Raw genomic sequence first — 115,343 nt, 5'->3', positions numbered from 1 at the left:
GTTCCTTAAATAGTTTCATTTTGATTCATGCTCCTATCTATTCATCTTCTTCATCAAATGCAGCTGCTTTTAGCAATTCATTGACATTGACGGTACTTTCCTTTGCCTCTGTCACAAAGTCCCCCTGACTACCTAACAAATTGGCATTGACAAAACTGATAACCATCGGCAAATTCATTCCTGCATATAATTCAAATGACTCTCCACTCATTAACTTTTTGGATAAGATATTACAAGGTGTCCCACCTAACAAATCCGAAAATACAATAAAATGATCCAATGAGTCCGTGATTTCTTCAAATTTCGCTAAAAATTCTTTCTCCCCTTCTTCAGCTAGTAGGGGAACTGTATAAATATTGTCTTGAGGACCCATAATCATCTCTGCACTCTTTTTTAATTCTGTACAGAAATTGCCGTGACTGACTAGTAATAAATGATTCAATTGCCCTTCCTCCTAACTATTTTGAAATCACACCTAAAGCAGATAAGACAACGGAAACAATCAATACGATAAAGATTGCACGAGTTGAGGTGATATTTTTCTTTCCAAGTAGCCAATACACTGCTCCAACAATCGCTGCTGGTAATAAACGAGGCATGATCATATCTGCATTATTTTGAACATTAATCGTTAAATCACCAATTGAAGGCGCCCAAGCAAAATGCACATTAATCATCGTAGCAACTAGTGCACCAACCATAAAAACACCCATTAATGTTGCCGCATTGGTCATCGCCGTCAAGCGACTTTGCATCGTCGTTACTAAAGAAATTCCTTCTTTATAAGCAAACTCTAATTGCTTCCATCTGAAAACCATAATCGCAATTTGAGCAGCCATCCAAATAAACGCACCAATTGGATTCCCATTAACAGCCATATTTGCAGCTAATGCGCCAAAAATAGTTGGTACAAGGGCTCCGAAAATCGAATCACCAATCGCTGCAAAAGGACCCATTAACCCAACTTTAATCCCTGCAACAGACTCTTTGGCTGAAATCCCTTCTTTTTCTTCAATGGCCAAATCAATTCCTGTAACAATCGTATTTAAAAAATTACTTGTGTTAAAAAATTGAGCATGCGTCCGCATCATTTCTTTTAGTTCCGGCGTATCATCACCATACATTTTTCTTAATTGAGGTAAAATCGTATATAAGTAACCTGAGCCTTGCATTCTTTCGTAGTTCCAACCTAATTGGAAAGTGAACAAGCTTCTTTTATTGATTTGATTAAAGTCTTTCTTCGTTAATTTATAATTAGATTTCGTCATCTTCAATCTCTCCTTCACTTGACTCTACTGAATGATCACTTACAACAGGATGTGCAATGGATCTTTTATACTCATTCAATGCTAAAGCAAAGCCAATCAATGCAATCGCAAGCATTGGTAAGTTTGTAAATAATGGCTTAAAGTCTTTTGCTACTCCTGCAACTGCTCCGCCTAACAATTGAATATTGCCGAATACAGTTGTTAAAAGAGCTGTGATAACAAATCCTAAAATTAAATAAGCTAAGTGTTTTTTGACTGGTAAATATCTTAATAAAATTGCAAAACCGACAGCAGGTAAAACAGCTCCTGCAACTGATAATCCATCACCTAACCATTTTAAATCTGTATTCAAATAACCAACGACATTATCGACAAAACCACCACCAAAACTAAGAGCAAAAAAGACTGGTAACGCTCTAGAAAACGCCCAAGGAACAGCACCTAACAAGAAATTCCGTTCGATTCCTTTGTAATTCATCGCTTCAATATGACTGTCGATTCTATGAGCAAAAAATGTATTCGTAAAACGGCCAAGAATATCCATTTGAATCATCAAACTAGCTACCGGTACAGCAATCGCAGCAATTGCTTGTTCTGGATTCATTCCTAATCCGACAGAAAACGCTGTTGCTAAAACCGTTCCTGAATTGGCATCAATTCTGGAAGCGCCACCAAAAGTACCCACACCTAAAATCGTCAACTGCATACTTCCACCAATAATCAACCCTGCCGTTACATCTCCCATAACAATCCCAGCTACCAATCCAGCAAAAACGGGTTGACTAAACGCTGAATAAATCTGTAACTCATCCAAGATTTGATACCCTGCATAAAGTGTTAATAATAAGATCTGCCACCATTGAATTGCCATTACTATTCCTCCTAATTTAAAAGTGTAGTGGGCTCGTTTAGCTCTGACAGAAAAATAGAAAAAATTGATTGAGACGTTTTTTGGTCTCACTCCATTTTTATTTTTTTCCGAAGAGTCACCTCCGCCTACTTACTCCAACAAACTCATAAAATCTTCTGACCGATCACTTGGCACCATTTGAGAAACTAGTTTTACTCCTAATGTATTAATTTTTTTAAAGTCCTCAATATCGCTGTCAACCACATTGATTGATTTCGTCACTGCTTTTGACTGATCACTTTGGGACATATTTCCTACATTTATCTCTTTGATCGGCACACCTAATTCGATTAACCGTAATAAACGATCTGGTTTTCTAGCAATAATCAGCAATCTTTGTGAATCGTATTTTCCAGCTAAAATATTAGCTGCTGCTTTTTCGATCGGCAACACACTTAATTTTACTCCAGCTGGTGTTGCTAATTTTAATCCGCTTTTTTCAATTGCATTTTCAGATACTTCATCATCCACTACCATGATACGACTAATATCTAGTTTAGTAGTCCAAAGATTCGCTACCTGACCGTGGATTAGTCTCCCATCAATTCTTACTGCAATAATACTCATTTCCCTTCACTATCCTTTCTTACATCTTCTTGTATCTTGGTCGTTTTTCAAGTTTAATCTCAGAAGCCCACTCTCCTTCCGTTTCAAAGATAACGATTTCATTTACGCCTTTATTTAAAAGAGACGCCGGTACATATAATGAAAGTGTGGGGCCTACATTCCAAAATCTGCCTAAATTAAATCCATTAATAAGTACAACACCTTTTCCAAATGCATGTAAATCAATAAAGGTATCCCCTAGCTCTTCAACTACCAACTCATAACGATAAAATGCTGGTGTTCCTTCTAGCCACTCTCTTTGGTAATCAATATGGTTGATTTTTGAAAAGTCTATACTATATTGATCCCATCCGTAAAGAAAATGCAAATCTGACATAACCCCACTGCGAATCCCTTTATGTTGCGTATCAGCTAATAGTTTATGTCCATAATTCACACGTCCCATATTTTCGACTAAAACAGTCACCTGGTTGTCTTCCTTCACAGGCGTACCAAATATCTTGTCTCCGATTTCTTCTTGATACTGTGTCGCAAGCTTTTGTTCATTTAAGAAGAAATGAATACGGTCACTCCCATCAATTACTCGATAAAATTGTTCCGTTAAATTCTTAGTCACGGTTGTCTGATACAGTTGATAACCATAATTTTGCTGGAGTGCTTCCATTGTCATTGGATATTTACTCCAGCGATGATGCGCAATCAAGTCAAGAACAGAAAACAAACTGACTTTTTCTTTTAATGAAACACTTGTGGGTTCCAGTGTCTTTTTTCGGAGGGGTTCTAGTTGTTTGATTTCTGGAAATAGTTCGTGCACTTTTCGTTGGACTGAGAAAAATTTTTCAGTAGGATTTCCTTGCTCATCTAATAACGCATCATAATCATACGAAGTTATTTGAGGTAAATCTTTCCGTCCTCTTGCCGAACAACCATTCATGAAGCCAAAATTCGTTCCTCCATGAAACATATACAAGTTGATACTCCCTATTTTCAACGCTTCTCCTACTTCTTCAGCTAATTCTTCTGGGTCACGTCTGATAATTTCTTCGTTCCAGCGATTAAACCAGCCATCCCAAAATTCCATACACATCAACGGCCATTTTTTTCCATGTGCCTCATGAAAGCTGCTTAAACGCTCAAAATTTTCTTTTGATTTTGACCCAAAATTGCCAGTAGCCAGAACATTTTTTTCCATAAGTGTTCCAGCCGTTTGTGCTTCCTCCCAAGCACCATCGGAGGTAAACAAGGGGACAGTGATGTTGTGTTTATGCATCAACTCATACAAAGCAAGAAGGTACTCCTTGTCTTCTCCATATGAGCCGTACTCGTTTTCTAGTTGCATCATAATTACCGGGCCACTCCGATTAATTTGCATCGGCGCAATAATTTTAAATAATACCTCATAATAATTTGTTACTTTTTCAATAAATAAAGGATCTGAAGAACGAATGCGCATCTTATGATCCGTTAATAACCACGCCGGCAGACCGCCAAATTCCCACTCTGCACAAATATACGGCGAAGGACGCAAAATAACAAATAATCCTAATTCTTCTGCTAGTTGCACAAATTTAGCTATATCTTGTCCACCTGAAAACTGAAACTCGCCTTCTTTTGGCTCATGTATATTCCAAGGGATATACGTTTCAACCGTATTAAATCCTAAAGCTTTTAAATTATACAATGAATGATACCACTCATCTGGCGCGATTCTAAAATAGTGAATAGCCCCCGACATAATCTTGAAAGGCTCACCATTTAGCAGAAATTCCTCTTTTACCTCAAAAGTATTCATTCTTTAACTCCCCTTTAAAAGCGCTTTCACTTAGTATATGAACATACTAACTTGCTCCTCTAATATTTGTCAACAAATAGCTCTTATGAAACTTAATTTTCTATCCACAACAAAAAATCGTGGCTATTTTTTTTGCTTTGACTTACTATGTAAGCAAGAGAACAATGGAGGAGATATTATGAAAATTCCAAAATACCAACAAATAAAAAACGATCTACTGAACAAAATCAAATCTGGGGAATTTGAACATGGCGATCGTTTTTATAGTGAAAATGAACTAGTTAGACTGTATAATGCCAGCTCAATTACCGTTATTAGAGCGATCCAAGAACTAGCTGCTGAAGGCTATCTTGTACGTTATCAAGGAAAAGGCACTTATGTATCACGCTCACGAAAAAGAAAACTTGTTGAATTTACAGACATCGAAATATTTGCAGGAAAAACAGAAACCGTTGAAGTGATTCATGTGTCAGAAGAAGCCGATCCTCGAATACTAGACGAATTAAATCTAAGCAGCAAACAAACCTATCGAAAAATTATACGCATTCGAAAAGTAGATGACATTGCCTACATTTTACATTTTACTTATGTTCCAATTCAGTTTATAAAAAATGATCAGCAAGAGCTAAGCTATTACGACTCAATTTATGAGCGATTTAAAACAGAACATGGCATTCATATGTACGACGAGTACGCAACGGAGACAAATGAAATTTTATTCCCCACACCTACTGATATAGCAGACCTCTTAGCCATATCTGAAAATGAACCTGTCGTTTTCCAACGAAAAAAAACAACCTTGCAAGATGGAACGGTTGCAGAATATGCGGAGAGTTTCAAAAAATGGAATTATTATAAAATAGAATTTTCAACTTTCCATCAATAGCATATTATGATTGCATTACTATTTTTTTATTAGTAAAATGAAATCGCTTCATTCCTCTTAATTCCTACCAGATTATTTTTGAAACAATTATTTGACTACTGAATAAGGAGAGTATTTATATGATCCATTTAATTTGTCCAAACCCTGCAATTGATCGAACCGTTTTACTAGAAAATTTCACTTCTGAACATCCGAATCGACCTTACGAAGTCAGAGAATTTGCGGGTGGAAAAAGTTTCAACGTCGCATACGCTATAGATTTTGAAGATAGCACTGTCCCTTATTGCATACATACCATTTTAGGCGGGAGGAATGGCGATTATCTAAAAGAACTTGCGGCTAAAAGAAACATCGAATTAAAAATAACTACTGCTGATATCAATACTCGCTTTTGCAACATTATTGTAGATACTAACAATAAAAAAATCTATCCTATTTATGAAAACAGTTTTGTTTTACAGTCAGAATTATTATCTGCTTTTACAGAACAACTATTAAGCGCTATTCATCCCAACGATACCGTTGTATTTTCAGGCTCATTGATGAAAGGAATGCCTGATGATTACATCTATCAACTGCAAAAACAAGTACAAGGAGAAAATATTCGCTTCTTTATTGATACTAGCGGAAAAGCCTTAGCTGAAGCATATAAAGGCAGTCCAGATGTGATCAAAATCAATGATGAAGAGTTAGGTGATTTAGTCCAAAATCGTACCTTTAATGACATAGAAGATTATGTTGATTTTCTTAAATCCGAAACGGCAGCGCCTATCCCATATTTTATCATCACGTTAGGAGAGAAAGGAGTAATTGCAAAATTACATACACAAATTTACCATCTTTTGGTTCCGCCAGTACACGCAAAAAATCCAATTGCCTGTGGTGATTTCTTTTTAGGTACTTTAGTAAAACACCTGACGCTTGGACATTTAGACGATCTTGAAGCATTGAAAAAAGCAATCAGCTATTCAACAGCCAACGTGTTGAACTGGTTTCCTGAGATGAAGCAAATCGATATCAATCAAATCGAAGAAAATATTATCCTCAAACAATTCTAATTGAAAATAAAAAAATGCTCCCTCTTGACCTGATACGCGTTTCATACTTTATAGTTAATCAAAAGACAGGGGGAATCAAGTTATGAATAGTATGCTTGAATTAACAGATGGTTTAGGATTAGATTATTACTTCGTTTGTTTATCTGCCGACAAAGAAACACTAATCATTCACAGTTTGAATAACTATTGCAAACCGATTGATAAAACAGTAGAATTGGCTCACATAACAGAACTGACAATTCAATCAAAAGACGAACTTAATTACGTTTGTTTTGATTATGAAAATGAGCATTATCATTTTATTGATTACGGTAATCATGTACTATCTTTTTTAAAAGCTATTTTACAACCATTCTACATCAGTCATTCTGTATGAAAGGAGTCAATCATGGCCAATATTCGTGATATTGCCAAGTTATCAGGTTATTCCGTCTCCACAGTATCTCGCGTACTGAATAATCACCCATACGTATCCGAAGAAAAGCGGCAAAAAATCCTAGAAATCATACATGAATTAGACTATATTCCAAACGCAAAAGCTCGGGATTTAAGTAGCGGCACATCCAAACATATTGCCGTTATGATTCCTTATGCTAACCATCCTTATACTGACAAAATCGTCAGCGGCATCTTACAGGCCGCCTTTTTGGATCGCTATAAAGTCACTTTGCTACCAACCAATTATGATCCTGAAGTGGAACAACAATACCTAAATGACTTAGCTGCTAAAGCTTGGGATGGGATGATCATCACCTCAAAAAAAATTTCATTTGACGTTATTGCTAACTATTTGAAGTATGCCCCTATCGTCTGCTGTGAGGATACGGGTGTATTCCCAATTTCGTGTGTATCGATTGATCGAAAAAAATCCTATTATGATCTGTTTAAACGTCTAAAACAGCACGGACATAACAACATCGGATTAATCATTGGTCGAACAGAAAAATACAGTGCCAGCACTCAAGTTGTATTGGAAGCGTATAGAAAAGTCACTGGCTTGACTGATCCAACGTTGATTTTTAGGGATTGTCGAACATATGCGGATGGCATCGAGGCGGGAGAGTATTTTTCACAGTTTAAAAATCTTGATGCTTTGGTTACAAATGGAGATGATGTGGCAGCTGGCGTTTTGCAGAAACTTTCATTAGATAGAACTCTCGTTATTGGCGCAGAAAATCTTTTGTCTAGCCAACTGCTAAAGTTTTCTACCGTGGATCATCATTTGGATTTATGCGGTAAGAAAGCTTTTGGGTTATTATTTACCGAGTCTATCAAACGTGTGGAGATTCCTTATACATTTATTCAACACTAAAAAATTGCAGTTGATTGAACTCATTATTTTAACAAATATACTTTACAATTAAATGATCCAGCAGAAAAATGGAATGAATCATTTTTCTGCTGGATCATTATTAGTAACGGTAGTCAGTTGTTCCTAAGAAAATATTCATCGGTATAGCATCTCCATCAAATTGGACTAACAAATATTTACTGAATGTTCGTTCTTGCGCGCCTTCTTCTCTGCTATCATATAATTTAATTGTTTGGCCAGCGATTGCCTCCTTATTTCCATTTAGTTTCTTTTCAAACAGTTCAAATACCTTATCTGAATCTGGAAGTTCCATCATTTTAATCACTTGCTTTATGAAAGAATCGAAATCATTCCCTTGGTATTTTTTATCCTTTATAACTGTTCGAATTTCAACTTCTTGGTTGGCTAACTTCACTTTTTGAAGATCTGCCATATAATTATATTCCACAACCGTCTTTATACGCGTAACTATGTTCTTCTGTTGATCTTCAAAAAGCGTATTTCCTGCAAAAAGCAGACTCTCTCCTTTGGCTTTAAGTTCGAAAAAATTAGTGATGTTTTTATTCTCTCCACTAAATTCCTTTGTTATTATGGCATTACTTTGTGCAATTAGCGGTGTAAATTCTATTTGATACTTGTCCTCCATGATTTTATTGATTTCACTCAATTCTACAGGATAGTTAGATGTGCCAAAATTTCTATTACGATCTGCCCACCATGTAAAAGCAGCATCTTCTTTGGGTAAATCGACCGTTGCTGTTGATTTTTCTTTGGAACATCCCACTAGTAGAAAAGCGATTCCCAAAAGTAAAGTGAGCTTTAAATATTTCTCCATCCATTTCCTCCTATTTGTTAACGTTTAATGTTAACGGCTGCTTGTTCTTAAATTCAACGTCATCAAACTTAATTGAAACATCTTCTCCACTATTTTCATTCAGTCCATAAACAGCTACTGATTCTATTGCTTCATCTTTTTTGATTTGCTTAGAATTATTTTGAGATAGATAATCTAAAGTATTATCAGATAACACAGGTTTCTCTTGCCTCGCTAGCTCTTTATCCCCTTGATAAACCTTTACATATTTATCCCACTTTTCAACTGGACTCGTTAACGACTCTTCTTTATTTGTAAATAAATATCTCACTGCCATTAGCTTTTCTCCCTGCAGCTCTTTTACAACATACGTACTGATTTGCAAAGAAAAGTCTTTATTTTGAATACGATTATTCAATTCTTCAGAAGATTCTTCGGTTACTTCATTTGTGACTTTTTCTTCTAGACTTTTCACAGAGTTATCAAAGGTTGTTTTTCTCTTATCATATGAATTGTCCATCGGGCTGTAAAAGAAAATACTAACAATAGAGTTTTCAGTGGACAGATAGTAGACATCCAGCCAGGCTTCTTTTTCTTCATATCTAGCTGCAATAGTGTAATTGATTACTAGGTTTCCTTTTGCAACTAATTTATTAGCTTTTGCTCCTGTTAGTACATAATACTTTTCTAAATAATCTCTTGCATACTTCGCTAACTCTTGCTCGTTTAGTTTTTCTTTTTTCTCGGAAATGATATACATACCAGAATTACTTTTTGTGTCCTTGGAACTAAGGATCGCTGATTTATTAATAGCTGTCTCTTGACTGTCTTTTTTCCAATTTGATGGTAACTGAATTGTGTAGTCACTGCCGTTTGAGGAAAATTTACTTACTTTCTTTTCTAAGGAATCTGCTTGACAACCAACAAGAAAAAGCACGCTTAACAGACTTAATAACACAAATTTTCTACGCATTCGTTATCGTCTCCTTATCACTTAGTTGTCCTCTTTTTTTATAGTACCAATAAGAATAAAGAATAAAGAGAACGATACAGCTGATAAATAACATTGTTCCTATCACAAATCCTTGTGGTAAAAATACCAATTCCAACGTATGCTGTCCTTTTGGAATATCAACAGATAAAAATGCATCTTTGAAGGGTTTAACTTCTACTTTTTCTCCATCAATAAATGCTGACCAGCCTTTATCATAAGGTATTGTTGTCAGTAGAACTTTAGCTTCTTCAGAATCAATGTTAGCCGTTGCTCGTCTACCGTCGATTTGGAAATCCACACCCTGTTCTTTGATTTTTTCCACGTCTTCAGCAAATTTTTTCGTATCTAAAAAAACGGCGTCTGGTCTGAAAATTTCAATTGTCTGATTCCCGCCAGTAAAGCTACATTCAACTTCAAGCGTTGTTGTATTTTTGTGATAACCTAAATCATGGTATTGACCTGTATTGACAAATGAGCTGTTGCCTCCACTTTCTTTACCATTGATTTTCACCGAAACATTGGTTTTTCCTTCTCTGAATAAATCAGTTGGCACGATACTAAGGTATCCTTGATTGCCAGCCGGAACAGTAATCAAAAATTTCAACGTTCTTGTATGCCCTAGTTCCGTTTCTCCTAATTCAATCGTTTCACCCGTTTCAGTGATCGTAACGTCTTTTGAAGCAATAATTGGCGCATCACCAAAAGTGTAGATTTCCCCAGCAGTTCCGGAAAAATGATTAAATAACTCTGTTTGGTTTTTCACTGCCTCTTTTTCGTAAATTTCATCATCGGTCAAAATCCCCAATGGCAATGCATACTGATTTTCATAAAGAGTAAAATCGCCACTTTTTCCAACTTCTTCATAGCCAAATTTATTAAAAGAATCACTGCTTGATAGGTTATATTTCATTCCTATTAACGAATCTGCCAACAGCGTATTGTTTTTATAATCGACCAATAAATTTGTACCAAATGACCGATATCCTAATAGATTTATATATTGAGAGGAATGACGATTTCGAATAGATGAAAACATAGAGACCCCATGATAACCATATCTAAAGCTATCATTTTGAGAAGAACCATTTAAATTTTCCATTCTAAAAAACGACTCATTTTCTTCGGTTTGACTCACTAAGCGTTTAATATCTTCATAATTAGCATTATAGGATTCTTCGCTAAGATACGACCAATCATTTTTTATTCCAATAATCATTTGTTGTGCATTAAAAGCGGCTTCTAAAACCATAAACACAACGAGTATTGCTGTAGCGATCCGTTCCCACTTTGGCTTATAAGCTATGATCAACCAAATAAGTAAATAAGCACCTAATAACACTATCGTCAGGATCAAAGATTCGGTTGTGATCAGACCATATCGTTTTTTATTTGAGAAGAATATAAATACAAGAAACAGAAACATCAAGGATAAAATCACATTGATAATTCCGTTTATATCTTCCTTAGAAAAATGCTCCAGACTATAGCCAGCCAATAAAATGACCATAAACGATAACAGAAAACTGAATCTGAATAAAAACATATACGGTCCATGCATCCCGTGCCAAAATAGATTTAGCGCGTTAATGTAAAAACTTGCACATACAATCAGGATCAGGCTTCCGTAAATACATTTATCTTTCAGTGCAAATTTTTTGTTTACAAAATAATAAAGACTAAAGATCAGCGGAATTAACCCAATATAAATAAACGGCATACTTTTATATTTACTTGTATCATATACACCCACTAAATTTTTTGCGACCAAATCCCATGCCCCAATATCATTAGTGAAGAAACTACCGATACCACTAAGACTTTCACCATTCGTAGCTAAGTCGATAACTGTGGGTAAAATAACAATCATAGAAGCGCCGCCAGCTAAAAATGATGTTATCAAGTATTGCCATACTGTTTTTTTATAGGTGGACCAATTGGTTAAGGATCGGGCAAAGAAGTATAGAAAGGAAAATACACCCACCATAAATGCCATATAAAAATTAGAAACAAACAACATTAGATAACTTATGAATAGTAGCGTTGGTTTTCTTTTATCCATCAACCGATGAATACCTAAAACAACTAAAGGAAGATAAACAAACGTATCCAACCACATGATCACCTCAGAATAAGCAACAGCATAAGACATCAATGTATAGCTAACACTAAGAGCTACCACGATCCAACGATTTATTTTGAATGTATGATGTGCAAAAATCCAAAAAGATACACCGATGGTACCAAATTTTATCAAGGTCAAATAATATAAGGTATCTGTCATATTGCTATTATCAAAAAAAGCAACTAAAGGTGTGAAGATACCGTTTAAATAATATGCCGATAATGCCCAGTAATTTAAACCTAAAGAACCAGACCATGTATAGAATATGCTCTGTTTTCCATCTAGAACATGTTTAAAACTTGAATGAAAATTAGCATATTGAGAAAATCCATCTGATGCTAATATTGACGTAGTACTTCCTGGGTAGATGCCTATATTGTAATAAGCAATACACATCGCCGCTACTGGAATACTGAAGCTTAACAATACAAAAAAGAAATGTTGCTTCCCGAATTCTTTTATCTTCCTAATCATATTTTATAACGACTCTCTTTCTTTCGATTATTTTGGAACCCCCATCTTATGGAATGGAAAATATCTAAATACAAAAGTTCCTTCTATTTGTTCATCTTTCACTAAGCCAAAGTTCCTGCTATCATTTGAATTGTTTCGATTGTCTCCTTGAACAAAGTAATAGCCTTTTGGAATTTTCTTATATCGCGCCAATTCACTAGCCGCTTCATTGGAAACTGTCATTTTTATCATACCGTCAGACATATTTTCAATTTTTTTGGGAATTTCAACAGATTGTTGAGTACTGTCTTTGTACGCTAAAAATAAGTTATTGCCATCTATCCATATGTAATCTCCTGGCATGCCGATCACCCTTTTAATATAAGAAGAAGATTTATCTTCCTTAGGCTGGAATGTCACAATTTCATACCGTTGTATTTTTTTCGTCTTCTTCAATAGGACATAATCTTTATTATGAAATGTCGGCTCCATGGATACACCATCTACTTTATGTGCCAAAAATTTCATTTGAACTATGATAAAAAAGATAAAAACTAGCAATAAAACAACTGAATTTCTATCGCGCAAGAAGTTCCATAAACTTCGTTTCTTATTTTCTACTTTAGATGTTCTCTTTCTTTTTTTCTTACTATGTTTGTTTGTTCCTTTAGAAAGAGGGGTACTTTTTTTGTATTTCCTCTTTGATCGCATTTTTACTTCATTTTTTTTACTCATCATCCGACTTCCTCTATGCCTAAAACTGCTTCATAGCATGAAAAGGGAATATCCTGGCTTTTACAACACCTATGATATCCTTTTCGTCAATAAAGCCATATGTTCTACTATCTTTAGAATATTCTCGATTATCGCCTAAAACAAAATACTTATTGGGTGGTACAACATCTGTTTTAAGTAAATCATACAGATTAAAATTTTCTGTTATTGGCTCTTCCGATTCCGTTCTAACTTTTTTTGTTAAAAATCGTTCTGCTTTTAATTCATTATCTATATACAATTTATCTTCTCGGTAGACAACTTCTTCATTTGGTAAACCCACTACCCGGCGTGTGCTCACTTCGTTATTTGCATCTTTTATGTAAACTAAATCAAATCTTTTTATTTTTGCTAATTTGTAGACGAATAAACGATCTTGATCATTCAGCGTTGGAACCATGGAATAGCCATTAAATGTAATGAGTTGAAAAATATAAAGATTGATCAGAACTGATAAAAACAAGAAAATCAACAGTGTCAAACCAATCTCATATAAAATAGTGCTCTTTTTACTTATGGATTTTTTATTTGCCTTTAAAGCAGCCTTTTTTCGATTTTTTTTTGGAGTTCTGTTCTTTCTTTTCCCTTGTTGTTTGTTCATAAGATTCCCTCAGCTTTTTTCTACTGTTTTTTCTTTAAAGCAGCTTCATTAATCTTAAATTCTTTAAATATTTCTTTTTGATTCGTTTGTAACTTTTCGATATCTTGCATATAGCCTTGGTAAACTTCATTTTCCTGCAAAGATTCAACCGTTTGCTCGTTTAGATTTTTTCCGAGTTGTTTCATGCTATTAAAATATCTATTTAACAATAGTTGCTTTTCTTCTTTTAGCGTGACCGATGCTCTAACAAATCCGTAACTAACCATTTTACCTGAAAGGTTACGAACATTTTTAATTGATTTTTGTGGATTCTCATTTTTATTGATATGTTCAACTTGGCTCGCTAATTCAGTCAACATATAGTAACTTTGAACAATTGATTCTGATTCTTCACCATTTAATTTATTTTGTTGATAATATCGTGAATAAAAAGCCCCCATCGAAGTTCCGCCCGCCATCAATAAACATAGACACATCCAAACGATTTGCTTTTTAAATTTTCTTTGTATATTTTTTTGTGTTCTAAAAAATTGTTTCCGTTTTTTCTTATTCTTAGGTGGTCTTTTCTTTCTAAGCTTGCCTAACCTCTTTTTATTTTTTAACGAGCTAAATAGCAATACTAGACCTAACAAAGTAAAGAGAAATGCACTAGATAAAAGGACCACAAATGACCAATCTAACGTCCCCATTATTTATCATCTCCTTCTCTGCTATTTTTTCTTCTTTTTATTTCTGCTTTTTTTCTTACTCTTTCTTTTCAGACTCATTCGAACAATCATGAATATAACAGCTACTAAAGCGATAACACCGCCTACAATCGTAGCAATGATTTTCCAATTGATTCCTTGCTCTTGTACTAAGCTAATATCTTCATCGTTGTATTTATCTGCTTCTTCGTCTGTAATCGTAAACTCTTCTTCCCATTCCCATTTCTTATCCTTTGTACTTGCCAGAATGTGTGCCTTATAATTTCCTGGCACCATCTTTTCACCGTTCATTGATACAGGAAAGTTCACCATACTATTTGGGGCAACGCGCATATTGGCCTTTTTGGTATCGTATAATACAGCATCAGAACCTTGTTTCATGATTTGAACATCCATTGTTAATTCTTCTAAGTACACTGCCTCAGTATTGGAAAAATTGACAAAAACACTGTTACGATAATTATTTAATCCTGCCCCTACACTATTTAAATGAAGTTCTGGAGCAAGAACAGTATCTGTCTCACTGAGCAACATACCAATCACATAAGCATATTCATTGATAACACCTTTTTGTTTCGCTCGCTCTTTTTCATCAACCTCACTTTTTAGTTGAATCCCTCCAGAAACAACTCCATCAAAAGTGGCTTCTGGCATTGCGATATCTAATTTTAATGGCACTGTTGTTTTCGGTGGTAACGTAACTTTTTCAGGTGCTTTCACGATATCTTTGAAGTCATATTTTAACGATTTATCATTATCAATTTCAGTCGGTCCATATTCAATCACACCTGTACCGCTTGTTTTTGCACTGTTTAATGACACTATAGCGATTACTTCTTTCTCAGACTCATTTGTTAAATCAATCGTTACAGTTTGTTTCGCCCCTGGGTTCATCTTTAAATCAAAATAACCTACATCCTTACTTAGTTGATTTTCTGGCTGGTTCACTTTATATGTAAAACCTACACTTGCTTCCGCAGATAAATGAAAAGAAAACATTCCTGCTATGTATATTAATGCGATTAACCATATTCCTAGCTTTTTTTTCATCCTTACATTACCTCATTTCTTATTTTCAGAAGACAGGTCCACTAGCTTTACTCGCCAGTGAACCCTTCACTCTAATCATATAACTATTAATTTTTTTAGAATGTTTCCTCTAAATTCCATTGAACGACACCGTTGTAGTCACCAGCAATTACAGATGCATTCTGAGCTTTTGGAATGTCTAATGTTACTGATTTATTTGCATCAGCTTTCCCAGCAGTTTCGCCAAACATAACAGCGTGTTGACCATATCCTGCATTTTCACTACCTTTAACATTTTCAACAAATGATACTGGAGAAGTTGTTGTTACCTCTGCTTCTAGTGCTACACCCGTTGGTTGAACTGCATTTGTGTAGTCGTTGATCCAAATATTTTTGTATGTGATTGTTGCGCCTTTTAATTCTGTACCAGTTGTTGTTTGGAATTGTTGTGTTAATTTAGCGCTCAATTTGTGCTTTGCGCGATCAGCTTCTGCACGTTTGTCAGTATAAATAACAAAGTTTGACGTTTTCACGTTGTTCCCATTGTCATATAAATCTGCATCAAATTTTTCTTGTGAAGCTGACAATGTTGAGTGAGTTTTGAATTCTAATGGTGATACACTAATAATTCCGAATTCACCTGGATCTGTAACTGGTAATGTTGTGTTTGACGTGATTTCTGAACCAGTACCTGTAGAGCCACCTGAATCAGTTGAAGTACTATTGTCCGTTAACGTTGGGATACCTGATGATTCTGTAAATCCAATATGGCCTTTTCCATCCATAGTATCCGCTTTTGTTGTGTTTGGAATTGCTAGAGCTACTCCTGCAGCAGCTACTAAAGCTGCTCCGCATAGTTTGTGTGTTAATTTCATTCTTGTTTCCTCCTAATATTGTATGTTTTAATTTATGGTAGCTCGGATAAAATCCAAGTTATCACCGTAGTATAGTCTACTGCATCGATTTTTGTTGCAGCAGGGATATTTAACGTTATTGCATTATTTTGATATATTTGCTTATTTGCAAAATCAGAGTTGAGAATAGCCTCACCTTTTTGATTGACTCTTGGTATTAAGGTATTTTCTAAATGAAAGGGATTATTTTCCGATGCTCCAAATGAAATCGACCATGTTCCTGAGCCATTTCCTGACTTCGCATTTGCAAGTGTGTATGTTTCACCAATACTATTTACTTCAATTACTTCTTTTGACACTACAGGCCCTTGGGACAAATCAGTTGTTGCATTTGCCCACGATTTGTCGAACGAAAGGAAGGCTCCTTTGATCTCGTTGTTTGCAGTATTCATGTTCTGAAACTGCATTTCTTGCCGCATCTGTAATGACCATCCTAATGCTTTTGGACGTTCATCCGTTACTTGAATGAAATTTCCGCGAGCAGGCGTTTCATCAAGAAATAATTGAGCATTGACTGGTAAACTCATCCCTTTAGTAGAAATTTTGTTTGTCGAAAAATCTAATTGCGGAACAAAATCTATTCTTAAATCACCTGCTGTACTCGGACTTGGTCCAGGATCAACGATGATTTGAGGATATTCTGGGTCTTTGATCCCGACTTTTCCTCCGCTATCTTCAGTAAACTTGATATGACCTGGGCTATCTATACTTGTGTCAGCTAATACCTGTTGATCGTTCATCGAAAGACAAAGTAAGGTCGATATCACTAGAACAGTGACAATAAACATATTCTTTTTCATTGATTACTTTGCCTCCCTTCTCTTTTTCAGCAGAATAAAAATTCCACCTATGACAAGCACAATGCCTCCACTGATAGTCAAACTTTTTACAACTAGTTCACCTGTTGACGGGAGTTTCCCCACCGGTTTAGCTACTGAATCATCGCTATCACCTGATGTTTTTGGATAAGACGACTCAGTTGGCTCTGTGCTAGTTTCAGTGTAGAATGAAACTCTCCCATTGGTTTGAACTGAACCTCCATCAGCATAGACAATCCGATCACTACTTACACCTACAATCGCTATAACGAAGGTAGATAATAGTAGATATTTTATTTTATGCTTCATCGCTACTACCTCCTTGTTATTTCGCTTCTGTTAGTGTAAATTGAATGGTTCCATCATAATCATCGATCTCTCTATATTGTTTCTGGCTTAGTTTAAAAATAAATCCGTTCGATTTATTTTCCCATTCAGCTTTACTTACGTCATAATTCCCATTTTCGCTATGTTTGCTTGTAATAATATCCAACGGACTGTCTGAGGTAACCGCTGACAGCTTATCTCCATCTCTGTAATAGAGAGAATCTTTCAAAATAAAGGTTGGTTTTTTCCTAGAATGCATATCCTCTGTCAATTTAACCGAGATTGTCCAATTGGATAGATTAGCGCGCGTATCCGTCACAGTTAAAGGCTTATCATACGCTGGTCGCTCAGATTCATATTCTCCTAGTTGCATAATCGTATGGTTGCTGCCAAATTCTAATAAACTAGGTGCTGAAGATAAGAACAATGTTCCATCAAATAGATAGGTTACCGACGCATCATCGTTTGGAACTTTATAAGCAGCATAATTATCTGGTCTTTCGTATAATCTATACGAGCTTTCTAGCTCAGCTAATTTTGTTTTAACTTCACTAAAATTATTTTCCAAATGAACTGTATCACCGATTTTAGCTTTTACCGTAACTTTACCCAGTTCTTCTTTAGGACTGATTTTTTCAAAGATAATCGTTAGATCGACATATTGTGTGTAATATAGTCGAACGGTATTTGATCCCACTTTGTACGTAATATTTTCAAGAGAGTCTGATCTTGAAGCATCAAACTTGTAACCAGATATTTCTTTAGGCGTAATTTCTGCTTTCGTGTCAAGGATACCTTTTAACACTTCGTCTGGTTGTCCTGCTATCTTTTGGTTTGTATCAGAACTCCAATATTCAATTGTTACCGAACCCGCTTTGTTATAGTATGCTCTGTAAGTAGCATCACCTGTAATAGTCGTAGGTATATTATCAGATTTAATCGAATCATAAATATAACCATCAAGTTCTTTCGGTGAGTAATTCAGAGCCGCGTCTTTTTTACCAGTAATTATCGTATTGGTTTCTGTGGAAATTTTACTGTTTGTCCCAGAATCCCAATATTCAATCGTTACCGTATAAACTTTGTAGTAGTACTGACGTACTGTTACATTTCCATCGGTAAAAGTAGTTGGTACTGTATCAGATCTAGCTGCGTCATACTCATAACCTGTTATTTGTTTTTGGGTATAGTTGACCGCCGAGCCACTTTCACCTTGTAATACTTCATCTGCTATACTAGTTATTTTGCTATTCGTATCACTGTTCCAATATTCAATTGTCACTTTACCTGTAGCTGTGTAGTATAAAGTTACTTCTAAGTGCGTTCCAAAAACTGCATTAACAGGCGTTTGTTCAACAAATGTATAGTTATCCCCTACAACTGCTTTGTCTAGCTGCTCCTCCGTTGGCGACTCACCAATTGTTCCTTCGATTGTTTTCTCCGAAATAATCGGTAGACCAGTCACTTTATTGATGTACTTCACTTTCATCGTACTTGTTTTCGTATTTTCCGAATAATACAGCTTTACCGTTTTATTCGTATTTCCGAATGTCACACTGCTTAACGGATCTGAATCTGAATTCACATACGTATAGCCTGAAATCTCAGTTGGTGTGATATTTGCCAAATCACCTATCGCTCCAGTTTTTTGAATATCCGCTTGAGTACTTGTTGCAATTTTTGCTCCATCTTTGATCCAGTGTTCAATAGTAATTGTGCTATCTGTCACTTTTGATTCAGCATAAATCTTATAGACGTTTTTACTCGAATCAAATTGAACAGTCAGTGAATCTGCATTCAGTGAACCTGATTGGGTGAAATCTAACTTGTTAAATTCCGTTTCCCCAAGACCTTGTTTCAAAGCGTTAAGTGCGTCTTGCTTTACTAGTTTCTTTTTCGTGGTATCAAGGTAATCTATTGAAGTAAGAATACTACTTTGTTTTGAATAACTTGTCCCACTGTAGGCATTGTAATTGTTGCTGACTACTGTATCTGCCAATGAGTAATTAGATGCTGATGTCTGACTTCCCGAACCGTTGTATTTATACAATTCGACAGCCGCATCAGTGATCGGCAAGAATAGCTTAGAGGTAGGACTAAAGTTTACTGACTCTTTGTCTGTACTAGCAGTAGCCGTTGTCGTTGCCTGAGCCATATCACCTTTTTTAGGATTGCTGTATTGAGCGGTGTCTACATTCATATTGAATATACCTTCACCATCTCCCAGCCCTTTAAATGCCAAATTTTTAGCATCTAATGAAACAAACTCGTTTTCAGTGGAATTATATTCCGTAAACTTGAACGCATTTGTTTTTAGATTAGCATTCCATGGGAGATACCCTACACCAGTATCAATCGCATCTTTTAACCTTGCTTCGGCTGTAGTATAGTTACTTTCATTAATACGAACCGCTGACCAGTCAGAATTTATTCCCTTGATAGTAGCTTCTTGTACATCTGTTATTCCGCCAATCACACCAGAACCGCCCATTCCAGGCACATGATACGCATTATAATATGCAGCTGCAATAAACGCGGGTACTTTTCCTGAGAATCCCGTATTATAAGCTTTTAAACTATCTTCATATTGTTTTAAGACTGCATATTGGCTTGTTCCACCAATATTCAATTGAAAATCACTTAGTACGATCATCACAGGTGTTGCATCTGAACGGACTTTACCTTCCCCTTCCTTTTTAACCAGATCGGTCACTGCTTTGATCACCCAAGGAATTGAGTCATTCTCATATTGAGGGTCCATTGTGTACATGTTTTGAATGGTCTGTAGGTATTGTTTATTGTCATCGATTTGAAAGAATCCTGAATCTTTTTGAATACCATTTCTAGGTATATACCCTGGAAGCAATTCTGAGTCGAAAGTATTATTATTAGCTTGATTATGTGCAATCAGACGAATACGAGCATCCGCGTTGGATTCTATCAACTTTTGGCTAAAGGCTTCAACCATTTTGCGACCATTGACCAGTGAACTCTCAGCAGTTGGTGCAACACTTTGTCTTTTCATAGAACCAGACCAGTCCAAGATAAACATTACATCAATTTTTTCTCCAGCTTCCAATCCCATATTAGAAATCTCATATTCCAAACTATATTTCCCAGAATCATCCGGATAATTATTTAGTGAAACATAACTAGCTTTGTTTTTCGTCCCAGCCAATTCCAGCCCCCGAACAGTTTGGATCAATTGTTCCCTTGATAAGTTTGCACTAACATCATCTGTAGTTGATACTGCACTACTGACTGTATATACCTTATCAAGTGCTGAAAGTGAGCCTTCGGACCAAGTAGCATTGTCTTTGTAGGGACGAGAGGAATCAGAACCTTTTGAAGATGTCAAAAGGTTCTTAACTGATTGGTTAGCTTCTGATAATGTTTCTGCAGTCCAAGTTGAATAGTTTGAGGTAGTAATATCAGCTGCTGCTTTTACTGGCTGAGTCATTGCTGATAATTCGTAGTTAATAAAACCAAAAATCAGACTGATACACATAAGAAGTGAAAACCCTACTTTAAAATATTTCATGTTAAACTTCCCTTTCATTTTTAATTTTCACCTCCTTTCAGTTTCGTTGTAATCTATCATTTAAAAAGGAGTTACTCACAAATCATGTACCCAACGGAGCGAACCGTTTTAATATGATTTGGGTTCAGTGAGTATTCTTCAAGCTTTTCACGAATATGAAAAACAACATTTGATACACGATATTTTTCATTTTTATATGGTTTTCCCCAAACTTTCTTATATAATTCCTCATAAGAAAATGCGATACCCGGATTGCTTAAAAGCAATTTGAATAATTTGTACTCTGTTCTAGTGAGCGGTACTTCTTCACCTAAAGAGATAACACTCAGATTTTTTTCATTTAACTCTGTTACTATTTCTTTTTGTTCTGTTGGCTTATTTTCTTCTGTTGGTTGTTTTATATATATTTTTTTCCTGCTCAATGCATTTTTTACGATCAGATGTAGTTCTTTTGGTGAGCATTCTGTGCTAATGTTTCCATCTGCACCGAGTTGCAAGTAAACAACTCGTTTCTTTTCATCCTGCTTTTTTGATACGATCCAAACAAACGACTCTGAATTCATTTTGATTTCAATAATAAATTGGCAAATCTCTGCTACTGCAGAATCAACGTTATCTGTGAAAATCAATATAGCGTCTTTTTTTTTTAGCTCTTTACACAAATTTTTTGTATCTATAGTAGAAGTTTTAAAAAGATTAAAGTCACCTTCTTCTATGTACTCGTTCAGTTTCGCTTCTGGAAGTCCAGTGTTGATTATCCCTATGTTATACATTTTCTCCTCCTATTGTTTTGACTTACCTACATGTAACAGACTGATTTTTACACTATTCACCTTTTGTCTAAATTACGATTCGAATATTTGGCTTTCAGCATTGAACGTTTTATAATGTTATTTATATTTAGAGATCTTAAAATCTGCCTCTTACTAGCAAAGACAATGTGAAGTTATATTTAATATTTTTCTTATTTCTAACACAAATAAGAAAAATTTATGTCAAACCTTATTTGATAATGTCTTAAAAATCCCGTGACCATTACGTTGACGGCTTATTTGTGTAAAAAATGAAATGCTCAGTTATTGAGCATTCATAAATAGATTATCAATCGTGGCTATTGCAGCTTGTCGGTTTTCTAATAGAGAGTCTGTATATGTATCTAAGGTTAATTTTGTCGAATGATGACCTAATATCTGACTTAAACTTGCGATATCAACTCCTTGTTCCAGACATCGAGTAGCGAATGTATGCCGCAAAGTATGGAAGCGAATTTCAGAAAGTCCCAGCTTATTGGTTATTTTTTTGAAACGGTAATTGATTGTTCGCGGCTCGGTCAAACCTCCATTACAAGAAATCACATATTCATTTGATGAAAATTTTTTCTTCTCTAATAAGTAATTTGATAGATTTGTAGCTAGTGGAATGATTCGCTCTGAGTTATTAGATTTGGGTGTTCCTGCTATAACTTCTGTCTTTTTTAATGTGGTATGCTCATTTGTAATTCGTGTAATTGTCCGTCTAACATGAATGATATTTTTTTCCAAATCAATATCCTCCCACTTCAGACCACTTATTTCTCCGATCCTCATACCAGAATATAATGCCAAAATAATGGGGGAACATTCTTTTTCCTGCAAAGCCAATAGCTCGATTTTTCTTTGATCTGATAATGAAAGAGCTGTGATCTTCTTCGTTGTTGTTTTAGGCAAAATGATATTCTTACAAGGATTTTCATATAAATAATTTTGTCTAACAGCTACATTTAGCGCATTCTTTAATATATTAAAAACATTTCTGATTGTTCCAGAAGCAAATTGTTGTTGCGCCAGTTGATAAACCAGTGTTTGAATATCCTCTTGCGTGATTGTTTGAAGTTTGATTGTTCCGATTATTGGTATTATATGGCGTTTGATTAGTCGAACATAGTTGGAATACGTTGTTGGTTTGATTGTGTATTTCATTGTTGACATCATCCAATTACCTATGAAATCCTCAACTGTTCCGCTGTAGCGGGACATAGTGTAATTACTTACGAGATATTTCGCTTTTATCACTGTTAGCTTTTCTTTCACTTCAGAATAATGTTTTCCATATATATAACCGTAAATAATTTTATTTTTTGGTGTACGTTCTTTTATGTATCGGCCTTCCCAACGACCATCTTTGCGTTTATAAATATTTTCTCCCTTTTTCACCATAGCTAATTTGTCCTCTCCTACAATTTTTTGACGATTTTTTTGACGGCTGAATAAAAAAATAATTCAAAATTAAAATTTTTACCAAATACATATAAATATATTTATGTCATTTATCTCAATTTTCTTGGACTTATTCAAAAAAAATGAAAATAAAATTCTATTGACTTTAAAACGTGCCTCAGTTAACATGAATTTACACTTATTTCACAAAATAAATAAGATTTTTTTATACAAAAAGATTTATTTTTCAAATCTTATTTGTGTTAGAAATAAGAAAAGTTTTTTCCTTTTTTCGTTAAACTAAATTTATCATTTTTTTTTATTTTAAAATATTCAGTATTTACCCAGTAAAAATCCTTTTTATGAATATAGAGCATTTATCTTGACCCTGAGATAAATGCTTTTTTGGTTCATAATTGTTGAGAAAAAAGGAGGGTTATCTTATCATGTCAACATAATGAAAGAGAGGGACCCCTTATGCTTAACTTTGATATTTTCGATGCAGAGACAGGGAATAAATTAAAACTATTATATTTGCTTTATAAAAAAGAAGATTGGTATTCTATTGATGAGTTAGTGTTTGATAGTCATCTAGAACGAAAGTCTGTCCTTAAATATACAAAAAAATTGGCAACTGATCTGGTAGAAATCGACTCTCTACAGACTCCTGTACAAGTGGAATTCTCAAAAGGTAAAGGGGTTCGTTTTGTTGGAGGTAAATTGGGGTACCTTAAAGCGATTCCATTTATTTCTGAACAATCTATCTCGTTATCATTAATGAAGGAATTATTTTTTCAGACTAGTCTCTCTTTAGATTATTTCATGCAAAAATATTTTGTCAGCGAGAGCAGTGCCCGTAGAAAGGTTACGCATTTCAACAACCTGATTAAGAAATATGGACTCAAGATTAAATCAGTGAATCGGGAGTTAAGCGTCGAAGGAAGCGAAATACAATTTCGTTACCTTTGCTATATCTTATTCTGGAATGTCTACCGTGGGATGTCCTGGCCATTCCCTACAATAGATCAGAAAAAAATCGTAACTTTTATTGAGACTGAAATGAGAAGTTATTCTGCTTTTAAAGATGTTTCTGTTGCAAATTGGAGTTATATGATCGCTATCAACCTTTATCGATACAGTCAAAAAAAGCAATTGAACCCAAAAGATCTTCCCAGTTTTGCCCATCAACTGAATCAAGAAGCACTTACGAATGCGGGAGTACATGATTCTATTTTGATAGCTATACAGAAAAGTTTTCATTTATCTGTTCCAGAAGCAGATTTTCTTTGTTTGTTATTCCAGACAAGGTCTAGCTTTCTTTTGATTCCTGTAGTCTCTGAGCGACTTCTCACTGTTCATAAATCAATGAATACACCTGTTCATCAAATGTATCAACTGTACCTAGATGTTATGAAACCAGATTTATCTTCTGTTGATGAAGAAACAAAGATTGCTTATCACAGTGTACTTTTCGTAGGATTTCTTACAGACTTACTATTTCCAAATTTCGCAACTACTTTATCAGGCTATGACTATACTAAATATTTAAAACAAAAATATCCTTTTTTTAGAGCAGTCATGGTTGACAAATTTCGTGAAATACAAAAGCGTGCAACAAATGTAACTTTTACAAATGAAGAGATGCTTGTTACCCGTTTTTGCGAAGCACATGCGCTCATTCAAAGTCCAACTATATTTTCTCCTCCAGTATTTATACAAATGGAAACAGACTTGCCCATAATCATGGAGAGGATGATTGCTCAGCAAATGGAGTCTTTTTTACGACCTTTTTACAATATTTCCTTTATTCCATCAAGTACTCATCCAGAAGACGTTAACATTGATTTGATTATTGCTTCAACGACATCTCCACTATTAAGAAGGCGAGCAAGGGATATACCTGTTGTTTATATAAATCCAGGTTTCAGTCCAACAGATATTTTTAATATCATTGCTGTCATAGAAAATGAAGTAGAAACTAGAAAAAATAGAACCTGATTCGCTTTTATCTAGCGTTTCAGGTTCTACCATTCATACTTATTATTTTTTATGATACGTCAATGCTCGCTCAATACAAAAAGCCAATTCCTTCATAGGCAATGCTTCTGCAGGATCAAGAACGATTGCTCGGTTCTTAGAAAAATCAAACACATCACTAAACAATGCTCTAAATTCTTCCACTAACGTGGTTTGGCAATGAAAGAAGACAGCAATTTTATCCGTCCCAAAGCGATCAATACGAATCGGACTTCCCAGTTTAGTTTTTTTTGTTGCATAAGAAGGTTGATGCCATTTTAAACTTTCTTCTAAATCACCGACAGCCACTAAACCTTCTGCGGTTTCAAAAATAAGGTCACGTAGTTCCAATAACGGTCGACGATAGTGTTCTGGGTAATTTTTAAAAACATTTGCTACATTTAAATCCGTCATTTCTTTCATCTAATCCCTCTTTTTACTACACTTTTACTTTATTGACTACACATTACCACATAAATAGTGACAACTTCCCGTCATCATTTAAACGGAAAAACAAATCCTTACAGATCCGCTGAGGTAAAAACTTCAGACACGTCATCGTCTTCTTCTAGCTTATCAATCAAAATTTGCAGTTGTTCTTGTTGATCTTTCTCTAATGAAACTAATGTTTGCGGAATCATTGTCAACTCAGCTTGCGCTAAAATATACCCCGCACTCTCCAGTGTATCTCGCACAGTAGTAAAATCTTCAGGCACAGTGTAAATTTCAAATACTTCATCAGATGTTTCCAAATCTTCTGCTCCCGCTTCTAATACAATTTCAAACATCGCATCCTCATCAATAGACAAACCATCGCGTTCAATAGCAATATATCCTTTTCGGTCAAACATATAACTAACCGAACCTGTTTCACCTAAAGACCCACCATTTCTAGTAAATGCGACTCTCACATTCGTTGCTGTACGATTCCGATTATCAGTCAAAGCATACACCAAAATAGCCACTCCAGCTGGTCCATACCCTTCATAGGTAATCTCATCATAATGTTCATTTTCTCCTGCGCTACTAGCCTTTTTGATTGCACGGTCGATATTGTCATTAGGCATATTAGCGGCTTTGGCTTTATCCATTACAAGCCTTAGCGCCGCATTCGTTGCCGGATCAGCTCCTCCAGCCTTGGCTGCCATATAAATTTCTCTAGATAATTTTTGAAAGATTTTCCCGCGTTTCGCATCTTGAGCATTTTTTCGCCCTTGAATATTTTTCCACTTACTATGTCCTGCCATTGCTATTCCTCCTATTCTAAAAACTGGCAAAAAAAGCTAGAGAACCTTACTCATAAACCAGCTTTTAACTCTCCAGTTATCTCTATTTTACTATGCATAATAATAGTTGCAACCTTTACTCTTGTTTTAGGCGTTTGCTATACTTAGTAAAAAGAAATTATTTCTAGTGAAAAGAGGAAAAACCATGAGCGTATTTTTAAAGAAACTGTACAAGCACAATGACAAGCTCAGTCGTCTAGAACAACAAGTTCTGGCATATATCATTGAAAATCCAGCAGAAATTGCTCAAAGTCGCATTGGAGAAGCGGCAAAAAAAATGTATGTATCAACTGCTACGATTAGCCGAACAAGTAAGGCACTTGGCTATTCTGGTTTTCAAGAACTAAAATACGCCTTGATTCGTTATTTGGAGGAAGAACAACGTCCGGTTTATCGACCCTCAGCCAATTTTACCCAACTAGCTAAACGTGTCCAACATGAAATCAGTGAAACATTGCAATTAGTGAATCAAGAACAGCTCGACAAAGGTGCCCACTTACTTGCAAATAGCCAGAGAGTAGAATTTTTTGGTGTAGGCAGCTCTTATTCTTGTTGTTTTGAAGCGGCACGTAAGTTGACCTTTGCAGGCAGAATCGCTAACGCTCGTGAAGATTGGGACGAATTACGGATTGTAGCCGAACATTTAACAAAAACTGATGTTGCGATTCTTGTTAGCTATAGCGGTGAAACGATTCTTCCGTTAGAATATATTGCTATTTTAAAAGAAAATAACGTTCCAATTATCGCAATTATTGGTTCAAAAAATAGTCCTCTGGAAGAATTAGCGACACTAGTTTTTCATGTAAAAGTAACTAATGGCTATTATGGGGAGATCGATATGAGCTCAAGAATCCCGATGCACCTTGTTCTTGAACTATTGATTTTACACTACATCGAAACTTATGTAGAGAAATGAAACAGCATACATTTTTTGTAAACTCTTCCGTTTTTTTGAAAGCGCTTGTTTTAAAAATCTCCTCCACTTAAACTAAAGTTATTAAAAGAGTAGCTTTTTACCTAAAGGAGGAACAATAACGTGAAAAAGAATTTTAATTTTTGGGAGTTTTTTCAAGGCATCGGAAAGACCTTCATGTTGCCTGTTGCATTACTTGCTTTTATGGGGTTGATTTTGGGTCTAGGAAGTTCTTTTTCTAGTCCATCAACACTGGAAATAGTCCCTTTTTTAGATCAGCCATGGCTGCAAGTGATGTTCAGGTTTATGTCTACAATTGGCGGTTTTGCATTTAGCTATTTACCAGTATTATTTGCTATGGCCATTCCATTGGGCTTAGCTCGAAGTGAAAAAGGAGTGGCAGCTTTTTCTGGCTTTGTTGGGTATGTTGTCATGAACTTATCAATTCATTTTTATTTAACAGAAACAGGACAACTGGCTGATTCAGAACAGCTACGCGAAGCAGGTCAAGGAATGGTTTTAGGCATGCAGTCCATTGAGATGGGGGTTCTCGGTGGGATCATTGTGGGAATCATCGTTTATTTATTGCATAGTAGATTTTATACAATTCAGTTGCCAGATGCCTTTGCCTTTTTTGGTGGTGCACGCTTTATACCAATCATTACCTCTCTTGTGATGGCGATCGTGGGTATTTTGGTCCCAATTGTCTGGCCAATATTTGCGCTAGGAATTAACAGCGTGGGATTTGCGCTCCAAAAAGCTGGGATTTTTGGTCCATTTTTATTTGGTGCGGGCGAACGCTTACTCTTGCCATTTGGCTTGCATCATATTTTAGTATCGATGATTCGTTTTACTGAAGCTGGAGGGACGCAAGTCGTAGATGGTCAAAGTGTAGCTGGAGCATTAAATATTTTTTACGCTCAATTACAAAGTGGTTCACCTATCAGTCCTGCTGCGACAGCCTTTTTATCGCAAGGAAAAATGCCGACATTTATGTTTGGACTTCCTGCAGCAGCTTTGGCTATGTATCAAACCGCTCTACCGCAAAATCGGCACAAAATCAAAGGTCTATTGATCTCTGGGGTCATTGCTACTTTTGTTACGGGAATTACTGAACCAATCGAATTTTTATTTTTGTTTATTGCACCAGTTTTATATGGCTTCCACGTACTCATGACAGGATTAGGCTTTATGATTATGGCGCTCCTTCAGGTAGTTATTGGCAATACTGATGGCGGCATTCTTGATTTCTTAATTTTCGGTGTCTTACAAGGATCGTATACAAAATGGCCTTTCGTTTTGATTGTTGGAATTCTATGGTTTGCAATTTATTATGTGGTCTTTAAATTTGCGATTCAAAAATTCAATTTGAAAACACCTGGTCGAGAGGTAGAAATAGAAGAAGTCACTGAAAAAGAACGTACTTATAAGAAAAAAGGCACTTATAATGGACCTCTGATTCTTGATGCATTAGGTGGAGCAACAAATATTGTGTCATTGGATAATTGTGTGACTCGCTTACGCTTAGTTATAAATGATATAACCATAGTAGACGAACAAGCATTGAAAAATCAAGGAGCTATCGGCGTGATTAAATTAGATGCAAACAATCTTCAAGTCATTATTGGCACACAAGTCGCTACCGTAAAAAATGAATTGGAAAATTTGATGGAATAGGAAGTAAATAGATGAAAGAAAAAGTAGATTTTGATAAAGTAGTAGATCGAAAAGGTAGCTTTTGTACACAGTGGGATTATGTGGCTGATCGTTTCGGCCAAGCTGATTTGCTACCGTTCACAGTTTCAGATACTGATTTTGCAGTCCCAAAAGAGATTACAGCCACACTTCAGCAAAGAATCAGTCATCCAGTTTTTGGTTATACACGTTGGAATCACAACGTTTTTAAAGACAGTATTCATTATTGGTACCATACACGTTTTGATTATCAGCTCAATCGTGACTGGATCATTTATAGCCCTTCTGTCATTTATTCCATTTCAAAATTGATTGAACTAAAGTCTGCTACTGGAGAACATATTGTTATTCAAACACCTGCATATGATGCGTTCTTTAAAATGATTGACGCTCAAAACAGAACCTTAATCGAAACAAATCTTCTGTATCAAAACAATCAATACTTTATAGATTTCAACGACTTAGAGCTAAAATTGAAACATCCTAAGTGTAGTATTTTCTTACTTTGTAGTCCCCATAATCCGACAGGCCGTGTTTGGACAAAAGAAGAACTGACTCATATTCTTTATCTTTGTAAAAAATATAAAGTCTTCGTCATTTCTGATGAGATTCATATGGATATTTTACGAAATGGACAACAGCATTTTCCCATTTTCAAATATGCAGCTAATCTCGATAATCTTGCGTTATGCACATCAGCAAGTAAAACCTTTAACACCCCTGGTTTAGTTGGTTCTTATCTGATGATTCCAGATTCTAACTTACGAGAACAATTTTTGATCTTGCTAAAAAATCGCGACGGACTTTCGTCTACAAGTATTTTTGGTATGCTTAGTACGGTCACAGCTTACAATGAATGCGAAGATTGGCTAAATCAGCTAAATGATTATCTTGATCAAAACGCTCAATTGGCAACACATTTCATTCAAAAATATTTACCTGAGTTGACGATTGTTTCTGCCCAAGCAACTTATCTACTATGGATCGATTGCTCTAAACTTCCGTTTTCAATGAATACTCTTCAAGAAGCACTCGTTCAAAAAGGCAAAATAGCCATTATGACTGGTACAACTTATGGTAAATCTGGGGCAAACTTTTTACGTTTAAACATTGGTTGTTCGAAACAGAAGTTGCTCGAAGGTTTGCAACGATTACGAAAAAGCATATTATTTTTAAAAAGTATGTAGTTAAACAAGGTAAGCCGATACATTTCTATCATGGGCTTATCTTGTTTATTTGGTTAATCAGTAATAGCTAAACGAAGCTCAATCCCGCGTAAGATAACTGTTTCACCATCTTTAAATGGAATCGTACATTCTTCTTGATCACCACTTAATAATTGAATATTGATACATTCTGCATCCGGAAAGATACGATAGGCTAGCATACCCAAATTAGCAATTGTCGCAGTATCTCTTAACTTATTTTTATGAATAGTTATGTTTTCGATAGTAATCACTCCCTACCATTAGTATATAACGATTTCTTTTAAATTAGACAAGTTTCTTTCATTTTATTTCAATAATCGACTGACTGTCTGTGGTAAATCTTTTCTACTGATTTCTTCCCACATTATAACGTTTTGTCCCTTAGCAGTTATCTTAAGGAATTTATCTGGTGTTATTTTTTTTCCAAATGAAATATATTCTAACTTCCGTTTCTTTCCATTATTAGTATAACATGTTTGAACATACGTAAAATTCTCTATCTTGCTCGTTGCATCTGGGTATTTGTATTCATAGTTTTCAGTTGTTTTTGTATAAAGAGTTGCAGTTTTGACTAATGGATTCAGTCGATCGATTATAGCGGCAGCCGTTGACGGATTATTATATGTATACATTCTAAGCCCAATAATAGTAATCATGACGAAAACAATTCCCCACATTACTGATTTGCAGAAATATTTCACCGAAAACCACTCGCTCCTCTCTTACATGATTTTATTCTTCTTTATCATAGATTTTTTTTAGACGACTTTCATCCAGCTTGAGACTGATATTTGAAGTAAATAAACACATACTAAGATTAGAGGGTCACTACACTTATCGACGGATGAGCTTACCCTCTAATCTTAGTATGTTTCTTTTAAAAAAATTCAATTGAATTTCTGGATTGTTTTTAGCTTATTTTTTCTTCATTTTTTTAATACTAATCACGAGCAAACAAATAATAACTGCAGTCAATGCACCAATAGAATCTAACATCACATCCTGAAATAGCGGTGTTCGTCCCCCAGTAAGCATCTGATGGTATTCATCCAAACCAGCATAACCAGTTGCTGTTAGCCATGCAACGACACCGATCAATAATGGTTGTTTGACTTTCAAATTCAATCCTAAAAACCAACTACCACCTAATAAAAAGTAAGTGCCAAAATGAGCCCCTTTTCGGATAAAAAACTCAACAAATTTTGCATAACCATTTGCCTTTATACTTATCTCACTTCCTGCATAGTGAAAAGAAATCCCCTTCAATTGTTCTTTGAAAGGCTGATTACCTAATACTTTTTCTAACAAGCTCACTTGAGATTGTTGTTCATAGGTTTGAGAAGAGCTGTAAAACAACACAGCCATAATCAAAAACGCGATAATTATATAGAAATTACTATTTTTTAATTGTTTTTTCAATTTGCCACCTCACTTCTTTTACTATATTATCCTTTTCTATCGAAATAAACAATCTCTCAATCTTTTTTTCTTATGATATACTAGAAGAAATACATGTAAGAAAGAAGGAATCACATATGACCTATTCACTTATTTGGGATTTAGACACGATTTTTCCAGGTGGAAGCGATTCAAAAGAATTAGCACAGCGCATGGACAAATTAAAAGAACAAAGTAAACACTACCATCAATTAATCGATCAATGGGTACCAGAAAATGATTCTGACTATCTTCAAATGCAAGAAATTCTACAGCTACAAGGAAGCATTTCAGAAGGATTTTCACAATGTGCTAGCTTTATCAATGCACTGTTATCTGCTGATACCAAGGACAAGAAAGCGAAAATTTTATCGGGAAACCTTTATGCCTTATTACCAGCTATCCAACTAGCAGAAACGATTTTCACCAAAAAATTAACGGAAATCTCCGATGAAAGCTGGACAGAATTAACTTCCCTAACAAACTTTCAGCCTATTGCTTTTCGTTTGAATGAAATCCGTCGCGATGGAAAGCAACTGCTTTCTGAACAAGAAGAAAATATCATCAACACTCTAGCTTTAGACGGATTGAACGCTTGGAGCAGCCACTACGATACAATCGTAGCGAGTATCTTGATTCCCTTTGAAGGACAAGACCTTTCAGCAGGTCAAGCATTTAACCGTATGATGAGCGATCCAAACTCCGACGTTCGACAAGCGCTATTTACTGAATGGGAAAAAGCTTGGAGCCAAAAAGCACCTCTTTTGGCAGATACCCTTAATCATTTAGATGGCTTTAGACTGAGCCAATACAAACTACATGGTGTGTCTGATTTCTTAGAAAAACCGCTTAACTACAACCGTATGCAAAAAGAAACCTTGGATGCGATGTGGACAACCATTGAAAAAAATAAACAACCATTTATTGATTTCTTAACACGCAAAGCACAATTGCTTGGAAAAGAAAAAATGGATTGGCAAGATCAAGATGCACCTATTATTTTAGGAGACTTGGAAGAAAAATCATTTAGTTTTGATGAAGCAGCTTCCTTTATTTTAGAAAACTTTGAAAAATTCAGTCCTAAAATGGCGGCCTTTTCTAAACATGCGTTTGAACAACGTTGGATTGAAGCAGAAGATCGCCCTGACAAACGTCCAGGAGGGTATTGTACCGAATTACCTGAAACGCAAGAATCAAGAATCTTCATGACGTTTGGTAACTCCATTAATGAAGTTGCCACATTAGCTCACGAACTAGGTCATGCATTCCATAGTAGTGTTATGTGGGACTTACCTGTACTCGATCGAGAATATGCGATGAATGTTGCGGAGACAGCGAGTACCTTTGCAGAATTAATCGTGGCAGATGCAACGTTAAAAGAGGCAACTACGATTGAAGAAAAGATTAATTTATTAGATACAAAAATGCAAAATGCCATTGCGATGTTTATGAATATTCATGCCCGCTTTATTTTTGAAACTAATTATTATGAAGCGCGTCAAAAAGGATTACTCAGCGAAGACCAAATTACTGAATTGATGTTAGAAGCTCAAAAAGAAAGTTATCAAAATAGCTTAGGTACTTATCATCCTCATTTTTGGGCAAGTAAACTACATTTCTTCATTGATGATGTACCTTTTTATAACTTCCCATATACTTTTGGTTATTTATTCAGTATGGGAATTTATGCGTATGCGAATAAGCAAGGTAGCGCATTTGAAGAGCAATATATCTCTTTATTACGTGATACTGCATCAATGACTTCTGAAGACTTAGCCAAGAAACATTTGAATGTTGACCTAACACAACCAGATTTCTGGCAAGCAGGGATCGATCAAGTGATTAAAGATGTACAAGAATTCATGGAATTAACAGAGGAATATATTAAGTAATTAAAGGAAGTTTCAGCAATTTTTGTTGAGACTTCCTTTTTTAAATAAAAAAGAACTAGACAAATGTCTAGTTCTAAAATTTTAATTAATTAAATTACATACGTACAGCAAATGATGGTGTAAATGCACCTACATTGCTATATTCAACGCCTGTACTTGGGTTCCCAGCGTGGATGTAACCACCACCACCAGTAGCGATTGCTACGTGGTAAGAAGCGCCTGGGCTACCCCAGAAGTATAAATCTCCAGCTTGTGCTTCCGCTACAGAGATACGTACGCCAGCACTTTCTTGTGAAACTGTGTACCCACCGACATTACGACCAGTTGATTGCATGAAGGCATAGTATACTAAACCTGAACAGTCAAAGCTGTTTGGTCCTTTTGAACCCCATACATATGGTTTACCTACTTGTGCTGCTGCAATAGAAATTGCAGAACCACCTGTTGGTTCTGGGATGGGATCTGGATCTGGTTGCTTTTGTTGATCGTCTCCTGGAACTACTGGTGTAGGAGTTGGTGTCGGTGTTACATTTCCACCACCACCATTGTTGTTACTTGGTGTTGTTGCTCCACTCTCAGTATTTGTTGTATTTGCTGGTTTTTCTGATGCAGTTGCTTTAGCAGCAGCTTCTTCTGCTTTTGCTTTTCTTGCATTTTCAGCAACAACTTTTTCTTGTTCAGCAATACGTGCACGTTCTGCGATTGCTGCTTCTTTTTCTTTTACTAATCCAGCTTTTTGATCTTCAGCTGTTGCTCTTTCAGCAGCTAGAGTTGTCTGTAACACGTTTAATTCAGCTTCGGCTTTCACAAGCTCACCTTTTTGTGCTTCAAGGGTTACTTGGTTTTCTTCGATAGCTTTCATTTTTTCTTCGTTTTCAGCTTTTTTCGATTCTACTGATTTTTTATCTTCTTGTTGTTGTTTCACTAAATCGTTGTTCGCATTAACAATTGTATTCATCGCTGTCACACGAGTAATCGCATCAGAAAATGATTTTGCATTTAATAATGCATCCATGTACGTAGTGCTTCCATTTACTTGAACGTCACGCGCTTGGTTTTTGATTGCAACTTCACGTTTTTCGATACGTTTTGTTAATTGTGAAATCTCATTTGTTAGTTTTGTAGAAGTTTCTCTTAAGATGCCTTGTTCTGCTAATAATGCTTCAGCTTTTTCATTAATTCCAGCTACTTCGCTTTGTACAGCTGCTACTTGGCTTTGAGCATCTGCTTCTTTGGCTTTTAATCCACTAATTGCTTGATCTTTTTGTTGAATTTTTGAATCCACTTCATCTGCTGATGCAATTGCTGGTAACGCTACAGATGTAAGGGTTAACGAGCAAATCATTAGTAACGGTAATACACTTTTCTTCACTATTCATTCCTCCGACTTTTTGCTTATAATAAATTCATTCATGTTTGAGTAATTTTCATTCTTTTATTAACAACGATGTAATTGTATCATAGTCACATGTCATACAGATAAAATTAATGTTACAGGAGTATTTCATTTAAATCGTTAAAAATGACAGTTTAGAACAATGCTTCGTTCATTTATTTGCTGAGCGATTATTTGTCATGATTTTAACCAATAGCCCATCAAAATAGTTGCTATTATAGCAAAACAAACAGCTTATAGTAAAATCTAGTGATTTTCACTGTAAGCTGTTTTTAATGATTCATTTATTTATCCTGGAAAACGCCATACAACTGCTCTAAAGTTTGCCGCATATGGACTTGGTGTCCAACCTGTTGTTGTGGATACATATCCAGAACCTGCTGGATTATTTGATTCAACGATTTGTACTTGGCTGCCGTTAACTCCGACAACTAAAACGGTATGAACACCGTCTAGCCAAGCATCAGGATTTAGCGCATTTTCATATTGCACTACATCACCAACTTGAACATCAGACCAAGATACTTGAACCGCACCTGATTGTGTGTATCCGCTATGAGGTCCTCCTGGTGTAAATCTGACCCCAGCTGCATTCAACCAATTTTGTACAGCTACGATACACTCGCCGCTTTGTCCCCAACCAGTTGGATTGGTTTGACCAACGGCATTCAAGGCGATTTGTGCTGCTCGTTTTTTCGCTTCTGAAACGCCACCAGTGCCGATACTGCTTCCGCCACCTGGTTTTTGTGCAGGTTTTTCTGGTGTGACAGACCCTTCTGTAGTCGTACCATCTGCTCCAACTACATTTGTTTTTACAAGACCTGGGTTAGCCGCTTGTGCTTCTACCAGCTTTCTTGCCGCTTCAGCTTCGGCTTTACGTTGGGCTTCTTGTTCTTTCGCTTGTTTGGCTTGTTCTTCTTCTAATTTTTTCTGCGCTGCTGCTTTTTGTGCAACATAATCAGATTTTTTATGTTCTTCTGTCGAACGCTGTGCTTCTAAGTCGTTTTTAGCAATTTCTTGCTCAAATTTCAATGTATTCAACGAAGCTTGTTTCGCGTTCAATTCTTTTGTAGCTGTTTCCAAAATAGAGAGCTGTGATTCAACGTTTTCAGTCTTTTTTTCAACATTTTTTTTATCCGTTGTCTGTTGTTTCAACAAATCATTGTTGGCATTAACCAAGGCTGTAATTCCTTGCACTCGACTGATTGCATCTGAGATAGACTCTGAATTGATGATAACATCTAAATAGCTTGTTCCAGATCCGCTCACTTGCACATCGCGGGCTTGATTACGCATTTGAACTTCTCTTTTTTGAATGCGTACATTCAAATCAGAAATTTCACTGTACAGTTTTGTAATTTCTTTTGTAAGTGTCTCTTTTTTATCAGTAAGTTCATCAATTTTAGCTGCAGTACTTAGCATATCTGATTCAATAGCTGCCAATTTAGTCGCGGCTTCTGATTCTTGCGTTTTCAATCCATTGATGATTTGATCTTGCTGTTCAATTTTTGTGTCATAATCGTCTGCAATCGCAGCGCTCGGTAAAGCAACTGATGTCAGTGTAATTGAACAAACCATCAGTGCTGATAGTATACTTTTTTTCACTTTTATTCCTCCGACATTTATGTAAGTCTGATTGATTTTTGAGTATTGTTTCGGTCTCTTTTTATCTGATTAACGGAGTAATTGTACCATAGCAGTATGACATACAGATAAAAAGGATATTACAAAATTATTTCACACTCTCTTTAAAATAACACGGTTAATGTTTTATTGATTCATTTTTGTAAAAAAAAGATTATTCACTTGCGAATAATCTTTTTAGCGGATAAGCAAAAATAACGAATATCAGCATATTAAAAAGCAATGTTGGTCCTAAAACTTTCGTGATAAACAATAAAGGTGCTACATTTGATAGATGGAAAGTAAATTGCAGTCCTACTGCAATTAATTCGTAAGTCGTCACAAAAATAATCATACCAAAAAATGCTGTTAATAGATTTGTATGAACCACCCGTTGAAATCGATACATCATCATCACCGTTGCAACTAGGGCAACCGTATAAATCCCGATAATTCCAATATAGTAGCTATCAAAAATAAAACCTATGATTAACGCCGTAATCAGCAAATAGCGTTTAGATAAGTTGGGTACTGCCATCAAAAACGCTAGCAACATAAAATGAGCATTTGCAAAATAGACATTATCTGTTAAATTCTCTGCGCCTTGAGTCAATTGACCATCAATGAGCATCAATAAAAAGAAAACCACAGGTGCATAGTATTTAACATTTTCTTTTTTTATTAATTGCATCTTACTCCCCCGCTCCTGCTAATCGTTTAATGATTGTTACAACGGGTATTCCATGCATTTCAGCATAAGGTTTAACATATACTTCGCGATCCAATCCGTAGCTGTCTGGCTTTACTTTTTGCACAACACCGATCGGTAAATTGGCTGGAGAGTTTTGACCTAGTCCAGAAGTTTGAACGATATCCCCTTCTTTGATATCCATATCACCAACTATTTGACTTACGACTAATGTATTTTCTTTATCATCAAATTTCTTTAAAAGACCATAAGAATCGCCTTTTTCAGAATTGATTTGAACTGGGAAATGATTTGAATTTTGATTTTTTGACGTCAGCAATTCAACTTTTGAGGAATTTGCGTTCACTTCAATAACTCGGCCGATTAACCCTTTTTGAGCTAAAACTGCCATATTGGGCTCAATCCCATCATTTGATCCACGGTCAACAATCAATAAATCTTGCCACATATCTGGCGAGCGAGACACAACGGTTGCCGTCACTCTTTCATAATTTCCTAAAGTTTCGTTTAGTGCTAGTTCTTTTTTCAAGGCTTCATTTTCTTTTTTTAAGTTATCATTTTGGATGGATAACTCTCCGTACCCATCGATTCTTTCTTTTAATCGTTCATTTTCATCATAGGTGTTAAAAAGTGTACTGATAGATGAGATACCATTACCGATTGCTTTAGCTGGGAAAGAAATTACTTTATCAATAAATCCTACACTGTCATTCACTGCTGACTGTCCCAAATTGTTTTTGCCGCTATTGGTTCTTTTAGCTGCAGTCAAACTGATGATTGTAACCACAATGATTACGACGATCAGTGTGATAATTATATTTTTATTTGGATTAAATTTTTTCACATCGACACCCCGAATAATCTTTAGACTGATAGTATCAATTTTACCACTAATTATAGGCAAACAAAAGAGCTGTGATGCGTCTTTACATTTTTTTATTAAATAGCGGTGCTTTTGCACAAAAAACAGAGTAGGCGAAACGCCTTACTCTGCCTAAAAATATACATCAAAAGCGAACTTCCGTTGCTTATTTTTCTTTATTTTCTTCATTTAGCAATGCTTTACGCGAAACATTTACACGGCCTTGTTTGTCGATTTCAGTAACTTTCACAAGCACTTCATCGCCTAATTTAACAACGTCTTCAACGTTGTTTACACGTTCATTTGCTAATTGAGAAATATGAACTAATCCATCTTTACCTTTGATTAGATTAACAAAAGCACCAAATTTTTCAATACGAACGACTTTACCAAGATAAACTTGTCCAACTTCAACTTCTTTGGTTAATTCTTCGATGATCTTGATTGCTTTTTTGATCATATCAGCGTCTGCTGAGGCAATACTTACATTCCCTTCTTGGTCGATATCGATCTTCACGCCCGTTTCATCAATGATGCCATTGATTGTTTCTCCGCCTTTACCAATAACATCTTTGATTTTAGCTGGAGCGATTTGGATCATTTCGATCTTCGGAGCATACTTGCTTAGCTCTTGACGAGGTTCAGCAATTGTCGATGTCAATTCAGCAAGAATTTCCATACGTGCTTTTTTCGCTTGAGTCAAAGCTTCTGTCAAGATTTGTTCCGTGATTCCTTGGATTTTGATGTCCATCTGTAATGCAGTGATTCCATCTTTTGTCCCAGCAACTTTAAAGTCCATGTCGCCTAGGTGATCTTCTAATCCTTGGATATCAGTTAAAATTGTATAGTTTTCCCCATCACTAACAAGTCCCATAGCGATTCCGGCAACTGGCGCTTTGATTGGTACACCAGCATCCATCAAGGCTAAGATTCCAGCACAGATACTTGCTTGAGAAGAAGAACCATTTGATTCTAAAACTTCTGATACCACACGGATCATGTAAGGGAAATCTGCTTCACTTGGAATAACTTGTGCCATCGCACGTTCACCTAAAGCACCATGACCGATTTCACGACGACCTGGAGATCCTGCACGTCCTGTTGAACCAACAGAGAATTGCGGGAAATTATAATGGTGGATGAAACGTTTGCTATCTTCAACACCTAAACCATCAATGATTTGGTGCTCACCAAGAGGTGCCAAAGTCACCACAGATAAAGCTTGCGTTTGTCCACGAGTAAATAAACCAGAACCATGAACACGAGGTAAAATACCAATTTCTGATGCTAATGGACGGATTTCATCCAATTTACGACCATCAGGACGAATTTTATCGATCGTAATTAGTTCACGAACTACGTCTTTTTCTAAATCTTCAGCGATTTGTTTTACTTCTTTCGCTAATTGCGCTTCCTCTTCATGACCAGTAAATTTTTCAGCATATGCTTCTTTTACTTGGTCTTTGATTGCATCTATATTGACTTCACGCGCTAATTTTTCTTCTGTCATAACCGCTTCTTTCATTGAAGCATAGTACGCATCGAAGATTTCTTTTTTCAAATCAGCATCGACTTGTAATAATTTGATTTCCATTTTTTCTTTACCGACAGCGGCAACGATTTCTTCTTGGAAAGCAACTAATTCTTTGATTGCGTCAAAACCGAATAACAACGCACCAAGCATATCTTCCTCAGATACTTCTTTAGCACCACTTTCAACCATGTTGATGGCTTTTTTCGTTCCAGCAACGGTTAATTCGATATCTGTTTTTTCTGATTGTTCTACTGTTGGGTTTAGCACATATTCGCCATCCACACGACCAACATCAACACCTGCGATTGGTCCATCAAATGGAATATCTGAAATTGCTAAAGCTAAAGACGAACCAAACATTGCCGCCATTTCTGGTGTACAATCTTGTTCAACGCTCATTACTGTATTTGTGATTTGAACTTCATTACGGAAACCTTCTGCAAACATTGGACGGATCGGACGGTCAATTAAACGAGCCGTTAATGTTGCACGTTCACTTGGGCGACCTTCACGTTTGATAAATCCTCCTGGAATTTTGCCGACAGCATACATTTTTTCTTCATAATTAACTGTTAGTGGAAAGAAATCAAAATCTCTCGCATCTTTTGAAGCAACCGCTGCACTTAAAACCACAGTGTCCCCATAACGAACCAATACTGCTCCATTTGCTTGCTTAGCTAATTGACCGATTTCAACTTGTAAAGGACGTCCGCCCCAAGTTGTTTTAAACACTTGTTTTTCTGTCATATTTTTGTTCTCCTTTGTTTCTTTGGAAAAGTTAGACTACTACTAAACAAATGAAAAGATTCAAAAGAATTGAGTCCTTTTATTTGGTTAGTAGATTCATTCAAACTTTCCAAAGATGATTAATTTTAGTATTTTAAGGTTACTTAACCTTCGCTTTTAAATAAGCTAAAAAGCGAGGTTCGTTAAGAATCTCGCTTTTCCTTTTTTGATTAACGACGTAATCCTAAGCGTTGGATCAATTCGCGGTAACGTTGGATGTCAGTCTTACGTAAGTAAGCTAACAAGTTACGACGGTGTCCAATTTTTTTCATTAGTCCACGGTAAGAATGATGATCTTTTTTGTGAACGCGAGCATGCTCATTCAAGTGATTGATATCAGCAGTTAATACAGCAATCTGTACTTCTGGTGAACCAGTATCTCCTTCATGACGAGCGTATTCGCTAATGATTTCGTTTTTCTTTTCTTTTGACATTGCCATGTTTTTCACCTCTTCTTTAATAGTCATCTTCTTACTGAGTAATGCGTTGGTGATTCGCACAACCAAGTAAAAGACGGTATGTTTCCATACAGATATACTTTACAGGAAATACTATGAAAATGCAAGATTAAGTTCTACTATTCCTTTGTTTTTTGAACAATTTATCCCCTTTTTCATAACAGATATGATAAACTAGATAGACGAAGAAACACACAATCAAATGGGTTTGTTTTTCAATTAAAGGAAATCCATATTTTTAAATAGCTGAAGGAGGAACTATCCTATGATTACCATGAAGGATATTATCCGTGAAGGAAACCCTACACTTAGAGAAGTTGCCGCAGAAGTTGCTTTGCCGCTTTCTGCTGATGATATTAAGTTAGGAGAAGAAATGATGGAGTTCTTGAAAAACAGTCAAGATCCTGTCAAAGCAGAAGAATTAAAATTGCGTGGCGGCGTTGGTCTAGCTGCACCTCAATTAGATATTTCTAAACGAATCATTGCTGTACATGTACCTAGCGGCGATTTGGAAAACCCCGAACCGACTTTGAGCGCAGTGATGTATAATCCTAAAATTTTAAGTCATTCTGTGCAAGATGCTTGTCTAGGCGAAGGTGAAGGCTGTTTATCCGTTGATCGTGAAGTGCCTGGATATGTCGTTCGACATAATAAAATTACACTTTCTTATGTGGATGCTGCTGGTGAAAAACAAAAAATTCGTTTAAAAAATTACGAAGCAATCGTTGTTCAACATGAAATTGATCATTTAAATGGCGTGATGTTCTATGATCATATCAATCAAGACAATCCATTTTCTTTAAAAGATGACGTATTGGTTATCGAATAATTTCTTTAAAATAAAGTATTGTGGCAGGAATAAATTCCACCCCACAATACTTTTTATAATAGGTTGTGTAAAAAGTCCAAGCAAAAATGGCCTGTTCTTCTCAATCCGAATCAACATCTTTCTCATTTGCTTCTCTTTCAAATGTATAAAGCTGGTCAATACTAACGCCTAAAACTTCGGCAATATTATATACCAACAGCAATGACGGGTTTTGCTTATTTCTTTCAATATTGACGATGGTTTCTCTTGTTACGCCAACTTTTTCGGCCAATTCTTTTTGCGACATTCTTAAAACAGCTCGATAAACATGTATATGTACATCAACAACTTTGTTTCTCATTATCCGTTCCCTCCATACTCTACTCTAATAAAAATAGGGGCCACAGCCCAAATTATCATACCAGTCATAATGTCTCATTTATTTTATCAGAAAAAGTAGGAAATATATAGCATTTATTGTTAAATAAATAAAAAAAGTGAATAGGACGTAACTCTTTAAGTCACATCTCACTCACTTGGAATCCAGACAAACGACGGAACAAAAGCAATCACTTCGAAAATAAGCCCTTCTTCCCCATCCTTCTAGAAAAAAATATCTACTGAATCATAATTAAATCGCTCGTAACTCTTTTAACGCTTTCCAAATACCATCATTATCATTCGTATCTGTCACCATTTTTGCTTCTTTTTGAACATGAGACAACGCATTTCCCATCGCAACACCAATTCCCGCTTCACGAAGCATTTCTCGGTCATTTTCACCATCACCAAATGTCACAATATTTTCCCGCTCAATTCCTACTCGATCTGCTAAATTAAGCAAGGTCGCCGCTTTCGACCCATTTTTAGGTACGATATCGACACTTTCAGAATGCCAACGAATAAAACGAAATTTAGAAAATTCACTTTCAAATGATCCTTCTGCTGATTGATCATAAAAAGCTAACGCTTGATACACATCATTTTCTTTTTGAAAGTTCAAATCATATTCTGGTGCCTCAAAATCAATAGAGCCCATCGCTTCCACCATTTGCTCTTGGCGATGATGGTTATTTTTTTTCACATCGTCTAAACCAACATAGGCCAACCCAATTTCTCTTTTCTCTACTTCTGTAGCAAAACGGCGTAATTCCTCTTGGTCCAATAAGTTCTGGTAATACTGCTCATGATCTAAAAACGCAGCTGCACCGTTACAAAGAACGTAATTAGAAAAACCTAAATCTAAAATAATATCTTGCGCCATAAATCGGCTGCGTCCTGTTGCAATTGTTACAAGGTGTCCTTGTTTTCTCAATGCCCGCAATGCTTCTCTCGTACTTTCCAACGGCTGTCTATCCGTTCCAAGCAATGTTCCATCAATATCAAATGCAAAAAGTTTTCTTTTCATGGCGTAATAACTCGCTCGCTTTCTCTTATTTTGGCAGGTACTTGCTGCCTTCTCTAACGGCTAATGGGCTTAATGCCGTTGTTTCTATTATTTCTTTGACCCATTTTGGGTCAGTTTTGCTATATTGACGCAAAGACCAACCTATTGCTTTTTGAATAAAGAACTCATCTGTAGTTTTATCATAAATAATGGCTTTTTTCAATAACACAGTGTTTGTTTTTTCTTTATATAACAGTTGCAAGTTGATTGCGATTCGTCTGTGCCAAAAATTTTCTGCACCAAAAAAAGAGTCAAATAACTTCGGCATTTCTTCTAGATTTGCAAACGCCCATAGTCCAAAAAACTTACGCCAAGCGTCCACACTGTCCCACCACGCCTTCTCTATCACAAAAGGTTTGAAACACAAAACTTCTTCAAATGACAACCGCTTTACATTAACTGTCGCTAAATCAATTGCTAAATACTGGTACTCACGTTCAGGTTTATTATAGTAAAAAGTCACTAAATCAATTAATTCTGAAAAAGTAAGACGTTTACTAGCTTTTAACAGATCTTTAGTCAATCGGGCTCTTTCTGGTGCTTGAACTCCTGCAAATGGAAATAATTGTTTCATGTATGCAGCCATTTGTTTTGAGCGCTCATTGTCCTTTGGAAAAATAAATTCGTTCATCTGCTTCCCTCATTTTCATATAAAATAAAAAGTGAGAACAGTCCGCTTACCACAAAAGTATTCGGTCTTATTCTCACTTATTTTACTGTTTAATCTACGTATGTTGTATCCGCATTATTCAACCATGCGTACCCTAATCCCATAACTAAACCACCACCGATAAAATTACCGATCAATGCAAAGAATAGGTTGTGTGCTACACTGCTAACTGTCATTGCCGCCATTGTTCCATGAGACGCAAAATACGCTAAACTAAATGCAGGGAAATTGGCGATAACGTGTTCATAGCCTAAAAAAGCAAAGATGAAAATGATAAAAACAATTGCCGCAACTTTACCAGCATCATCTTTCATACGCATACTTACTAGCACAGCTGTATTTACCACGATGTTGGCAAAAATAGCTTCCACTAGAATCTGGGTTGTTGTTTTATTTAATTTTCCAGCAATTGAAGTAAAGAAGAAACTATCTGAAGCTAAATCTTGATAAGGAACAGTCAACGAAATCAAGTACCCAAAAAGAACGCCGCCGATTAAGTTGAAAAAGATACATGCAAATAAAATTTTAGCCGCAAAAGAAAAATTGATTTTTTTTCGATAAACACCAACTGTCATATACAGCATATTCGATGTTCCTAGTTCAGCATTCATATAAAGAATCATCACTAAAGACCAGCTAAACATAAACGCGTAAAGCATTTTGCCTAGTCCATGGACAATATCTTCACCTTTCATTGCAATCGCAAAAGCAACTGCCGTTCCTAATGTTAAAAACATACAAGCAAGCATTGCACGAAAAGCATAACGCATAAAACTACTTTGGAACAAGTTCATTTTTTTGCTAATTGATTTGTCGATCTGCTCAAATAATGGCGATACAGGTTTCATTTTGTTTCTCCTTCTCAATTTGTTTTCATATTTATATTTTCAAAAAACATCCTTTATCATTTTAAAGACCTGTAAGAGTTTTGTCTAGTGCTTTTTCACACAAAGTAGCACTTTTTTTCATAGCATAACAAATAAACAACCTTCATTTCGAAGAATCAGCGGACAGATATCGAGTCTGGCAAAGTGGTAGAAGCTACAAAATCGTTTGATACTGTTTTACAAGAAAATTTAGATCATTTAAAAGAGTATCCTCAACAAGAAAACAATTATTCCGTCTCCATTGAAGGGACGAATAGTAATTTAATCATCAATAAAAACAATATTTTTGTCTCAGATAATGCGGCTATATTAGATGGCCCTATGAAGAAAAAAATCTACAAACTGAATAAACAGCTAGCTGCTAGCACTAGTGGCGCTCAATTGGAAGTCGTAACAGTCAGAAAACTCCCAAATGATGAAGATATCGAATCTTATGCAAATAAAATCTTTAACCAACTAGGTATAGGTAACAAGGAGGAAAATAATGGTGTCTTATATTTAATTTCATTAGATGATCGAACATTCCGCCTAGAAGTAGGCTATGGTTTGGAAGGCTTAATTCCTGATGGAACAGCAGATAACATCATTAATGATGACGCCGTAGTCGATGCATTTAGAGACAAACGATATACTGATGGAATAACTCAAGTAGTCGATCAAGTATTTGCATTGATGAACACCAAAACCGCTTTAGTGGATTCTAAAATCGCTCAGCTCAAAGAGCAACAAAGTTCAGCTACATTTTCCCACTGGAGCGTATTTACCTTGCTACTATTTCTTATGATAGTCAATCTGTTTTTCATCATTAAATCGATTCGTGCAAAAAGCACTTTGAAACAAACCTACAATGAATACTTAGAGCAGATGTCTGTTTATTCTAAATCAATTGAGCAAAATGATCCTCAATTCTTGCAGGAAAAAATGAAACAAACCGATTTTTACTATATTCTACTAAGTGGAACTCTCTTGATTTTCTCCACAAGAAGTTTACATCGGGCGATCACCAGAGGAAAATTGTTAAAAAATCCTGCAGCTCAACAAAAGTCGTTTGGGCGAATTTTAATCGGCGATACCCTCTATTCAGGAAATGGCACTATCTTAACGACCGCTTATCTAGCGTCTAGTTATAAGTCTGGTAATTGGTCAGATAACGACTCATCCGGCAGTGGCGGAGGCTCCTCTTGGGGTTCTTTTGGTGGAGGCTCTTCCGGAGGCGGGGGCGCTTCTGGCGGTTGGTAGTTTATTAGTGGATAACTCAATAAAAAGCTTGAGTTATCTACTGTTTTACGCTATACTATGCTTTGTGTAAAATAATGCAGCAGAAAAATAATAGTCTCGTCAACATTTCATTGCCTTGGTGTTTAGCTTTTAAGGCTCAAAAACCTTATCAGCTTTTCTTTTCAGGTTCAACTGCGTAACCCACGGCTGCAAAGGGCGAAGGTTGAAGAATGAACTGAACGAATATGAATTTTTCAGAAGATTATTTTACTCCAAAAAACTTATTTTATTGGAGGAATTTTTAATGTCACGTTATACAGGACCATCATGGAAAATCTCTCGTCGTCTAGGTATCTCTCTATCAGGAACTGGTAAAGAACTAGCACGTCGCCCATACAAACCAGGACAACACGGACCAAACAGCCGTGGTAAAGTTTCTGAATACGGTATGCAATTAACTGAAAAACAAAAATTACGTCATATGTACGGCATGAACGAACGTCAATTCGTTAACTTGTTCGTTAAAGCTAGCAAAATCAAAGAAGGTAAACACGGGGTTAACTTCATGATCTTACTAGAACAACGTTTAGATAATGTTGTTTATCGTTTAGGTCTTGCTACTACTCGTCGTCAAGCACGTCAATTAGTAAACCACGGTCATATCACTGTAGATGGCAAACGTGTTGATATCCCATCTTACCACGTTGAAGTCGGTCAAGTGATTTCTGTTCGTGAAAAATCTCAAAACATCGTAACTGTTAAAGAAGCAGTTGAAGCAACTGTTGGACGTCCAGCATTCGTAAGCTTCGATACTGAAAAATTAGAAGGAAGCTTCACTCGTTTACCAGAACGTGATGAGCTATATCCTGAAATCGACGAAGCTCTTGTCGTTGAATACTACAACCAAAAACTTTAAGATTCGATTTGGAGAAAAGCGTTACAGCTTCTCATTCTTTCTCGAATGTACAAACCTTGCTCACTTTGTTGGGCAAGGTTTTTTTGTGCAAAAAAACAAAGATGCTGGTAACCCACTGCATCTTTGCTCCTATTATTATTTTTGTTTTTTCAACACGCCATCTTTCATTACAAAAACTTCATCGCAAAAATCAATGAGGCGTTGGTCGTGGGTGACCATAATCGTGGCTTTATTTTTTTCTTTCGTTTCCCTGGCTAATATCTTCACAACCTCAAAGGCTCTATCCGAATCTAAGCTTGCTGTAGGTTCGTCCGCTAAGATAATGGCAGGATCATTATACAAGGCACGCGCAATCGCTACTCTTTGTCGCTCACCTCCAGAAATTTCGTCAGGGTATTTTTTCTTTAACTTCTCAATTCCTAATTCTGTTAATAACTTAGTAACTTTCTCAACATCTGTTTTTTCCTTTTTAACTTTATCCACCAAGCGCAGCTGCTTTTCCACAGTTAGAAACGGTACTAAATTTGATGCTTGTAAAATAAACCCAATTTCGGAAAAACGAATCTTCGAGCGTTTTTTTTCATTCTCTTCACTAAACGCTTGGTCATTTATCTTTACTTCACCATTTGTAGGAGTTTGTAACCCTCCTGCAAGTGTTAAAAAGGTACTTTTTCCTGAACCACTCGGGCCGATCACTGCCACAAATTTACCTTTATCCACAGAAAAATTTGTGGATTTCAACGCTTCAATAGTTGTATCTCCATCCAGAAATTGTTTATCCACAGATAAAAATTCAATTGCTTTCATTTTACGTGTCCTCCTTTTCTATCCAATTGCCTTTAGCGGATCAATTTTTACAATTGTTCTAACTGAAAATAGTGCCCCTAATACAGCAATAATCAACATTAGTCCGCCAATCAATAAGAAAAATAGCCAGTTGCTTTGAAATGGAACAGCGCTTGGCAACACGAAAGATGTTCCTACAGTTCCAAGTAAGCCAATCGTTATTCCAAAAAATGCCAACACAAAGGTTTGAACAATGACAGAAATTGCAATATAAAAGCCTGATATTCCTTGTGCTTTCATAATGCCAAAAATAGTGGCTTTTTGCATGGTCAAAACATAGATAAAAATACCAATAACGATCGCTGCAATGACAATTAAAAAGCCAATCATAAAGCCAAATGTTAATACTTGGGCACTGTATCCTGGTAATTTATTGATAAAAGTCGTAATTTTGTAACTGGTCAATCCATCATTTTTTAAGTGTACGTTTTTCAACGCGCCATCTTTTGCACGGAAAACAATAGCGTTCACGCGCGCATTCTCAGAAGTATCTGCTTTTTCAAATCGGATTTGTTGAAACGCATCTGTTGATACATATAATACTGGCGCAACATTAAATTTTGCATTATCTGTAAATCCTACAACCTTGAGTGTTTTAGCGCTACCAGCTAATTTCAATTTATCCCCAAGTTTAATTCCCTTTTCTCTTTTTAGGCTGTTATCCACAACTGTTTCATCCTCAGTTGAGAAAGCTTTCCCTTCAATGATATTCGGCATTAAAAACTCCTCTTTATTAATGCCAAAAAAGCTAGCATTGATTTTTTCAGCATGCTTTTTATCCAATTGAATCACAGCTGCGGTTTGTCCTAATGAAGCTTTTTCTTTTGCATCTACCTCATCCATTGATTTTATCGGGATCATCGACATATTGATATTCGTGTTTGACTCGTCCGACAACACAATGCCGTCTGCCTGCCATTTATCTACAGCCGTTCGATTATCTTCCGCTAAACCATATGCTAAACCTGTCAAAAAAAAGACTAAATAAGAAATCAAAAACATGACACTGATAATCAAGGCATAACGTAACTTCGAGCGTGTAATTTCATTCCATGCTAAAAACATAAATCCCCCTCCTCCTTATCGATCGATAAGTTTTGTACAAAGTATAGCAAATTTTAGTATGGACAACAAAACATCTGCTTTCTTAGTTTCTCGATTTTTTCATATACTTTTCTATGTTTCTTCTTAATTTGCTAGTGATAGTTTGATATACTAAAATCAACAATAAGTAAAAAGGAGTTTATTATGAAGAAAAAACATGGTCTGTTTTACACGTTGGTTCAATTTGCTGTTATTTTAATGTTTACACTTTTTTTAAGAAAGTACGTCTTAACCCCTGTGGAAGTTATTGGCACTTCTATGGAACCCACCTATCATGAATCTGACCGCTTGTGGCAAACATCGCTGATTTCACCGAAACGCTTTGATGTAGCAACATTTCCTAGCCCACGTGATGGAAAAAGAATTGTTAAACGAATTGTCGGCCTGCCTGGTGATACTATCCGAATGGAAAATGACCAATTGTATATCAATGATAAAAAATATGATGAGCCTTACTTAGATGAGTTTAAAGCGGATTTAACGGATGGTTTGCCTTTGACTGCTGATTTTAGTTTAGAAACAACAGCAGTCAATCCAACAACTGTGGTTCCAGAAGGAAAATATTTTGTGTTGGGAGATAATCGTCGAAAAGCAGATGATAGCCGTTATTTTGGCTTTGTGGATAAAAAGAATATCGTAGGCGTTGTTTATTTTCAGTATTATCCGTTGAATAAGATTGGTGTTCAGTAGCGCAATCGACTAAAAAGACCCAAAACACTCCATGCAAAAATGCATCTAAGTGTTTTAGGTCTTTTTTAATCTGCCTGTTGCAACTCAATCGCCAATTGATAGAATGGCAATAATTCTTCATACGTCTTTAACATATACGCACGCGCTTTTTCTGGATCATTTAACAAACTATCTGTCTTTTTGATGATTCGTCCAATTTGAAATTCGCCTTTTTTTATATCACGAAAACGAGTTAACTGTTTCTCTAGATCTGCTTCACTTAACCGTTCGATCTCGGGCTGGGTATGATCAATCGACAGATAAAAATCATCCTCTAATTGCTCAAATAATCCTTGATTTTCTAAAAAAGCTTGCGCAATTTCTTTTTCATTTTTAGGATTGTCAATCAGTGATAACCACATAAATAAGTAATCTGGCCAAATCCCTAATTGAAAATGAGCTTCCATTTTATAGCCGCGTTTTTTCTGACTTAGGGCTGACCAAGTATTTTCTGGCGGATAAACAGTTCTACGGCGATGCTGGGCAATATGAACAAAAAAATCTGTTTCCAGTTGTTCGCCTAACTTTTCGGCAAAATAATCATCTAAGTCTTGAAATTTCGGTTGAATTTCAGAACGAATCCCTGCCATTCGAGGCTCTAATCCTTCTATTGTAAATACATCAAAATCTTTTTCAGTAAACATTAACATTTAGCCATTTCTCCTCTGAGCAATTCTTTACATTAATTATGCAACTATTGCCATTCTTCTAAAGTAATACCACGCATCATATCTGTTACGACTTTTCCTTTCCACATACGTGCATTTGGAATCTTTCCTTCGACTTTCATACCGATTTTTTCCATTACTCGACCAGATTGTGGATTTTTAATATCGTGTGTAGCAAAAATCCGCATCAATCGTAACTCTTCAAAACCGAGACGCAGAATTTCTCTAGCTGCTTCTGGCATATATCCTTGACCCCAAAATGCTTTATTCATGGCATAACCGATCTCCGCTACATTATGCTGATCATCCACACGTAAATCAATTGTTCCGATAAACTTTCCAGATGTTTTTAATTCGATGCCATATTTCCCTAACGGGGCCGATATGAAGTAATTCGCAATGCTTTCTTTCGTATCTTTAATCGATTGATGAATTGGAAAAACATAGGTGACGGTTGCTTCATCTGATGCATATTCAAACATATCCTCGGCATCAGTTAACATCACAGGGCGTAAGTGTAAACGTTCCGTCTCTAAATATTGGTTCTCTGCAAAAATCAATTTTCGATTGATAACAATTTCCATTATTCCACCTACTTTTCATACTACTTTACAGAAATAACGGCTCAGAGGCAAGAGGAAAAAGACAAAATTTTCATTACTCCATTATAGATTCTTTAATAAATGCTTGAACCTCCGCTTGCTTCCCCTCACTAAGTAACTGCACAATTTTACTTCCGACAATTACACCTGCACAACTTTTTCTAAAACGAGCCACATGTTCGGTTGAAGAAACACCAAAACCTGCCAAAACGGGTTTGTCACTGATTTGTTGAATCGAAGCTAAATGCTCATCTAGCGTTTCCTGATAGTTTCGTCCTATTCCTGTCACACCATTGACCGCTACTGCGTAGATAAACCCATCACCTGATTCTATTAATGCTGGTATTCGCTCTTTAGGTGTCGTTAAAGCTATCAGCGGGATCAACGAAATATCACTTGCTTTTAGTAATGGTGTTAACAACTCTTGATGTTCATAAGGTAAATCCGGAATAATCAATCCTAAAACATTCGTTTCAGTTAAATCGTTCATAAATTCCTCTAGTCCATAATTAAAAACTGGATTAAAATAGGTCATCAAGACTAACGGCGTTGAGGTGCTGATTTGTTTGAGGTGCTGGATTATTTTTCGTAATGTAACCTTATTTTCCAACGCTTTTAGACCAGCTGCCTGAATCACAGGACCATCGGCGACCGGATCTGAAAAGGGAATGCCTAATTCAATTGCACTCACTCCAGCTTCTGATAATAAATGGATTTCGTCAGATAGCTTGTCCAATCCTTGGGCTCCTGCCATAATATACGGAACAAAAATCGTTTCATCAGCTTGTTGTTTTGCTAGTAAGTGCTTCGTCAATGGTTTCATTGCGTTGCCTCCTTTTCTAGTAACTCTTTAATTTGTTGTACGTCTTTATCCCCACGTCCAGAAAGGCAAACGATGATTTGTTTATCTGACCCGAGTTCTTTGGCTGCTTTTATTGCATGGCTAATAGCATGCGCACTTTCCAAAGCTGGAATAATTCCTTCTGTTTGGCACAAAATATTGAAAGCTTCTAAGGCTTCTTGATCCGTCACCGATTCATACGTTGCTCTACGGATATCGTTTAAATGACAATGCTCTGGTCCTAGACCTGGATAATCTAAACCCGCTGAAATCGAGAAGGCTTCTAAAATTTGACCATTCTCATCTTGTAATACTTTCATCATCGCTCCGTGCAGAATCCCTGTTTTTCCTTTGTTGATAGATGCGGCGTGCGCTGGTGTATCCAAGCCTAATCCTGCCGCTTCAACACCAATCAATGCCACCTCATCATCAACAAAAGGATAGAAAATCCCCATGGCATTACTGCCGCCGCCAACACACGCAACGACTGCATCCGGCAATCTGCCCTCTGCTTCTTGGAACTGACGTCTAGCTTCGATGCCAATAATGCTTTGATAATCACGGACAATTTCCGGAAATGGATGCGGCCCTAAAACAGACCCCATCACATAATGAGTATCTTCCACATTAGCAACCCAAAAACGTAACGCTTCGTTTACAGCATCTTTTAACGTTTCACTTCCTGAAGTCACACTTTCAACTTTTGCTCCTAATAATTCCATTCGAAAAACATTTAACGATTGTCTAGCTACATCGACAGCCCCCATGAAAATCGTACATTCCATTCCAAACAAAGCAGCCACTGTTGCTGTTGCTACTCCGTGCTGTCCTGCACCAGTCTCTGCAACGATTTTTTTCTTACCCATTTTTTTGGCTAATAAAATTTGTCCGATCGTATTGTTGATTTTGTGCGCTCCTGTATGATTAAGGTCTTCCCGTTTTAGATAAATTTTGGCACCGCCTGCATAATCGGTTAAACGTTCGGCAAAGTATAGAGGGTTCTCACGCCCCACATATTGCTTTAAATAATACGCAAGTTCTTTTTGAAAGGCTTGATCCGTTTTTGATGCTTCATAAACTTCCTCTAATTCTTTGACTGCATACATCAACGTCTCTGGCACAAATTGCCCACCATAGTTTCCATAAAATCCTTGATTTGGTTGCTTATACATCGAATTCCTCCTTCGCTTTTTCTAGAAAAGCTTTGATTTTTCGTAGATCTTTTTCTCCATTAGTTTCGACACCGCTAGAAACATCCACAGCATAAGGATTAAATCTCTTTTTAGCTTGTTGAACATTGGCTACGGTCAGTCCTCCTGCAATGATTATTTTTTTGTCCTTTAATAGACTTAGATCTAATTTTTCCCAGTCAAACACTTCTCCATTACCTCCTGCAAATCGCTTCGGTGGCGCATCAAAGAGAAGATAGTCCGCAGTAGGTGTTTCTATCATTGTCTCATCGACTGACAACGCTCGAATCAGCGGAACTGAAAAATGAGTTGCTGGTAATTCGTCATGAATTTGTATCCTATCTAAACCAGCTTGTTGAATGATTGTCTCAACAGCTAACCTACTAGGTGAAACGAAGACTCCGACTTTTTTCACATTCTCGGGAACGTTTCTAGTGATTTCTCTGACCTTTTCTGGAATCACTTGGCGTGGACTTTCAGCAAAGACAAAGCCAAGATAATCTGCACCAAACGCTACTGCCGTATCAACCTGCTCTTGGGTTTTTAAGCCGCAAATCTTGACTTTCATCGCATCACCTGTAATTCCTTAAGCTTCTCTTTAGGATCTGTTTGGCGCATCAGCCCTTCACCAACCAAAATAGCTTGATAATCGTCTTTCACTAATGCTACTTGTTCACGAGTAGAAAAACCTGACTCGCTAATATACACTGCATCTGTTGCTTGCTTTTCCCCTAGCGTTTGGCTAACTGCAATCGAAACCTCAAATGTTTTTAAGTCACGATTATTCACACCGATCAACTTTGCCGACAAAGCTTCGGCAATTTTTAATTCTTGTTCATCATGAACCTCAACTAATACTTCTAAACCAAGCGCTACAGCTTTAGCATATAACACTGCCAATTGTTGCTGAGTGAGTGCAGCCACGATCAGTAAGACCATGGTTGCTCCAGCATTTCGTGCACGAATGACTTGCTTTTCATCAATAATAAAATCTTTGCATAATACTGGAACTTTCACTTGTTCACTAACTTGTCGTAAGTCTTCAATTGATCCTTTAAAAAAAATTTCATCCGTCAAAACTGAAATAGCCCCAACTCCTGCTTCCTCGTATGCTTGAGCTTGTTCGATTACATTAACAGATAAATTGATTGCACCTTTGGAAGGCGAAGCTCGCTTGACTTCCCCAATAATATGCATTTTTTCAGGATGATTTTTGACTTGTTGATAAAAAGAAAAAGCCTGACGTAATGGCTGCAACGTTTCCAAAGGCATCAACGCCACTTCTTTTTGCTTTTCCTTGATTATTTTTTCTAAAAAATCCATCTACGCTACCTCCTTTTGTACTCGAATCAATTGTTGCAATTTATCCAAAGCGGCCCCACTTGCAACACAGTCTTTCGCTAATTTGATGCCCTCTTGAACGGTCGCAACTTTCCCGTTGCTGAAAAATCCTAACCCAGAATTCAGCAAAACCGTATCTAAATAAGGACTTGCCTGATTTTTTAAGATGGATAATAAAATCGCCGTGTTTTGTTCAGCATTCCCACCACGAATCGCTTCTAAAGGAAAACGGGCAAACCCGACTTCTTCTGGTTCAATCGTGTGCTTTGTGATCACCCCATGTTCCAATAAAGCAAAATGAGTTGTTCCTGCAAGAGATGCTTCATCCAACCCACCAGCACCATTAACGACTATCCCACGCTTTCGTCCTAATTCCCCTAATGTTTTCGCTGTTTCTTCTAACAAATCTCTCCGATAGGTTCCCATTAGTTGGGAATCCAACAACACAGGGTTCGTTAATGGTCCAATCAAATTTAAAATGGTTGGCGTCCCTAATTCTTTCCGAACGTTCATAACATACTTCATCTTTGGATGCATCTGAGGTGCAAAGAGAAAGGCTAACCCGACTTCATTAAGTACAATACTTAATTGTTCAGGGGATAGCGATAAATCCACGCCTAAACATTCAAAAAGATCCGCACTCCCCGATTTACTAGAAATGCTGCGATTTCCATGTTTTGCAACCGTCACGCCTCCAGCAGCCAACACAAACGCAGCAGTCGTGCTAATATTAAAGCTTCCCGATTGATCGCCACCAGTGCCACAATTATCCATCACATTTTCCTTTTGACAAGAAATCATTACGGCTTTTCGTTGGATCGTTTCAGCAATACCTGCCATCTCTTCAGCCGTTTCACCTTTACATTTCAGCGCTGTTAAAAAAGCTGCGATTTGGCTTTCCGTTAATTCCCCTTCAAATATTTTTTCCCCTAGTTGTTGTGCTTCTATACGAGTCAAGTGCTCATTGGCGACGACTTTTTCAAATAATTGTTTCATATCCTTTTCCCTCCGTTACTTGAATAAATTGTTTGATGATTTTCTTTCCTTCTGGTGTTCCAATCGATTCTGGATGAAATTGTAAACCGAAAATTGGATATTCCTGATGTTCGATTGCCATAATTTCTCCGTCATCCACTGCTATTGCCGAGATTCTAAACTCCTTTGGAACTGTTTCTTTGGCGATAATCAATGAATGGTAGCGCATCACTGAAATGTTCTCCTCAATCCCTTTAAAAAGAAAACTGCTTTTATTGGTTGCAATGACTGACTGTTTTCCATGTCTGATTTCTTTCGCTAAAATCACTTTTCCGCCAAATACTTCACCAATCGTTTGATGGCCTAAACAAATGCCGAGTATTGGTTTTGTCTTGTAGAATCGTTTGATGACCTCTTTGACATGGCCTGTTTCATCTGGCGTTCCAGGTCCTGGAGAAATAACAATGGCTTTCGCTTGCTCTGCTAATTTAAACAACTCCTCAGAATCATTTCGAGCAATCACTACTTCTTTTTCAGCCCCCATTACGTGTGCTAGATTATGTGTAAAAGAATCATAATTATCGATCAGTAAAATCATTTTCCCACCTCCAAAAGTGCTTTGGCTTTTTGCAAGGTTTCCTCATATTCTTTTGACGGATCAGAATCATATACAACCCCTGCACCTGCTTGAACATAGGCTTTATTTTTATGAACAACCATTGTTCGAATCGCAATAGCAAAGTCCGCTTGATCGTCTTTTGACAAATAACCAACTGCTCCAGCATAAATGTTCCGTTTGACTGGTTCGATTTCATAAATCCGTTGCATCGCTCGGATTTTTGGTGCACCACTGACTGTTCCTGCTGGTAAGGTAGCTTTTAATGCATCCATTGCTGTCAAGCCCTTTTTCAATCGCCCTGTAACAACCGAAACTAGATGCATGACAAAACGATATTTTTCCACCGTCATATAAATAGGTACTTCTACTGAACCAAATTCACTGACTCGTCCCACATCGTTACGCCCCAAATCAATCAACATTAAATGCTCGGCGCGTTCTTTTTCATCGTTAAGAAGTTCTTGTTCCAACATATAATCTTGCTCTGGCGTTTGCCCCCGTTTTCTAGTTCCAGCGATAGGGTTGGTTGTGACGATTTGATTTTTGACACTGACTAAACTCTCTGGCGATGAACCGATGACATACGTTTCACCGAAATCGAGAAAATACAAATACGTAGAAGGGTTTGTCACACGTAATCTGCGATAATAATCAAACGCTTCTTCATCAAAAACTGCTGTCAAACGTTGTGAAGGAACCATTTGAAACATATCTCCTTGCTTGATGTATTCCTTGACCTTCGTCACAACTTGCTCAAAGGTCACCTTGGTAAAATTACTTTGGTAGGTCAAAGGCTTCAATTGGATGATTTTTTGTTCTTCTTCATTTGGCGTTTGTAATTCTTTGATAGTTTGCTTCAACGCTTCTTTTAATTGTTTCTCTTCACGGTTTGAATAGGTATTTGCTTCGACTAAGTAAATCGTTTCGCCAACATGATCAAAAATCAGGTATGAATCAAAGAGATAAAAATGGATATCCGGAATACTCATTTCATCAAATGGGACTTTGCCTAAATCTTCATAACTGGCAATCACATCATAGCCAACATAGCCGATTGCTCCACCTTGGAACGGTAATTCTTGTGAAATTTCCTCTTGTTTTAGTACGTGTTTTTCGATTTCTTTTAAGGGATCTTTTGTCCTGACTGTTTGTCCATTAATTGTTAATTCAGAACCACAGCAGGTAATTTCAGAAACGGCATTCCAGGCAATAATCGAATAACGTCCTTTGCTTTTATCTCTAGGGATACTTTCTAGAAGACATTTATTAACACCTTTGATTCTTAAAAAAGCGGATATGGCCGTTAGATAGTCTGCTTGGATTTCTTTGATCAATTGCATGTACTTTCCTCTTTTCTGGTTTTGATTTGTTTTAGCGTTTGATAGAATCGAAACGCAGTGTGGTGATTCTCTTGTAGGGTTACTTCGCTCGCTTGGCTCGCCAAGTGCTGTTCATCATCTACTCTGGCTTTGCCAGTCGTAGTGATTCACAGCAAATAGCCCTCACAAAACAGACAGTTATCTGTTTTGTGAGGGCGAATAATACTATCCACGGTACCACCTCAATGAAAAGAATTTGTTTAAAGTAACCTTATAAGGAAATCATAGTGTTTGGCAATTCCTCATAAAATTATTTTCTTTCCTTTGCACACCATGTGTTGTTCATCAGCTACTTATCGTAGTTCTCTAATACTCAGAGCTAAGTGAAATATAGTAATGAACAAAAAATAAGCCCCAAAACCACACAAAATCTGTGGTTTGAGGGCGAAAAATTCACGGTGCCACCTCAAGTTTGAAAGAAATTCTTTCCTCTTATCAGTCGTCTATCAACGACCTTACTCTGTAACGGGAGTTCCCGAAAATGCCTACTACGATTCAACATTTTGCTCGAAAGTCCATTCGCAACACATCCCTTACTGATTCGCAGTCCCATCAGCTCTCTGAAAAGTTCCAGTGTTGTTACTCCTCTTTCTCAAAGCTTTACTATTGAGGATAATCATATTAGAAAACTCTAATCTTGTCAACTATTTTTTAATACAATTTGGATTTCCTTCTCAATCTCCTGATGTAATCGCATTTTCTTTAATGATTTCCACAATTGTTTTTGCTGCTAATTCCATAGCTTCCAGTGTAATAAATTCATATTGACCGTGGAAGTTTTCACCACCTGTAAATAAATTAGGGGTGGGAATACCCATAAACGAGATTTTTGACCCATCTGTACCACCTCGAAACGGCTGGATATCCGGCTTAATTCCCAAATTTCCCATCGCTTTGATTGCAAGTTCGACAGGTGTCATATCTTTTTCGATGATTTCTTTCATGTTATAATACTGATCCAAAAACGCAATACTGATCCGTTTTTTATCCAATGATGCATTTAATTCACCGACAATCTCAGCAAGTAACTCTTTTCGTTGTTGGAACAGCTCTTTATCATGATCGCGAATAATATACGTTAACTCAGCATGATCTAAGCTGCCAATAAATTTCGTCAGTAAGTAAAAGCCTTCGTAACCACGTGTATTTTCTGGGACTTCTGCTGTGGGTAATTGAGCATCTATCTTTTCACCCAGCTTAATGGCGTTGACCATCGTTTTATACGCTGTTCCTGGATGGACACTCGTTCCTTCGATTGAGATTACAGCTTGTGCGGCATTGAAGGTTTCATATTCAAAGCACCCCACTCTGCCACTGTCTACGGTGTATGCAAACTTCGCCGGAAAATTCTCCGCGTCAAATCGATCTGCACCACGTCCGATTTCTTCATCTGGGCCAAAAGCTAGTAATACTTTCCCATGAGGAATTTCCGGATGTGCCAATAAATACTCAACGGCATCTAAAATTTCTACAATACCTGCTTTATCATCCGCACCTAATAACGTTGTCCCGTCTGTAGTAATCAATGTTTGCCCAATGTAATCTTTCAAATTAGGAAATTCTTCTGTCTCCATAATGATTCCAAGTTTTTCATTCAACACAACATCTTCACCATCATAATTTGTAAAAACATTCGGCTCAATATTTTCGGCGTTATAATCTGCTGTATCTAAATGGGCAATAAATCCGATCGTTGGTATTTCTTTATTGGTTGTTGCCGGTAAAGTTGCTGTTAAAAAGCCATTTTTCTCATTGTAATGAATATCAGAAAGTCCGATTTCTCCTAATTCTTTTTCAATGATTCTTGCAAAGTCTACTTGAACTTGCGTTGTAGGAACCGTTTGGCTACTTGCGTCTGATCGCGTATTGATTTTGACATAACGAATAAATCGTTCTAGTAACTGATTCATGTTTATTCCTCCTTCCAAGCAGATCACTCTTCTAAATAAGCTGTTCTAAGGTTGAAGAAGTCGCCATATAAGTGATAGCTGATACCTTTGATTTTAGGATTGATCAAATAGTTCGATGCACTTTGATAAAGTGGCACTTGTGCTGCATCTTTATCTAATAGAATAGCTTCTGCTTCTTTGTAATCATCAAATTGCTTATTTGGAGTATTCGCATGGATTGTACGGGCATCCGTGATCAACTTGTCGTAGTCTGCATTTTTATAAGAACCATAATTATACGCAGAATCTCCAGCATATAAGTTGAAATAAGAATCTAAATCACTACTTCCAGCAATCCAGCCTGATAATGATAGTTCATAATTTTTATCTTTACGTGTTTGCAAAACATTGTTTTTCGGTTGTGCATTGATTGTGATTTCGATCCCTTTTAAGTTTTCCTGTAATTGACTTTGCACATATTCAGAGATTTTCTTGCCATTATCATCATCAGAAACTAACAAGGACAACTTGATTTTATCTCCTAATTCAGCTTTCGCTTTTTCCCACTCAGCTTGTGCTTTTTTCACATCATAAACAGAATGGTCCCCACTAAAGGCTCTGAAATCTTCCGATGTTTCAGGATTTTTATACAGATTGCTTGGAATCAAACCATTCAAAGGTTTTGATCCGTCGTTTAAGACACTTTTAGTCAATGCATCTTTGTCGATAGCTTGTGCGATCGCTTTTCGTAAGTGAAGATTGTCTGGTGCTGTGCCTTCTTTTTTATTGAAATCTAAGTAATAATTCGCAACATCTGAATGAGTGACATACCCTTCATCATCGCTGTATTGTTGCACGTATTGTCCACTAATACGAACAAGATCTAATTCGTTGGATTGATATAAATTGATTCCTGTATTTTCTTCTTTGATCGTATTAACATCCACTTCTTCTAACTTCACTTTATCTGCATCGTAATACTCAGGATTTTTCTTTAATGTCCACGTGTCTGATGACGCATCCCAATCCGTTAAAATAAATGGACCACTATAAAGTAGATGATCGCTGTCAGTCGCGTACTCTTTTCCTTGTTTTTCAACATAGGCTTGATTTTGCGGCGCTAGCCAACCAATCGATGCAACTGTTAAAAATGATGGTTGCGCTTGCTCCAAGGTCACTTCAAATTCTTTGTCGCTTGGTGCAGCAAGACCAATTTCATCCACCGATTTTTCACCATTGCGAATTGCTTTACTGTTTTTTACATTGTCTAATAAATAAGCGTTTGGTCCGATCGTTGCTGGTGTTACTAGTTTTTTCCATGAATATAGGAAATCTTTAGCAGTGATTGGTTCGCCATTGCTCCATTTAATATTCTCCTTCAGGGTAAATTTATAGGTTAACCCATCTTCACTGATATCAACTTTTTCTGCTAATCCCGGAATCGGTGTACTGTCATCATCGAAACGATACAAGCCTTCAAACAGGTGTTGAACGATCGTAAAGGTGTTTTTATCCATTGTTTGAGTAGTGTCTAGCGTTGATAATGGTGCTGGTGAACTGATTTTGATTTTTTGACTGGCAGCAATTGCGCCGTCTTTGTTTTTGGTTGTTTCTTTTTTATCGTTGCCTCCGCATGCTGTTAGTAATAATCCCGTTAATATTGCACTTACGACTAATAGTTTTTTCTTCATTTTTATTTCTCCCTTCAGTATCTGTATACATTAACTACTCCTACCTTTTTGTAAATGTTGAAAATAAGCTGTTCTTTTTCTTTTGTGTATGTTGTATTGTGGATTATTGAGCTACTTTGCTCTTCGTGATTTACAATAATGCGATTGAAACGATGTGTAGTATGGTGACTTCGCTCACTTTGTTTGCCAAGTACTGTTCGTCATCTACTCTGGCGGAGCCATTCGTTGGCTTTACATTCTCAAAGCTTTAACTCTTAGAATTTAGTGAGTTTGAAACCTTGTGTAGTGATTCGCTAGTATGGTAACTTCGCTCACTTTGTTCGCCAAGTACTGTTCATCATCTACTCTGGCAAAGCCAATCGCAGTGATTCACAGCAAAAAGCCCCCATCCTCTAAAAAGGACGAGAGCTATAAACTTTCGCGGTACCACCTTCAATTGACTTATAAAAAGTCCACTCTTTCAGTACAATCATACTGAGGCGCTGTAACAGGCGCACCTGAATTAATCTCAACGTGTTCGATCAATTTGTTCAAAGGCCATTTTCTTTTCCATATTCACTGTCTCTTTCCACTAGCCGAGACTCTCTTTGAGTTATCTGGAAAATACTTTCCTTATCTTCACATTTAATTTTAATAGATAATGTATTACATGGATTGTAGCATAAAGAATGAAGGAGCGTCAATGAGGATTTTATAGAAATTATTAGATGTATTCTAAAAATTTCATATGAATTGTTTTTTTACTATATTCTCTAATTATGTATAAGGCGTTTTATTCACTTTTTAAGTATTATATCCAAAGAGTATTACAACCGAAATAAGGTACACAATGATCATTTCAAATATAATGGAAAAAAGTAAAACCAATTTTCTCGCTAATTTGTTTTCAGCAGTTAATTTTAGCAAAGCAATCGCGCAAATAATTACACAAAGAAACAACAGTAATAATGGAATCAATAAAAAAGTCTCTCTTTTACATACATGGTTCTCCTCCATTCTATATATCTAACATAATTCTAACTTATATACGTGATTCAACTTATTTAATCAACTCTAAAAGCAAAACGATTAAGCGCTTACAATTATTATACACTAAATAACCTTTAAAGAAATAATAATTTTACATAAAACATATAAATTCACTCACCTTTTTTATAAATACATTCAAAAAAAGTACCCATCTTGTACTTAAGAGCATCATGATTAACATGATAGACACTCAACTACAGAATTGGATACTTTTTCCGCTTATATTTTATGACTAAAAACTAAATAGAATCTTTATTTCAACGCTTTCTGTACATCTTCAATCATCAAATGTGTAGACTCTAATCCGCCACCACTTAGGTACCAAACATCAGGTTGTAAAGAGATCACTTTCCCATTTTTACCAGCATTTGTTTGTTTCACTAATTCATTACTTTCTACGTTATCATTTGTATCGTCCCCACCGATTGCTTTAGTACGGTCAACAACGAACAAGATATCTGGATTTTTTTCTAACACATATTCATAAGAAACGCTTTGCCCGTGAGTAGATGCTTCAATGGCATCATCTGCCTGCTTGAAACCAAATGTATCATGAACGATTCCAAAACGAGAACCTGTCCCGTATGCTGAAAGTTGTCCTTCATTTACCAAAACAACTAACGCTTTTTCATCACTTGCTTGTGCTTTTTCTTTCACATCGGCAATTTCTTTTTCTAAATCGGCAATTTTCGTCTTCGCTTCATCCTTCTTATCGAAGATTTCAGCTAATGTTTCAATGTTTTTCTTCGTAGAATTCCATGTATCTTTGGCATCTACTGATAGATAAATTGTTGGAGCGATTTTTTCTAGTTTATCTTGGAAATCTTGTTGCCGCCCTGAAATAATGATCATATCTGGTTTTAGTTGGTTGATTTTTTCTAAATCTGGTTCTTTGATTCCACCAGCTGATTCAACTTTTTTGTAGCTATCTAAATATTTAGGTAGGTTTTTCGTTGGCGCTCCAATGACTGTATCACCAACACCTAATGCGTCCATCGTATCTAGTGAGCCGTTATCAAAAACGACAACTTTTTTAGGATTCTTAGGAACTTCTACTGAGCCGTTTGAATCCTTTACTGTAATTGTTGTTGCTGCATCTGAACTTGATTCTTTAGATGCTGAACCGTCTGTAGTTTTTTTTCCACTATTACCGCATGCTCCTAAAGTAAGTAATGCAATCATTGATACCGTTGCTACTGCTAAAAATTTCTTTTTCATATTATTTCCTCCAAGTTGATTACTGTTTTTTAATTTTTTCCGCTAAAAATGAATGGGTGCGTTACGCTTTTCTTGATCTAGCTACACACGTTAGCCTTTTCGGCAATAACGAATAAAAATTCGCAGAGAAAAATACTCTGCTAACATTTTTATTCTTATATTGCTCAAAGGCTGAATAAGCGTGTTGCGCTTTTCTTGTGATCTAGCTACACGAACTAGCTCTTCGGAAAAAAGATGAATCATTCTAGTCGCAAAAAACGCCACAATCATTATTCCCTATTTTTCTGTCAGAGCTGAACGAGTTCGCTACGCTTTTCTTCTGATCTAGCTGCACGAACTAGCTCTTCGGAAAAAAGATGAATTATTCTAGTGGCAAAAAACGCCACAATCATTATTCCCTATTTTTCTGTCAGAGCTGAACAACGCTCTCAGCTTTTCTAATTAAAATACATACAGAATCGTTTTCCTTCAATCTCACATATCCGGATGTTCATATCATAAAGCTTGTTCAACACTTCAGATTGAATGATGTCATCTGTGCGTCCATGTGTGAATAATCGTCCATCTTTCATTGCTACGATTTCATCTGCATAGCTTGCAGCAAAATTGATATCATGTAACACGATGACCACTGTTTTACCAAACTCATCTACCAAACGTCGTAACGTCTGCATCATCTGAACCGCAAAATTCATATCTAGGTTATTCAATGGCTCGTCCAGCAAAATATAATCTGTATCCTGCGCTAAAACCATCGCAATATAAACACGTTGTAACTGTCCACCTGACAATGTATCAATCAACTCATCTGCCAAATCCAACAAACCAAGATTCTTCATTGCTTCTTCGACTTTTTCATGGTCTTCTTTTTTCAATCGTCCTTTACTATAAGGAAAACGACCAAAATTCACTAACTCTCTAACAGTGATTTTTAAATTGATTCCATTGGTTTGCTTTAAAATCGATAGCTTTTTAGATAGCTCACTTTGCTTCCACGTTTTTACTTCATTATGATCTAAGTAAATCTCACCTGTATCTTTTGGAATCAAACGACTCATCATTGAAAGCAACGTGCTTTTTCCTGCTCCATTCGGACCGATAAAAGCAGTCAATTTTTGCTCTGTTATCGGCAATTGAACTTCTGAAACAACCATTTTTTCACCATATCTTTTCGATACATTTTTGATTTCGATCATCCGCGTTGCTTCCTTTCGCTAATAATTTTTCCAACAAAGTATAATCCTCCGCCAAATTCAATCACAATACTTAACGTCGTATTCAACTGAAAAACTTGTTCTACAAGAAATTGTCCAAAAACCAACAATAAGATGGATAGTAGACTACCACCTAAAAAAAGCTCACGATGGCGATACGTGCCCATTAGTTGATAACTCATATTCGCCACAATAAAACCAAGAAACGTTACAGGGCCTACTAATGCAGTAGACAAACCAATCAAGCCACTAATGACCGTCAACAAAACAAATTGAAACCTCGGAACATTAATTCCTAAACTGGTTGCCTGATCGTTTCCTAAATGCAAGACATCCAATGCATGACTTTTCAGCCATAAAAAACCTGTTAAAAGAGTGATCAATACTCCTGCTACTAATAAGTGCTGACTATTGACATTGCCAAAGCTGGCAAATAACTTTCCTTGTAGCAAATCATACTCATTTGGATCCATTACCACTTGTAAAAAGGTACTGATACTATTAAAGAACGTGCCTAAAATAATTCCAATCATCAGCAATAAAAACAAATCATTGCTGCCTTTTTTTAGTAAAAATCGTGATAACGTAATACTCGCTGCAACCATTAACAAGACATTTAAAAGAAACGTCGCAATCGTTTCATTCCCTAAAAGCTGTTGCCCGCCTAAGAAGAAAAACAACAACGTTTGGATAAATACATATAGTGAATCCAACCCTAAAATATTTGGTGTCAAAAAATGATTCTGAGTCATTGTCTGAAAACTGATTGTTGAGAAGGTTGCTGCAATGCCGACAAAAACAAATGCCAACAGTTTTTTTCCTCTAAGCTCTAAAGCAAATGCCCAGTTTCCATAGGTTTTGTAAGACAGATATAATCCGCAAACAACAATCACCGCAATCAATAGTAACAGAATTTTCACCGCTGATGACTGGAAGAATTTTTTCATGCTGGTTTCCTCCTCATCAATAATGCGATAAAGATAAAGCTGCCTAGCACACCAACAACGACACTTACAGGCACTTCATACGGTGCAATCACAACACGTGCTAACACATCACACGCTAGTAAAAAGATACTACCGCCGACAGCCGTAATCCCTAGTGTATTTTTCATATGATCGCCATAACGCATTGATACTAGATTCGGCACGATGACTCCAAGAAAAGGAATATTTCCTACCATAATCAAAACCACCGCGCTGGATAAAGCAACAATCCCTAAGCCAAATAGTTGGATACGCTGATAATTCAACCCTAAATTCGTCGCCATATCTTCTCCCATCCCGACAACGGTAAAACGATAGGCAAAAAGATACGTAATAATCAACAATGGAATGGTTAGATAAAGCAGTTCATAATTGCCTTTCATCACGGTGGAAAAATTCCCCTGCAGCCAAGAAGACATATTCTGAACTAATTGGAATTGATACGCAAAAAACGTTGCCACCGACCCAATGATATTTCCAAACATCACACCAATCAACGGAATCATGACTTGATTTTTTGCAGGCAAAAACCGAGTTAAATAAATAAAAACCAAGGTTCCACCGAAAGCAAACAAAAAAGCCACAAATGATCGAAACAACAACGGCGCACTAGGAAAAAGAACCATGACGACTAAAATCCCTAAACGTGCACTGTCCATTGTACCTGCTGTACTTGGTGATACGAATTTATTTTGTGTTAAATGTTGCATGATCAAACCAGAGATACTAATCGTACTTCCAGCAATCACTAAACTAATCGTTCGAGGAAGCCTCGTTGTTAATAATACTAATTGTTGCTGTGAATCCCATTGAAATAATTGTGTTAGAGCAATATCTTTTACCCCAACAAACACCGATAATACAATCAAAAGGAGTAAGAGAACAAATAGGCCTATTTTTTTCATGTACTCGCTCCGTTTTTCTAGTTGTTTTGCTTTACAAACAAACGCTTTGGAAAAAACACAGTGCCTACTAGCATCAAAAAAATGCTATAATTATGCACAAATTTTTTCACAGAGCCAAATACGTTTGCTCAGCTTTTCTAATTGAGAATGATTTTCATTCTTACCTTTTAGTCTATGCGAAAATGGAAAGAAATGCAACTCTTTTTTAGTAGCAACTGACTCTCAAAAAAGGAAAAACAATCCACCTAATCGCTTTTCCCTTTCTATGCTATAATTTAACATATGACTTTATGGAAGCAGGTTTGATAATTAATGGCACAAGATGACTTACAAAAACATTTGGATAATGCGATGTATGGCACCCCAAAACTTAAACCCGAAGAACAAAAAAAATATATGGGCACGTTTCGAGAACGCTGTTACTTAACTATGACTATTGCACAAATGAAAAATAGCGAATGCAAAACACATTTTTTAAACGAATTATCCCTTCATCCAGATGGATCTATTCGTTTAAATGGCGCTATGGATATCGCATTGCAATCCAGTTATATTAAATTACTCAATGACAAACAAATGCCCTTCACTGTGGTAAATGATTTTGTTACCAACACACCAGATGCCTTAGGTTTAGTCTTCGCTGCCAAAGAAGCAGTGAATGAAGAAGTAATTGATATTGAACAAAAATACCCAAAAGAACAAACTGAAACAAAAGCAATGAATCAACAAAAAAAAAGCTTCTGGCACAAATTATTCCATTAACAAAAAATGTCTCGAAAAGATGGTCAGTTATGTCCAATCTTTTTCGAGGCATATTTTTATTCTATATCTTCCATATTTTACAGACCTTCTTCTCAAATATAGATGAGAATGGTGTCTTGGACATAACTCTACAAGCTATATCTCAGACACTAGAAACCCGAGTAAACGGCTAGAAAAAAGTAGTTACTACGTTTCGATCCCATCAACTTCTAAGTGTTAAAGCACTTAGAAGTTGATGGCTTTAGAAATAAGCTAAACTCTTTCATCTCGTCCTCTTTGTTTATCCCTATTTACTCTCAAACACTTCCGGATATAACATTCTCAAAACATCCATCGTCAAATGACGCCCTTTACCAGAATGCGGATAAGCATGCATATGCATTGCCGGATTGAAGTTAGCTTCTATAATTCCATACGTCCGACTATTTTTCGTTCCTTGAACGGATTTATCTGGTACGATCAAATCAATTCCGCAAATTTTTGCACCCAATGCTCGAACCGCTTCGATAGCAATCTGTTTATAACTTTCATCAAAAGTATCTGTAACATCGATTGAGTCTCCACCAGTGCTGACATTTGAATTTTCACGTAAATACACAATCTGGTCTTTTTCTGGCACAGAGGTAACTAGAAGATTTTGTTCTTTCAACATCAACCGTTCTACATCACCCAATTGAATGATTTCTAGTGGCGAACGATGATTCGTTCCTCGCAAGGGGTTAAGATTTTTCTCTGCTACTAACGCTTCAACCGAACGAACCCCATCACCAACGACATTCGCTGGAACTCTTAACATAATCGCACGAACCTGATCATCCAAGACAAAGAAACGATATTCCGTACCAGGCATAAACTCTTCGACTAAAACAGCCGAATCTTCTTTAAATGCTAAAGCCAATGCTTCTGTATAATCCGCCAGTGATGCGCCCTCTTTAAAAATCGTAATGCCTAAACCATAATTCGTTGTCTTTGGTTTAATTACAAATGCTTTCTCTGCGTACTTCACATAGGCTTGTTCCGCATACTCTAGCTTATCAAACTCATCGCCAGTCGGCACTGTAAATCCAGCTTCTGCTAGTACTTTTTTGGTAACAGTTTTATTTTCCATAATCAAAGGGACGATATAACTATCTTTACTTGTCATATTGGCATTCTTAACGTATTCAACATGATTTTTGTGTTTTAGTTTTAAAAATTGCTCCTGTTCATCCAATATCTCGACTTCCACACCTTTTTGAATAGCATCAAATAAGAATAACTGTGTCGATAGTTCCATGTTGCGGAAACCAGCTAATTGATACGGTCGTTCAAAAGCCATGTCATGATATTCTTTTCCAAAAACAATCCCTAAGTCTTGATTAGAGTTGCTTTCAATAATCGTCCACATTTTCCCTGCAACGGTTAAATCTGGTGTTCTGAGTTGTGCATGATGAATATCTAATGATTTTTTCGCGCCAAACAAAGCTAGAGTTTCAATCATTTCGTTCATCTCTGCAAAAATACGGTCACCTTCTGCCATTAGTTTAACTTGAGCAAATGGATGCCCTAAAGCGACTTGTTCATTCAAAAATTCCCCTGTGGCTACCCAATCGTTAGGTGCTTCTAATTCATCTGCCCATAATAAATACAGCATAAACAAATGAACAAACCCTAATGAGTCTTCATCTACACCAAATGGAGCAAAAGGATTTAAATCCAAATTACGTAATTCTATATAACGTACACCAGTTTTAGGTAGATCAGCCATTTGTTTACCACCACGTAGTCGAACTGCTGAATAGAATTCTTTTTCTTCAGATAAGATGCCGTTTTCTACCATTCGATGAATATCTTCTATATAATGCTGTAAGGATTCATAAGATACTTTGACATTTTCGTTATTCTTATAGCCAAATGAACTATTGCGAATACTTCTTACAGGTTCTTTGGGACGCTCTTCTCGTTCGGTAAAATAACCAGGTTCACTGACTGGCGAAGCACCGAATAGATAAGTGATCAACCATCGATAACGTAAATAGTTACGTGCCACTTTCATGTAAAGGATATTTTTAAATTCTTCAATAGTCGTATATTCTGTTTGTAGTGAAAATAGTTGTTGAACCAATTCATTGTCGTATTCAAAGTTAAAGTGAATCCCACTAATCATTTGCTTACGTTTGCCATATTCTTTCGCTAAGTATCGACGATATAATACCCCTTCAAATTGATCAAGTTTTGCAATTTTGATCTCTTCATCTTTTTGGGGTAGCCGAGGTGGCATACTTAATGGCCAAAGCATTTCATGTTTATTCATTGAACGTAGCGTAACATCATGAATTGCGGCAAGATAGCGCATCATTTCATGGATAGAATTAGCTACGGGTGTAATCAATTCCATCTGTGATTCACTGAAATCTGTTTGAATATATGGATGATATGAGCGATTCCCTAATACTTCTGGATGATCTGTTGTTGCTAATTGACCATCAAAGGTCACGCGTTGACTTTCTTTTTCTAATCCAAAACGTGCAGCCAATACATATGGTCGTACATTTTTTTGCTGTAATAACTCTTTAAATTTCATACTGCCGCCTTTCTTCCCGTTATTATTCTATTACTACTCATTATATAGAAAAAGCGAGGCAAAAAGAATATTTTCGCTTAAATTTTCTAGAAATGGAATAAAAATTTTACTATTTTTGAAAAACAGCGCGTTTTTCCATACGAATAGTCACACTTTTTAATGACCACTATTCGTTGTATACTAGAAAAAAATTCCCTAAACAAAAGGAGTATACTAATGACAAAAAAAGCATTGCTTGTAATCGATCTACAAAATGGAGTAAATAGCGGAAAAACGGGTCTCTTCCGTTTAAATGATGTCTTAGATGGTGTCAATAAACGAATCACCTTTTATCGAGAAAACCATTTACCGATTATTTTTATTCAACATGAAGATGAAGAATTGATCCCAAATAGCTTTGCGTGGCAACTATTTGATGAACTAGATAGTAGAAAAGAAGATTTTTATATTAGCAAAACCCATGCTAATTCCTTTTTCAATACCAAGTTAAAAGAAGTGTTAGATGAACACGAGATTACCGAGCTTGAATTTTGTGGTGCTCAAACTGAATATTGCGTTGATACGACGATCCGTATGGCTCATGGCTTGGGTTATTGTAACTTTATGAAAAAAGGGTTGAGTACCACGCTCACTAATGATTTACTAGATGCCAAAACTATTATTACTCACCATGAACATTTATGGAATGAACGTTTTTTACGTTTTATTTGATTGTCTTTTCTCCTTGTTTAATCTTACCACAATCAACTGATAAAAAATTAAAATTATCTCATGTATCTCCTAGTCATTCATGATAGTATAGCTAAGGGATATTTGTTGAATTATTCTTATTTTGCTCTTATTTTCCGTTCAACATTGACCTGACATTCTTTTACTGGGGGAACTTACTACATGAATTTCACGAAAAAACAAATCCAAGATACATTATATGTAACGATTGGTTCTTTTATTTTAGCTATATCGATCAATTCGATCTTATTACCAAACAAAATTGTAGCAGGAGGCGCCAATGGGATCAGCGTAGTGCTTAACTATTTGTTTGGGCTTAATCCTGCCTTAGTGTTATATGCAATCAACTTACCTTTATTAGGTCTTTGCTTTTTACTTTTAGGAAAAGAAGTTGGGATCAAAACCATTTACGGTAGTTTGATTTATCCATTTTTTGTAGGAATCACGACTCATTTACCTGTATTGACTCACAATATTTTTCTGGCAACGATTTTCGGTGGTATCTTAACAGGAATTGGGTTGGGTCTTGAATTCAGAGGAAATGCTTCGACTGGTGGAACGGCTATCATTTCGCAAATTGTGAATAAGTATTTTAAAATTTCACTTGGGGTATCGATTTTATTTGTAGATGGTTTAGTCATTTTATCTGCTCTATTTGTTTTCAACGCTGATACCGTTCTGTTTTCTCTGATTTGTTTATACCTTATTGGACGTGTGGTGGATATGGTTCAAGTCGGCTTTGTTCGTTCTAAAAATGTGATGATCATTTCAGCGAAGTATGCTGAAATTAAAGAAAAAATCTTAGTCGATATGGATAAAGGATTGACTATGATTCCAATCGAGGGCGGCTATCAAAAAACACCAAGTATGCTAATGATGACGGTTATTAGTGAAAAGGATTTTGCAAAGATTAAAGAAAATGTCTTGGCAATAGATGAAGAGGCCTTTATTGTTTCGATGAATGCTAGTGAGGTTTTCGGTAAAGGATTTAGTTTGAAGAAAATTGCGGAAGATTATGGGATTGAATCGAATAATTTGTGAGTGGGGAAGCAGACTGAAATATTTAGTTCTTGAACAAATTAGGAAAATGAGTTTGGAGTAAACCCTCATGAGGGTTTACTCCAAACTCTTATTTTAGCTTACGACCAGCAGATTAAACCAATTTTTCCAATTACTACTACACATTTCCAGCCTGCTACTACTTCTTTACTTTTTGCGTTATCTAGTTTTTTCATCTTTTTTCTCTCCTTTTCTATTATGACCAGCAAATTAAGCCGATTTTTCCGATTACTACTACACATTTCCAGCCTGCTACTACTTCTTTACTTTTTACGTTATCTAGTTTTTTCATCTTTTTTCTCTCCTTTTCTATTACCAGCAAATTAAGCCAATTTTTCCGATTACTACTACACATTTCCAGCCTGCTACTACTTCTTTACTTTTTACGTTATCTAGTTTTTTCATCTTTTTTCTCTCCTTTTCTATTACCAGCAAATTAAGCCAATTTTTCCAATTACTATCACGCAGATTCTTCCTGCCACTACTTCATTGCTTTTTTTGTTATCTAGTTTTTTCATTTTTTTCTCTCCTTTTTCTATATATGATTAACTATCCAACTATCTACTTTTTGAATAGAAATTCCTTTTTCTGGAGTCCACTCCACTTTGTTAACCAATTGTCCTTTTTCAAACTTAGCTAAAGTAGGCGTATACTGAATGTCGTAGGTCGATTTAAATACTTTCCACGCTACTTTATCTTTTTTTAACTGCGCAACATTTAAATAAGCTAACTTATCTTGCATGTCGTACTTCTGAATTAATTGTATTAAATCAAGTTCAAAATTATTACAGTCACCACAGGTTGGACGACCGACATAGACTATAAAATCTTCTTGATTCACCACTTTTTCTTTAAAGGTGCCTACTGTTAAAGAATTAATAATGTTATAGATTTCTGGATAATTTCCTTTTTCTTCCACTAATTTTTCTTCTTTAATAATCATTTCTTCTTGTAAAGAATGAGCTTTTGTTCCGAAAAATAAGCAACTAAAAATTGATAAGGATAATATTATCGTATATAAAGTTTTTTTCTTCATTTAAATTTCTCCTTATTTACAACTCTGTTTTTCTTAAAAGAATATCTTTTATTTCCTGAGGCTCTTGTCTTCCTTCTACTCTTTTCATTTCTCCATTCTCAATAACTAGTAATGTTGGTGTAGCTGTAATATTATGCTCTTTTAAAAAAGCATGATTTTTGCTATTTTCTGTATCAAGATAATGTACAACTGTTTTTGTCTCCTGTATCGCTTCTTCTAAAATAGGTTTGAAACGCTCACATTCACCACAAGAACGATTTCCAATTAAAATAAATGATGTTGTCTTTTTCTCTAATAACGGTTTTATTTGGTTGGCTTCAATTTTGTTAGTAGTGTAATCACTTGAAGCATTTTGAGCAAAAAATACAAAGCTGATACTTAATGCGACAATGACTAAACTGACCATTACAATTTTCTTCATTTAATTTTCCTCACCCTTATTGATTGTAATAATTTCATCAGAGTAACTTAATACATCTTCTTCATGACTAATTAGAATCACTAATTTATTTTTTTCTTTAGCTAATCTCTGAATCTCTTTCATTAATAGTTTCTTTGATCCTTCGTCTAGATTCCCAGTAGGTTCATCAAAAATATAGACACTTTTTTCTTGATAGAGCGCACGCATCAATAAAATTTTCTGTTTTTGTCCTTGAGAAATATTTACGCCATCGCTTTGCAACAGATAATTATTCGGCAATTTCAATTGAAACAGATCTTGATAGGTATTTTTTTCAGAATTTTCCAACTTTTCATTAAACACTTTATAACGAATATTTCTTCCTACCGTATTTCCATAGACATTAAACTCTTGTGAATACATACTAATATGTTCATTAATCGTGGTCTGTTTTAAAGAGTGTTCTTTCTGTTTCTGATTAATAATAAACGAGCCTTTTTGAGGTTCTAATATCCCTGATAACAACTTAATTAATGTAGACTTACCAGCTCCATTTTCTCCTTTTATACCATAAATGCATCCTGCCTCTAAGGTCACATGAAAGTTGTGTAAAATAGTGTGATTTTCTTCATAGCCAAAGGTCAACCCTTCTATAGTAATTGATTGTATGTTTTCTATATCCAGTGCTTTTTTCTCTTCAAATTCCAGATTTTTTTGATAGTCATTTGTACTTTGAATATAGTCAATAGCGACATGACTTTTTTGATAAGATAACCAATTTTGAACAACTGGCGCTAAACTACTTAAAATAATCGAAATAACAAATATGCCATTTGATGTATTAATTAATTGCTCCTCTTGACCATAGATTACTGTTAAACTAACAATCAAAAATGTTGTTACACTCATTAAGGTAATAAAAGATTGGTAAACTGTAAATAAGTTTAATTCGTTTACTGTGGTTCCAACCTTTGCTTCCAAAAATCCTGTGAGTTTTTCTTTAATAAACTGCTCTGATTGTTTTTTCTTTGAAAATAGATTAATGTCTAACGATGTTTTAAGCGTGCTTTCAATTCCTGAAACAAATGCTGAGGATTTCCCTACCAGATTCATCTCATTATTTTTGATTTTTTTCTTGTTATTATTGAGATACAGAGCATAAATTCCTGTCCATAAAACCAACGCTCCTGCCAGATACGGCGAGAGTAGAAATAAGAGTAGAGAAAGGAATATGACATAGGCTACATTCAATTTAAAATAAAATTTTTGCAGTAATCCTGTTACAGAGTAAATAAGATTCCAAAAGTAACCTGTCACATTATCCAAATTTTTTCCTGAATCCAAATCGTTGATCTTTTGATTATAGTATTTCATTAAAATTTTTTCTTGTAGTTTATTTTCAATTCTCACACGCTGCTTCCCTTCTTTTACATTGACCATGTAAAAGAAAACAATCAGCCATAAAATAATGATAATTGGCCCGATAATATCTGACATAAGCGCTGTTTTCGTCATTGACTGCATGAATAATTGAATAATAAAGGTTGATAAAATCGGTAAGATATATTTCAATAATAGTAGTACTATCATTGATAATTTTGTTTTCATAGATAGTTCTACCATCATTTCTTTATAAAGAATTTTCCCGATACTTTCTACCTTATCCTTTTTCTCCTGTTCTTCTATTTCCATTCCAACATCGTCAATACATAAGGCATACCCTAAGAAAATAGAACGTATATATTCTTCATCATAGGTCTTTAACTTCGGTTCTGCAGGATCTGAAACAGTAAATGTCTGCCCTTTAATTTCATGCACAACAATGTAATGAGCACAACCATCATTTTCAACTACTAAAAGCATCGGAAACTGCTTGACGCTTTTTAATTCTTCAAAGTTTTCAACTTCATATGCACTTGATAGTACCCCATATTGCGTTAAAATTTCTCCTACTTCCCCTAAAGATAAGCCTTGATCTTTTTTTATACTGTAATTTTTATACAACTCACTTGTTGTTTTCAGCTTAATCTGCAATTGTTCTAAAATTGTTCTTAGTGATGCTATACCGCAATCAGAACTCGATTTTTGCATATAGTGAGCATACATTTACTTCTCTCCTTCCACATAGTTTAACGTTTACCTATTTAGAAATTGCGATATCTCCAATTGTTTCTACCACAACTGTGCTGTTCATCGATTGAGTAGTTTTAGGTATTTCTAAAACTTCTCCTTGATTGCTATCTGTCTTATAGACACCATCAAATGTTTGAGGTACTTTTACATTGATATTTCCAATAACATTTTTAATTTTTAATTCGTCAAATGATGTATTCTTACCTACCATAATCGTTAATTTTAATTTGTTCTTTCCATCTGAATTCGCCATAAACCTCACTTTGCCAAGTTGAGATAGAGTGATTTCTACTCCATCTTCCTTTGCTACAGTATTTTCCAAGTATTTTTTGGTCTTATCTGAAACTTTTCCTGTTAATGTTACTTTTGTATCAGCTTCCTGTGCTTCTGCTACGATAACATCCACATCTTGCTCTGCACCAATCAATTGAATCGTCTTAACTTTTTCATCCGATAATGACCATGATAAATCAATTTTATTTGTTGTTTCTCCACCTGCCATCGCTGTGTAACCAAGAAAACCTAAAGTCAATACCACTCCCACGATAATCAATAATTTCTTTTTCATTTTCTATCTACTCCTTTTTATTTAAATTCTCTGTTGCTAAATACACTGTAACTAACAAATAAAGCGATAACGCCATATACGATACTACTAATCAACATTGTACTGAGTACTTTACTTGGAATTGTTGATACATCCGATAAACTTCTAATATTTGTGAAAAACAACGTATCTAAAATAAAATCTGCTTTTGGAAAATAAGTGGAAATGATGCTTGATAAGATATTATCCCCTATGAATGCTACTGAAATAAATGCTGCTACAGATACATATGACGCTTGTATTACATTAAATAGCAAGATTCCAATTGAACTTACTGTTAAGTACAACAAAGTTTGTGCTGCCAAGGCTTTCAAGATTGGAACTATAGCAAAACCGCCTTTTAAGACTAAAGCTGTACCTACTAAACCGATAGCATATACACTTAAAAATAATACTGTTAATATAAATGTTAAGAACGTTTTACTCAAGAAAAATGTGCTTCGTTTTATTCCGCCAATAAGTGAATTATTAACTGTACGATAGCTAAATTCATGTCCCCATGAAACCATATAAATATTGGTTAAAAATACGGGAAGTAAGATAGAACCATTTGATAATCCTCCTTGAACCATCTCCATTGCACTGCTACTTGATCCCATAAAACTAAAGAATACACCTAGAAGCAATAATCCTACTAATGAGTATAAGCATAGGCTACTTTTAACAATTCTATAAATATCTGCTTTTAACATATTAATCATGATTTTTCCCTCCACCCACTAAATTCAAGTAATATTCTTCTAAATTTTCTTCTTTGTAGTAATAATTTTTTAGATAGATTCCCTTTTCAAATAATAATTTTGCTATTTCTCCCATTTTATTTTTTTCTTCATGGACAATGAGTTTAGTTGTTTCTTTTTTTACTTTATACGTGCGTTTTGATAAAATTTCAAAAGCTTTTGAATCATCCGAACTTTCTAATACCATAAACTGACCACATTCATTTTCTAGTTCTTCTTTTGTTAATTCTTTGATTAATTTTCCTTCATTGATAATGCCGTACCTTGATGCTACCAAAGATAATTCTGTTAAAATATGACTAGAAATCAGAATAGTTGTCTCCTGCTCTTTGTTTAGCCGATGAATGATTTCCCGAATTTCAACAATTCCTTGAGGATCAAGTCCATTGATCGGCTCATCTAAAATTAGAAATTGTGGCTTATCTAAAATGGCCAAACCGATTCCTAAGCGTTGTTTCATCCCTAATGAATAATCCTTAAATAATTTCTTTTTATCTACTTTATCTAAGCCTACGAATTCTAAAACTTCATCAATCCGTTGTTTATCTTTGATATTTTTTTGAATAGCATAATATTTCAAGTTATCTCTAGCAGATAAATACGGATAACAAGCAGGTCCTTCAATTACTGCACTCATTTTAATTTTATCTGTCGAATTAAACGTTAATTGGCCTGAGCTTTTGTCTATTAGTTGTGTAACTAATCGAATAAATGTCGTTTTCCCTGCCCCATTTTTACCGATAAACCCATAGATGTCGCCTTTGTTAATCGTCATTGAGACTTCATCCACCGCATGATATTCTTTGTATTTTTTTACTAGATTGTTTGTTTTCACTAAGTGATTATTTTTTTCTATCATTTCCATTGCGCTCTCTCCTATTTCTCTCATTTGATTTCACCTGTCACTCTATTTCTTCTACTTGAATATCTTCTAAGTTTAAACATCTAAAAAGAAATTCTTTTTCTGATTTTTTGAGAATCATGACAATCTTTAATAACTCACCTTTATCCAGTATCTGTAATAACTTATCTTCATCACTATCGTTTACCACAACTAATTTTTTATGTATAACTGCTTGATCTTCAATGAAATATTTTATGTTAGTCATAAGCAACGCTCTCTTTCTTCATAGTTAGATATGTATTTTCAAGAGTTCCAAAAGTTACATCATATATCTCTAAACTGCTTTAACCATTCCATTTTTTTCACTCACCCTCTTATTTAATACTCAATTGCTCTGCCTTATATGTATTACTTTACTTCTTTCTACTTTTTTTCAACAGGACATTTTTGTCAGGTCTCTTTCTAAATGTTCCACCATATTTCTCTAAACCGTTTCAACCATTCCATTTTTTTCACTCACCCTCTTATTTAATACTCAATTGCTCTGCCTTACACGTATTACTTTACTTCTTTCTACTTTTTCTCAACAGGACATTTTTGTCAGGTACGTATAATAAATACATCGAGTAGCCTTATTAACTATTATTTTTATGTATACAAAAAAAACAGAAAATGAGAACATCGCCTATGTTCTCACTTTCTATTTTTATTTTCTTTATCTTCGTCCCATTCTTTCTTTATCCGTTCAGCCAATAAGTCTTCACCGTGCAGCTGAGCTAACAATATCGCATCATTATATTTTTTATCTGCTTTTGATACATCGTTAAAATATAGCCAATACTTCCCTTCTACCATATCCATGATCGGTTTTCTATGAAAATCCTGGCTCATTTTCATTATGGTATTAGATATTTTAACTATGTTCAGAACTTTTTCATATTTATCAAACGTAATATATAAGGCCGCTATTGTTCCTAAAACCCTATTTAAAAGAACTAAACCCATTTCTGATGTATAATCTACCTGCTCTAAACTTTTTTCAACCAACTCTTCAAATTCTTGATTATCAAATTCCATATGAAAGCAGCAACCAAAATATAAATGAACAATCAATAAATCATTATCTGAATAGACTTTCTTATTCTTGATCTGAAAGAAATAATCGTTTAGTATTCCTTCACCAAAATCTATTCTTTCTGAAAGATTCACATCATTTTGAGCTTGAGCAGTGTCTATTAAAAGCTGTTCTTCTTCTGGTAAAACATCATAGTAGTCTTCGTATATTTCATCAAATATACCTTCAACTACTTTTTTCATTTCCTCATTATATTGCGGTGGTCGTTTAAACAAACCTGTTTTCAGATGTATGTAACGCTGCGGTAAGGTCATTTCATTTTCATTTATCAAATGAGAGATAGGTACGGCTAGTTGCTTCGATATGTATGTAAGCTTTGGTAACGTTGGAAGTGATTCTCCTGATTCAATCCTAGAAAGCTGTCTAACTGTCAATTCTAATTCATCATCACAAAATGCTTCTCTACTTAAATTTTTCTGCTCTCGAAGCATTCGAATTTTTTTTCCTAATTCTAATTTTATATCCATGTCATCGCCACCTTTCACTATTCATCTTTTTCGCCTTAATGTAATAATTATATTCAAACCATCTCTGATTTGCAATACTTTGCTGATAAAGAAGATAAGAATTTTTTAGTAGTTCGCCAAGTTAATGACAGAGAAACTTACTTTTAACCTAACCAAAAAGAAACAAATATGCTAAAAGAGTGCAGGTAGCCTCATTAACACATTTGTTCCATTCTCAACCGTTCTTCTACTCTTCTTCTTTCAACAAGCCCTTAAACAAACCAACCGCAAAATCATTAGCATCAAACGGCTCTAAGTCATCAATGCCTTCCCCAAGTCCAACTAATTTCACTGGTAAATGCAACTCATTACGAATCGCCAAGACGATTCCACCTTTAGCTGTACCGTCTAATTTTGTCAAAACTAACCCAGTAACGTCAGTCGTCTCTTTAAATTGTTTCGCTTGTGACATCGCGTTTTGTCCTGTCGTTGCATCTACTACAAGCAACACTTCATGTGGTGCATCTGGCAATTCACGTTGGATGATACGCTTGATTTTTTCTAATTCGTTCATCAAGTTGACTTTGTTTTGTAAGCGTCCTGCCGTGTCCACGAGTAAGATATCCGCATTTTCAGCTTTGGCACGCTCTACTGCATCAAAAACGACCGCTGCTGGATCTCCTCCTGCATTGCCTCGCACAACTTCAACACCCGCACGTTCGCCCCAGACTACCAATTGATCGATCGCTCCTGCTCTAAAGGTATCGGCTGCTGCCATCAAGACTTTTTTTCCGTCTTGTTTGAACTCATGAGCAAGTTTTCCGATACTGGTTGTTTTGCCCACACCGTTTACACCGACAAACAGCATAACAGTCAAACCATCGTTTTGAATATTCAGTGCATTATTTTCTTCAATGCCTTCTGCTTCGTATAAATCTACCATTTTCTCAATAATCGTGTTTTGAATAGCAGCTGGCTTTTTGGCGTTACGTAATTTTACTTCTTGGCGTAGCGATTCAGTGATTTTTATCGCAGTATCAAAACCAACATCAGCACCAATCAATGTTTCTTCTAGCTCTTCAAAAAAGTCTTCGTCAACTGAACGAAAATTAGCAAATAATTCATTCAAACGTTGGCCGAACGTTTTTCGCGTTTTTTCTAATCCTTTTTCATACTTTTCTTGTACAACGATTTCTTCTTGTTGTTCGTCAATAAGTTCTGGTTCAATACGTTCTTCCGTTTCAATTACAGTCTCTTCTGTAATTGACGGAGCAACTTCTGGCTCTACTTCTTCCACTATTTCTTCTATCTTTTCAAGAGAATCAGCTTCTGTTGGTTCCGTTGTTTCTTCTTGTACAGGTTCTTGTGTTACTGGTTGTTCTTCTGGTGTCGCCTCTTCATCAACAACTTCTTCCAGCGTGTCATCCGTTTCAATTTTTGCTGGTTCTGTTTCTTTTTCGTTCATAAAGGCTTTTTTGATTTTATCGAAAAATCCCATTTAAATTCCTCCTCTCAATGGTTCTAAAACAAACTTTTCAACAGCTTGTGCTACACCGTCGTTATCATTTGTATCAGTGATTACGTCTGCCAGCTCTTTAACTTTAGCTACAGCATTCTCCATTGCTACACCAAGACCTGCATATTCGATCATTGGTAAATCATTTTCTTCGTCACCAATTGTCATGATTTCTTCTTGTTTGATGCCTAAATCTCTAGCTAATAGAGAAATTCCATAAGCTTTAGTGACTCCTTTAGGCATAAACTCAAGCAAGTTGCTTCTTGTCTTAATGACTTCATAACGATCATAAAATGGTGCAGGTATTTTTTTGATTTGTTCATCCAAATAGGTTTCATCCACCGCTACAACCGCTTTGTTATAGATTTGGTTTGCTGTAAGTTGAGCTAATTCATACGATTCAAACGTCAATAAGTTATTTAATTGACTATATAAAGAAGTATACTCTTTTGACGCTGGCAGTTGCATCACAAGTCCGTCAGATAAAATATCCAATGGAACATTTAATGCTTGAGCTAACTCATACAACTCATGGACATGTTCTAAAGGCATCAATGCTTTTTCAATGATTTCACCGGTATCGTTTTTTTGAACCAATCCACCATTAAATGTGATGCTATAGTCCCCATTATCACGTAAATTCAATGCTTCTAGATAAATTTCAATTGCAGCCAACGGTCGACCTGTACAAAGAACGATTGTAACACCATTGGCTTTTGCTTGTGCCAAGGCTTCTTTGTTCCGTGTCGAGATTTCCTTTTTACTATTTAAAAGTGTGCCATCTAAATCAATAGCGACTAATTTAATCATTCAATTACTCCTATCATATTACAACTAAGTTTCAGCGACGATTGCGCCGCCTTCTTTGACCTCTTCCAAACGAACGGAAACGATTTTAGATACTCCGGATTCTTGCATTGTCACACCATACAAGACATCTGCGGCTTCCATCGTTCCTTTGCGGTGAGTCACGACAATAAACTGGGTTTCGTCTTCAAATTCGCTTAAGTAATGACCAAAACGAGAGACATTCGCATCATCTAAAGCCGCTTCAACTTCATCTAAAACACAGAATGGAACAGGTCTCACACGAATGATCGAAAACAATAAGGCAATCGCAGTCAATGCACGTTCCCCACCAGAAAGTAGACTTAGGTTTTGTAGCTTTTTGCCTGGAGGCTGTGCTTCGATTTCGACCCCAGTATTTAATAAATCTTCTGGATTCGTCAAAATTAGCTCCGCTCGACCACCGCCGAACATATTTGGAAATACGACTTTAAATTGTGCACGAATGGCTTCAAAGACTTCGCTAAAGCGAGCTTTCACTTCTTCATCCATTTCACCCATTGTTTCAAACAACTGCTCTTTAGCGTCTAACAAGTCATCTCGTTGAGACACTAAAAACTCGTGCCGTTCATTGACTTGTTCATACTGTTCAATCGCATTAAGGTTGACTGGACCTAAGCGTTCGATATCACGTTTCAAGCGTTTCACTTCGATTTTTGCCTGCTCTTTATCGATCGTCAACTCATAATCTTCATTCGCTCGCTCAAAGGTTAAACTATATTCTTCTTGCAGATATTGTAACGAATTATCCAGCTTGATTTCAGAACGGTTTTTCTCCACTTCGATTTTGGTTTGTTCTGTTAATAAATGTTGTTGCTCTTTATTTTCTTCTGCTAAACCTGTATCGATTTGATCCACTTGTTCTTGTAATTGTTGACGAGAAGTTTTCGCTTCTTGAATACTTGTTTGTAGCTGCTCTTTTTTCTCAGCTAATTGTTCTAATTGAACAGCTAAGCTTTCTTCTGTTACTTGATGATCTGTCGAATGGTCATTCAATTGCTGCAATTGTTGACGCAGAGCAGTTTCTCTCGCCAATAGTTCATCTAGCTGGGATTGTTTTTCTGCTGTTTGCTCCGTTAAATGCGTTAATTGTTCTGACACAACCGCTTGATCAGCTTGAACTTGATTAAAGCGTTCGAAGGCTTCCCCACGTAATTGTTCCATCTGACTAGCTTCTTGATCCACCTGTTTCATTTCCTGATCTAAACGATCCTTGGTCTGATCCAACTCTTGTTGTTGTTCTGTCAGCTCTTCTTTTCTCGCTTGATATTCAGTTAAAAATTGGTGTAATTCACGTGCTTCAAATTCAAACAAACGCTGTTCTTTCGTTAAACGAGTGATTGTTTCTTCTTGGTTTGCCAGTTTATTTTGTAGTTCTTGCTGTTTTAAACGACTTGTCTCACCTGTTGAACGTAGGTGCTCTAATTGTTCATTTAGCTGTTTGACTTCATCGGTTAATTGCTGAACTTCTTTTTCGTTCACTGTTAACTGTTTTTCAAAACGTTCCATTTGTTCCGTCAGTGTTTGGAGTTCTTGTGTTTGAGAAAATAAGCTGCCTTGATTACCGCGTTTATTGGCACCACCAGTCATTGACCCACCTGAATTCATGACATCTCCATCTAAAGAAACAACCCGATATTGATAGTTGACTGCTTTCGCCAATTGGTTGGCACTTTCTAGCGTTTCAGCTAACAAGGTCACACCTAACAGGTTTTGAACCACATTGCTGACGTCATCAGAAAAATGAACGAGCTCACTGGCGATTCCTAGAAATCCTGGAATATTACTCACACGATCACGAACAGCACTAGAAACAGTTCTTGGTTTGATCGTCGTCAATGGTAAGAATGTTGCCCGACCGCTATGCTGTTGTTTTAGGAAGGTAATACCGGCACGTCCATCTTTTTCTGTTTCTACCACCACATGTTGCGCCGCTCCACCTAAAGCTGTTTCGATTGCCAATGTATATTCTTTTGGCACGTCCATCAACTCTGCAACAGCGCCAACAATTCCCGTTAATTGGTCTTTGTGTTTTAACACTGCTCGTACACCTTGATAAAATCCTGAATAATTTTCTTGGATCTCTTGCAAGCTTTTTTGACGAGCTTTGGCTTGTTGAACTTGGTTCATGGCTTGATACATATTTTTTGTTTAACAGCTAGTTGCCCTTGTTTTTGATCTAATTGATTTTTTAGTTGCGTATATTGTTCTCGTTGATCATTTAACGATTGATCAGATGCGGCTACTTGTTCTTCAAGTTGCTCTTTTTCTGCTAAAGCATCGTTCATTTGTTTTTCTAACGCTTCATGTTTTTGGATCGATTGTTGATTTTTAGCCGTTTCTTGTTGATACTGACGTTCTAAATACTTTAGATCGTTCGTCGTGTTGGCTTGTGCTTGCATCACTTCAACATATTGGCTGCGCAACTCTTCCAATAATTCTTTTGAGGATTTGCTGTATTTTTCAACTTCTAATTCTGAGGCTTTACTTGCTTCACGTAATGTTTCACGTTGGGCTTTTTTCTCAGTGACTTTTGCTTGCAACTCTTGGACTTCTTCACGGTAGCGCGTGATTTTCTCAGCATTTTCTTCTAAAGACTGCTGGTACTCACTAGTCGTCTGCATTGTATGTTTTGAACGTTCGACCAATACATTTTTTTGACCTTCCGTTTGTTTCAACGCTTCTGTGATTTGTAACAGTTGTTGTTGTTGTGTTTCGATCTGCTCATCTAATTTATTCCGTTTTCCACGCAATTGGAATAATTCATCTTCTGAATCACGAATTTTTTTGCTGGCTGTTTGTAGCTTCTCTTCAATAGCGGTAAGTTCTGCTGTTTTGACTTCCCAAACTTTTTTCGCTGCTTCAATTTCAGTTACAGTCAAACTAACATCGATTTCAGTTAGGTTCTCTTTAAGTTTTAAAAACTCCTTGGCTGCTTCACTTTGTGCAGCTAGAGGAGTCAGTTGATCTTCTAATTCATAGATGATATCTTGCACACGACTTAAATTATCTTCAGTTTCAAACAGTTTTTGTTCTGCTTTTTTCTTACGTTGTTTATACTTCAACACACCGGCTGCTTCTTCAAAAATACCACGACGGTCTTCTGGTTTACTATTAAAAATAGCTTCGACTTTTCCTTGAGAAATAATTGAAAATGATTCTTTTCCAAGACCAGAGTCCATAAATAAATCATGAATATCTTTTAATCGGCAAGCCTGTTTATTGATGTAAAAATCACTTTCTCCTGTTCGACGATACCGACGTGTTACGCTAATTTCAGTAAAATCCAACGGTAAAAAATGATCACTATTATCTAAGACAACCGTTACTTCGGCAATATTTAACGCTTTACGACCTTCAGAACCAGCGAAAATAATATCCGGCATTTTGCCTCCGCGAAGGCTTTTGGCCGATTGTTCGCCTAAGACCCAGCGAATCGCTTCGGTGATGTTACTTTTTCCACTGCCATTTGGTCCAACGACAGCCGTCACACCATTTTCAAACTCTATAACGGTTCGATCCGCAAAGGATTTAAATCCTGCGATCTCAATTCGTTTCAAATACACGAATAAAACGGCTCCTTCCAAGCTTACTCAGGATGTTGTTTCAGCGCCTTTTCAGCGGCATCCTGTTCTGCTAATTTCTTCGATTTTCCCTGGCCTGTTCCAATCAGCTTTTCGTTGACATAGACTTCAACAAAAAAGATTCGATCATGAGCAGGACCTTCCTCATTGACTAAACGGTAGTCGATATTGACATCCCCTTGACGTTGTAAAACTTCTTGTAAATGTGTTTTGTGATCCATCTCATGTGAAAAAGCACCGGCATCAATTTTTGGAAAAATGACTTCTGCAATAAATTTCTTAACTGCATCGACTTTTTGATCTAAGAATAAAGCACCTAAAAATGCTTCAAATAAATCGCAAAGCAATGCCGGACGCGCACGCCCACCAGAATTTTCTTCCCCTTTACCAAGAAGAATATATTGATCGAAATGGCATTCTTTCGCAAATTTAGATAAACTATCTTCACGTACGATTGCTGCCCTCATCTTCGTTAATTTTCCTTCTGGCATATCTGGGAATTGTTTATACAAATATTGGGAAACCAATAATTCTAAAACAGCATCCCCTAAAAACTCTAATCGTTCATTGTCAGATAGTTTTAAATAGCGATGCTCATTCACATAGGATGAATGGGTGAAAGCTTGTTCTAATAGGTTGACATCATGGAAAACAATGCCGTAACGTTCTTTTAGTTCGGTAGTTAACTGATTGTCCATTTGCTACATTCCTTTAAGTTTATTTACAACCTTCTCTATTATACTTTTTTTTGAAACATTTTTAAATGGTTAGGACGGGAATTAGGCTAAATTAGGCAATGGATTCATCATTTTTGCATGATTTCCTCATTATACCAGTGGATAGAATGAGACTTTCTATCATAAATAAGTAAAAAGCGCTTCAGATCATCGGTTTTAAGTGGTTAGTCTTTTACTCCCACTTTTTAAAACCAATAATTCTTAAGACGCTTTTACTTCATTTTTCTTAATTAAAAAATCGATTAATTTCAGCCGTTGCTGCTTCTGGCGAATCAGAAGCGTGGATAATATTTTGATAGCTGTTCGCTCCATAATCGCCTCGAATCGTTCCTGGTTCAGCATTTAGACAATTGGTAGCTCCAATCATTTTCCGCACTATTTTGATGACCTCATTTCCTTCTAGAACAAGATAGACAACTTCTGATGATGTCATGTACGTCATCATGTCTTCAAAAAAATCGAATTGCTTTACATGTGCATAATGTTCCTCTGCTTGCGCCCGAGACATTTTAGCTACTTTTAGTTGAGCAATCTTCATTTGTTTTTTTTCAAACCGTTGAATGATTTCTCCTACTAACTTACGTGTAACGCCGTCTGGTTTGATGATGACTAGTGTTTGCTCCATTTGATTACTCTCCTTGTCTGTCTTCTCTTTTACAAGCCTTTTTGAAAGCGCTTAACAAAGAGGATATCATGTAGTAAAATTTCTGTCTAGTGTACAAGTGACAAAAAAAGTTTGTTTTTTGTCACTACTCAATAGAAAAACACAATCCATACATTTATTTTCCACTAAATAAAAAGAAGCGTAAGGCAAAAGAAATAAACACTTTTGCCTCACACTACTCTAGTTACTTTTCAGCTTCTTCTATTAATAATTAACGTTTTTCAGCTGTCAATTCAATACTATAATAATCTCTAGTATCTTCATAATTCCAAGTAAATGATTTCACGCGATCGCTGATAGGCAGGATTTCATTACGGTACAATGTTGGAATAACTGGCGCTTGTTCAAACATATACTCTTGCCAAGCATCGTAAGCTTCTTTACGTTTTTTATCGTCAAATGATGCTTTTGAATCAATTGCTTTCAACAATTTATCATTTTCTTCTGAGGCAAAACGAGAATAGTTGAATGCCGCTTTGCGACTGTACAATCCTGCTGGAGATGGCGCACTATTTACACCCCAAGCAGCTTGGAAAACATCGATTTCTGGATCATCATTTTTAATTTTATCGTAGAATGCTTGGAAATCAATTAAACGACCCGTTGCTAATTTCACATCTAAACCAATTTCTTTCCATTGTTGTAGATAATAATCAGCTAAAGGTTGTGCCGTTTCGCCACCTGCCATTGAGGCAAAGTTGATGGTTAATTTTTTCCCATTAGGATCTTCTCTAAGTCCATCTTTATCTGTATCTTTGTAGCCTGCGTCATCCAACATTTTCTTTGCTTTTTCTAAATCATATTGATATCCTTTAACATCTTTATTATGCAATGTTTTAAAGATTGGCGGAATCAATGTTGTTGCGCCAGTACGCAAGCCATTATAGAATTTTTGACCGATTGCGTTATTATCTACCGCATAACCCATCGCTTGACGTAATTTCACATCCGCCATTTTTGCATCTGAATTCATGATAACTTCGCCTTTTTCTTTATCAAAAGTACCTAGTTTGAATCCAATATAAGTGTAGGCTAATTCTTCACGACCTAGCATTTGGTAACCTTCTGAATCTTTATACGTTGGGTAGCTATCTGTCGGCATTGAATAGACTATATCGTATTTTTTCGCTTTTACGGCTTCAACGATAGAAGCCGTGGGCACATTTGTGAATACGATTTTATCTAGTTTGGGTTTTCCTTGATAGTAGTGCTCATTTGGTAAGTACTCTACTGATTCACCCGTTACGATTTTATTCATATAGTAAGGACCGAATGTAACCGGATTTTTTCGGACTGCATCACTTTGTTCTTGATCTTTAATAGGAATATCTTTAAAGATATGTTTTGGCATTGCGTACGTATTTACGCCACCGCTTAATTGTAGCATTCCTGGATTCATTTCTTTAAATGTAATTTCGGTTGTTAACTCGTCTACTTTTTTGATTCCAGAAATAGTATCCGTTTTTCCTTCATGATACTCATCCATTCCTACGACATTCATGAATTTGTCATCATAGCGAATCCCAGTATAGTCTTTATTTCCGATTAATTCATAAGGATAGATCACGTCGTCTGCTGTGACAGGCTCACCATCCGACCATTTCACATCTTTTTTCAATGTGATCGTTGCCTTATTGTTATCAACATCTATCGCTAATTTAGCCGCACCGTCTTCTGTGATAACAAAATCTTCATCATAAGAGAATAAAATTTCATCAGACGGCTTCATGTAATAATCATCGTACGCATCTTGTTGATACGCTTTTGAAAACAATCCTTTAAACTGAGTATCTGATGCGACTGCAACATCCAAAGTCCCGCCTTTGATTGCTTCTTTATCGTTTTTGACCTTCATAGTAAATTTACTGATATCTTCTGTTTCTACACTCTTATTCCCCGAATCTGATTTCTTACCACCACAAGCAGCTAATGTTAGTGCCATCACCGCTGTTAATGTAAGCAAACCCAAAACTTTACTGTTTTTCACACTATTTCCTCCTCGTTTTAGCCTAAACGTTGTCTTGCATCTGCTGAACGCTTAAACGCCTGGCCAATATAATTTATACATAACATCATTACTAAAATCAGTGCTGATGCAGGTACCCAAATCCATGTTTTATTTGCTAAAACATCGCCATTACTCGCATAACCAATTAATGTTCCCAGACTCGGTACATTTGTCGGTAAACCAAATCCTAAGAATGTTAGAGTTGTTTCGATCCCGATATTTGCCGCAAAGTTAATCGTTAAGTTTGTGATAATCAATGAACTTAGATTAGGCATAATTTCTCGAAACATGATTTTAAAATCACTTGATCCTAATGTTTTTGAGGCACTTACATAATCTCTACGAACTTCAGAAAGTGTTTTACTTCTAAATAGCCGAGCTTTAGCAACCCAGTAAAACGAACTCATAATCCAAACAAAAGACCATACATTGTAATTAGGAATAATCGTAACGAAAACGATGATAATCATCATAATCGGCAAAATCATAATAAAATCAACGACACGCATCACAGCATTATCAAACATTCCGCCATAATAGCCAGAAATAATACCGATCCCTACACCAATGATTGATGTAATGATTGTAATCGCAAAACCAATGACAACTGAATTCCGTGCGCCAATGATCAACTGGCCAAGCACATCTCGTCCACCTTCGTCAGCGCCCAAAATAAAGTGTCCATCAGGTTCCGCGTATTTATCTAAAATACTGACCGTCATGACTTTATCTTGATCGGTCAACATAGCACCGATAAAGACAACGAGCAAAATAACCACTAGTAATACAAGTGAAAAAATAGCTAATTTGTCTTTTTTAAATTCTCTTGCAATCATTCGGAATCCCATTGGTGGAATATTTTCAGCAACAGGTATTACATTTTCTTTATTTGTATCCATCTCATTTCTCCCTTTCCTCAAAATTGATTTTTATTGAACCCGAATCCGCGGGTCGACAATACTCATCACAATATCTGAAACTAGATTTCCGATAAGTGTTGCAACACCTAAAATCAATACTAAGGATGTAATCACTGCATAGTCTCGTTGACCAATTGAATCGATAAATAATTTTCCAATCCCTGGATAGCCAAAGATTCGTTCAATAACGACCGATCCGCTGATCAAAGCAGTGATTTCGTAACTTAGTTGAGAAACAATTGGTAAAGAAGCATTTCTGAAAATATGCCTTGTATAAACTTTGTTTGTTGGCACACCTTTTGAACGTGCTGTCCGTACATAGTCTAATGATTGGGAATCAATCACTTCATTACGCAAGTATTGAATCGTGATCGCCGTTCCAAGTAATGCCTGAGAAAGCGCAGGTAAAATCAAATGATAAAATCGATCCCAAATATAGGCACCTGTCCCTGATTCAACCCCACTCGAAACTGAACCTGTCGTCGGGAACCAATCAAGTCGATAACCGAAAATAAATAGCATAATTAATGCAAAAATAAATGGCGGAACTGCAAAACTAATAAAGTTGTAAATCACTACAAATTTATCTAAAATCGAATTTTGATAACGACCAGAAAGAACACCTAACGGTAAAGCAATGGCATACATCAATACAACTGTTACTAAGGATAACAAAATCGTATTGACAGCACGGTTACCAATTAGAGTAGCCACAGGTAATTTGAAAATAAAGCTCTCACCAAAATCCCCTTGAAAAACATTACTGATCCAACGCACATATTGCGTTGTCCACGGATCATTCAACCCTGCTGATTCACGCATTTTTTCAATCACTGCTGGATCTGTATTTGGGTTGATCAATCCCGTAAATGGATCACCTGGCATCATTTTCGCCAACATAAAAATCAATACGCTTAAAATCAAAATTTGAGGGATCATAAAGAGTACACGTCGTAAAATCGTCTTCCACATTAGTTTGCACCTCCATCTTTCAATGCGACTTGATGTGTCTCACTTATTTTCCGCAAATCATATACACGTCCGTTTTGATCATAGTAGTTTTTTTGATTTTCTATATATTCTTTTTCTACCTTACGTCGTTGCATCTTATGCTTTTCTCGATTGGCAACATCGATTTTAGGAATTGCTGATAATAAACGCTTAGTATAGATGTGTTGAGGATTTGTATAAATATCCTCACGCGTCCCAATTTCGACGAAGCGTCCTTTGTACATAATCGCAATGTTATCGCACATATGCTTGACTACACCCAGATCATGAGAAATAAATAGATAACTCAAGCCATATTCTTCTTGAATATTTTTCATAAAGTTCAATACTTGAGCCTGAACGGACAAATCCAAAGCAGAAACTGGCTCGTCAGCAATGATCAACTTAGGATTAGTCGCAACAGCTCGTGCTACGCCCAAACGCTGTCTTTGTCCCCCAGAAAACTCATGAGGGTATTTGTACAAAGCATCTTCCGGCATCCCAACAATATCCAAGAGTCCTTTGACCTTTGTCTTTTCTTCTTGATCGCTCAAACGCTCAAAATTACGAATTGGTTCTGCGATAATATCCAACACTCGTTTTTTAGGATTTAAACTAGACATTGAATCTTGAAAAATCATTTGAACATCTTTGTTATACTTCATCGCTTTTCGATTGCTGTGCTTCGTCACATCTTTGCCTTCATATAAAACAGAGCCACTAGTGACTTTCTCTAAACCAATGATTGCCTTTCCTGTCGTCGATTTCCCAGAACCTGATTCACCGACCAATCCGTACGTTTTGCCTTTTTCGATGATAAAATCTACACCATCAACAGCTAACACATGATCAGTAACACGATTGAAAAAGCCGCTGCGGATCGGGTAATGTACTTTAAGATCTTTGATTTGGATGATTTCTGCCATTACACTTCCTCCTGTTCATCTCTAAAATGGAAATGCTGATAGCAAGTGCAACGGACAAAATGATCTTCTCCTACTTCATGCAGCATCGGTACTTCTTCATGAGCATCTTCTGGAATCCATGGAATTCTTGGTGCAAATCGGCAGCCTTCTCTTGGTAGTTTACTTAATGAAGGAACGACTCCTTCAATCACATGCAATTGACTATCATCTGAATTTTCTTGTGGAATCGATTGTAATAAGGAACGTGTATATGGATGTTTAGGATTTGTAAACAATTCTTCTGCAGAAGCTACCTCAACAAACTGACCCGCATACATCACCGCTACCTTATCTGCCATTTCAGCTACAACACCTAAATCGTGGGTAATTAAAATAATCCCTGAAGCCGTCTCCTCTTGCAAATCCTTGAGTAAATCTAAAATTTGCGCCTGAATTGTTACATCCAATGCTGTTGTTGGCTCATCTGCGATAATGATTGCTGGTTTACATGCAATAGCGATGGCAATGATTACGCGTTGACGCATCCCACCAGATAATTCATGTGGATATTGTTTTCCTACACGTTCAGGATTTGGAATCCCCACTTGTGTCAATAATTCAATCACCCGATCCTGTTTTTGTTCTTCATTCATATCCGTATGATACGTTAAGCTTTCTTTGATCTGCTCTTCAATCCGCATCAAAGGATTCAGTGCTGATAGAGGATCTTGAAAAATCATGCCGATATCATTGCCTCTGATTTTGTTATATAGTTGTTCGTTAAACGTCGTCAAATTTAGATCCTTGTAAATAATTTCTCCTGTGACTTGAGTATTATTTGGATCATGGAGCCCCATAATCGTCGTTGCAAGTGTACTTTTTCCACAACCCGATTCACCAACAATTGCTAAAATTTCATTTTTCCCCAATTCAAATGATACATCGTCTACCGCATTAAAAAACTCATCTTTCATGCGAAAGCCTGTGCGTAGATGTTGAACATCTAACAATTGATTTTCATCACTCACTTTAACCCACTCCTATTCCCTCATTTTTGGCTACTTTACCTCACTCGCCACGAGAGGATTTATCGTTTTTATAAATTGTTTTTATCATTTTTCTAATTGTGACCTTTTTTATGCAATTGTATATAATTTAAGAAAGAATTGCAACATTTTGGCAATACGATAGATATATTTTTTTTTATACAAAAAAACAATTGGGCCATAACTCTACGAGTTATAGCCCAATTGTTTAAATGTGCTTATTCGATCACTTTTATTAGTTGCAATTATAAGTTATTCATAATATAGTCCACAGCGGCACCAACTGTTTCAATTTGCTCTGCATCTTCATCAGAAATTTCTGTACCAAACTCATCTTCCAGCTCTAAAACAAATTCCATTACACTAATCGAATCTGCATTCAAGTCATCTTTAATGTTTAATTGATCTGTCACATTCTCAGCTTCAATATCAAAGTGGTTTGAGATAATCTTCGCTACTTTTCCAAGTACTTCTTCACGACTCAACTGTATTCACCTCCACTGCTTTTGAAAAACGTTCCTCTTTAAATGAGTTGAACGCTATGATACATTGTACTCACAATTAAGTGATTTGTCCATCTTTTTTTGCAACTTTATTACAGAACGGTTGCAAATAGGTTTCGAAAAAACTTATTCTTGGTTTTCGTAATGATTGACAAGCTGAGGAACAACCTCAGTTTTCAGCATTGTATGGATTTGACGGATCGTATAACGAACAGCTTCTGGACCAGTTGATCCATGTGTTTTAACAACAGGCGCTTTCAAACCAAAAAGAACGGCACCGCCATGCTTAGAATAGTCCATTTCATTTTTCATCCCACGTAAAGCATTTTTTAAAAGTAATGCGCCCATTTTACCTTTAAATCCTTCTGCTAAAATTGAAGATTTCAAAAGCCCCATCATGTTCATCGCTGTCCCCTCGATAGATTTCAATACAGCATTTCCCGTAAATCCATCTGTTACAACAACATCTGCGACACCATTTAATAAGTCACGAGCTTCTACATTTCCGATAAAATTGATGCCTTTTTCTTCTGAAAGTAGCTCAAAAGCTTTCTTAGTCAATTCACTGCCTTTTGTTTCTTCTGTTCCATTATTCAAAAGAGCTACACGAGGATTGTTGATCGCTCTCACCTTTTCGGCATAAAAAGAACCTAATACAGCATATTGGACAAGATGTTCTGGTTTATTATCTGCATTCGCGCCTAAATCCAGCATATCAAATCCACCATCAGCTTGTCCAATTACCGGCAACGTAGACATCAAACCTGGACGTTCCACATTTTTGATTCGCCCAACAATAAATAGACCGGCAGCTAGTAATGCGCCCGTATTACCCGCCGAAAAAATTGCATCTGCTTCGCCGTTTTTTACTGCTTGTGCAGCTAATACCATCGAAGCTGTTTTCTTACGACGAATCGCTTTTACCGGTTCATCATCACTATTGATCTTTTCATCAGTATGGATAATCGTGACATTCGTTTCATCAGTCACATATTTTTTAATTTCATTTTCTTTTCCATAAAGTAAAAACTCAATATCAGGAAAATCCTGTTTGGCTAACATAACCCCTTCAACAATAGCCTGTGGCGCATGATCGCCACCCATTGCATCAACTGCAATCTTCATAAAATAGTCCCTCCTAGATAAATTACAATAAGTAGTATAACATATTGAAAAGCGGAATGAGTCGTTCAGCTCTGACAGAAAAATAGAGAATGCTAGTTGCGAGGTTCTTTATCTCCAATAGCAGGCATCTTTTTTCCGAAGAGCTGACTCATGCAGCTGGATCAGCAAGAAGCACAACATCTTTTCTCTCATTCCTTCTATAACTTCTCAATACTATCAATCAAAAAATTGCTGTTCTTCTTCATTCGGTTTGATTTTCTCCGAAATCCCAGCATACTCTGGTAATACCCACCATTGTTCCTTTTTCCAAATAGCACTTGCTTCTTGGCGCGCAACTTCAAGTATATTAAAGTCCGTCACAATATCTCCAACAGCAAACTGCGGCACACCTGATTGTCTTGCACCAAATACTTCACCTGGTCCGCGTAATTCTAAATCTTTTTCACTTAAAACAAAGCCATTATTGGTTTCAGTCATGATTTTCATTCGCTCTACACCCATCTCATTTTTAGGGTTGGCCACTAAAATACAGTAAGATGCATCTGACCCACGTCCAACACGACCGCGCAGTTGATGTAATTGGGCTAAACCAAATCGATCGGCATCCATAATCAACATAACCGTTGCATTAGGTACATTGACACCCACTTCGATCACGGTTGTGGAAACAAGTAATTGCAATTTATTTTCTTTAAATTCTTGCATAATTTCATCTTTTTCTTGATTTTTCATTTTTCCGTGAAGTAATCCAACTTGATAGGTAGGATTAAAAAAAGCCGACATATGTTCAAAAATTTCCGTCGCATTCTTAACATCTAATGCTTCTGATTCCTCAATTAACGGACAAATCACATACGCCTGATGCCCACGGGCTAATTCTTTTTCCATCCACTCTAGAACGGTATCTAATTGAGGTGGACGAATCCAGCGTGTTTCAATCGGAATTCGTCCAGCCGGCATTTCATCAATGATCGAAACATCCATCTCGCCAAAAGCTGTGATGGCTAAGGTTCTTGGAATCGGTGTTGCAGTCATAAATAATACATCTGGTTTTAACCCTTTTTCTCTTAAAACCCTTCGTTGATTAACGCCAAATCGATGCTGCTCATCTGTGATTACTAAACCTAAACGATGAAAAATAACATCCTCTTGAATCAGCGCATGTGTACCAATAATGATATCGATCTCACCTGTCGCTAGTTGTTCCAGAATTTCCCGACGTTCTTTTGCCTTTGTCGATCCAGTTAACAGCGCTGTACGCACCTCTAAAGGATCATATAATTGTTGTAAGCTTTCCATGTGTTGTTGCGCCAATATTTCTGTTGGCACCATTAACGCTCCTTGAAAACCTGCTGTCATGGTTGCATAAAGGGCAATCGCTGCGACCACTGTTTTTCCGCTCCCTACATCCCCTTGCAGTAATCGCTGCATATGGTTTGAACTCATCAAGTCTCGACAAATTTCATTGGTGACTTTCTTTTGAGCCGCTGTTAACTCAAAAGGTAAACTTTGTGTAAATGCCTTGAGACGTTCCACATCATAATGGACGAGCAAACCATTTTTCTCAGATTTTTCTTGCCTTTTCAGTCCTTGCATCTTCAACTGAAATAAGAAAAACTCTTCAAATACGACACGACGTTTCGCTTGATGGCTTTCTTCTGGATTTTTAGGAAAATGCATCGCAAACATCGCTTCTTTTCTCGACATTAAACGATATTTATCCAACAACTCTTGCGGTAAAAATTCTGGGATCCACTCGCCATATTTTTCAAATCCTGTACGAATCAATTGGATCAAACTGCTTTGGCGAACTTTTTTATTTACATGATAGATCGGTGCAAAGTCTTCGCCATCATTTTTAGCAGCTAATATTTTCATTCCATTCAGTGATTTGCGTTTCGCATCCCATTTTCCATAAACCGCTATTTCTTCAGACATAACAATTTTATCTTTTAAATAAGGTTGATTAAAAAAAGAGACATTGATTACTGCATGATCTTGCATCATACGAAACATCATTCGACTTTTTTTATAGCCATAGCGACTGACTACTGGCTCAGAAACAACTAGACCTTTTAATGTGACTTTTTCTTGATCTTGGATCTCATTTAATTCTTTTTCTTGAATATCATCATATCTAAAAGGGTAATAAGATAATAAATCTTCGATTGTATGAATCCCTAATTCCTTTAAATTCTCCGCACGTTTTGGTCCAACGCCAGACAACACACCGATATCATCCGATACGTTCATTCCTTCCCTCCTAACTTTAACTATGTAATTGTGCTTCTTTAACATCAAAAAGCTATACCTATCTCTTTGTTGAATTCAGTAACTTGATTTTTCTATAGAAAAAGCCAAACAACAAGTGTCTGGCCTTCGTTTCTTTTTTATTATTCAGCTGAAAATAGATATGGATAAACAGGTTGTCCACCTTCATGAAGTTCTGTTTCTAGATCTTCATATTCAGCAGTCAATGCTTCTACGAATTTTTCAGCTTCTTTCATCGTACCACCGTCACCAACAATGATCGTCACAATTTCTGTGTCTTCATCAATCATACGTTTTAACGTGTCCAATGATGCGTTGAACATATCTGGTTCAGAAACGACGATTTTGCCATCGATCATTCCTAAATAATCATCTTTTTTGATTTCAACGTTATCGATCGTTGTGTCGCGTACAGCTGTTGTTACTTGTCCGCTGACTACACTTTCGATCATTTCTGTCATCGTTGCTTTATTTTCTTCAAGCGATTGCTGCTCGTTAAATGCAAGCATCGCTGTCATTCCTTGTGAAATTGTTTTCGTTGGAACGACTGCCACAGGAATATCTGCTACTTCTGCTGCTTGATCGGCTGCCATGAAGATATTTTTATTGTTAGGTAAAATAATTACTTGATCTGCATTTACTTCTTTTACAGCTTTCAAGATATCTTCCGTACTTGGATTCATTGTTTGCCCGCCGCTGATAATATAGCTTGCGCCAAGGCTGCGGAACAGCTCTTGTACACCATCACCTGCTGCAATTGCAATAACTGCATATGGAACGCGCGCTTTTGGAGCGGCTGCTGCTTTGGCATCATGTTCTACTAATGTCTCATGCTGTAAACGCATATTATCTACTTTGATTTTTACTAACGAACCAAATTTTTGACCATAGTTCATCACTTCACCAGGATGTTCTGTATGCACGTGAACTTTGATGATTTCATCGTCATTTACAACAAGTAGTGAATCACCTAATTCGTTTAAGTAATTTCTAAATGTTTCGTAATCGAACTCACTGTCAACGGTCGGACCTTCTCCGATTTGAACCATGATTTCTGTACAGTAACCAAATTTAATATCTTCAGTCGCTACATGTCCGCTAACACCACGATGATGTTCTGCATTAACCATTTCATCCATTTCGCCTGGAGTTGGTTCGTACACTTCTGTTGCTAAAAATTCACCTGACAATGCTTCTAAAAATCCTTCATAGATAAATAACAAGCCTTGACCGCCACTATCAACAACGCCGACTTCTTTTAATACAGGTAAAAGATCAGGTGTTTTCGCTAACGCACGTTTAGCTCCTTTAACAACTGCTTCCATTACTTCAATACAGTCATCTGTTTCTTTAGCTTTACGTTCACCAGAACGAGCCGCTTCACGAGAAACGGTTAAAATTGTTCCTTCTACGGGTTTCATAACGGCTTTATAAGCTGTCTCTACACCGTGAGTAAACGCTGCTGCTAAATCTTTTGCATTTAGCGTTACAACATCTGGAATTTGTTTAGAAAAACCACGGAATAATTGTGATAAGATAACACCAGAGTTTCCTCTAGCACCCATCAATAATCCTTTTGAAAGAATCGTTGTTAATTCTCCAACTTTTTCTGAACGAGAATCTGCAACTGCTTTTGCTCCACTAGTCATAGATAAGTTCATATTTGTTCCTGTATCACCATCTGGCACAGGGAAAACGTTCAATGAGTTGACATACTCTGCATTCACGTGCAGACGACTCGCACCAGCCTGAACCATCTCTTGGAACTGACTTGCACTGATTTCTGTTACATTCACCTAAAAAATCCTCCTTTGAGATTCACTGCAAATAGATGAAACTTCACCTATTCAGACAGCTGGCTACCTAGTCAGGCAACACACGAACACCTTGCACAAATACGTTGACAGAATTAGCTGTCACACCTAATAATGTTTCAAGGTTATATTTTACTTTTTCTTGTACATTTCGAGACACTTCTGAAATTTTTGTTCCATAACTTACGATTGTATATACGTCGACCGCAACGCCATTTTCTTCTTGACGTACGACAACACCTTTAGAATAATTCTCTTTACGCAAAATGCCATTTAAATTATCTTTGATTTGGTTTTTACTAGCCATACCGACGATTCCGTAGATATCTGTCGCAGCACCGCCAACAACTGTGGCGATAACCTCATTGGTAATCTCAATGGTACCTGCTGGTGTTTTGATTTTTACAGCCATTGATGAAAGCCTCCTTAAAGAGCACAATTGCCCTATTTTCTTCTATAATATTTTAACATAGCCGTACCTCAATGAAAAGGAAGTTCACTAGATTATTATAGAGCGTCTCATCGAATTTACCAATAATTGTATAATTTACATCGTTTGAAGGGAATTGTCAAACTGAAATAAACGAAAAAAACAACATAAAACCGTGATGGTCTATGTTGCTTTTGAAAATTCATAAATTTTTCATAGCTCTTACAGAAACAAGGCAGGTTTCACCATTGCTCATTTCAACTATTCGTTCACTTTTCATTATTTTACTAATATGGTTTCGGTTTATTAAGTAGGATTTATGACATCTATAAAAAGAGTCGCATTGTTCTTCGATCTCTTTCAAGGAGCCATAAAATTCGATTTCTCCATTTTCTAAATGAAGAATTATTTTATGTGATGCAACGGACGATTCAAAGAAAATGATATCTTCGGTATCAATTGAACGAATAATATCTCCATCTTTTATCTTAAACAAGTTCTTTTGATTACCACGGTCAGTGGTCACCCGTTCATGAGCTAACTGTATACTTTCACAAATCCTTCGCTGAAGATCGCCTTTGTTATCTTTTATGATGTAATCCATCGCTTCAATCTTATAAGTAAATGTAAGATAAGATAATTCCCCGTGGGTAGTCACAAAAACGATTTTACCCAAATCATCATATTTTCTGATTTCTGCTGCTAAAGTCAGTCCTGACATTTTATGCTGTAAATCAACATCAAAGAAATACAGTCCAATCATTTTTGGGTTACTTTTAACAAATTCCAATACTTCTAATGGATTGCCGGTAGAAAATGCTAACTCCATATCTAAGCTCTCCACCATGATATAATTTTTGACATATGTCTCAATTGTTTGGCGCTGCCTCCAATCATCTTCACAAATGATGATAGATAACATTACGTTAACACCCTCTCCCTATTGTCTATTGTTAATTTTTGAGTAAATACGTCTTCACTAATTGATGTAGCCAAACGAACATTTTCTAATAATGCTATTAACTCTTGGACATTACTCAACCCGTCCCCTCTAGCATCTCCCTTAGTAGAAAATCCTCTTTTTTTGAGTATATGAAATTTAGGGATATCTTCTCTGCAATTATTTTGAATAACAATATGAACGGCGCATTCATCCTTATATAATGCAACTGCAAGTTTCCCTTTACCAATATATTCTAGCTCTTCTATTGCATTATCTAAAAAAATTCCAAGTACTCTGACTAGAATAACTGAATCCATAGATACAGAGTTTATTACTTCGTTTACTTCTACTTGTGCGTCGATTTTTTTTTCTTGAGCTGAAATAACTTTAGAAGCTATAATGCTCTTAATTTCTCTTAATTTTATATTACCTATAGCATCCAGTTTATAATCATTTTGATCAATAATTTGGGAGGTCTTTTTATTTTATCAAAGTAGTAGTGATTCAATCCTTCGTAATCTTCATCAACAATAAAATCCTCCAATGAATTCAGTATATTTTTATAGTCATGCCGAAATTTTCGCACTTCTTTATACTGACTTTCCATAAGTTCCATATAACGTTGATTTTCCGAATATTCTCTTTCCTTTTTCTGAATTTCGTATTTCCCTCTTATTGAACTAAGATACATAAAAAAAGTGATTAGAGAGACAATTAAATAAATGGATAAAAAAAATAAATTCAAACCTATTAAATCCACACGATTATTTGGAACAATCCCTAAAAAAAGAAGTATGTATAACATAGAAGAGGTTATTATACCTATCACATAAATTAGCCTCTTAGTTTCATTGGATATATCTAGTTTACTCTTTGCATATTTCAGAAATTTAGCTACACTTAAAGTGATTACCATTGAAAATAAACATCCGATAATTTGGTTTATCATTAAGAAAAAATTATCAGAAAAAAGGTCAATATCTTTAAAAATATGCATATCTATAAGCGTGGCACAATGATTACTTACAATTAAAATAATTAGTGAGTAACTTACCATCCCAGTAATTCCTATGTAATTTTTTCTTTCTTTAATCATTGCTAAAAACATCAACATAGAGACAAATACAATTTCTCCCAAAACTGAACCAACAACAGAGTAAACTAATCCAGCTAAGATAGAGAAAAGCCCTAGCAATGATAGCTCCGTCAGTAGTAATTTTTCTGAAAGCAAGAGTTTATAATTAAGATAAACAAAGACGAATTGGATAACAATTAAAAATACAACCATCGTGTACCTCCAAGCGTAAATATTTTACTATTCTATAATAATAAAACACCACATTATGTTATCCAATTCTAATCTAATACAAAGCTTTTTGTCAAATCTATTTAATAAAAATACTTGCTTAATGACCCAAATATGTTTTTAACGCACTCTCTATGATAAACAGATTTCCAAATAAATCAATTTGGAAATTCTTCACAGAAATTTCTTTAAATTCTCGATTATGCTGCTTCAATCGTCTTTTAATTTCAGCTAAAATTTTTACATCCCTCATGTTACTATATTTTTTCATTACAAAAATATAGTGACATGACGCATCCAAACCTTCAAATTTTCCACTCTCATATATTCGTATATTACTTTCTTCTATCGTTTTGTAATAAACTTTCTCTTTTATTATAAAAATCACTCTATAGTCTTTTTTAGTTCTGGATTTATTTTATCTAACAATTTAAACATTTCCAGAAAAATAATTTGTTCACCATTTGCCTGTTGAATCATTTCAAGCGTTTTATATGGAACTTCAGCAATAAAATTACTTGACTCAATTTTGAGCATAATACTTTCCTGATTTAAATGCTCGTTTCAAAATAGTTGTGAGCTTGTCTCCACTATAAATAAATACGCCGCCTTGATAAACGCTCTTTCCAACTAACGCTAAAACAACAGTAGCTCCTAAATTAATACCCATAGAAATGACGAACATAGTCAGAGTTGCATCACCTAGCATATATCTTGCATACATAACAATAGGCGATAAAAATGGTAAATAGGATGAAATTGCGATAATTTGGTTACTGCCCGCTCCAGTTGCCAGAATAATCACCATGAATAATGCAATAAAAAGAGGAATAATTAAAATATACATCAGTTGTTGAACTTCTTGAACTGAAGATACTAGTGACCCTAAAATTGCAGCTGTCACTGAATAAATCAAGTACCCTAAAAGAAAACAAACCACAGCTAAAACAATTGCTTGACTATTTTTTCCTTCGTTCAAAAACTTAAACATTCCAGTACTGTCACCAAATATTCTATAGGATGCATACGCAGAGATTCCGATAGCAGTGCCTTGCGTCAAGCCCACCATACCAATACCAACTATTTTACCTACTAAATGCTGAACTGGTGTGATTGTGGTCAGTAGAATTTCCATCACCCTTGAACTCTTTTCTACAGCAATATCTTGTGCAACCATCGTAGAAAAAAGCATAACTGCCATATAAAGAACAAATCCTACAATATAAACTAATAGTAACGTCTGTCCAGAACTATCTTGATCTCCATCCAATGACTCCAACGGTAAAGTCGTACTTGCATTCAAATATTCTTGTTGTACCTCATCTAAGTTTAACTGATGCAGTTTAATCGATTGATTTAAGGCAGACACTATTGTTTGTAACTGCTCAGAAATACTATGTTGCGCAGCTCCTTTATAATAAATCCTTCCTTGATATAAACCTTCTTCATTTGTATCAATCATCAAGATCGTCTTACTACCTGCTTTTTTAATTTTTTTTCCGCTTTTACCAGCGTATTACCGGCTTTAAGAAAAGAAACATTTAAGTCTGCACTGGCTTTCTGTAGTGTAGAAACAACTTGTTCTTGTTTTGACACAACGAGAACATTCTCTTTGCTCGGCTCTTCACTCTTAAAAATACCTTCATAATTCATTCCGAAAAAAGTTCCACCGACTAATACAAGTAACATGATAATAAACACTCTAGACTCGACTTTCTGTTTATACGTTTCAAGCGCAATCGTCCACATATTTTTCATATTCATTATTCACCTACTCTTTCTAAAAAAATATCGTTTAAGGAAATCGGTTCAATTCTAAATTGTTGAATATTTTCAGATTGAAAAATAAATTGCTGGATTTTTTTCGCAATAAATTTATCTTGTGTATAAAATGAAACAATATTATCAATTTCCTGATAAGACTCAATAGCAAACTCTCTTTTTAATGCTTCTCTTTCAAAATCTGCTTGAATAGTAATTTTTCGTTTATCCACACTGTTTTTAATTTCTTTTAAATTGCCACTCAGAAGAACTTCTCCTTTTTTGATCATACAAATATTTTCACAAATTTCTTCTACATTTGCCATTTGATGAGAACTAAAAATAATTGTCGATCCACATTCTTTTAAAAAAAGAATAGCGTCCTTTAATTGATTAGCATTGATTGGATCCAACCCAGAGAATGGTTCATCTAGTATAACTAGTTCTGGACTATGAATGACCGAAGCAATGAATTGGATTTTCTGCTGGTTCCCTTTAGAGAGCTCACTGATTTTACGCTCCAAATTTTCTTGGATTTCAAAAAAGTTTAACCAAAACTCAATACTTTCTTCCGCTTCTTTTTTATTCATGTTATGCAGTTTCCCGAAAAAAACTAATTGCTGTTTAACAGTTCTTTTTGGGTATAAACCGCGTTCTTCTGGAAGGTACCCTATTTTCGTAGAATCAAATCGATTGATTTCCTCCCCCTTCCATTTAATTGTTCCTTTATCAGGGGTGTAAATCCCTAAAATATGTCTAAAAATTGTTGTTTTCCCCGCACCATTTGCGCCTAAGAAACCATAAATTTCACCTTCAGGAATAGTTAAGTCGATTTCTTTTAATATTTCTCGTTCGTTCATTGTTTTTTTCAGCTGCTTGATTTCTAAGCTCATTTTATTTACCCCTTTCATTTAAACGATCGTGTACCCATAATCCACGATTATATTTTGTCCTCGAATCGCTTTACTGCAGTCTGATAATAGAAAATCGATTGTTCCAACTACATCTTCCAACTGTACAAATTTTTTTAAAGGTATTTTTTTCAATAGTTTTTTCCCTTCGAAAGAATCTGTTAGCAATTCTTCATTACTCTGATTCAAGATATACGATGGAGAAACCACATTAACTTTAATATCTTTTTCTTTATCCGCTTCAAAATCCAGTGTTAGGTTTTTGGCTAATTGGATAAGCGCTGCTTTTGATGGCCCGTAGTCAATTCGATGCTCATGACCCACTACACCATTTTGTGAACCAATAAATACAATTGAAACTTTCTCCTTAAAAATCAGATAAAGCTCTTTAATCATAAATACAATCGACTTTAGATTTACTGAAAAAGTTTTATCCCATGTTTCTTCGCTAATACTATAGAAACTTTGAATGGGATTTATTCCAATCGAAAATATGATAGCATCCATCTTAACTGATTCTTTTTCGAATACTTCCCTCACTTTCCTTATACTGCAAAAATCCGTAACATCAGCCACAAATTCCTTGCGCAAAGCACCTTCACTATGATTGCCACTTACCTTATCAATACCCCAAAAATGATATTTTTCTTTGTGCATTTGAATATATGCTCGTCCTAAGTAACCGGTAGAACCAACAACCAATACGTTTTTCATACGTAGCCTTCCTTTCCTTATATCCATTCTCAAAAGAAAATTTGTATAATCTTTGTTAATCCATTAACTAGTATGCATATAATAACACCAACGTTAAATATAGCTAGTAGGAATTCAGAACCCTTTATTGACTTATTTTCCCTTCTAACCCAATGTTTAAACGCAAGCATATAATCTTCGGATCCAATCAATAAATTGATTATCCAGTAACCATCTGTTTTTACAACTGGAACCAAGTTAATAAAAATATTTAAAAGGTTTAAAAAAAACAACATCAAAAGGAAATCAGACGTTTTAAATAACATGACTGTGCATAATATTCCACTGATAATCAATTGTGTTTGAACACCTGCAATCATGATTTTTATTTGCTTCCTTTTTGAAAGGTGATCCATAAAGTTAACATTTGTATAGAACATGAATAAGAAAAAATATCTTAATAAGAAACCAAAACGAAATTGATTAGAAGTAATGTATTTTTGATAATAATAATAATGCCCTAACTCGTGAAGCATAGTGATCACAATTTGGCTGACATATAACCCAAATAACATTAGCCCGTTAAATTCAGTGGTTTCCACGGTATAGCTATTGAAACCTTTTTGAAGGAAAACGGGTAGTAGTATCACACCTATTAATGTAAAAAGTTTACACAGCATCAATGTATATCTAGAACTCATAAAATTTAGAAATGTTGAAAAAAATTCTTTAGGAATACTAAACCCTTTTAGTTTGAATTCCAAAATCTTTCTCTTCCCCGCACCAAAAATAAATTTGTCAATTGCTGAATCATTTTGATTATTATCAAGCTCATATGTTTCTAAATAGTCAATCATTTCACTAGTTGTTTTGATCATCCGCTCATTTTTCGTATTGAAAATGTAGACATCATCATTACACTGTATATACTCAAAAAGAACGTGCTGCACTTTCAGACGTTGTACATCAAGCATATGACCTCACCACCCTAGCAATTAGCTTTACTACCTGTGCTATTTTTTTAGAATTTGTATAATATGATGGCATCAGTGTAAGCCCATTATCTTCAGATGAATTAAAGTATTGATAACACAAAACTCCTGCCTGTTCTAATGCATCAACAATCAATTGTAGCGCCAAAGGATTATTTATCGTTATTGCGAACATACATCCCATTCCTCTACACATAATATCCTGTTCTTGCAATCCACTAAGAATGACTTCATTTAATCTTTGAATGTTCTTTGAAACTTCTACTTCATTTTTTTGATAGTAATTTAAGGTTTCGTGTGCGCTAATTATTCCAAGCAGATTCCCATTTTGCGTAGAAAAATGTTCCACGTTTTCATTTTTCAACTTTTTAACAAGCTCATTAGATAATAAAACAGCTCCAAAAGGCAAGATACCATTGTTGATTCCTTTGCTAAGATTGATTATATCTGGTTTAAAATCTAAATAATGAAAGAAAAAACGTTGTCCCGTTCGGTAAAAACCTGTAGCTACTTCATCAAAAATTATCATAATCCCATTCTGTTTCAACAACTCACCTAATTTATTCATAAACGGAAATGAAGGGATTTTCACACCTGCTGATCCTAAAACAGGCTCAATAATCATTGCTCCATATTCACAATGATGCCGCTCAATATATGTTAATAATTCTTCCTCTTCTGATTTATTTTCAGGAAATTTAATAAATTCAATATTACTTATTTTGGGGTTATAAACTTCAGTAACTTCTTGATCTAAACCACTTACTGACATACCTCCCCAAAAAGTACCGTGATATCCTTTCGAAAAAGCAAGAGTTTTTACTTTTTGATTATTGATTTGTCTCGATAACTTCAAAGCTAACTCCGTACATTCAGATCCACTATTTGTATAAATGAGCTGAGTATAATTCCCTTCAGCATCGACAAATGCACATAGTTTTTCTGCATACTCTTGATAGAGTGGATGATGAAATGAATGAATATCCAAATAGGTTAGATTCGTTGATAATTGCTCATTCAGTCGCTGTTGAACAGATTCATACAACTCTGTTTTATAACCCAAATTCACATTCCATAATCCACTTCTAAGATCCATAAATCGTTTTTGGTTATAATCAAATACATATTCATTTTCTGCTCTTATCAGTGCTAACTTATTATTTATGGACGAAATATCCCCCATTGGAACTACATAATTATATTTCATCATTTACTACCTCCATCATGACATAGCCACTATGACTTCTTAAAACATGAGCGGTATATCCAAACATTTCACACAGTTTACTCACTTGCTCTACTGAATAGATGTTCTTAACTGAATATCCTAATTTTCTTTTTCCAGTAGTTGTTTTTGTATAAATGTTATAAATGAACTGTTTTTCTTTTACAAAGTTTCCTGCCATAAATAACTGATCATTAATTTTTTCAACGGAAATTTTCTCATGTAATTCATTTATGCACTCCGGACTTAGAAAATCAAAGATAATCTTGCCTGTACTTGTTAATAATTGTTTTGCATTCTTTAAAAAAATTGAAAATACTTGTTCATCAAATAAGGAAATCGATGTAGCTGGAATAATGATATACGTATACTTTTCGGAATGTTCGAATTGCTGAATATCTTCAATTCCTCCGACATACACGTGACTTTTTTCTTCTTCATTTAAAAAAGTCAGCATTTCTTCTTCAGGTTCAATACCATAAATCTCTACACCATGCTTTAGTAATGGTTTTAAGATTCGCCCATTTCCTGTTCCTATCTCTAACACCCGATCATTCTCATTGAAACTAGTTAAGTAATAGTCTAAATCTCCGTTCATATTTTCTTTAACAATAGCCTCATAGTAATTAGCAAATACTGGCTCTTGATAAATATTATTCGTGATTTCTATTTCTTCCTTTAATTTTGACTTGAATGTTCCAAAAAATAGAGTTTCATACACTTAACATCAACTCCTCATGTTCTTTAATCATTTCATCTGTTATTTCACTGTTTTTATCTTTTATTAGTTCAGTACACCCTTTAACCTGCGCTTCAAATATCTCAACAAACAATTGGTTTACTTCAAATGTCCGATTGCTTTGACTATGGAACGCCAAGTAACCTTCACTAGTTGATAAAACGATCCATTCACTTGGATATGCTTCTAAATAAATTGCTTCAAACTGATTATTATTGAATGGTGTAATAAAAGATAAATGATTGTCATTTAAGGAAATTGCAAGATTAATCAATACTGGGAACACTTCATACAAACCATTTTTCTCTGTTTTTTTCTTGAATCTGCTCTTAACTAATTCAATCTCCGCAAAAGAACGACTGATATCACTAAACAATTTTTTTGTTCGTCTATAGTCTAAGTAAATCCCATCTTCAAATACGAATAACCTTCGCTCTAAACCAAGAGATAGCATCTCGGAATAATCTATTATGCCATTTTTCCGTTCTTGCCAAGTGATTGTCCCAGTATTGGCAAATATTTCGAGTTGTTGCTTCAGCTTTTCTTCTGATAATTCCTCCAATTCAACCTCTTTAACAAATGTCTTTATAGAGTCTTTATAGACAACTATACTAGGAACACATCTTTTCACTGCATGCGCCACACTTCGAGACTCATCAATATACACTCCATGATTAATTGCACAATTCAGATAAACTGATGGATGTATATTAGCTAGATCTTTTCCGTGCTCAACATACAAATGTTTAATGATATTTTTTCTGAATATTCTAGGATAGACACCTGTAAATAGTGCCATTAGACCATTTTTTAAAATAATATCTGAAGACTCATCTACTTTTTCTTGAGCGATTAATTTTTCCCTATCAATAAGTTGTTCTATAGTTTCATTTGACGATTCATCGATAGAGATATAGTGAAATTTGGTCACTTCACTAAAACTGTTAAGAAAATGAATGATCCTAGGTAGACGAACCGACTTTGATAGACTAACAAATACATATTCTGTATAGTCTTGAAATTCTGTATAATCTATCAAATCCAAGAAACTATTTGTATCATAATCATATCTATCAAAACTTAACTCTTCTAAAAAACAATTTTCTTTTAATACATCTAATAGATTCACATCATCCACACTTCTTAATAGGTGATTACTTTCTTCTACTAAGGTCATTCCGATCATCTTAACCACTCCTTTTATTTATATTGTCATTATATCCATAGACCATAGAAACCACGCATCTTCTCTCAAATCACTTTATTCTTATCTTAATTGTATTTTTTTACGTTTAAGAATGCCTAAACGTTTTATAAAGACGGATTTGAAAACGAATAAGCGATAGAAATAAGGGATGAGGATAAAAAAGCAGTGAGTAGACAAATCAGCCTATACTTTAAGTGTGCACAACAAAAAAATGAAGGAACAGAGGTAAGATATATGAACAAACTTAAATTTGAAGAAACAAATACTAAAGTACTAAATGGCTTTTGGACAGGCGTTGGTATTGGAATAGTTATTGGTGGTGCAATCGCTATAACATAATAATGAGAATTTAATAATCAGGAGGTGAAAATTATGAATTGGATTTCCCCTATTATGTTGCCAATTTGGATTTGGAAATTTTAACAGCAATTATTCTATGAAAGAAAATAATGTAATGAAAGGAGGCTACGCCTAATGAAAACTATTAAGTTTGTAGAGGTTGAAAAACAGTTATTGAACGGTCATGTTGGCGATTTTTGGACAGGTGTCGGAATTGGTGTTGGAATCGCTGTAGGAGTTATTACAGTAACCTAAAATAAGTAAATCCAAAGCTTTTATGAAAAAATACAATCTAGGAGGAATCATAATGAAATCGATTAAAATGGTTGAGCAACAAGAAAAACTTTTGAACTGCGGATGGTGCTCAACAATCGGTGTTGGTGTTGGGATAGGCATCATCGCTATTGCTGTAACATAATTTATGAAATGAGGAGTAAGGATGGATAAAAAACAGCTAAATTTACTATTAGTTTTAATTTTCTTGTTCATGATGTCAACAATTGCAGTTACTTTCTTGCCACTCAAAATTTTGTTTTCTTGTATTACAACTTGTATCGGCATTTTCTACGCAAGAGCTCTTCGTAAGTCATCAGAAAAATAAGTGAAAAAAGACGGAAGTAGTGATACGTTCCGTCTTTTTTCATCCTCTTTAGTTCTTTAATATTTATATTTACAAAATACAACTAAGCTTATTCTAGATATATTTTCATGCTTTATTTTATTTTCCTCTCTACCCTCTTGCAAAAACCTACTTTCTATGATAAATTAAGTTAGTATGAGCTGAAAACTATCGCTCCAAGATCAAAGCAAAGGAGGAAACTAAAAATGGCAAAAGTATGTTACTTTACTGGTCGTAAGACAAGCAGCGGCAATAACCGCTCACATGCAATGAACGCTACTAAACGTACTGTTAAACCTAACTTGCAAAAAGTTCGTGTATTAATAGACGGTAAACCTAAAAAAGTTTGGGTGTCAACTCGTGCTTTGAAATCTGGTAAAATCGAGCGTGTTTAATAGAACGTAAATCAAAAAGCCGAACGGCATGCCGTTCAGCTTTTTTTATTTATCTCGACTTTGAATCACTGCTATTAGCCCTGTATCAAAGGAAAAACTTGCTGTTTCTCCAACAAATTCATTACTTGCATATGAAATTGGGCGATCGACATCAGCCTGATTTAGTGTGTATTTACTTTCAGTCAGCGTTAAATTCGTAACAGGTGTCAAACAACAGTACGCAAGATACCTCATGTCCGCCTCTTTTTTTAACACATAGCTTCCTGGTAAATAATAAGAGATACTATTTTGATCATCTTTTACGATTAGTTGCCCTGCAAACGGTCGAAATCGCGGTTCTAATGGTAGCCAAAGATTAGATAAAAAATGATCCAAACGACCACCCGTTGTGCCAATCATCGTTACTTTGGCATTCGGAAATTTTTCCAACGCCAGCGCTAAAGCTAACTGCGTATCCGTGTCGTCTTTTTCAGCTTGAGCTTGTTTTAGCTCTTCGGCTTTTCTTTGCACAAGCTGACGTTCGTCTTCTGTTAAAGAATCAAAATCACCCACAGCCAAATGCAACGGCCAGCCTTTTTCCAAAATAAACAAACTGCCTCGATCGACCCCAACAAAATAATCGAAATCTGCTGAATTTACTTGCGGCCACGCATCAGGCGTTCCACCAGCAACAAGAAGTAGATTCATCCGTTCAACACAGCTCTCAACGCATCCATACGATCTTTTGGACTTTCCGAGTTATAGATATATGAACCTGCTACAAATACGTTTGCCCCTGCTTCTTTACAGCGCTTAGCTGTCTCTGGAACAATGCCGCCATCAACTTCGATATCATACGTATAGCCTTTTGATTCTTTCCATTCTTTTAATTGAGCAATTTTGTCTAACGAGCTTTCAATAAATGATTGTCCGCCAAAGCCTGGATTCACAGTCATAATTAAAACTTGATCCACTAAATCCAACACATTTTCAATAGCTGACAACGATGTTCCAGGATTGATTACAACACCTGCTTTCACACCTTTAGCCTTAATCATCTGCACAGCACGATGGATATGGGGTGTCGACTCTTCATGAACAGTAATGATATCTGCACCCGCTTCAGCAAACGCATCAATATAATTCTCCGGCTGAACGATCATCAAATGAACATCTAACGGTAATTTCGTCACTGGTCGGATTGCAGAAACTACGTTGGGACCTAAAGTAATATTGGGAACAAATTGACCATCCATTACATCTACGTGAATGTAATCAGCTCCTAATTTTTCGACTAATTGAATATCTCTTTCTAAATTGGCAAAATCGGCACTTAAAATCGATGGGGCTAGTTTCATGAACGCCACTCCTTCATTTTTTATATTTGTTATTCTTTGCCTAGTTGGCTAAATACCTTTTTTTATTTTTTCTTATAGATAGGTCTGCGATTTTCTATTTCTAATAGGAATTGCAAATAGTTATCATATCGTGTTTGAGCAATCGTTCCTGCTTCCACACGTTGTTTCACTTCACAACCTGGTTCTTTGCGATGCATACATTCTCTAAATTTACAGGAAGCAGACGCTTCCACAAATTCTGGAAATTGTTTGGGTAATTCGGTTGTTTCCATTTCTAAAAAATCGATTGAGCTAAATCCAGGTGTGTCAGCGACAAGACCATCATACAAAGGCAGCAGTTCCACATGTCGTGTCGTGTGCTTGCCTCGACCTAATGATTCGGAAATTTCATTTGTCGCCAATTGTAACTCAGGAGAGATTTTGTTTAACAAGGTTGATTTCCCTGCGCCAGATTGCCCCATAAATACAGTCAAACTTTCAGGAAAATACTGTTCTAAGGCATGAATCGCTTGTTCATCATTTTCTTTTGTGGCAGCAATAACTGGGTAACCGATTGCTTCATATATTTTTTTAATTTCCGCTAAATGAGCTTGTTCCGTTTCCGTCAATAAATCGACTTTGGTCAAATAAATAATCGGGTCAATTCTTTTATCTTCTAAAGTAACTAAAAAACGATCCAATAAATTATATGAAAAATTCGGCTCTACCATACTCATAACAATAACGCCTTGGTCCACATTTGCAACTGGCGGGCGAACAAGTTCATTTTGTCTAGGATATACTTCTAACAAATAGCCGTCTGTTCGATTATCACTTTCAAACATGACCTCATCCCCGACTAATGGTGTGATATTACGGTTACGAAAATTCCCGCGGGCTCTTGTTTGGTATGTTTCTCCATCTGTATAAATGTAGTAAAAACCACTTAATGCTTTTCTGATTTGGCCTTTCAGAAATACCACCTCCTCAATTCTACTGAATTCATTTTACCACAGGTTAGAGAAAAGCTAAATGAAGGAGATAAAAGTGCTTAGCTACAAAAACCGAGTAGACCCTGTGATTGAAAAGCGAGCAGTTACTCGTCTATTTAAATTTTGCGGTCCGTGGTAGCGTTTTTGGCTCGACTTCTTCATAAAAAAAGCGACCAAGACAAGCCTCTTACAGCTCTGTCTCAGTCACCTCAACTTATTTAATTGTTTCAGCCATTAGGATTGGCTTGGTTATCACTAGAAAAATTAACAGTCACACTTCCACCTTTAGCAACACTTTCGCCTGCGCTTGGTGAAGTGCTCACTACTTTGCCTTTAGATGTATCACCTGAACCTGAAACAAATGTTAAACCACTGCTTTCGATTTTTGCTTTTGCTTCTGATGGAGAAAGTCCTGTGACATCTGGAACACTCACATTACTTGGACCTTTGCTGACCCTTAAGATAACTTTATCTTTTTTAATATCAAAATTACTTCCTGCTACCGGTTCTTGTGAAATAACTTTGCCTTTTTCTAAATCACTCGCTTCATCCACTTGCTCATACTTAATTCCCAGTGCAACGAGATCAGCCACAACGTTGTCATACAAACGGCCTTCATAATTACCTAAAGTAATTTTATTTGAGTCAGAACTGCTTTGAGTTGTTTTATCTGGACCAGAGCTGACAGTCAGAGTAACTTTGCCTTTTTTAGGATTAAATAAATTACCTGCTGCTGGATTTTGTCCCATGACTAAGCCTTTTTCTACCGTATCACTGGCTTTGTCCACTCGAGTAATTTGACTTTCTTTGATGCCTATATTTGTTAACAAATCAGATACTGCTGTATCGTAGTTATACCCTAGGCTAACATAATCAGGTAGATAAACACTTTCAGGGCCTTCACTTACGACTAACGTAATCTCATCTGTTTTTGGATCAACTTCTTCACCAGAGTCTGGTGTTTGACGAATCACTTTATCTTCGTCTACTTTAGAGTCCGTTTCTTTCGTAATTTTGATACGACTTTCTTGGAATCCTAGCTTCCCTAAGGCTTCAATCGCATCTTTATAGTTTTGCCCAGTGTAATCGTCTAATTTGATTTTTTTACTTCCTGAGCTGACATATAAAGTTATTTCTTTATTTTTTTTCACAGTCGAACCCGCCAGTGGATCTGTTTTAACCACGTGTCCTTCGGCGACTGTTTCATCAGGAACTTCTTTGGTCTCGGATTTGACCCCTAAAAAACCTGCTTCTTTCAATGTGCTTCTAGCATCAGCTTCTGTTTTATCTTTTACATCTGGTATTTTCATTTCATCATTGCCACTACCAGCAAAATACAGTACTCCACCAACAATTAACGCCATCGCTAAAAAGAGCATGACTATCAACCTACGTTTTTTCTTCTTTTTCTTTTTAGCTGCAGCTTCTTGTTCCGCTTCTTCATGTTCATTCTGTTCTTGCGGTGGTGTTTCCATTGTATTAAATGAAGATGGCATTGGCGTATCTTCTGTAATTGGCGTTAAGATTTTCGTTTCTCCCATCAAACCTGTGGGCTGCCATTTAGGTTCATTCAATCGATTTGCTGCTAATACTGTGTATAAATCACGAGACATTTCTTCTGCTGTTTTATAGCGATCAGCAGGATCTTTCGCTGTCGCATGCAAAACTACATTCTCCAAAGATTGAGGAATGTTAGGATCAAATGTTTTAACCGAAGGCATTTCTTCTTGAAAGTGTTTCAATGCAATTGTAACGGCTGATTCACCGTCAAACGGAACATTACTTGTCAGCATTTCATATAAAATAATTCCAACCGCATAAACATCTGATTGATTCGTTGCCATGCTGCCGCGTGCTTGTTCTGGAGACAAGTAATGTACGGAACCCAGCATTGTATTGGTTTGCGTGATAGAGGTTTCTGTTAGTGCAATGGCAATCCCAAAATCGGTGATTTTCACTACGCCGCTTTCGTCCATCAAAATATTTTGTGGTTTTAAGTCTCTATGGATAATTCTATGTTCGTGGGCTAATGAAACAGCTGATAAAATTTGTTCCATGATATCCACTGTTTTTGCATAAGGGATCGGATATTGTGTTTGGATATATCTTTTCAGATCCATGCCCTTTACATATTCCATTACTAAGTATTGTAGGCCGTCTTCTTCACCAACATCATAAACACTGACGATATTCGGATGAACCAATTCAGTAGCCGCTAATGCTTCTCTTTGAAAACGGCGAATGGCTGCTTGATCATTTTGAAAGTCAAAACGCAGCACTTTCACCGCTACATCCCGGTCTAAGATCAGGTCATGAGCAAGAAAAACGTTCGCCATGCCACCGCTACCGATATTGCCAATAATATGATATCGACCATTCAATTTTCTGCCGATTTCGATCATTGGTTTTCCTCCTTCTGTTCGTCAAAATAAATAACTAATACAGTAATATTATCTGCTCCACCAGCTTCATTTGCTGTGGCGATCAATGTTTCAACTTTTTCATTTAATGGTTTTTCCGAGAGCAAAATCGCCAAGATATCTTCTTCTGCAACCATATTTGTCAGACCATCTGAACACAACAAAATATAATCATCGGGTATCCAAAGATGGTTCGTCACATCAACTTCCACCGTTCTAGGCATACCTAATGAGCGCGTCAAGACATTTTTCCGTGGGTGATTGGCAGCCATTTCGCGAGTAATTTCACCTGATTTTACTAATTCATTGACTAAAGAATGATCTTCCGTTAGTTGGCGCAATTGATTATTACGAACCAAATAAGCGCGACTGTCTCCAATATTAGCCAACACAAATGACTGATCCAGCAATACTGCACTAACGATGGTTGTGCCCATCCCTAAATATTCAGGCTGAGACTGCCCTTTTTCATAGATCATTTCGTTTCCAGCTTGAATTTCTTTGATCAACCATTGTGCTGCTTTTTCCGATGTATCAAGAGAATTTTCTTGCCAGCGGGCACCTAAATGATTAACTGCCATCTGACTCGCAACATCACCTGCTTGATGACCACCCATCCCATCAGCTAAAATCGCTAAAGAAATGCCTACTTGATTCTCAAATAGCCCTGCATAATCTTGATTGGTATTTCGTTTTCGTCCGACATCTGTTTGAAAATTGATTTCCACTTTGCTTCACCTCGTTTAACAAACTTTCTGCATACAACAAATAAAAAAGCCATCTGTTCCTAATTGATGCGGGTACAATGTCAGCATTTGATCCTTTATAGCGGATTGAACAGCTTCGTTTACCTCGATATCAATTTTTTTAAATTCTGAATGTTTTTCTAAAAATGCTGCAACAACTTCTTGATTTTCTTCTTCGGCAATTGTGCATGTGCTATAGACCATTATACCCCATTGTTTCAATGTATGTGCAACACTTTCTAGAATTTCTAATTGTATTTTCGGTAACTGTTCAAAATCTTGCGCTGATTTATGGTACTTAATATCTGGTTTTCGACGCATCAGACCTAAGCCCGAACAGGGCGCATCCACTAAAATTCGGTCAAAATACTCTGCCGGAAACGCTTCTCCAACTTTACGCGCATCCAGTTTCTCAGTATCAACAACTTCTTTGACATGAAGACGTTCAGCATTTTGTTTAATCAATTTTATTTTATGATCATGGATATCCAACGCCTTCACACGTCCACCTTGTTTTCTATCAAGGAAAGTCGCAATATGGGTCGTTTTTCCTCCTGGTGCAGCGCATGCATCTAAAACAACATGATTTTTTTCGATTTGCATAGCTGGAGCAACTAACATTGAACTTTCATCTTGAATCGTTAATTTTCCAGCTTCAAATAGATAGTTGCCAGCTAAAAATCCTTTGTCTGCTACCACACCATAAGGCGACACTTGGCTAGAAAAAGCTTCGATATGGTCTTTTTGCAGTTCTTCCAGCGCATCAGCGATACTGATTTCACGAGTATCCACACGACCGCTTACATGACTTTTTTCAAAAAGCGACAGACCTAATTTTCTCGTTTCTTCTACTCCCA

General features: G+C 36.0%; 110 protein-coding genes, 1 pseudogene and 2 other annotated features (2 of these 113 only partly in view). Of the genes and pseudogenes, 18 read left to right on the top strand and 93 right to left on the bottom strand.

The genetic code is table 11. The annotated features are described in order from the left end of the window. The 6 genes from A5880_RS09160 to A5880_RS09135 form a co-directional block, all read right to left on the bottom strand. On the bottom strand, window positions 1-19 hold the start of the coding sequence (locus tag A5880_RS09160) for an SIS domain-containing protein (RefSeq protein WP_086330666.1). Its footprint begins 1,160 nt before the window's first position; 19 of the gene's 1,179 nt are visible here — the first part of the coding sequence; its start codon is at window positions 17-19; its stop codon lies beyond the left edge, outside the window. 18 nt (window positions 20-37) lie between these two features. Further along, complete coding sequence (locus A5880_RS09155) at window positions 38-442, bottom strand: PTS sugar transporter subunit IIA (RefSeq protein WP_086330665.1); 405 nt, start codon at window positions 440-442, stop codon at window positions 38-40. A gap of 16 nt (window positions 443-458) precedes the next feature. Continuing rightward, entirely contained in the window at window positions 459-1,268 is an 810-nt protein-coding gene (locus A5880_RS09150) for a PTS system mannose/fructose/sorbose family transporter subunit IID (protein ID WP_086330664.1), read from the bottom strand. Further along, window positions 1,255-2,139: a PTS mannose/fructose/sorbose/N-acetylgalactosamine transporter subunit IIC gene (locus tag A5880_RS09145; protein ID WP_086330663.1), complete on the bottom strand. Its 885-nt coding sequence runs from the start codon at window positions 2,137-2,139 to the stop codon at window positions 1,255-1,257. Before A5880_RS09145 ends, A5880_RS09150 begins: the two co-directional genes overlap by 14 nt. Before the next feature lie 129 nt (window positions 2,140-2,268). Next, the gene (locus tag A5880_RS09140; protein WP_086330662.1) at window positions 2,269-2,745 is read right to left on the bottom strand and encodes a PTS sugar transporter subunit IIB; all 477 of its coding nucleotides are present in this window, start codon (window positions 2,743-2,745) and stop codon (window positions 2,269-2,271) included. A 19-nt stretch (window positions 2,746-2,764) separates the two neighbouring features. Next, the gene (locus A5880_RS09135; protein WP_086330661.1) at window positions 2,765-4,537 is read right to left on the bottom strand and encodes a glycoside hydrolase family 35 protein; all 1,773 of its coding nucleotides are present in this window, start codon (window positions 4,535-4,537) and stop codon (window positions 2,765-2,767) included. Window positions 4,538-4,715: 178 nt separating this feature from the next. Between A5880_RS09135 and A5880_RS09130 the strand changes: the two genes are divergently transcribed. The 4 genes from A5880_RS09130 to A5880_RS09115 all read left to right on the top strand — a co-directional run bounded on the left by A5880_RS09130 (window position 4,716) and on the right by A5880_RS09115 (window position 7,793). After that, entirely contained in the window at window positions 4,716-5,423 is a 708-nt protein-coding gene (locus tag A5880_RS09130; protein WP_086330660.1) for a GntR family transcriptional regulator, read from the top strand. Window positions 5,424-5,542: 119 nt separating this feature from the next. Beyond that, window positions 5,543-6,481 (top strand): 1-phosphofructokinase family hexose kinase, encoded by a 939-nt coding sequence (locus tag A5880_RS09125; RefSeq protein WP_086330659.1) that lies wholly within the window; start codon window positions 5,543-5,545, stop codon window positions 6,479-6,481. A gap of 82 nt (window positions 6,482-6,563) precedes the next feature. Then, window positions 6,564-6,857, top strand: a complete 294-nt coding sequence (locus A5880_RS09120) for a hypothetical protein (protein WP_086330658.1) — start codon at window positions 6,564-6,566, stop codon at window positions 6,855-6,857. Window positions 6,858-6,869: 12 nt separating this feature from the next. Then, window positions 6,870-7,793 carry a LacI family DNA-binding transcriptional regulator gene (locus A5880_RS09115; RefSeq protein ID WP_086330657.1) on the top strand — a complete coding sequence of 308 codons (924 nt, stop codon included), beginning with the start codon at window positions 6,870-6,872 and terminating at the stop codon, window positions 7,791-7,793. 100 nt (window positions 7,794-7,893) lie between these two features. Here the strand turns inward: A5880_RS09115 and A5880_RS09110 are convergent, their stop codons facing one another. The 13 genes from A5880_RS09110 to A5880_RS09050 all read right to left on the bottom strand — a co-directional run bounded on the left by A5880_RS09110 (window position 7,894) and on the right by A5880_RS09050 (window position 23,082). Next, window positions 7,894-8,628 carry a hypothetical protein gene (locus A5880_RS09110; RefSeq protein ID WP_086330656.1) on the bottom strand — a complete coding sequence of 245 codons (735 nt, stop codon included), beginning with the start codon at window positions 8,626-8,628 and terminating at the stop codon, window positions 7,894-7,896. Between the two features lie 10 nt (window positions 8,629-8,638). Beyond that, on the bottom strand, window positions 8,639-9,580 hold the full coding sequence (locus A5880_RS09105) for a DUF5067 domain-containing protein (protein ID WP_086330655.1): 942 nt from the start codon (window positions 9,578-9,580) through the stop codon (window positions 8,639-8,641). Then, window positions 9,573-12,197 carry a YfhO family protein gene (locus A5880_RS09100; RefSeq protein WP_086330654.1) on the bottom strand — a complete coding sequence of 875 codons (2,625 nt, stop codon included), beginning with the start codon at window positions 12,195-12,197 and terminating at the stop codon, window positions 9,573-9,575. The genes A5880_RS09105 and A5880_RS09100 overlap by 8 nt, the downstream gene beginning before the upstream one ends. Window positions 12,198-12,224: 27 nt before the next feature. After that, window positions 12,225-12,914: a signal peptidase I gene (gene lepB, locus A5880_RS09095; protein WP_086330653.1), complete on the bottom strand. Its 690-nt coding sequence runs from the start codon at window positions 12,912-12,914 to the stop codon at window positions 12,225-12,227. A 16-nt stretch (window positions 12,915-12,930) separates the two neighbouring features. Beyond that, window positions 12,931-13,551 carry a signal peptidase I gene (gene lepB / locus A5880_RS09090; protein WP_086330652.1) on the bottom strand — a complete coding sequence of 207 codons (621 nt, stop codon included), beginning with the start codon at window positions 13,549-13,551 and terminating at the stop codon, window positions 12,931-12,933. A gap of 20 nt (window positions 13,552-13,571) precedes the next feature. Beyond that, complete coding sequence (locus tag A5880_RS09085) at window positions 13,572-14,240, bottom strand: hypothetical protein (RefSeq protein WP_086330651.1); 669 nt, start codon at window positions 14,238-14,240, stop codon at window positions 13,572-13,574. Between the two features lie 21 nt (window positions 14,241-14,261). Continuing rightward, window positions 14,262-15,308 (bottom strand): WxLIP family cell surface protein, encoded by a 1,047-nt coding sequence (locus A5880_RS09080; RefSeq protein WP_086330650.1) that lies wholly within the window; start codon window positions 15,306-15,308, stop codon window positions 14,262-14,264. Window positions 15,309-15,403: 95 nt separating this feature from the next. After that, window positions 15,404-16,162: a WxL domain-containing protein gene (locus A5880_RS09075; protein WP_086330649.1), complete on the bottom strand. Its 759-nt coding sequence runs from the start codon at window positions 16,160-16,162 to the stop codon at window positions 15,404-15,406. A 32-nt stretch (window positions 16,163-16,194) separates the two neighbouring features. Beyond that, entirely contained in the window at window positions 16,195-17,001 is an 807-nt protein-coding gene (locus A5880_RS09070) for a WxL domain-containing protein (RefSeq protein ID WP_086330648.1), read from the bottom strand. Between the two features lie 3 nt (window positions 17,002-17,004). Continuing rightward, a complete protein-coding gene (locus A5880_RS09065) occupies window positions 17,005-17,328 on the bottom strand; it encodes an LPXTG cell wall anchor domain-containing protein (protein ID WP_086330647.1) in 324 nt (107 codons plus the stop codon). Window positions 17,329-17,344: 16 nt separating this feature from the next. Continuing rightward, window positions 17,345-20,887: a MucBP domain-containing protein gene (locus A5880_RS09060; RefSeq protein WP_218776220.1), complete on the bottom strand. Its 3,543-nt coding sequence runs from the start codon at window positions 20,885-20,887 to the stop codon at window positions 17,345-17,347. Window positions 20,888-20,958: 71 nt separating this feature from the next. After that, window positions 20,959-21,660: a DNA-binding response regulator gene (locus A5880_RS09055; RefSeq protein WP_086330645.1), complete on the bottom strand. Its 702-nt coding sequence runs from the start codon at window positions 21,658-21,660 to the stop codon at window positions 20,959-20,961. Between the two features lie 303 nt (window positions 21,661-21,963). Then, window positions 21,964-23,082 carry a tyrosine-type recombinase/integrase gene (locus tag A5880_RS09050; protein WP_086330644.1) on the bottom strand — a complete coding sequence of 373 codons (1,119 nt, stop codon included), beginning with the start codon at window positions 23,080-23,082 and terminating at the stop codon, window positions 21,964-21,966. Between the two features lie 477 nt (window positions 23,083-23,559). Here A5880_RS09050 and A5880_RS09045 point away from each other — a divergent pair, with 477 nt between their 5' ends. Beyond that, the gene (locus tag A5880_RS09045; protein ID WP_086330643.1) at window positions 23,560-25,080 is read left to right on the top strand and encodes an AcpB/EbpR/MafR family transcriptional regulator; all 1,521 of its coding nucleotides are present in this window, start codon (window positions 23,560-23,562) and stop codon (window positions 25,078-25,080) included. A gap of 42 nt (window positions 25,081-25,122) precedes the next feature. Here A5880_RS09045 and A5880_RS09040 read toward each other — a convergent pair whose 3' ends face one another. After that, on the bottom strand, window positions 25,123-25,521 hold the full coding sequence (locus tag A5880_RS09040; RefSeq protein ID WP_086330642.1) for a DUF1801 domain-containing protein: 399 nt from the start codon (window positions 25,519-25,521) through the stop codon (window positions 25,123-25,125). A 98-nt stretch (window positions 25,522-25,619) separates the two neighbouring features. Then, entirely contained in the window at window positions 25,620-26,345 is a 726-nt protein-coding gene (locus A5880_RS09035; RefSeq protein WP_086330641.1) for a YebC/PmpR family DNA-binding transcriptional regulator, read from the bottom strand. Between the two features lie 184 nt (window positions 26,346-26,529). On the opposite strand from A5880_RS09035, the gene A5880_RS09030 reads away from it, so the two are divergent. The 3 genes from A5880_RS09030 to A5880_RS09020 all read left to right on the top strand — a co-directional run bounded on the left by A5880_RS09030 (window position 26,530) and on the right by A5880_RS09020 (window position 30,179). Then, a complete protein-coding gene (locus A5880_RS09030) occupies window positions 26,530-27,300 on the top strand; it encodes a MurR/RpiR family transcriptional regulator (protein WP_086330640.1) in 771 nt (256 codons plus the stop codon). 120 nt (window positions 27,301-27,420) lie between these two features. After that, the gene (malX, locus tag A5880_RS09025; protein ID WP_086330639.1) at window positions 27,421-28,974 is read left to right on the top strand and encodes a maltose/glucose-specific PTS transporter subunit IIBC; all 1,554 of its coding nucleotides are present in this window, start codon (window positions 27,421-27,423) and stop codon (window positions 28,972-28,974) included. 11 nt (window positions 28,975-28,985) lie between these two features. Next, window positions 28,986-30,179 carry a MalY/PatB family protein gene (locus A5880_RS09020; RefSeq protein ID WP_086330638.1) on the top strand — a complete coding sequence of 398 codons (1,194 nt, stop codon included), beginning with the start codon at window positions 28,986-28,988 and terminating at the stop codon, window positions 30,177-30,179. Between the two features lie 53 nt (window positions 30,180-30,232). Here the strand turns inward: A5880_RS09020 and A5880_RS09015 are convergent, their stop codons facing one another. The 3 genes from A5880_RS09015 to A5880_RS09005 form a co-directional block, all read right to left on the bottom strand. Next, the gene (locus A5880_RS09015) at window positions 30,233-30,451 is read right to left on the bottom strand and encodes a hypothetical protein (RefSeq protein ID WP_256924814.1); all 219 of its coding nucleotides are present in this window, start codon (window positions 30,449-30,451) and stop codon (window positions 30,233-30,235) included. Between the two features lie 54 nt (window positions 30,452-30,505). Further along, window positions 30,506-30,877, bottom strand: coding sequence for a YxeA family protein (locus A5880_RS09010; RefSeq protein WP_256924820.1), 372 nt, complete (start codon window positions 30,875-30,877; stop codon window positions 30,506-30,508). 238 nt (window positions 30,878-31,115) lie between these two features. Further along, a complete protein-coding gene (locus A5880_RS09005) occupies window positions 31,116-31,619 on the bottom strand; it encodes a VanZ family protein (protein ID WP_086330636.1) in 504 nt (167 codons plus the stop codon). A gap of 116 nt (window positions 31,620-31,735) precedes the next feature. On the opposite strand from A5880_RS09005, the gene A5880_RS09000 reads away from it, so the two are divergent. Then, window positions 31,736-33,529 (top strand): M3 family oligoendopeptidase, encoded by a 1,794-nt coding sequence (locus A5880_RS09000; protein WP_086330635.1) that lies wholly within the window; start codon window positions 31,736-31,738, stop codon window positions 33,527-33,529. 94 nt (window positions 33,530-33,623) lie between these two features. Here the strand turns inward: A5880_RS09000 and A5880_RS08995 are convergent, their stop codons facing one another. The 6 genes from A5880_RS08995 to rpsO all read right to left on the bottom strand — a co-directional run bounded on the left by A5880_RS08995 (window position 33,624) and on the right by rpsO (window position 40,879). After that, the gene (locus tag A5880_RS08995) at window positions 33,624-34,901 is read right to left on the bottom strand and encodes a coiled-coil domain-containing protein (RefSeq protein ID WP_086330634.1); all 1,278 of its coding nucleotides are present in this window, start codon (window positions 34,899-34,901) and stop codon (window positions 33,624-33,626) included. A gap of 312 nt (window positions 34,902-35,213) precedes the next feature. Beyond that, window positions 35,214-36,530 carry a coiled-coil domain-containing protein gene (locus A5880_RS08990; RefSeq protein ID WP_086330633.1) on the bottom strand — a complete coding sequence of 439 codons (1,317 nt, stop codon included), beginning with the start codon at window positions 36,528-36,530 and terminating at the stop codon, window positions 35,214-35,216. A gap of 193 nt (window positions 36,531-36,723) precedes the next feature. Continuing rightward, a complete protein-coding gene (mreD, locus tag A5880_RS08985; protein WP_086330632.1) occupies window positions 36,724-37,239 on the bottom strand; it encodes a rod shape-determining protein MreD in 516 nt (171 codons plus the stop codon). 1 nt (window position 37,240) lies between these two features. Then, on the bottom strand, window positions 37,241-38,101 hold the full coding sequence (mreC, locus tag A5880_RS08980) for a rod shape-determining protein MreC (RefSeq protein WP_179190421.1): 861 nt from the start codon (window positions 38,099-38,101) through the stop codon (window positions 37,241-37,243). 184 nt (window positions 38,102-38,285) lie between these two features. Further along, the gene (gene pnp / locus A5880_RS08975; protein ID WP_086330631.1) at window positions 38,286-40,400 is read right to left on the bottom strand and encodes a polyribonucleotide nucleotidyltransferase; all 2,115 of its coding nucleotides are present in this window, start codon (window positions 40,398-40,400) and stop codon (window positions 38,286-38,288) included. 209 nt (window positions 40,401-40,609) lie between these two features. Continuing rightward, the gene (gene rpsO, locus A5880_RS08970; RefSeq protein WP_010761818.1) at window positions 40,610-40,879 is read right to left on the bottom strand and encodes a 30S ribosomal protein S15; all 270 of its coding nucleotides are present in this window, start codon (window positions 40,877-40,879) and stop codon (window positions 40,610-40,612) included. Between the two features lie 283 nt (window positions 40,880-41,162). On the opposite strand from rpsO, the gene def reads away from it, so the two are divergent. Continuing rightward, on the top strand, window positions 41,163-41,726 hold the full coding sequence (def, locus tag A5880_RS08965) for a peptide deformylase (RefSeq protein ID WP_086330630.1): 564 nt from the start codon (window positions 41,163-41,165) through the stop codon (window positions 41,724-41,726). Window positions 41,727-41,826: 100 nt separating this feature from the next. Here the strand turns inward: def and A5880_RS08960 are convergent, their stop codons facing one another. From A5880_RS08960 to A5880_RS08945, 4 genes are all read right to left on the bottom strand, one after another. After that, window positions 41,827-42,066 carry a helix-turn-helix transcriptional regulator gene (locus tag A5880_RS08960; RefSeq protein ID WP_086330629.1) on the bottom strand — a complete coding sequence of 80 codons (240 nt, stop codon included), beginning with the start codon at window positions 42,064-42,066 and terminating at the stop codon, window positions 41,827-41,829. A 270-nt stretch (window positions 42,067-42,336) separates the two neighbouring features. Further along, window positions 42,337-43,113, bottom strand: coding sequence for a Cof-type HAD-IIB family hydrolase (locus tag A5880_RS08955; RefSeq protein WP_086330628.1), 777 nt, complete (start codon window positions 43,111-43,113; stop codon window positions 42,337-42,339). 25 nt (window positions 43,114-43,138) lie between these two features. Next, window positions 43,139-43,783 (bottom strand): DNA alkylation repair protein, encoded by a 645-nt coding sequence (locus A5880_RS08950; protein ID WP_086330627.1) that lies wholly within the window; start codon window positions 43,781-43,783, stop codon window positions 43,139-43,141. An 89-nt stretch (window positions 43,784-43,872) separates the two neighbouring features. Further along, window positions 43,873-44,670 carry a formate/nitrite transporter family protein gene (locus tag A5880_RS08945; protein ID WP_086330626.1) on the bottom strand — a complete coding sequence of 266 codons (798 nt, stop codon included), beginning with the start codon at window positions 44,668-44,670 and terminating at the stop codon, window positions 43,873-43,875. 183 nt (window positions 44,671-44,853) lie between these two features. Here A5880_RS08945 and A5880_RS08940 point away from each other — a divergent pair, with 183 nt between their 5' ends. Both A5880_RS08940 and rpsD read left to right on the top strand, forming a co-directional pair. Then, window positions 44,854-45,948 (top strand): TPM domain-containing protein, encoded by a 1,095-nt coding sequence (locus A5880_RS08940; protein WP_256924813.1) that lies wholly within the window; start codon window positions 44,854-44,856, stop codon window positions 45,946-45,948. 283 nt (window positions 45,949-46,231) lie between these two features. Continuing rightward, window positions 46,232-46,843, top strand: coding sequence for a 30S ribosomal protein S4 (rpsD, locus tag A5880_RS08935; RefSeq protein ID WP_069663033.1), 612 nt, complete (start codon window positions 46,232-46,234; stop codon window positions 46,841-46,843). 135 nt (window positions 46,844-46,978) lie between these two features. Here the strand turns inward: rpsD and A5880_RS08930 are convergent, their stop codons facing one another. Together A5880_RS08930 and A5880_RS08925 are read right to left on the bottom strand one after the other, a co-directional pair. Next, window positions 46,979-47,650 carry an ABC transporter ATP-binding protein gene (locus A5880_RS08930; protein ID WP_086330624.1) on the bottom strand — a complete coding sequence of 224 codons (672 nt, stop codon included), beginning with the start codon at window positions 47,648-47,650 and terminating at the stop codon, window positions 46,979-46,981. 18 nt (window positions 47,651-47,668) lie between these two features. Next, window positions 47,669-48,754, bottom strand: a complete 1,086-nt coding sequence (locus tag A5880_RS08925; RefSeq protein ID WP_086330623.1) for an ABC transporter permease — start codon at window positions 48,752-48,754, stop codon at window positions 47,669-47,671. A 183-nt stretch (window positions 48,755-48,937) separates the two neighbouring features. Between A5880_RS08925 and lepB (A5880_RS08920) the strand changes: the two genes are divergently transcribed. Next, window positions 48,938-49,483 (top strand): signal peptidase I, encoded by a 546-nt coding sequence (gene lepB, locus A5880_RS08920; protein ID WP_086330622.1) that lies wholly within the window; start codon window positions 48,938-48,940, stop codon window positions 49,481-49,483. A 65-nt stretch (window positions 49,484-49,548) separates the two neighbouring features. On the opposite strand, the gene A5880_RS08915 is transcribed toward lepB (A5880_RS08920), so the two are convergent. The 15 genes from A5880_RS08915 to A5880_RS08845 form a co-directional block, all read right to left on the bottom strand. Next, on the bottom strand, window positions 49,549-50,172 hold the full coding sequence (locus A5880_RS08915; protein WP_086330621.1) for a DUF1054 domain-containing protein: 624 nt from the start codon (window positions 50,170-50,172) through the stop codon (window positions 49,549-49,551). A gap of 44 nt (window positions 50,173-50,216) precedes the next feature. Further along, window positions 50,217-50,774: a GNAT family N-acetyltransferase gene (locus A5880_RS08910; RefSeq protein ID WP_086330620.1), complete on the bottom strand. Its 558-nt coding sequence runs from the start codon at window positions 50,772-50,774 to the stop codon at window positions 50,217-50,219. 73 nt (window positions 50,775-50,847) lie between these two features. Beyond that, window positions 50,848-51,615 (bottom strand): tryptophan synthase subunit alpha, encoded by a 768-nt coding sequence (gene trpA, locus A5880_RS08905; RefSeq protein ID WP_086330619.1) that lies wholly within the window; start codon window positions 51,613-51,615, stop codon window positions 50,848-50,850. Continuing rightward, window positions 51,612-52,805: a tryptophan synthase subunit beta gene (gene trpB / locus A5880_RS08900; protein ID WP_086330618.1), complete on the bottom strand. Its 1,194-nt coding sequence runs from the start codon at window positions 52,803-52,805 to the stop codon at window positions 51,612-51,614. Before trpB ends, trpA begins: the two co-directional genes overlap by 4 nt. Further along, complete coding sequence (locus A5880_RS08895) at window positions 52,798-53,391, bottom strand: phosphoribosylanthranilate isomerase (RefSeq protein ID WP_086330617.1); 594 nt, start codon at window positions 53,389-53,391, stop codon at window positions 52,798-52,800. The genes trpB and A5880_RS08895 overlap by 8 nt, the downstream gene beginning before the upstream one ends. Next, window positions 53,388-54,146 carry an indole-3-glycerol phosphate synthase TrpC gene (gene trpC / locus A5880_RS08890; protein ID WP_086330616.1) on the bottom strand — a complete coding sequence of 253 codons (759 nt, stop codon included), beginning with the start codon at window positions 54,144-54,146 and terminating at the stop codon, window positions 53,388-53,390. Before trpC ends, A5880_RS08895 begins: the two co-directional genes overlap by 4 nt. Continuing rightward, window positions 54,147-55,160, bottom strand: coding sequence for an anthranilate phosphoribosyltransferase (gene trpD / locus A5880_RS08885; protein WP_086330615.1), 1,014 nt, complete (start codon window positions 55,158-55,160; stop codon window positions 54,147-54,149). Beyond that, window positions 55,144-55,737, bottom strand: a complete 594-nt coding sequence (locus A5880_RS08880; protein ID WP_086330614.1) for an anthranilate synthase component II — start codon at window positions 55,735-55,737, stop codon at window positions 55,144-55,146. Before A5880_RS08880 ends, trpD begins: the two co-directional genes overlap by 17 nt. Beyond that, window positions 55,734-57,098 carry an anthranilate synthase component I gene (gene trpE, locus A5880_RS08875; RefSeq protein WP_086330613.1) on the bottom strand — a complete coding sequence of 455 codons (1,365 nt, stop codon included), beginning with the start codon at window positions 57,096-57,098 and terminating at the stop codon, window positions 55,734-55,736. Before trpE ends, A5880_RS08880 begins: the two co-directional genes overlap by 4 nt. Window positions 57,099-57,514: 416 nt before the next feature. Beyond that, window positions 57,515-57,742 (bottom strand) — a binding site (T-box leader). A gap of 69 nt (window positions 57,743-57,811) precedes the next feature. Beyond that, window positions 57,812-59,047, bottom strand: a complete 1,236-nt coding sequence (gene pepT / locus A5880_RS08870) for a peptidase T (protein WP_086330612.1) — start codon at window positions 59,045-59,047, stop codon at window positions 57,812-57,814. A 23-nt stretch (window positions 59,048-59,070) separates the two neighbouring features. Next, the gene (locus tag A5880_RS08865) at window positions 59,071-60,717 is read right to left on the bottom strand and encodes a peptide ABC transporter substrate-binding protein (protein WP_419469610.1); all 1,647 of its coding nucleotides are present in this window, start codon (window positions 60,715-60,717) and stop codon (window positions 59,071-59,073) included. A gap of 394 nt (window positions 60,718-61,111) precedes the next feature. Further along, window positions 61,112-61,345 (bottom strand) — a binding site (T-box leader). A gap of 653 nt (window positions 61,346-61,998) precedes the next feature. Then, window positions 61,999-62,964: an iron chelate ABC transporter substrate-binding protein FitD gene (locus A5880_RS08860; protein WP_086330610.1), complete on the bottom strand. Its 966-nt coding sequence runs from the start codon at window positions 62,962-62,964 to the stop codon at window positions 61,999-62,001. A 437-nt stretch (window positions 62,965-63,401) separates the two neighbouring features. Continuing rightward, on the bottom strand, window positions 63,402-64,160 hold the full coding sequence (locus tag A5880_RS08855; RefSeq protein ID WP_086330609.1) for an iron chelate ABC transporter ATP-binding protein FitD: 759 nt from the start codon (window positions 64,158-64,160) through the stop codon (window positions 63,402-63,404). After that, entirely contained in the window at window positions 64,157-65,125 is a 969-nt protein-coding gene (locus tag A5880_RS08850; protein ID WP_086330608.1) for an iron chelate uptake ABC transporter family permease subunit FitB, read from the bottom strand. Before A5880_RS08850 ends, A5880_RS08855 begins: the two co-directional genes overlap by 4 nt. Beyond that, window positions 65,122-66,069 (bottom strand): iron chelate ABC transporter permease FitA, encoded by a 948-nt coding sequence (locus A5880_RS08845; protein ID WP_086330607.1) that lies wholly within the window; start codon window positions 66,067-66,069, stop codon window positions 65,122-65,124. The genes A5880_RS08850 and A5880_RS08845 overlap by 4 nt, the downstream gene beginning before the upstream one ends. A gap of 312 nt (window positions 66,070-66,381) precedes the next feature. Here A5880_RS08845 and A5880_RS08840 point away from each other — a divergent pair, with 312 nt between their 5' ends. Beyond that, on the top strand, window positions 66,382-66,831 hold the full coding sequence (locus tag A5880_RS08840; RefSeq protein ID WP_086330606.1) for a YueI family protein: 450 nt from the start codon (window positions 66,382-66,384) through the stop codon (window positions 66,829-66,831). Window positions 66,832-67,117: 286 nt separating this feature from the next. Here the strand turns inward: A5880_RS08840 and gshAB are convergent, their stop codons facing one another. Beyond that, window positions 67,118-69,394, bottom strand: coding sequence for a bifunctional glutamate--cysteine ligase GshA/glutathione synthetase GshB (gshAB, locus tag A5880_RS08835; protein ID WP_086330605.1), 2,277 nt, complete (start codon window positions 69,392-69,394; stop codon window positions 67,118-67,120). A 216-nt stretch (window positions 69,395-69,610) separates the two neighbouring features. Here gshAB and A5880_RS08830 point away from each other — a divergent pair, with 216 nt between their 5' ends. Next, complete coding sequence (locus tag A5880_RS08830; protein ID WP_086330604.1) at window positions 69,611-70,105, top strand: cysteine hydrolase family protein; 495 nt, start codon at window positions 69,611-69,613, stop codon at window positions 70,103-70,105. 180 nt (window positions 70,106-70,285) lie between these two features. Next, a complete protein-coding gene (locus tag A5880_RS08825; RefSeq protein ID WP_086330603.1) occupies window positions 70,286-71,164 on the top strand; it encodes a YitT family protein in 879 nt (292 codons plus the stop codon). 553 nt (window positions 71,165-71,717) lie between these two features. On the opposite strand, the gene A5880_RS08820 is transcribed toward A5880_RS08825, so the two are convergent. The 35 genes and pseudogenes from A5880_RS08820 to A5880_RS08650 form a co-directional block, all read right to left on the bottom strand. After that, complete coding sequence (locus A5880_RS08820) at window positions 71,718-72,218, bottom strand: thioredoxin family protein (protein ID WP_086330601.1); 501 nt, start codon at window positions 72,216-72,218, stop codon at window positions 71,718-71,720. 16 nt (window positions 72,219-72,234) lie between these two features. Continuing rightward, entirely contained in the window at window positions 72,235-72,639 is a 405-nt protein-coding gene (locus A5880_RS08815) for a thioredoxin family protein (protein WP_086330600.1), read from the bottom strand. Next, window positions 72,640-74,724 carry an ATP-binding cassette domain-containing protein gene (locus A5880_RS08810; RefSeq protein ID WP_086330599.1) on the bottom strand — a complete coding sequence of 695 codons (2,085 nt, stop codon included), beginning with the start codon at window positions 74,722-74,724 and terminating at the stop codon, window positions 72,640-72,642. It abuts the gene before it with no gap. Window positions 74,725-74,758: 34 nt separating this feature from the next. Beyond that, window positions 74,759-75,319, bottom strand: a complete 561-nt coding sequence (locus tag A5880_RS08805) for a hypothetical protein (RefSeq protein ID WP_086330598.1) — start codon at window positions 75,317-75,319, stop codon at window positions 74,759-74,761. A gap of 17 nt (window positions 75,320-75,336) precedes the next feature. Beyond that, window positions 75,337-76,059 carry a hypothetical protein gene (locus tag A5880_RS08800; protein WP_086330597.1) on the bottom strand — a complete coding sequence of 241 codons (723 nt, stop codon included), beginning with the start codon at window positions 76,057-76,059 and terminating at the stop codon, window positions 75,337-75,339. Then, complete coding sequence (locus tag A5880_RS08795) at window positions 76,052-76,963, bottom strand: ATP-binding cassette domain-containing protein (protein ID WP_086330596.1); 912 nt, start codon at window positions 76,961-76,963, stop codon at window positions 76,052-76,054. Before A5880_RS08795 ends, A5880_RS08800 begins: the two co-directional genes overlap by 8 nt. 37 nt (window positions 76,964-77,000) lie before the next feature. After that, window positions 77,001-77,207: a hypothetical protein gene (locus tag A5880_RS08790; RefSeq protein ID WP_086330595.1), complete on the bottom strand. Its 207-nt coding sequence runs from the start codon at window positions 77,205-77,207 to the stop codon at window positions 77,001-77,003. A 428-nt stretch (window positions 77,208-77,635) separates the two neighbouring features. Beyond that, on the bottom strand, window positions 77,636-78,544 hold the full coding sequence (locus A5880_RS08785; protein WP_086330594.1) for a helix-turn-helix domain-containing protein: 909 nt from the start codon (window positions 78,542-78,544) through the stop codon (window positions 77,636-77,638). Window positions 78,545-78,770: 226 nt separating this feature from the next. Continuing rightward, entirely contained in the window at window positions 78,771-80,021 is a 1,251-nt protein-coding gene (gene ftsY, locus A5880_RS08780) for a signal recognition particle-docking protein FtsY (RefSeq protein WP_086330593.1), read from the bottom strand. Beyond that, the gene (locus tag A5880_RS08775; RefSeq protein WP_086330592.1) at window positions 80,022-80,849 is read right to left on the bottom strand and encodes a Cof-type HAD-IIB family hydrolase; all 828 of its coding nucleotides are present in this window, start codon (window positions 80,847-80,849) and stop codon (window positions 80,022-80,024) included. It lies immediately after the preceding gene. Between the two features lie 24 nt (window positions 80,850-80,873). Continuing rightward, window positions 80,874-84,451, bottom strand: a pseudogene (gene smc, locus A5880_RS08770) (chromosome segregation protein SMC). Between the two features lie 23 nt (window positions 84,452-84,474). After that, window positions 84,475-85,167 (bottom strand): ribonuclease III, encoded by a 693-nt coding sequence (gene rnc / locus A5880_RS08765; RefSeq protein WP_086330590.1) that lies wholly within the window; start codon window positions 85,165-85,167, stop codon window positions 84,475-84,477. 265 nt (window positions 85,168-85,432) lie between these two features. Then, entirely contained in the window at window positions 85,433-85,831 is a 399-nt protein-coding gene (gene ndk / locus A5880_RS08760; protein ID WP_086330589.1) for a nucleoside-diphosphate kinase, read from the bottom strand. Between the two features lie 250 nt (window positions 85,832-86,081). Beyond that, window positions 86,082-87,857 carry an oligopeptide ABC transporter substrate-binding protein gene (locus A5880_RS08755; RefSeq protein ID WP_086330588.1) on the bottom strand — a complete coding sequence of 592 codons (1,776 nt, stop codon included), beginning with the start codon at window positions 87,855-87,857 and terminating at the stop codon, window positions 86,082-86,084. A gap of 17 nt (window positions 87,858-87,874) precedes the next feature. Then, a complete protein-coding gene (locus A5880_RS08750) occupies window positions 87,875-88,777 on the bottom strand; it encodes an ABC transporter permease (protein WP_086330587.1) in 903 nt (300 codons plus the stop codon). Window positions 88,778-88,807: 30 nt separating this feature from the next. After that, window positions 88,808-89,770, bottom strand: coding sequence for an oligopeptide ABC transporter permease (gene opp4B / locus A5880_RS08745; RefSeq protein WP_086330586.1), 963 nt, complete (start codon window positions 89,768-89,770; stop codon window positions 88,808-88,810). After that, on the bottom strand, window positions 89,770-90,714 hold the full coding sequence (locus A5880_RS08740) for an ABC transporter ATP-binding protein (RefSeq protein ID WP_086330585.1): 945 nt from the start codon (window positions 90,712-90,714) through the stop codon (window positions 89,770-89,772). The genes opp4B and A5880_RS08740 overlap by 1 nt, the downstream gene beginning before the upstream one ends. After that, a complete protein-coding gene (locus A5880_RS08735) occupies window positions 90,714-91,721 on the bottom strand; it encodes an ABC transporter ATP-binding protein (RefSeq protein ID WP_179190420.1) in 1,008 nt (335 codons plus the stop codon). The genes A5880_RS08740 and A5880_RS08735 overlap by 1 nt, the downstream gene beginning before the upstream one ends. 263 nt (window positions 91,722-91,984) lie before the next feature. Further along, complete coding sequence (acpP, locus tag A5880_RS08730) at window positions 91,985-92,224, bottom strand: acyl carrier protein (protein WP_086330584.1); 240 nt, start codon at window positions 92,222-92,224, stop codon at window positions 91,985-91,987. Window positions 92,225-92,368: 144 nt separating this feature from the next. Then, window positions 92,369-93,367 (bottom strand): phosphate acyltransferase PlsX, encoded by a 999-nt coding sequence (gene plsX, locus A5880_RS08725; protein ID WP_086330583.1) that lies wholly within the window; start codon window positions 93,365-93,367, stop codon window positions 92,369-92,371. A 216-nt stretch (window positions 93,368-93,583) separates the two neighbouring features. Next, on the bottom strand, window positions 93,584-95,620 hold the full coding sequence (gene recG / locus A5880_RS08720) for an ATP-dependent DNA helicase RecG (RefSeq protein ID WP_086330582.1): 2,037 nt from the start codon (window positions 95,618-95,620) through the stop codon (window positions 93,584-93,586). A gap of 140 nt (window positions 95,621-95,760) precedes the next feature. Further along, a complete protein-coding gene (locus A5880_RS08715) occupies window positions 95,761-97,434 on the bottom strand; it encodes a DAK2 domain-containing protein (protein WP_086330581.1) in 1,674 nt (557 codons plus the stop codon). A 67-nt stretch (window positions 97,435-97,501) separates the two neighbouring features. Further along, window positions 97,502-97,864: an Asp23/Gls24 family envelope stress response protein gene (locus A5880_RS08710; protein WP_010761897.1), complete on the bottom strand. Its 363-nt coding sequence runs from the start codon at window positions 97,862-97,864 to the stop codon at window positions 97,502-97,504. 220 nt (window positions 97,865-98,084) lie between these two features. Next, window positions 98,085-98,804, bottom strand: a complete 720-nt coding sequence (locus tag A5880_RS08705) for a LytR/AlgR family response regulator transcription factor (protein WP_086330580.1) — start codon at window positions 98,802-98,804, stop codon at window positions 98,085-98,087. Continuing rightward, entirely contained in the window at window positions 98,804-99,142 is a 339-nt protein-coding gene (locus tag A5880_RS08700) for a GHKL domain-containing protein (RefSeq protein WP_336577047.1), read from the bottom strand. The genes A5880_RS08705 and A5880_RS08700 overlap by 1 nt, the downstream gene beginning before the upstream one ends. A gap of 113 nt (window positions 99,143-99,255) precedes the next feature. Continuing rightward, window positions 99,256-100,113, bottom strand: a complete 858-nt coding sequence (locus tag A5880_RS08695; protein ID WP_336577046.1) for a hypothetical protein — start codon at window positions 100,111-100,113, stop codon at window positions 99,256-99,258. Window positions 100,114-100,515: 402 nt separating this feature from the next. Beyond that, window positions 100,516-100,668, bottom strand: a complete 153-nt coding sequence (locus tag A5880_RS08690) for a hypothetical protein (RefSeq protein WP_336577045.1) — start codon at window positions 100,666-100,668, stop codon at window positions 100,516-100,518. Then, complete coding sequence (locus A5880_RS08685; protein WP_336577044.1) at window positions 100,655-101,593, bottom strand: ABC transporter permease; 939 nt, start codon at window positions 101,591-101,593, stop codon at window positions 100,655-100,657. The genes A5880_RS08690 and A5880_RS08685 overlap by 14 nt, the downstream gene beginning before the upstream one ends. Continuing rightward, window positions 101,593-101,889, bottom strand: a complete 297-nt coding sequence (locus A5880_RS08680; RefSeq protein ID WP_336577043.1) for an ABC transporter permease family protein — start codon at window positions 101,887-101,889, stop codon at window positions 101,593-101,595. The genes A5880_RS08685 and A5880_RS08680 overlap by 1 nt, the downstream gene beginning before the upstream one ends. A gap of 5 nt (window positions 101,890-101,894) precedes the next feature. After that, on the bottom strand, window positions 101,895-102,785 hold the full coding sequence (locus A5880_RS08675) for an ABC transporter ATP-binding protein (protein WP_086330577.1): 891 nt from the start codon (window positions 102,783-102,785) through the stop codon (window positions 101,895-101,897). Window positions 102,786-102,803: 18 nt separating this feature from the next. Next, complete coding sequence (locus tag A5880_RS08670; RefSeq protein WP_086330576.1) at window positions 102,804-103,517, bottom strand: SDR family NAD(P)-dependent oxidoreductase; 714 nt, start codon at window positions 103,515-103,517, stop codon at window positions 102,804-102,806. Between the two features lie 29 nt (window positions 103,518-103,546). Next, complete coding sequence (locus tag A5880_RS08665) at window positions 103,547-104,470, bottom strand: hypothetical protein (protein ID WP_086330575.1); 924 nt, start codon at window positions 104,468-104,470, stop codon at window positions 103,547-103,549. Further along, complete coding sequence (locus A5880_RS08660; protein ID WP_086330881.1) at window positions 104,463-105,695, bottom strand: aminotransferase class III-fold pyridoxal phosphate-dependent enzyme; 1,233 nt, start codon at window positions 105,693-105,695, stop codon at window positions 104,463-104,465. The genes A5880_RS08665 and A5880_RS08660 overlap by 8 nt, the downstream gene beginning before the upstream one ends. Then, window positions 105,685-106,434, bottom strand: a complete 750-nt coding sequence (locus A5880_RS08655; protein ID WP_086330574.1) for a class I SAM-dependent methyltransferase — start codon at window positions 106,432-106,434, stop codon at window positions 105,685-105,687. The genes A5880_RS08660 and A5880_RS08655 overlap by 11 nt, the downstream gene beginning before the upstream one ends. Next, the gene (locus A5880_RS08650; protein WP_256924810.1) at window positions 106,427-107,638 is read right to left on the bottom strand and encodes a hypothetical protein; all 1,212 of its coding nucleotides are present in this window, start codon (window positions 107,636-107,638) and stop codon (window positions 106,427-106,429) included. The genes A5880_RS08655 and A5880_RS08650 overlap by 8 nt, the downstream gene beginning before the upstream one ends. Before the next feature lie 186 nt (window positions 107,639-107,824). On the opposite strand from A5880_RS08650, the gene A5880_RS08645 reads away from it, so the two are divergent. Then, window positions 107,825-107,998 carry a hypothetical protein gene (locus tag A5880_RS08645; protein WP_336577042.1) on the top strand — a complete coding sequence of 58 codons (174 nt, stop codon included), beginning with the start codon at window positions 107,825-107,827 and terminating at the stop codon, window positions 107,996-107,998. Window positions 107,999-108,823: 825 nt separating this feature from the next. Continuing rightward, window positions 108,824-109,012, top strand: a complete 189-nt coding sequence (rpmB, locus tag A5880_RS08640) for a 50S ribosomal protein L28 (protein WP_010761898.1) — start codon at window positions 108,824-108,826, stop codon at window positions 109,010-109,012. 45 nt (window positions 109,013-109,057) lie between these two features. Here the strand turns inward: rpmB and A5880_RS08635 are convergent, their stop codons facing one another. From A5880_RS08635 to rsmB, 6 genes are all read right to left on the bottom strand, one after another. Further along, window positions 109,058-109,699, bottom strand: a complete 642-nt coding sequence (locus tag A5880_RS08635; RefSeq protein WP_086330572.1) for a thiamine diphosphokinase — start codon at window positions 109,697-109,699, stop codon at window positions 109,058-109,060. Beyond that, window positions 109,696-110,349, bottom strand: coding sequence for a ribulose-phosphate 3-epimerase (gene rpe / locus A5880_RS08630; protein WP_086330571.1), 654 nt, complete (start codon window positions 110,347-110,349; stop codon window positions 109,696-109,698). Before rpe ends, A5880_RS08635 begins: the two co-directional genes overlap by 4 nt. A gap of 62 nt (window positions 110,350-110,411) precedes the next feature. Continuing rightward, window positions 110,412-111,311 (bottom strand): ribosome small subunit-dependent GTPase A, encoded by a 900-nt coding sequence (gene rsgA / locus A5880_RS08625; protein WP_086330570.1) that lies wholly within the window; start codon window positions 111,309-111,311, stop codon window positions 110,412-110,414. 236 nt (window positions 111,312-111,547) lie between these two features. Next, window positions 111,548-113,722, bottom strand: coding sequence for a Stk1 family PASTA domain-containing Ser/Thr kinase (gene pknB, locus A5880_RS08620; RefSeq protein ID WP_086330569.1), 2,175 nt, complete (start codon window positions 113,720-113,722; stop codon window positions 111,548-111,550). After that, the gene (locus A5880_RS08615; RefSeq protein ID WP_086330568.1) at window positions 113,719-114,468 is read right to left on the bottom strand and encodes a Stp1/IreP family PP2C-type Ser/Thr phosphatase; all 750 of its coding nucleotides are present in this window, start codon (window positions 114,466-114,468) and stop codon (window positions 113,719-113,721) included. The genes pknB and A5880_RS08615 overlap by 4 nt, the downstream gene beginning before the upstream one ends. Window positions 114,469-114,483: 15 nt before the next feature. Then, on the bottom strand, window positions 114,484-115,343 hold the 3' portion of the coding sequence (gene rsmB / locus A5880_RS08610) for a 16S rRNA (cytosine(967)-C(5))-methyltransferase RsmB (RefSeq protein WP_086330567.1). The gene runs 505 nt beyond the window's last position; only the last 860 of its 1,365 coding nucleotides appear in the window; its start codon lies beyond the right edge, outside the window — the gene reads right to left on this strand; its stop codon occupies window positions 114,484-114,486.

Origin of the sequence: Enterococcus sp. 4G2_DIV0659 (assembly GCF_002140715.2) — a bacterium.
Taxonomy (GTDB): domain Bacteria; phylum Bacillota; class Bacilli; order Lactobacillales; family Enterococcaceae; genus Enterococcus_L; species Enterococcus_L mansonii.
Note: the sequence above shows the minus strand (reverse complement) of the source record. Positions and strands in the feature narration are given on the sequence as shown.

Excerpts from the sequence above, each read along its gene's own strand:
- A5880_RS09150 (WP_086330664.1), bottom strand. The coding sequence starts at position 1,268 with ATGACGAAATCTAATTATAAATTAACGAAGAAAGACTTTAATCAAATC.
- A5880_RS09145 (WP_086330663.1), bottom strand. The coding sequence starts at position 2,139 with ATGGCAATTCAATGGTGGCAGATCTTATTATTAACACTTTATGCAGGG.
- A5880_RS09140 (WP_086330662.1), bottom strand. The coding sequence starts at position 2,745 with ATGAGTATTATTGCAGTAAGAATTGATGGGAGACTAATCCACGGTCAG.
- A5880_RS09135 (WP_086330661.1), bottom strand. The coding sequence starts at position 4,537 with ATGAATACTTTTGAGGTAAAAGAGGAATTTCTGCTAAATGGTGAGCCT.
- A5880_RS09130 (WP_086330660.1), top strand. The coding sequence starts at position 4,716 with ATGAAAATTCCAAAATACCAACAAATAAAAAACGATCTACTGAACAAA.
- A5880_RS09125 (WP_086330659.1), top strand. The coding sequence starts at position 5,543 with ATGATCCATTTAATTTGTCCAAACCCTGCAATTGATCGAACCGTTTTA.
- A5880_RS09120 (WP_086330658.1), top strand. The coding sequence starts at position 6,564 with ATGAATAGTATGCTTGAATTAACAGATGGTTTAGGATTAGATTATTAC.
- A5880_RS09115 (WP_086330657.1), top strand. The coding sequence starts at position 6,870 with ATGGCCAATATTCGTGATATTGCCAAGTTATCAGGTTATTCCGTCTCC.
- A5880_RS09110 (WP_086330656.1), bottom strand. The coding sequence starts at position 8,628 with ATGGAGAAATATTTAAAGCTCACTTTACTTTTGGGAATCGCTTTTCTA.
- A5880_RS09105 (WP_086330655.1), bottom strand. The coding sequence starts at position 9,580 with ATGCGTAGAAAATTTGTGTTATTAAGTCTGTTAAGCGTGCTTTTTCTT.
- A5880_RS09100 (WP_086330654.1), bottom strand. The coding sequence starts at position 12,197 with ATGATTAGGAAGATAAAAGAATTCGGGAAGCAACATTTCTTTTTTGTA.
- lepB (WP_086330653.1), bottom strand. The coding sequence starts at position 12,914 with ATGATGAGTAAAAAAAATGAAGTAAAAATGCGATCAAAGAGGAAATAC.
- lepB (WP_086330652.1), bottom strand. The coding sequence starts at position 13,551 with ATGAACAAACAACAAGGGAAAAGAAAGAACAGAACTCCAAAAAAAAAT.
- A5880_RS09085 (WP_086330651.1), bottom strand. The coding sequence starts at position 14,240 with ATGGGGACGTTAGATTGGTCATTTGTGGTCCTTTTATCTAGTGCATTT.
- A5880_RS09080 (WP_086330650.1), bottom strand. The coding sequence starts at position 15,308 with ATGAAAAAAAAGCTAGGAATATGGTTAATCGCATTAATATACATAGCA.
- A5880_RS09075 (WP_086330649.1), bottom strand. The coding sequence starts at position 16,162 with ATGAAATTAACACACAAACTATGCGGAGCAGCTTTAGTAGCTGCTGCA.
- A5880_RS09070 (WP_086330648.1), bottom strand. The coding sequence starts at position 17,001 with ATGAAAAAGAATATGTTTATTGTCACTGTTCTAGTGATATCGACCTTA.
- A5880_RS09065 (WP_086330647.1), bottom strand. The coding sequence starts at position 17,328 with ATGAAGCATAAAATAAAATATCTACTATTATCTACCTTCGTTATAGCG.
- A5880_RS09060 (WP_218776220.1), bottom strand. The coding sequence starts at position 20,887 with ATGAAATATTTTAAAGTAGGGTTTTCACTTCTTATGTGTATCAGTCTG.
- A5880_RS09055 (WP_086330645.1), bottom strand. The coding sequence starts at position 21,660 with ATGTATAACATAGGGATAATCAACACTGGACTTCCAGAAGCGAAACTG.
- A5880_RS09050 (WP_086330644.1), bottom strand. The coding sequence starts at position 23,082 with ATGGTGAAAAAGGGAGAAAATATTTATAAACGCAAAGATGGTCGTTGG.
- A5880_RS09045 (WP_086330643.1), top strand. The coding sequence starts at position 23,560 with ATGCTTAACTTTGATATTTTCGATGCAGAGACAGGGAATAAATTAAAA.
- A5880_RS09040 (WP_086330642.1), bottom strand. The coding sequence starts at position 25,521 with ATGAAAGAAATGACGGATTTAAATGTAGCAAATGTTTTTAAAAATTAC.
- A5880_RS09035 (WP_086330641.1), bottom strand. The coding sequence starts at position 26,345 with ATGGCAGGACATAGTAAGTGGAAAAATATTCAAGGGCGAAAAAATGCT.
- A5880_RS09030 (WP_086330640.1), top strand. The coding sequence starts at position 26,530 with ATGAGCGTATTTTTAAAGAAACTGTACAAGCACAATGACAAGCTCAGT.
- A5880_RS09020 (WP_086330638.1), top strand. The coding sequence starts at position 28,986 with ATGAAAGAAAAAGTAGATTTTGATAAAGTAGTAGATCGAAAAGGTAGC.
- A5880_RS09010 (WP_256924820.1), bottom strand. The coding sequence starts at position 30,877 with ATGTGGGGAATTGTTTTCGTCATGATTACTATTATTGGGCTTAGAATG.
- A5880_RS09000 (WP_086330635.1), top strand. The coding sequence starts at position 31,736 with ATGACCTATTCACTTATTTGGGATTTAGACACGATTTTTCCAGGTGGA.
- mreD (WP_086330632.1), bottom strand. The coding sequence starts at position 37,239 with ATGCAATTAATAAAAAAAGAAAATGTTAAATACTATGCACCTGTGGTT.
- pnp (WP_086330631.1), bottom strand. The coding sequence starts at position 40,400 with ATGACAGAAAAACAAGTGTTTAAAACAACTTGGGGCGGACGTCCTTTA.
- rpsO (WP_010761818.1), bottom strand. The coding sequence starts at position 40,879 with ATGGCAATGTCAAAAGAAAAGAAAAACGAAATCATTAGCGAATACGCT.
- def (WP_086330630.1), top strand. The coding sequence starts at position 41,163 with ATGATTACCATGAAGGATATTATCCGTGAAGGAAACCCTACACTTAGA.
- A5880_RS08960 (WP_086330629.1), bottom strand. The coding sequence starts at position 42,066 with ATGAGAAACAAAGTTGTTGATGTACATATACATGTTTATCGAGCTGTT.
- A5880_RS08955 (WP_086330628.1), bottom strand. The coding sequence starts at position 43,113 with ATGAAAAGAAAACTTTTTGCATTTGATATTGATGGAACATTGCTTGGA.
- A5880_RS08950 (WP_086330627.1), bottom strand. The coding sequence starts at position 43,783 with ATGAACGAATTTATTTTTCCAAAGGACAATGAGCGCTCAAAACAAATG.
- A5880_RS08945 (WP_086330626.1), bottom strand. The coding sequence starts at position 44,670 with ATGAAACCTGTATCGCCATTATTTGAGCAGATCGACAAATCAATTAGC.
- rpsD (WP_069663033.1), top strand. The coding sequence starts at position 46,232 with ATGTCACGTTATACAGGACCATCATGGAAAATCTCTCGTCGTCTAGGT.
- A5880_RS08930 (WP_086330624.1), bottom strand. The coding sequence starts at position 47,650 with ATGAAAGCAATTGAATTTTTATCTGTGGATAAACAATTTCTGGATGGA.
- A5880_RS08925 (WP_086330623.1), bottom strand. The coding sequence starts at position 48,754 with ATGTTTTTAGCATGGAATGAAATTACACGCTCGAAGTTACGTTATGCC.
- lepB (WP_086330622.1), top strand. The coding sequence starts at position 48,938 with ATGAAGAAAAAACATGGTCTGTTTTACACGTTGGTTCAATTTGCTGTT.
- A5880_RS08915 (WP_086330621.1), bottom strand. The coding sequence starts at position 50,172 with ATGTTAATGTTTACTGAAAAAGATTTTGATGTATTTACAATAGAAGGA.
- A5880_RS08910 (WP_086330620.1), bottom strand. The coding sequence starts at position 50,774 with ATGGAAATTGTTATCAATCGAAAATTGATTTTTGCAGAGAACCAATAT.
- trpA (WP_086330619.1), bottom strand. The coding sequence starts at position 51,615 with ATGAAACCATTGACGAAGCACTTACTAGCAAAACAACAAGCTGATGAA.
- trpB (WP_086330618.1), bottom strand. The coding sequence starts at position 52,805 with ATGTATAAGCAACCAAATCAAGGATTTTATGGAAACTATGGTGGGCAA.
- A5880_RS08895 (WP_086330617.1), bottom strand. The coding sequence starts at position 53,391 with ATGAAAGTCAAGATTTGCGGCTTAAAAACCCAAGAGCAGGTTGATACG.
- trpC (WP_086330616.1), bottom strand. The coding sequence starts at position 54,146 with ATGGATTTTTTAGAAAAAATAATCAAGGAAAAGCAAAAAGAAGTGGCG.
- trpD (WP_086330615.1), bottom strand. The coding sequence starts at position 55,160 with ATGAAACAATTATTTGAAAAAGTCGTCGCCAATGAGCACTTGACTCGT.
- A5880_RS08880 (WP_086330614.1), bottom strand. The coding sequence starts at position 55,737 with ATGATTTTACTGATCGATAATTATGATTCTTTTACACATAATCTAGCA.
- trpE (WP_086330613.1), bottom strand. The coding sequence starts at position 57,098 with ATGCAATTGATCAAAGAAATCCAAGCAGACTATCTAACGGCCATATCC.
- pepT (WP_086330612.1), bottom strand. The coding sequence starts at position 59,047 with ATGAATCAGTTACTAGAACGATTTATTCGTTATGTCAAAATCAATACG.
- A5880_RS08865 (WP_419469610.1), bottom strand. The coding sequence starts at position 60,717 with ATGAAGAAAAAACTATTAGTCGTAAGTGCAATATTAACGGGATTATTA.
- A5880_RS08860 (WP_086330610.1), bottom strand. The coding sequence starts at position 62,964 with ATGAAAAAGAAATTTTTAGCAGTAGCAACGGTATCAATGATTGCATTA.
- A5880_RS08855 (WP_086330609.1), bottom strand. The coding sequence starts at position 64,160 with ATGATCGAAATCAAAAATGTATCGAAAAGATATGGTGAAAAAATGGTT.
- A5880_RS08850 (WP_086330608.1), bottom strand. The coding sequence starts at position 65,125 with ATGAAAAAATTCTTCCAGTCATCAGCGGTGAAAATTCTGTTACTATTG.
- A5880_RS08845 (WP_086330607.1), bottom strand. The coding sequence starts at position 66,069 with ATGAAAAAAATAGGCCTATTTGTTCTCTTACTCCTTTTGATTGTATTA.
- A5880_RS08840 (WP_086330606.1), top strand. The coding sequence starts at position 66,382 with ATGGCACAAGATGACTTACAAAAACATTTGGATAATGCGATGTATGGC.
- gshAB (WP_086330605.1), bottom strand. The coding sequence starts at position 69,394 with ATGAAATTTAAAGAGTTATTACAGCAAAAAAATGTACGACCATATGTA.
- A5880_RS08830 (WP_086330604.1), top strand. The coding sequence starts at position 69,611 with ATGACAAAAAAAGCATTGCTTGTAATCGATCTACAAAATGGAGTAAAT.
- A5880_RS08825 (WP_086330603.1), top strand. The coding sequence starts at position 70,286 with ATGAATTTCACGAAAAAACAAATCCAAGATACATTATATGTAACGATT.
- A5880_RS08820 (WP_086330601.1), bottom strand. The coding sequence starts at position 72,218 with ATGAAGAAAAAAACTTTATATACGATAATATTATCCTTATCAATTTTT.
- A5880_RS08815 (WP_086330600.1), bottom strand. The coding sequence starts at position 72,639 with ATGAAGAAAATTGTAATGGTCAGTTTAGTCATTGTCGCATTAAGTATC.
- A5880_RS08810 (WP_086330599.1), bottom strand. The coding sequence starts at position 74,724 with ATGTATGCTCACTATATGCAAAAATCGAGTTCTGATTGCGGTATAGCA.
- A5880_RS08805 (WP_086330598.1), bottom strand. The coding sequence starts at position 75,319 with ATGAAAAAGAAATTATTGATTATCGTGGGAGTGGTATTGACTTTAGGT.
- A5880_RS08800 (WP_086330597.1), bottom strand. The coding sequence starts at position 76,059 with ATGATTAATATGTTAAAAGCAGATATTTATAGAATTGTTAAAAGTAGC.
- A5880_RS08795 (WP_086330596.1), bottom strand. The coding sequence starts at position 76,963 with ATGGAAATGATAGAAAAAAATAATCACTTAGTGAAAACAAACAATCTA.
- A5880_RS08790 (WP_086330595.1), bottom strand. The coding sequence starts at position 77,207 with ATGACTAACATAAAATATTTCATTGAAGATCAAGCAGTTATACATAAA.
- A5880_RS08785 (WP_086330594.1), bottom strand. The coding sequence starts at position 78,544 with ATGGATATAAAATTAGAATTAGGAAAAAAAATTCGAATGCTTCGAGAG.
- ftsY (WP_086330593.1), bottom strand. The coding sequence starts at position 80,021 with ATGGGATTTTTCGATAAAATCAAAAAAGCCTTTATGAACGAAAAAGAA.
- A5880_RS08775 (WP_086330592.1), bottom strand. The coding sequence starts at position 80,849 with ATGATTAAATTAGTCGCTATTGATTTAGATGGCACACTTTTAAATAGT.
- rnc (WP_086330590.1), bottom strand. The coding sequence starts at position 85,167 with ATGGACAATCAGTTAACTACCGAACTAAAAGAACGTTACGGCATTGTT.
- ndk (WP_086330589.1), bottom strand. The coding sequence starts at position 85,831 with ATGGAGCAAACACTAGTCATCATCAAACCAGACGGCGTTACACGTAAG.
- A5880_RS08750 (WP_086330587.1), bottom strand. The coding sequence starts at position 88,777 with ATGGATACAAATAAAGAAAATGTAATACCTGTTGCTGAAAATATTCCA.
- opp4B (WP_086330586.1), bottom strand. The coding sequence starts at position 89,770 with ATGTGGAAGACGATTTTACGACGTGTACTCTTTATGATCCCTCAAATT.
- A5880_RS08740 (WP_086330585.1), bottom strand. The coding sequence starts at position 90,714 with ATGGCAGAAATCATCCAAATCAAAGATCTTAAAGTACATTACCCGATC.
- plsX (WP_086330583.1), bottom strand. The coding sequence starts at position 93,367 with ATGAAGATTGCAGTTGATGCAATGGGTGGCGATCATGCGCCACAGGCT.
- recG (WP_086330582.1), bottom strand. The coding sequence starts at position 95,620 with ATGAACGTATCGGATGATATCGGTGTGTTGTCTGGCGTTGGACCAAAA.
- A5880_RS08710 (WP_010761897.1), bottom strand. The coding sequence starts at position 97,864 with ATGGCTGTAAAAATCAAAACACCAGCAGGTACCATTGAGATTACCAAT.
- A5880_RS08705 (WP_086330580.1), bottom strand. The coding sequence starts at position 98,804 with ATGTTATCTATCATCATTTGTGAAGATGATTGGAGGCAGCGCCAAACA.
- A5880_RS08700 (WP_336577047.1), bottom strand. The coding sequence starts at position 99,142 with ATGGATTCAGTTATTCTAGTCAGAGTACTTGGAATTTTTTTAGATAAT.
- A5880_RS08695 (WP_336577046.1), bottom strand. The coding sequence starts at position 100,113 with ATGGTTGTATTTTTAATTGTTATCCAATTCGTCTTTGTTTATCTTAAT.
- A5880_RS08690 (WP_336577045.1), bottom strand. The coding sequence starts at position 100,668 with ATGCTCAAAATTGAGTCAAGTAATTTTATTGCTGAAGTTCCATATAAA.
- A5880_RS08685 (WP_336577044.1), bottom strand. The coding sequence starts at position 101,593 with ATGATTGATACAAATGAAGAAGGTTTATATCAAGGAAGGATTTATTAT.
- A5880_RS08680 (WP_336577043.1), bottom strand. The coding sequence starts at position 101,889 with ATGAAAAATATGTGGACGATTGCGCTTGAAACGTATAAACAGAAAGTC.
- A5880_RS08675 (WP_086330577.1), bottom strand. The coding sequence starts at position 102,785 with ATGAGCTTAGAAATCAAGCAGCTGAAAAAAACAATGAACGAACGAGAA.
- A5880_RS08670 (WP_086330576.1), bottom strand. The coding sequence starts at position 103,517 with ATGAAAAACGTATTGGTTGTTGGTTCTACCGGTTACTTAGGACGAGCA.
- A5880_RS08665 (WP_086330575.1), bottom strand. The coding sequence starts at position 104,470 with ATGCTTGATGTACAACGTCTGAAAGTGCAGCACGTTCTTTTTGAGTAT.
- A5880_RS08660 (WP_086330881.1), bottom strand. The coding sequence starts at position 105,695 with ATGAAATATAATTATGTAGTTCCAATGGGGGATATTTCGTCCATAAAT.
- A5880_RS08650 (WP_256924810.1), bottom strand. The coding sequence starts at position 107,638 with ATGATCGGAATGACCTTAGTAGAAGAAAGTAATCACCTATTAAGAAGT.
- rpmB (WP_010761898.1), top strand. The coding sequence starts at position 108,824 with ATGGCAAAAGTATGTTACTTTACTGGTCGTAAGACAAGCAGCGGCAAT.
- A5880_RS08635 (WP_086330572.1), bottom strand. The coding sequence starts at position 109,699 with ATGAATCTACTTCTTGTTGCTGGTGGAACGCCTGATGCGTGGCCGCAA.
- rpe (WP_086330571.1), bottom strand. The coding sequence starts at position 110,349 with ATGAAACTAGCCCCATCGATTTTAAGTGCCGATTTTGCCAATTTAGAA.
- pknB (WP_086330569.1), bottom strand. The coding sequence starts at position 113,722 with ATGATCGAAATCGGCAGAAAATTGAATGGTCGATATCATATTATTGGC.